This window comes from Azospirillum sp. UENF 112521 (genome assembly GCF_058780665.1).
This window is the reverse complement of record NZ_JBSNCI010000002.1, coordinates 2,732,501-2,840,398: the sequence shown is the minus strand read 5'-3', so window position 1 is coordinate 2,840,398 and position 107,898 is coordinate 2,732,501. Positions and strand designations below refer to the sequence as shown.

Genomic DNA, 107,898 nt, shown 5'->3' with positions numbered 1-107,898 from the left:
GCCAGCGGCGTTCGCCGGCGATCAGCTCATAGGAATTAGCGTCCTCGGCGTCGCGGCGGACCAGCAGCGGCTGGAGGATGCCCTTGTCGCGGATGGACTCGACGAGGCCCTGGATCGCCTCGTCGTCGAACTTCCGCCGCGGCTGGTACTTGCCGGGATGGACGAACTCGATCGGCACCTGCTTGGACTGCCGCACCTTGTCGAGCGCCGAGTAATCCTCGGTCGCTTCGCCGAACAGCGCGGACAGGCCGCGGCCCAGGCTGGCGCGGCGGGCGCCGCCTTGTTTGGTGTCGTCGATCATGCGGTCAGTCTCTTCTCACGGCGAAGCACCTCGCCCGCCAGATGGATGTAGGCCTGAGATCCGGGGCAGCGCATGTCGTAGATCAGCACCGGCTTGCCGTGGGACGGCGCCTCCGAGACCTTGACGTTGCGCGGGATCACGGTGTCGTACACCTTCTCCCCGAAGAAGCCGCGGACATCCGCCGCGACCATGTCCGACAGGTTGTTGCGCTTGTCGAACATGGTCAGCACGACGCCGTGGATGTCGAGGTTGGGGTTGAAGGCGCGCTTCACCCGCTCGATGGTGCGGACCAGATGGCTGAGACCTTCCAGCGCATAGAACTCGCACTGGAGCGGGACCATCACCGCATGCGACGCGACCAGCGCGTTCAGCGTCAGCAATCCCAGCGCCGGCGGGCAGTCGATCAGGACGTAATCGTATTCCAGCGCGCTGTTGGCGACGGCCTCGCGCAGGCGGAACTCGCGGCGCTCGGCGCCGACCAGCTCGATCTCGGCACCCGACAGATCGACCGACGAGGTGATGATCGACAGGTTAGGCACGGAGGAGGGAGTGGCGGCCTCCTCCAGCGACACGTCGTCGAACAGCACGTCGTAGATGCCGACGCGGCGGTCGGAGCGGGGGATGCCGAGACCGGTGGATGCGTTGCCCTGCGGGTCGAGGTCGATCACCAGCACCCGCTTGCCGATGACGGCGAGCGCGGTGGCGAGGTTGATCGTCGTCGTGGTCTTGCCCACGCCGCCCTTCTGGTTGGCAATCGCAACCACGCGGGCAAGGGGACGGGTGACGGCAGACATGGCAGCCTCTCGGGAGTCCGGTTGGCGGGAAGAGGGCGGGGGAACGGTGTCAGGCACGGTCTTCACGCACGCTCAAGATGGCTCACACGCAGGATGGTCCCGCTCGGATCGGTGCGGCTGTCGAATCGCTCAGGAACCAGTGTCCAATATTGCGTTGCAGCGGTCAATTCGTCGTCCAGTGCCGCGCCCTTCAGGAACAGGCACTTGCCGCGCGATCCGATGAAGGGATGGGCCCAGCCGAACAGGTCGGCCAACGGCGCCAGGGCGCGGGCGGTGACGACATCGGCCTCGATGCCGGTGACGGTTTCGATCCGCTTGGTGTGGACGGTGACCGGAGCTTCGCAGACCCGGGCGACCTCGCGCAGGAAGGCGCATTTGCGCACGTCGCTCTCGATCAGATGCACCTGCGGCACGCCGAGAATGGAGAGCACCAGACCGGGGAAGCCGGCACCGCTGCCGAGATCGACCAGCACCTGCACACCGTCCGGCAGCAAAGGGTAGAGCTGGGCGGAGTCGAGGAAATGGCGCTTCCAGGTGTCCGGCAGGGTGGAGGGGCCGACGAGATTGATCTTCGGCTGCCACTTGCGCAGCAGACCGTCATACGCGATCAGGCGGTCGAGCGTTTCACGTGAAACACCGGTGGCCTCCTGAAATGCAACCGCATCGAACCCGCTCATTCCGCGGCCACCCCGGAGGCGTCAATTTCGGACGACCCCGCATCGCGGCGCTTCACATGGCGCAGCAGGGCGACCAGAGCCGCCGGGGTCATGCCGGGAATGCGCGCGGCGGCACCCAGCGTCGCCGGACGTGACTGGCGCAGCTTCTGCCGGATTTCGGCGGACAGGCTGCCGATGCCATCGACATCGAGATCGTCGGGCAGGGCGAGGGACTCGTCCTTGCGGAAGGCGCGGATATCGGCCTCCTGCCGGCCGAGATAGCCGGCATATTTGCCGTCGATCTCCAGCTGCTCGGCGATCTCGGGCGCGATCCCGCCAAGCTCCGGCCACAGGCGGGCGAGAGTGGCGAGGTCGATGTCGGGATAGCGCAGCAGGTCGGCGGCGCTGCGGCGCACGCCATCCTGATTGACCGCGACGCCCTGGCGGGACAGCTCGACCGGCGTCGCCTGCAGCGACGCGACCAGGGCACGCCCGGCGGACAGGGCGGCGCTCTTGGCGGCAAAGACATCGCGGCGCTCGGAGCCGACGCAGCCGATGGCGACGCCCTTGGCGGTCAGACGCTGGTCGGCATTGTCGGCGCGCAGCAGCAGCCGGTATTCGGCACGCGAGGTGAACATGCGGTAGGGCTCGTTGGTGCCCCGGCCGATCAGGTCGTCGATCAGCACGCCGATATAGGCGTCGGCCCGGTCGAGCACGAAGCCGTCCGCATTGCCGCCCGCCGCCAGCGCCGCGTTGATGCCGGCCATCAGCCCCTGGGCCGCCGCTTCCTCATAGCCGGTGGTGCCGTTGATCTGTCCGGCTAGGAACAGGCGCGGCGCCCGGCGGGTCTCCAGAGTCGGCTTCAGCTCGCGCGGATCGACATAGTCGTATTCGATGGCGTAGCCGGGGCGGATCAACACCACCTTCTCCAGCCCCGGCATGCTGGCGAGGATGCCGAGCTGCACGTCGCGGGGCAGGGAGGTCGAAATGCCGTTCGGGTAGACGGTGGGATCGTCCAGCCCTTCCGGTTCGAGGAAGATCTGGTGCTTCTCCTTCTCGGCGAAGCGGACGACCTTGTCCTCGATGGAGGGGCAATAACGCGGACCGGTGCCGGTGATCTGGCCGGAATACATCGGGGCGCGGTGCAGGTTGGCGCGGATCAGCGCATGGGCCTCATGCGTCGTCCAGGTGATCGCGCAATCGATCTGCGGCGTGTCGATCCGCTCGGTCATGTAGGAGAAGGGCGGCGGCGGCATGTCGCCGGGCTGCTTCTCCAGCGCGTCCCAATCGATGGTGCGCCCGTCGAGCCGCGGCGGGGTGCCGGTCTTCAGACGGCCGAGCGGGAAGCCGAGACGGGCCAGCGTGTCGGACAGGCCGATGGACGGCGCCTCGTCGACACGGCCGGCGGGGGTGCGCTCCTCACCGATGTGGATCAGGCCGCGCAGGAAGGTGCCAGTGGTCAGCACCACGGCGCCGGCGCGGATGGACTCGCCGGCACCGGTGACGACGCCGACGATGCGCTTCTCCTCGTCGACGATCAGGTCCTCGGCGCCGCCGGCCTCGATGAACAGGTTTTCCTGCTCGGCCAGCAAAGCCTGCATCGCCTGCCGGTAAAGCTTGCGGTCGGCCTGGGCGCGCGGGCCGCGGACGGCGGGGCCCTTGCTACGGTTCAGGATGCGGAACTGGATGCCTCCGCGGTCGATGGCCTTCGCCATCACCCCGTCCAGCGCATCGATCTCCCGCACCAGATGGCCCTTGGCCAAGCCGCCGATGGCGGGATTGCAGGACATCTCGCCGATGGTTTCGACCTTGTGGGTCAGCAGGAGCGTGCGCGCACCCATGCGCGCTGCCGCCGCGGCAGCCTCACAGCCGGCGTGACCGCCGCCGACAACGATGACATCATAGCTTCGCATGTGCGGGACCATAGCGGAACGGCGGCACGGATCCAAGAGGAAGGCGGGGAGGCAGGCAGGGAGGCGGACAGGGACAAGTGCCGCAGGTCAGCCCTGTTTCACGTGAAACACGCGGCCGTTGGCCATCCTCATTTGCCGATGCAGAAGTCCCGGAAGATCACGTCCAGCAAATCCTCGACATCGACGCGCCCGGTGATGCGCCCCAGCGCCCGGCTGGCGAGACGCACATCCTCCGCCGCCAGTTCGGGCAGCGGCGCGTCCAACGCCCGCAGCAAAGACTCCCGGCACTCGGTCAGCGCGGCGCGATGACGGGCACGGGTCAGCGACGGCGCGCTGCCGATGGCAAGCCGGTCGGCGCTGAACTCCGTCAACTTCTCTTCCAACGACTTCAGCCCGGCACCGGTCTGGGCGGAGACCAGGATCGGCGACAGATCCGGGCGCAGATCGGTGACGGCAGCAAGATCCGTCTTGTTGAAGACCACCACCGTATCGCGGTCGATCAGGTCCAGCGTCGCCGGGTCGAGATCGGGCAGGGTGGCGGCATCGAACACCGCGACCTTCACGTCAGCGCGGGCGGCGCGGTCCCGGGCACGGCGGATGCCTTCCTCCTCGACCTCGTCGGCGGCGGCCTCCCGCAGCCCGGCGGTGTCGGCCAGCACGACGGGATAACCGCCGAGGTCGAGATGCACCTCGATGATGTCGCGGGTGGTGCCGGCGCGGGCGGAGACGATGGCGGCGTCCCGGCGGGCCAGCGCGTTCAGCAGGCTCGACTTGCCGGCATTGGGCGCGCCGACGATGGCGATGTGCAGCCCTTCGCGCAGACGCTCGCCACGGCCGCCGTCATCGAGATGGCTGGCGATCTCCCCGGCCAGACCGGCGATCACCGGACGGACGGCGTCGGCGACGCCGCCGGGCAGGTCGTCCTCGGCGAAGTCGATGTCGGCCTCGATGTGGGCGAGGGCACGGGTCAACCGCTCCCGCCAGCCGTCATAGAGCTTGCCGAGCGCGCCCTCCATCTGCCGCAAGGCCTGCCGGCGCTGCGCGGTGGTCTCGGCGTCGATCAGGTCGGCGACCGCCTCGGCCTCCGTCAGGTCGAGCTTGCCGTTCTCGAAGGCGCGGCGGGTGAACTCGCCGGGCTCGGCCAGCCGCAGGCCGGGCAGGGTGGCCAGCGCCTCGGTCACGCCGGTGACGACGGCGCGGCCGCCATGCAGATGCAGTTCAACCACATCCTCGCCGGTGAAGCTGGCGGGAGCGCTGAAGCGCAGGACCAGTGCGTCGTCGAGCGCATCGCCGCTCTTCGGATCGCGCAGCTTGGTCAGCACGGCGCGGCGCGGCGCGGGCAGGGAGCGGCCGGTCAGGACGGCGAGGGCGGATCCGGCCCCGGGCCCCGAAATGCGAACCACCGCCACACCGGATCGTCCGGGGGCGGTGGCGAGCGCGTAGATGGTGTCGGTGGACATCGGCGGAGGATCAGCCCTGCTGCTCGGGCCGCAGTTCGCGCTGCTCCGGCGTCAGCATCAGCCGCTCGACCCGGCGGCCTTCGACCAGATGGGTCTGGAGGATTTCGTCGACGTCACCGGTGCTGCGGTAGGTGTACCAGACGCCGTCCGGATAGATCACCAGCGTCGGTCCCAGCTCGCAGCGGTCGAGACAGCCGGCGGAATTGATCCGCACCTTGCCGTCGAAGCCGAGTTCGCGGGCGCGGGCCTTCATATAGTCGCGCAGCTTCTCCGACCCGTGGGCGGCGCAGGATCCGCGCCGGTGGCCGTCGGGCCGGCGGTTGGTGCAGCAGAAGACATGGGCTTCGAAGTAAGGCTTCTGGGACTCAATGGGACGGTCGGTCACTTTCTTCCTTCCTGGCCCAGGGCCGAGGCCATCTGGGACCAAAACATCTTCTGCATCTGCTCCATGCCCTGGATGCCGGCGGGCAGCCAGGTCTTGAGCATGGTCTCCGGGTCCATCGCCTGGAGGTTGGCACGCATCCGTTCCTGGATCTCGTGCATCATGGCATCCTGCATCGGCTTCACGTCGGGCAGGCCGAGGAAGTGCCGGGCCTCGTCCGGGGTGCAGTCGATGTCGACGGTGATTTTCATGGGGACCCCCTCCAGAGCCGGAGCCGGCACCCGTGGAGGGAGCTGTCCGGCCAATGGCCCTTGTTGATTTTGGGGTTGAGCGCCGCGGCGGCTCATGCCCCACTATACAGATAGGATGCACTGGCGCAACGCCACCCCGGCGCCACCTATTGTCCAACGACACACCAACAGATCGGACACCGCCATGCCCGCCACTCCGTTGGGCGCGAACCTGCTAGGCCGGGAGACCAGCCCCTATCTGCTGCAGCACAAGGACAACCCGGTGCACTGGATGCCCTGGGGCCCGGAGGCCTTCGCCCGTGCCAAGGCGGAGAACAAGCCGGTGCTGCTGTCGGTCGGCTATGCCGCCTGCCACTGGTGCCACGTGATGGCGCATGAAAGCTTCGAGAATCCCGAGATCGCCGGGTTGATGAACGAGCTGTTCGTCAACATCAAGGTCGACCGCGAAGAACGTCCGGACCTCGACACCATCTACCAGTCGGCCCTGGCGCTGCTGGGACAGCAGGGCGGCTGGCCGCTGACCATGTTCCTGACGCCGGATGCCGAGCCCTTCTGGGGCGGCACCTATTTCCCGCCGGCGGCACGCTATGGCCGCGCCGGCTTCCCCGACGTGCTGCACGGCATCGCCGACACCTACGCCAACGAACAGGACAAGGTCGTCAAGAATGTCGACGCGCTGAAATCGGCGCTCGCCGGCATGGGGGAGAACCGCTCGGCCGGTGCAGTCGATGCCGCGGTGCTGGACCAGGTGGCGCAACGGCTGCTGCGCGAGGTCGACCCCATCCATGGCGGCATTGGCAGCGCGCCGAAATTCCCGCAGGTGCCGCTGTTCGAGTTGCTGTGGCGGGCTTGGCAGCGGACCGGGCGCGATCCCTTCCGCGAGGCGGTGACCCACACGCTGGCCAACATGGCGCAGGGCGGCATCTACGACCATCTCGGCGGCGGCTTCGCCCGCTATTCGGTCGACGAACGCTGGCTGGTCCCGCATTTCGAGAAGATGCTCTACGACAACGCCGAGCTGCTCGACCTGATGACCCTGGTCTGGCAGGAGACGCGCGACCCGCTGCTGGAGACCCGCATCCGCGAGACGGTCGGCTGGCTGCTGCGCGAGATGATCGCCGACGGCGGCGGCTTCGCCGCGACGCTGGACGCCGACAGCGAGGGCGAGGAGGGGCTCTTCTATATCTGGCAGGAGCATGAGGTCGACCGGCTGCTCGGTCCTGTCCTCGGCGACAACGGGCTGGCGACGTTTAAACGCGTTTACGAGGTGCTGCCCCAGGGCAATTGGGAAGGCGTCACCATCCTGAACCGGCTGGGCGGCCTGACGCTCGCCGACGACGCCACCGAGGCGATGCTCGCCAAGGGCCGGGACATCCTGCTGCGGGCGCGGGCCAAGCGGGTGCGGCCGGGCTGGGACGACAAGGTGCTGGCCGACTGGAACGGCCTGATGATCGCCGCCCTGACCCATGCCGCCCTGGCGCTCGACGAGCCGGAGTGGCTGGACGCCGCCGGGCGCGCCTTCGCCTTCGTCCGTGACCGCATGGATACGGGCGGGCGGCTCTGCCACAGCTGGCGGAACGGGCAGGGCAAGCACACCGGCATGCTGGACGACTATGCCCACATGGCACGCGCCGCCCTGGCGCTGCACGAGGCGACCGGGGATCCGGCGGCGCTCGACCAGGCCAGGGTCTGGGTGGCGACGCTCGACGCCCATTTCTGGGACGGCGCCAACGGCGGCTATTTCTTCACCGCCGACGATGCCGAAGGGCTGATCGTCCGCACCAAGAGCCCGCATGACAACGCCACCCCCAGCGGCAACGGCACCATGCTGGCGGTGCTGACAACTCTGTTCCAGCGCACCGGCGAGGATGCCTACCGCGAGCGGGCGGAAGCGCTCGCCGCCGCCTTCTCCGGCGAGCTGGCGCGCAACTTCTTCCCGCTGCCGACCTTCCTGAACGCGGTGGAGCTGATGACGGCGCCGATGCAGATCGTCATCGTCGGCCCACCCAAAACTGCGGAGACCGAGGCGCTGCGGCGGACGGTGCTGGAGCGCTCGCTGCCCAACCGCATCCTGAGCGTGCTGGCACCGGGGATGGATCTGCCCGCCAACCACCCGGCGCAGGGCAAGGGAATGCGCGACGGGATGGCAACCGCCTATGTCTGCCGCGGCATGACCTGTTCGGCCCCGGTGACGGCGCCGGCGGATCTGGCCGCACTTCTGACGACGAACAGCTGACTTACCGCGGGAGGACCCCATGGCGCGCCTTTCCATCGACAGCCCGCTCGGGCCCCTGATGCTGGCCGGGGACGGATCCGCCCTGACCTCGGTCGGATGGGGCCGTTTCGACCGGGACGAGCCGGACGCCGTGCTGGTCGAGACGGCGCGCCAGCTGGAGGCCTATTTCGCTGGACGGCTCCAGCGCTTCGATCTGCCGCTGAAGCCGGCGGGCACCGCCTTCCGCCAAAGCGTTTGGGAGGCGATGCTGGCGATCCCCTATGGCGGCACCGCCACCTATGGCGGGATGGCGAGGATGCTCGGCAGCGGGCCGCGCGCGGTCGGCGGCGCCTGCGGCGCCAACCCGATCCCCATCGTCATCCCCTGCCACCGGGTGCTGGCCAGCGGCGGCGCTCCCGGCGGCTATTCCGGCCTTGGCGGGCTCGACACCAAGGCCTGGCTGCTGGCGCTGGAGCGCCGGCATGCCGGTGTCGGCCAGGGCAACGGTGCTGCGGCTGAGCAGTTCGCGCTGCTCTGAGCCACGCGGAAATCTCAACGAGCAACCAACGACCAACGACAAAGGAAACCAACCACCATGGTTCACGCGATCCGCATCCATGAGCACGGCGGGCCGGAGGTTCTGCGCTGGGACGAGATCGAGGTGGGAGAGCCCGGTCCGGGACAGGTGCGCATCCGCCAGACCGCGGTCGGGCTGAACTACATCGACACCTATCACCGCTCCGGCGCCTACAAGCTGCCGGATCTGCCGGCGGTGATCGGCATGGCGGGGACCGGCGTGGTCGAGGCGCTGGGTCCAAACGTCACCACCTTGAAGGTCGGCGACCGCGTCGGCTACGCCATGTCGATCGGCGCCTATGCCGAGAGCCGGCTGATCGCCGCCGACCGGCTGGTGCCGCTGCCGAGCTGGCTAGACGAGCAGGCGACCGCCGCCACGCTGCTGCAAGGCTTGACCGCACAGTATCTGCTGCGCAGCACCTATGCGGTCCAGCCCGGCGACACCATCCTGGTGCAGGCCGCCGCCGGCGGGGTGGGGCTGCTGCTGTGCTCCTGGGCCCGGCATCTCGGCGCCACGGTAATCGGCACCGTCGGCTCGGCGGAGAAGGCCGAGCTGGCGAAGGCCCATGGCTGCCATCACACCATCGACTACACCCGCGAGGATTTCGTCGTCCGGGTGAAGGAGCTGACGGACGGGCAGGGCGTGCCGGTCGTCTATGACGGCGTCGGCCGGACGACCTTCCTCAAGGGGCTGGATTGCTTGCGGCCACGCGGGCTGATGGTGCTGTTCGGCGCCGCATCGGGCGCGCCGGAGCCGCTGGATCTCGGGCTGCTGGCGGCGAAGGGATCACTGTATGTGACGCGGCCGACGCTGGCGACCTACACCGCCAAGCGGGAGGATCTGATGGCCTCGGCCGCCGATCTGTTCGACGCGGTGAAAAACGGTGGGGTGACCTTCACCGTCAACCAGCGCTTCGCGCTGAAGGACACCGTCGACGCCCACCGGGCGCTGGAATCGCGGGCGACCACGGGCTCGACGGTGCTGGTGCCCTAAGAGCCGGAGCCGGGGGGCGGAGACCCGGATCTGCCTCCTTACTCCACCGCCCAGAGCGGGTTCTTGATCTTCTTCAGCATCTCCGCATGGGCCGCGGTCTCTTCCTCGCTGACGGCGAAGACGCGGGCTTCGCGGAAGGGGCGGTCGATGCGGACCGGGCTGGCGACGCCGCCTTTCCCTGCCGGACCACCGGCGAAGGACAGGCCGGTCTGCCGGCCGCCCAGCAGCTCCAGATAGACCTCGGCCAGCAGCTGGGCGTCGAGCAGCGCGCCGTGCAGGGTTCGGTTGGAGTTGTCGACGCCGAAGCGCTTGCACAGCGCATCCAGGGTGGCGGGCGAGCCGGGGAACTTCTGCCGGGCCATCAGCAGCGTGTCGACGGCACGATCCTTCGGCATCACCGGATAGCCGGCGATCTTCAGCTCCCAGTTCAGGAAATGCATGTCGAAGGCGGCGTTGTGGATCACCAGCGGCGCGTCGCCGATGAACTTGACGAAGTCGGCGGCGACGTCGTTGAACAGCGGCTTGTCGGCCAGGAACTCCGTGCTCAGCCCATGGACGGCGAAGGCCTCCGGCGGCATGTCGCGCTCGGGGTTCAGATAGACGTGGAAGCGCTCGCCGGTGGCAAGGTGGTTGACCAGCTCGATGCAGCCGATCTCGACCAGCCGATGGCCTTCCTCCGGCTTGAAGCCCGTGGTTTCGGTGTCGAGAACGATTTCACGCATGATGGATTTGCCCTGGTTGATAACCGCGCGGCGGCCAATGCCTGCCCGGCCGCCGCGCCACGTCGCGCACAATGCCCTGAAGCGCCCGCCGCGTCACCAGCCGACCGGCCCCGGTCGGCACGACATAGTCCGCGCGGCGGCGCTTTTCCACATCCGGCATCTGGCGGGCGAGGATGCCGGCGAACTTCTCCGCCGTCATGCCCGGCCGGGCCAGCACGCGGGCACGCTGGACGGCGAAGGGGGCCGAAACCACGACGGTCGCATCGACCCGCCGCTCGCCCCGGGTCTCGAACAGCAGCGGGATGTCCAGCACGGCGATCCCGGCACCGCGACGGGCGGCACGGGCGAGGAAATCGCGCTGCGCCGCCTGGACCATCGGGTGCAGGATCGCTTCCAGCCGCTTCAACGCGTCCGGGTCGCGGAACACCGCGGCCCCCAGCGCCGGCCGGCTGACCGCCCCATCGATCACCACGCCGGGGAAGGCAGCCTCGATGACGGGCACCGCCCGGCCGCCGCGGCCGAGCAGCCCATGCACCACCGCGTCGGAATCGCAGACCGGGGCGCCCATCGCCTTCAGCATGCGGGCGGCGGTGCTCTTGCCCATGCCGATGGAACCGGTCAGGCCCAGCACGATCATGGCCGTCGCCTCAGCCTTCCAGGACGAAACGGGTCAGATCCGGGGTCACCTGCGGCTCGACGCCGAACCAGGCCTTGAAGCCGGGACGCGCCTGATGCAGCAGCATGCCGATGCCGCCGGCCACCCGGTTGCCGCGCGCCTTGGCTTCGGCCAGCAGCGGGGTTTCCAGCGGCACATAGACGATGTCGTTGACGACAGCCGAGACGGGCAGGGCGCGCAAGCTGAGGTCCAGCGCCGGCTGGCCGGCCATGCCCTGGGTCGTGGTGTTGACCAGCAGCGACGCACCGTCGAGCGCGGTTTCACGTGAAACCCAATCAACCACCGTCACGCCGCCATTCAGCCCAGCAGCCGCCAGATCCGCCGCCAGCTCCTCGGCGCGGGCGCGGGTGCGGTTGACCAGACGGACCTCCGGCGCACCGGCGTCGAGCAGGGCGACCACCACGGCGCGGGCGGCACCGCCGGCACCGATCACCACCGCCGGGCCCTGCTCCGCCGTCCAGTCCGGCTGTTCGGCGCGCAGATTCTCGATGAAGCCGAAGCCGTCGGTGTTGCCGCCTTCCAGCGCGCCGTCATCGGCCACCACGATGGTGTTGACGGCTCCCATCCGCCGCGCCGTCCCGTCCAGCCGGTCGACGGTGCGGAAGGCGATCTCCTTCAACGGGACGGTGACGTTGCAGCCGCGGAAGCCCAAAGCGGGCAGGGCGCGGATCGCCTGTTCGGCGCGGTCGGGCGCCACCGCCAGCGGCACATAGGCGCCGTCGATGCCATATTGCCGCAGCCAGAATCCATGCAGCCGGGGAGAGCGCGAATGGCCGATTGGCCAGCCCATCACGCCGGCGATCTTCGCCTTGCCGCTGATCGCTCCAGCATTGCTTGCAGAACCCGCCGTCATTCCCTGCCCACTCCATGCACGCGCAGAAAGCCGAGCAGCGGCAGAAGCGGCAGCCCGAGGATGGTGAAGAAATCGCCCTCGACCCGGTGGAACAGCTGCGCCCCCAGCCCTTCCAGCTGATAGGCGCCGACCGAGTGCAGCACGTCGTCGCCGACGCGATCGAGATAGTCGTCGAGGAAGGCTTCGCTGAAGTTGCGCATGGTCAGGCGGGCGCTGTCGGTCTTGTGCCACATCCGCTCGCCGTCGCGCACCACCACGGCGCAGCTGACCAGCCGATGGGTCTTGCCGCGCAGGTCGAGCAGCTGGGCGCGTGCCGCGGCGCGGTCGGCCGGCTTGTCGAACCAGCGCCCCTCGCATTCCAGCATCTGGTCGGCGCCGACCACCAGCGCGCCCGGATGGCGGCGGGCGATGCGCTGGGCCTTCAATTCGGCCAGGGCCTCGGCGACGGCGTCGGCGGGGACGCCCTCGGCCCGGCCGGCGGCCTTCACCTCGTCCTCGTCGACCAGCGGCTTGTCGAGGATGGCGGACACGCCGGCCTGTTCCAGCATCGCCGCCCGCGTGCGCGAGCCGGACGCCAGGACGAGCTTCGGAGCCGCGCTCACGTCTTCTTCCCTTCCGGGCTGAAATTGCCGCTCTGTCGGCGGGCGAGCAGCATCATGATTTCGGCCGCGGTCTCCTCGATGGAGCGGCGCGACACGTCGATCACCGGCCAGCCGCGCCGGCTGAACAGGCGGCGCGCCTCCTGCACCTCGGCACGGACCAGTTCGGGATCGGCATAGCTGGAGCCCTCGCCCTGATTCAGCAGCTTCAGCCGGTTGCGGCGAATCTGCACCAGACGGTCGGGGTCCTTGGTCAGGCCGACGATCAGCGGCCGGGTCAGCAGGTCCAGTTCCGCCGGCAGCGGGCTGCCCGGCACCAGCGGGATGTTGGCCGCCTTGATTCCGCGGTTGGCCAGATAGATGCAGGTCGGCGTCTTGGAGCTGCGCGACACGCCGATCAGCACGACGTCGGCCTCGTGCAGGTCCCAGTTCGACTGGCCGTCGTCATGGGACAGGGCGAAATCGACGGCGTCGATGCGGCTGAAATATTCGGCGTCGAGGACGTGCTGGCGGCCGGGCTGGCGTTGCGATTCAACGCCCAGGAAGGCGGCGAGCGCGTTGATCAGCGGATCGAGCACGGGGATGCAGGGCACCTGCATCTCGCGGCAGAAATCCTGGAGCCGGCGGCGCAGCGTCTCGTCGACCAGCGTGAACATCACCAGCCCGTGATTGTCCCGGATTCCCTCCAGAACGAGGTCGAGCTGGCGGTCGGTCCGCACCAGATTCCAGAAATGTTCGATCGGCCGTACGTCGTCGAACTGGATGACGCAGGCGCGCGCCACGCTGTTGATCGTCTCGCCCGTCGCATCGGATACGAGATGTAGGTGGAACTCTTTCATCCGTCCCCAACATTCTGTGGAGAATCCGGCCCAGATCTGTGGACAACCGGATTCACCGTCGTTTCGTCCCGGCTGGGGGACTCCTCCTCCCCGATACGGCCAAGCGCGGAACAACTCCGCCGACCGCTTCGGAAGCTGGGAAGATCCGGCCCCGTCCGCCCGGTTATCCACGGGACTCCCGCTCGTCCAGCTATAGCATTTCCGCCGTTTCCGGCGGTAGTGCTCCGAATCGTCCACAGATCCGCACACATGCCGGCACAAGCTCCCGGATCTGTGGACAGATTCTCCAGAATCGGGGATCACCGTTATCCACAGCCATCCACCTCATCCTCTTCCTTTCTCCCTTTAAAAAATATAGTGAAGAAGAGGGGATAAACCCGTCCCGGATTCTGGCGCGGAATCGGCGTCGGAATCGCGCGGGGCTTTTCGGATTCGCATGTCAGGGGAACGCACCGTCTTGTCCGCCACCAGCTCCGACGTCCAGAATCAGGCTTCCAAGCCTGCCCTGAAGCCGATGCTCGCCGCCCTGGCGGGAGAGGTGCGGCAGCAACCGCCCTTCTGGCTGATGCGTCAGGCCGGACGCTATCTGCCGGAGTATCGCGAACTGCGGGCCAAGGCCGGCAGCTTCCTCGACCTCTGCTACAATCCCGACTTCGCGGTCGAGGTCACCTTGCAGCCGCTCCGCCGCTACGGCATGGACGCGGCGATTCTGTTCTCCGACATCCTGGTGGTGCCGCATGCCCTGGGGCAGCCGCTGGCCTATCTGGAAGGGGAGGGGCCGAAGCTGGACCCCGTCCGCAGCGTCGAGGATTTGAAGCGCCTGTCGCGCGACCGCTTCCACGAGACGCTGGCGCCGGTCTACGAGACGGTGCGCCGGCTCTCCACCGCGATCCCCGCCGGCACGACGCTGATCGGCTTTGCGGGCGCTCCCTGGACCATCGCCTGCTACATGGTCGAAGGGGCGGGCTCCAAGGAGTATGCGCATGTCAAGCGCTGGGCCTACGGCGATCCGGTCGGCTTCGGCCAGCTGATCGACCTGATCGTCGAAGTGACCGCCGACTACCTCTGCCGCCAGATCGAGGCCGGGGCCGAGACGGTGCAGCTGTTCGACAGCTGGGCCGGCGTGCTGCCGGTGGCGGAGTTCCGCCGCTGGGTGATCGAGCCGACGCGGCGGATCGTCGCACTGGTGAAGGCGAAGCACCCGGACACGCCGGTCATCGGCTTCCCGCGCGGCGCCGGCCACGCCTATGAGGAGTATGTCGCCGGGTCCGGGGTGGACGCCGTGGGGCTCGACACCACCGTTCCGCCGGTGTGGGCCGCACAGACCCTCCAGCCGCGGCTGCCGGTGCAGGGAAACCTCGATCCGATCATGCTGGCGGCCGGCGGCAAGGCGCTGGAGACGGCGACCCACGACATCCTGGCGGCTCTGTCCGGTGGACCCTTCGTGTTCAACCTGGGCCATGGCGTCATCCAGTCGACCCCGCCGGCCCATGTGGAGGCGCTGACGCGCATCCTGCGCGACTGGCAGGGCTGAGGGCCTTTCCACCGGGCCGCGCCTCAAGGGACTGAAAAAGCGACGGCGGGGGTCTGGACAGAGCGGCGGCAACGCTCCAGTTTAGCGGGCACCATGAGCCAGCCATTCCCCCAGACCTCCGCCTCGAATAACACAGCTTCCAATGCCGGCCCCGGCGGTTCGCCGCGCCGCGTCGCCGTCGTGCTGTTCAACCTCGGCGGTCCGGACGCGCCGGAGTCGGTGCGGCCCTTCCTGTTCAACCTGTTCGCGGATCCGGCCATCATCCGGCTGCCGAACCCGTTCCGCTTCCTGATCGCCAGCCTGATCAGCGGGCGGCGGGCGAAGCCGGCGGCGGCGATCTATGCCCAGCTCGGCGGCAAGTCGCCGCTGCTGGAGAACACGGAGGCCCAGGCGGCGGCGCTGGAAGGGGTGCTGGGGGCGGATCCGGCCGTCGCTGGGGCGGAGACCAAGGTCTTCATCGCCATGCGCTACTGGCACCCGATGAGCGCCGAGACGGCTGCCAAGGTGAAGGCCTACGACCCGGATCTGGTCGTGCTGCTGCCGCTCTATCCGCAATTCTCCACCACGACGACGGCATCGAGTGCGAAAGCGTGGCATGAGGCGGCGCGCACCGTCGGGCTGACGGCTCCGACGAAGCTGCTGTGTTGCTACCCGACCCAGGCCGGCTTCATCGACGGTGCCGCGGACCTGATCCGGCCGCTCTACGAGGCCGCCAAGGCCCATGGCAAGCCGCGCGTCCTGTTCTCCGCCCACGGGCTGCCGAAGAAGGTGGTGGCTGGGGGCGACCCCTATCAGTGGCAGTGCGAGCGGACGGCCGAATCCATCGCCGCGGCGCTGGGCATCGACGATCTGGACTGGATCAACTGCTACCAGAGCCGCGTCGGCCCGATGGAGTGGATCGGCCCCAGCACCGACGCCGAGATCCGCCGCGCCGGCCAGGACGGCGTGCCGATCCTGGTGGTGCCGATGGCCTTCGTGTCGGAGCATTCCGAGACGCTGGTGGAGATCGAGGTCGAATACCGCCATCTCGCCAAGGAGGCGGGGGTGCCGCACTTCACCCGCGTGCCGACGGTCGGGGTGCACCCCGGTTTCATCGACGGGCTGGCCAAACTGGTGCGGCAGACGGTCGCGGGCAGGGCTGCGATCTGCTCGCAGAAGGGCGACCGGATCTGCCCGTCCAACTTCTCCGGCTGCCCGCAGGCGCGGCGCTGAACCGAAACGAAAAAAGGGGACACGCCCGGTGCTGTACGAATGGATCAAGGCGCTGCACGTCATCAGCATCATCGCCTGGATGGCGGGGCTGCTCTATCTGCCGCGCCTGTTCGTCTACCATTGCCAGGTGCAGGCCGGATCGGAGGCGTCGGAGACCTTCAAGGTGATGGAACGCCGCCTGCTGCGCGCCATCATGAACCCGGCGATGATCGCGGCGTACGTGTTCGGCATCGCCATGATCGTGCTGACGCCGGAATGGATGAAGCAGGGCTGGCTGCATGCCAAGCTGCTGTTCGTCCTGCTGCTGACCGCCAGCCACATGATGATGGCCCGCTGGCGCCGGGACTTCGCCGAGGACCGCAACACGCGGCCGCAGCGCTTCTTCCGCATCGCCAACGAGGTGCCGACGCTGCTGATGATCGGCATCGTCATCTTCGTCATCGTGAAGCCCTTCTGACCGGCCCCTTCCGAACCAGGGGGCAGGTGAATCGCCGGCCTTCCATCCCCCGGAAAAAGCGGAATCCGCGACCTTTGCCGGTTCCGCTTTCGTTTGACTTGCGTCCACCGATCCGATAACCATGTCAGGACCACGGGGTTTTCGCCCCGCGGCCTCCCACGCCCACATCTGCCGATCCGACGCTCTGATCTTGAGCCGGGCCTGGTGGCTGGCGAGTTGCTCCCGTGCGGCCATTTTCCGGACGCCCTGGTGCGCACCCGCCAAAGCGCCACCCGCTGCCCACCCGACGCGACCGCGTTGCGGCGTCCGCCGCCCCCAGCCGCCGTCGGCCGGACCCTCCGGCACTCCCCACCTCCAAGGCCACTCCCCCGCATGACGATTTCACAGGCAATCCGATGCATCTCCAAGAGCTGAAGTGCAAAAGCCCCGCCGAACTGCTGGCGTTCGCGGAGGAGCTGCAGATCGAGAACGCGAGCACGCTGCGCAAGCAGGACATGATGTTCGCGATCCTGAAGCAGCTGGCGGAAAACGACATTCCGATCTTCGGCGACGGCGTGTTGGAGGTGCTGCAGGACGGGTTCGGTTTCCTGCGTTCGCCAGAAGCCAATTATCTGCCGGGTCCCGACGACATTTACGTCAGCCCCAGCCAGGTGCGCCGCTTCGGCCTGCGCACCGGCGACACGGTGGAAGGGCAGATCCGCTCGCCCAAGGACGGTGAGCGCTATTTCGCCCTGCTGAAGGTCAACACCATCAATTTCGACGCGCCCGACAAGGTCCGTCACCGCATCAACTTCGACAACCTGACGCCGCTCTATCCGGAAGAACGCATCCGGATGGAGGTCGAGGATCCCACCAAGAAGAACCTCACCGGCCGCATCGTCGACCTGGTGGCGCCGCTCGGCAAGGGGCAGCGCGGGCTGATCGTGGCGCCGCCGCGCACCGGCAAGACGGTGATGCTGCAGAACATCGCCCACTCGATCGCCACCAACCACCCCGAAGCCTACCTGATCGTCCTCCTGATCGACGAGCGTCCGGAAGAGGTGACGGACATGGCCCGCTCGGTCCGCGGCGAGGTCATCAGCTCCACCTTCGACGAACCGGCGACCCGCCACGTCCAGGTCGCTGAAATGGTGATCGAGAAGGCCAAGCGGCTGGTCGAGCACAAGCGCGACGTGGTCATCCTGCTGGACAGCATCACCCGCCTGGCCCGCGCCTACAACACCGTGGTGCCGTCATCGGGCAAGGTGCTGACCGGCGGTGTCGACGCCAACGCCCTGCAGCGGCCCAAGCGCTTCTTCGGTGCCGCCCGCAACGTGGAAGAGGGCGGTTCGCTGACCATCATCGCCACCGCGCTGATCGACACCGGCAGCCGCATGGACGAGGTGATCTTCGAAGAGTTCAAGGGCACCGGCAACTCGGAAATCGTGCTGGACCGCAAGCTCTCCGACAAGCGCACCTTCCCGGCCATCGACATCTCCAAGTCGGGCACCCGCAAGGAGGAGCTGCTGGTCGACAAGGGCACCATGTCGAAGATGTGGATCCTGCGCCGCATCCTGATGCCGATGGGCGTGACCGACGCGGTGGACTTCCTGGTCGACAAGCTGAAGCACACCAAGTCGAACAACGAGTTCTTCGAAAGCATGAACCAGTAAGGTCGCGCCGGATCCGCCCTCTCCTCTGCGGAGGGGGCGGCCATCTGCCGCGGTACAGAAAAAGGGCGGGGACCTTCCGGTCACCCGCCCTTTCTCTTTCTCAACTCAACTCGGTCCCTTCGATCAATCCCTGACCGGGATCAGAAGGGCGGCTGCTGCGGCTGTTCGGCCTGCTGGGCCGACTGGCGGTGGTACAGCTCGGCGAAGTCGATCGGGTTGATCATCAGCGGCGGGAAGCCGCCTTCGCGGGTCGCGCTGGAGACGATGGCGCGGGCGAACGGGAAGATCATCCGGGCGCCTTCGATCATCAGGACCGGGCGGTGATGCTCTTCCGGCAGGCCGGGGAACTGGAACAGCGCGCCATAGGCCAGCTCGACCAGGAAGGCGACGGACTCGCCCTGGCGGGCTTCGCAGCGCAAGTTCAGCGTCAGCTCGTAAATGTCGTCGCCGACCTTCTGGCCCTGGACGTCGACGCCGATGTTGACCTGCGGCTGCGGCTGGTTCGGCAGCAGGCTCTGCGGGGCGTTGGGGTTCTCGAAGGAGAAGTCCTTCACATACTGCGCGAGGACATGCATCGGCAGCGAGGACGTCTGCTGCTGCTCGGCGCCGTTGCTCATCTGATCGGACATAACGGACTCCTAATCGCCGGCCCGCTTTCCATCCCCGATCCCGGTAGGGACGGAGGGCAGGGGTCGCAGGCCGACCCGGATGTGAGGTGACAGGGTTTGGTTCGCGACGGTTGTGCCTTCGCCCAACGGGCTGGCTATCATGGATCGGCCGTCCTGCCAACGGAAACCGCCGACGGGAAACCGGCCATTGGCCGGCGGCTCAGCGCCGCTCGTCCGGACGCTGCCTGCCCCATTGGGAATCGGTCAGCCGCGGCGCGTCGCGATCCTCACCGGTCCTGTCCTCCGGGGTAACGTCGCGGAAATCCCCATCGATGACGCCGGGCACGCCGGGAGCGGGGCGGAAGGGATCGTCACCGCGGCGCGGACCGCCGGTGCCGAATTCCGCACTGCCGAAACCCTGGTCGCCGCTGGTGGGTCCGCCGGCCGCGCCTCCGAAACCGGGACCGAAGCCCCCGGCTCCGAATCCACCCCGGCCCGTGGTGGTGAAGACCGGCATGCCGGCGCCGATCCGGCTGAACAACCAGCGGCCGATGCCGCGTCGCAGCGGCCGGATCAGCAGCAGGATGCCGAGGATGTCGGTCAGGAAGCCGGGGATGATCAGCAGGACGCCGGCCAGCACCGCGCAGAAGCCGTCGAGCACCGTGCCGATGGGTGCTTCGCCGCGCGCCGCCGCCGCCTGGGCCTTGCTCAGCGAGGCCAGCCCCTGGTGACGCACCAGCAGCACGCCCACCACCGCCGACAGGGCCAGCAGCCCGATGGTCGGCCCGGCGCCGATCCAATCGCCGACCTGGATGAATCCGACGATCTCCAGGATCGGCAGAAGAAGGATCAACAACAGGGGATTCATGGTGTCCTTGCTCTTCGGGCTCGCTGCCCCTATCTAGGTTTGGATAGGTCGACCGGTCGAAAGACTGCCGGCCTCACCCAATTGGCGGTTCAATCGGCAATTACCGGCGGGCAAGCAACACGTAATGCCGAGCGGCCGCAAGGTCCAGAGGCGGGCCGGATCCGCCGGCGATTTCGCCGCAGCCAGACGTTCACGACAAATCGTATCGGAAGGAACAGATGATGGGAGACGGGTTCGTGTTCATCGAGATCGTGATCTTCGCGATGATCGCGGCCTTCCTCGTCTATCGGCTGCGCAGCGTGCTGGGCCGCCGCACGGGGGAGGAGCGGCAGCGGTCCAACCCCTTCACCCCGGCTCCGGGGGCGGCGAAGCCCGACAACGTCGTGAACCTGCCGGAGCGCAACCGGACGCGACCGGATGTCGCACCCGGCGCCGACGTGGTGGTTTCGGACGAGCCGCTGTCGCTCGCCGCCTCCATCGACCAGATCCGGGCCGCCGATCCGAACTTCGACGAGAAGCATTTCCTGGAAGGCTCCAAGGCCGCCTTCGCCATGATCGTCGATGCCTTCGCCCGCGGCGACACCGCGACGCTGCGCCCGCTGCTGGCCGACGACGTCTATGACAGCTTCGCCCAGGTCATCCGCGACCGCCAGGCCGCCGGCGAGCAGCACGAGGCCCGCATCGAGCAGGTCCGCGAGGCCGAGGTGGTGGAGGCGAAGCTGGATGCCGGCCGCACCGCCCGCGTCACCGTGCGTCTGGTCTCCGATCAGGTGAATGTGGTGCGCGACCGCAACGGCGCCGTCATCGATGGCGATCCCAAGGCACTGGTGGAGAACACCGACGTCTGGACCTTCGCCCGCAACCTCCGCTCCCGCGATCCGAACTGGGCGCTGGTCGAGGTGCGTCCTGTCCAGTGAGGAACGACCGCCAGCAATGACGCATCGTCACCGTACCGGTTTCAGCGCCATCGCCCTCTTCGGGGCGGTGGCGTTGCTGTTTTCGGCCTGCGCGCCCAAGGAGGAGGCCAAGCCGCCGCCCGACGCCCTGACCCTGGCGCCGCTGTCCTTTGCCGATCTGGCCGGCTGGCGCGGCGACCCGGTGGCGCAGGCGGTGCCGGCGCTCGCCCGCTCCTGCGCCCGCTTCAAAAGCCTGCCGGCCGACCGGATCGTCGGGCCGAACGGGGTGGCCGGGACCATCGCCGACTGGCAGGGCCCCTGCGCCCGGCTGGCGGATCTGCCCGCGGGTGACGATGCCGCCGCCCGGACCTTCTTCGAGCAGAACTTCACCCCCTATGCCGCCGGCAACAACGGTACCCGCGAGGGCCTGTTCACCGGCTATTACGAGGCCGAGCTGGAGGGCAGCCTGCGCCCGGATCCGGCCTATCCGGTTCCGCTCTACCGCCGGCCGCCCGATCTGGTGATGGTCGATCTCGGCGACTTCTCCGACCGTTGGAAGGGCGAGCGCACCGCCGGCCGCGTGGTCGACGGCAAGCTGAAGCCTTACGAGGATCGCGCCGCCATCGTCGCCGGATCGCTGAAGGGCAAGGGGCTGGAGCTGGTGTGGGTGAAGGACCCGATCGGCGCCTTCTTCCTGCAAATCCAGGGGTCGGGCCGGATCCGGCTGGCCGACGGCAGCGAGACGCGCATCGGCTACGCCGCCCAGAACGGCCACAAATACGTCGCCATCGGCAAGGAACTGATCGACCGCGGCGCCTTGAAACGGGAGGAGGTCTCGCTCCAGACCATCCGCGCCTGGCTGCTGGCGCATCCCGACCAGGCGGCGGCGGTGATGAACGTCAACCCGTCCTACGTCTTCTTCCAGACGCTGACCGGCGACGGCCCGAACGGCGCCCAGGGCGTGGCGCTGACGCCCGGCCGCAGCCTGGCAGTCGACTCGAAGTTCATGCCCTATGGCGTTCCGGTATGGCTGGATGCCGAGGATCCGGTCGATGCCGGGCAGCGTTTGCAACGGCTGCTGGTGGCCCAGGACACCGGCGGAGCGATCCGCGGACCGGTGCGCGGCGATGTCTTCTGGGGCCATGGTGCAGACGCGGAGCACAGGGCCGGCCTGATGAAGAGCCGCGGGAGCTATGTGCTGCTGCTGCCGAAAAGCGTGAAGGTGGCGGCAGGAAGCTAGGGTCGGGCAGGGGTGATCGCCGGGCAATGTTTCACGTGAAGCAAAGGGGCGCCCGCTCGGGCGCCCCTCGCGTTTTTACAGGATGAACTTCGACAAATCCGCGTTCTTCGCCAGCCCGCCGACCCGTTCCCGCACCAGGGCGGCGTCGATGGTGACCGTCTCGCCGGCGCGGTCGCTGGCGGCGAAGCTGATCTCCTCCAGCAGCCGCTCCAGCACCGTGTGCAGGCGGCGCGCGCCGATGTTCTCCACCGAGCCGTTGATCTCCGCCGCCAGCCGGGCCAGCTCGTCGATGCTGTCGTCGGTGAAGACCAGATCGACCTCCTCCGTCTTCATCAGCGCCTTATACTGGCGGATCAGGCTGGCTTCCGGCTCGGTCAGGATGCGCTTGAAGTCGTCCTGGCTCAGCGCCTTCAGCTCGACGCGGATCGGCAGGCGGCCCTGCAGCTCCGGCAGCAGGTCCGACGGCTTGGCGACGTGGAAGGCGCCCGACGCGATGAATAGGACATGGTCGGTCTTCACCGGGCCATGTTTGGTCGACACCGTGGTGCCCTCGATCAGCGGCAGCAGGTCGCGCTGCACGCCTTCGCGGCTGACGTCGGCGCCGCGGGCGTCGGAGCGGGCGGAGATCTTGTCGATCTCGTCGAGGAAGACGATGCCGTTCTGCTCGACCGCCCGGATCGCCTCCGCCACCACCTTCTCCTGGTCCAGCAGCTTGTCCGACTCCTCGGCCATCAGCACGGTGTGGCTCTCGGCCACCGTCATGCGGCGGGTCTTGGTGCGGCCGCCCATCATCTTGCCGAACATGTCGTTCAGGTTCAGCATGCCCATCTGGGAGCCCGGCATGCCGGGGATGTCGAAGGTCGGCATGCCGGCCGGCGCCCCGGTGTCGGCGACCTGGATTTCGATCTCCTTGTCGTTCAGCGTGCCCTCGCGCAGCATCTTGCGGAACTTGGCGCGCGTCTCGGCACTGGCGTTGTCGCCGCACAGCGCGTCGAGCACCCGCTCCTCCGCCCGCAGTTCGGCCTTGGCGGCGACCTCCTTGCGCAGCCGTTCGCGGGTCAGGCCGATGGCGGCCTCGACCAGATCGCGGACGATCTGTTCCACGTCGCGGCCGACATAGCCGACCTCGGTGAACTTGGTCGCCTCGACCTTCAGGAAGGGGGCCTGGGCCAGCCGGGCGAGGCGCCGCGCGATCTCGGTCTTGCCGACGCCGGTCGGGCCGATCATCAGGATGTTCTTCGGCAACACCTCTTCCCGCAGCCCCTCGGGCAGCTGCTGCCGGCGCCAGCGGTTGCGCAGCGCGATGGCGACGGCGCGCTTGGCCTCGTTCTGGCCGACGATGTAGCGGTCGAGTTCGGAGACGATCTCGCGCGGGCTGAAGGCGGCGGTGTCGGCGGAAACGGATGCGGTCTGGCTCATGGCGATCACAGCTTTTCCAGGGTGACGTTTTCGTTGGTGTAGACGCAGATGCCGGCGGCGATCTTCATCGCCTTGCGCGCCACGGCCTCCGCATCCATCCCGTCGATGTCGACCAGCGCACGCGCCGCCGACAGGGCGTAGGACCCGCCGGAGCCGATGCCGATCAGCCCGTCCTCCGGCTCCAGCACGTCGCCGTTGCCGGTCAGCACCAGGCTGACGCTCTTGTCGGCCACCGCCATCATCGCCTCCAGGCGGCGCAGGTAACGGTCGGTGCGCCAGTCCTTGGCCATCTCGACGCAGGCGCGGGTCAGCTGGCCGGGATACTGCTCCAGCTTGCCTTCCAGCCGCTCGAACAGGGTCATCGCGTCGGCAGTGGCGCCGGCGAAGCCCGCCATCACCGTGCCGCCGGCCAGCCAGCGGACCTTGCGCGCATTGGCCTTCATCACCGTCGGGCCGACCGAGACCTGCCCGTCGCCGGCGATCACCACCTGACCGTTCTTGCGCACCGACAGGATCGTCGTGCCGTGCCACTGGATGGGATCATGAGGATTGGACGCTGGATAGGTCATGCGGGAACCACGCTGGAGAATGGGAAACGGTCCCGCCGCCCCGGATCCGGGGCGCCGTCGCAGACGCGTGGACCTTGCAAATGGACCTTGCAAGTCGTGGCGGCAGGGCATCCGGTCTATGTGGGAGGGGCGCTGTCGCCGTCAAGCATGTCGCCGTTTGGCTCATCCTCCTCCCACAGGGACTCGACCGGGCCGTTCCTGCGCGTTTTGCCCGGTTTGGCCGGAGCGGCGGACGGCATGGGGCCGGCCGGATCGGCCCCCAGCCGGTCGAGCAGCGGGCCGAGTGCCAGGAACTCGACCAGACCGGCCGGAGTGGAGATGGAACGGCCGGCGGAGGGCGCGATCCCGACCAGCGCGCCGCTGCCGTCCAGCAGCGGATCGCCCGCCTCGGTCACCGCGGTCAGCAGGGCGGCCGAGCCCAGATCCGCCTGGATCCTGGAGGCACCGAACCCATCGTCGGCCGGCAGCCCGCCGACGATGCCGGCGATCTCCCGTCCCCGTCCGCCGGGGATCGCCCGCACCGGCTCGCTGACGTGCAGGGCCGCGGTGCGGACGGGCAGGGCGGGCAGCCGGGCCGGCACCCGCACCAGGGCGAAGCCGCTGGCCGGGTCGCGCCCGACCACCCAGCCGGTCAGCTCCACCCCGCGGGCGGGCCGGACGGTGACGGTGGGGTCGGATCCGGGCAGCGGGGCCAGCAGCACCGCCTGGACCTCGCCGGCCGCATCGGTCTCGCCGATCACCAGCCCATGCGACCCGCCGACCGGCAGTCTCGCCGATGCGGGCCGGCCGGTTCCGGCCCCGGTCCGCAGCAGCAGGCGGCCCGGACGGTACGCCGCCGACCCCGCGGCCAGGGCAGGGGGTGCGGCGTCCGGCGTCAGCGGCGTGGGGCCGGATCCGGCCGGCACCGCCACGGGAAACACGGCCGGCGGAGCCGCCGATGGTGGCGGAGACTGGGACTGAGGCTGTGACCGGGGCAGGGCGCCGCCCGACAGCAGGGCGCGGAAGCCGTTGTCGGCGGCGAGCGCCTCGACCGCGGCGGCGAAGGCCTCCTCGACCAGCAGGGTGTCGCCTTGCGGCACGCCGCTCTCCTGCGCGATGGCGCCGGTGGTGACCACGCGGTGCACCATCCCGCCGCCGCGGGCGTCGTAGACCGTCCATTCCACCTTGACGCTGCCGGTGCCGGAACTGCCCTTGCTGCTGCCGGTCAGCCAGTTGGTGCGGTGGCACAATTCCAGCTGCACGTCGCGCAGGTCGCCCTGCACGGTGAAGCGGGCACGGCTGCGGTTGCCGTCGGGGTTGTCGGGACCGCCGGGCCGGCCGACCACGTCGAAGCCGGCGGCGGTCATCGCCTCGGCGAAGCGCTCGTCGAAGGTGGAGCCGCGCCGCATGTTGACGCCGCTGGTCCAATAGACGTCGTCATAGGGCGGGGCGCAGTCGATGCCCCAGACATAGCGGCCGATCTGCATCCCGCGCCGCATCGACCCGATGGTCAGCTCGCCGAAGCGGAAGGGCGCCGTGGTCCCGGCGGCCACCGGCGGCGCCGTCCGGGCGACCGGCGGGGGCGGGGAAAGGCCGGTGCAGCCGGCCGGCGGCAGGCCGAGAAGGAGGATCAGGACTGCGGCGAAAAAGCGCGGATGGTCGGTCATAAGCGGATATGCACGCAGGAAGTGTAAACAACTCTATCCTGCACACGTTCGTAGGACAATCGTCGGAATGGACAGGCCGCGCATCAATCGTGCCGGATGCTGGCGTGCAGGGATGCTTCCTGCTACAAAACCGCCATGGACCAGACCCCCATCAATGGCGGCCGCCGCGCCTCGATCGAGCGGAACACCACGGAGACCCGGATCCGGGTCGCGCTGAACCTTGACGGCACCGGCGTCTACGACGTCAAGACGGGGGTCGGCTTCCTCGACCATATGCTGGAACAGCTGTCGCGCCACAGCCTGATGGACCTGACGGTCCTGGCCGATGGCGACCTGCACATCGACTACCACCACACGACCGAGGACACCGGCATCGCCATCGGCATGGCGGTGGCGAAGGCGCTGGGCGACCGCAAGGGCATCCAGCGCTATGGCCATTCCTATGTCCCGATGGACGAGACGCTGACGCGGGTGGCGCTGGACTTCTCCAACCGGCCCTACCTGATCTGGAAGGTGAACTTCACCCGCGACAAGATCGGCGATTTCGACACCGAGCTGTTCCGCGAGTGGTTCCAGGCCTTCGCCATGGCCGCCGGCGTGACGCTGCACGTCGAGAACCTGTATGGCGAGAACAACCACCACATCGTGGAAAGCTGCTACAAGGCGCTTGCCCGCGCGCTGCGCGCCGGGGTGGAGATCGACCCGCGCAAGCGCGATGCGGTGCCCTCCACCAAGGGCACGCTCGGCGGATCGCTCTGACGGCGGGGACCACGGTCCAGTCCTCCCCCTCCGCCGTCCTATCGGAAGGTTTGTCACGTTCATGGAAACGGTCGCGCTGATCGATTACGGCTCCGGCAACCTGCGCTCCGCCGCCAAGGCGATCGAGCGCGCGGCCGGCGAAGCCGATGCGTCCTACACCGTCCTCGTCACCTCCGACGCCGATGCGGTCCGCCGGGCCGACCGGGTGGTCCTGCCCGGCGTCGGCGCCTTCGCCGACTGCAAGCGCGGCCTGTCGGAGGTGCCGGGCATGCTGGAGGCACTGGAGGAGGTGGTCCACCGCCGCGGCCGGCCCTTCCTCGGCATCTGCGTCGGCATGCAGCTGATGGCGGAGCGCGGCCGCGAATATGGCGTGACCGAGGGGCTGGGCTGGATCCCGGGCGAGGTGGTGAAGCTGGAGCCGTCCGATCCGGCCCTGAAGATTCCGCACATGGGCTGGAACGAGCTGAACATCCGCCACCCGCACCCGGTGCTGGCCGGCCTGCCGGAAGGCAGCCATGCCTATTTCGTCCATTCCTACCAGTTCAGGCTCGCCGATCCCGAGACGCTGGTCGCGTCGGCGGACTATGGCGGGCCCTTCGCCGCGGTGGTCGGGCGCGACAATCTGGTCGGCACCCAGTTCCATCCGGAAAAGAGCCAGGCGACCGGCCTGGCGCTGATCGCCAATTTCCTGCGCTGGAAGGTCTGACGAGATGGCCGAGATCGCCATCGACAAGGTCGATGCGCTGAAGACCGCCGACCTGCACGACCTCTGCGACGCCGCCGACGACGCCATCCGTGCCGGCGGCGGTTTCGGCTGGGTCGAGCCGCCGCCGCGCGACGTGATGGAACGCTATTGGAAGGGCGTTCTGGTGGTGCCGGAACGGGTGATGTTCGTCGCCCGCCTGGACGGGGTGGTGGCCGGATCCGCCCAGCTGGTCAAGCCGCCGCGCAACAACGAGGCGCAGGCCCACGCCGCCCAGCTGACCACCAGCTTCGTCGCCCCCTGGGCGCGTGGCCACGGCCTTGCCCGCCGCCTGACCGTGGCGGTGCTGGAAGAGGCGCGCGCCGTCGGCTTCAAGGTGCTGAACCTTGATGTCCGCGTGACGCAGGATGCGGCCATCGCGCTCTATGAATCGCTCGGCTTCAAGCGCTGGGGCACCCATCCCTTCTACGCGCTGGTGCAGGGAAAGCCGCTCGCCGGACATTACTACTGCAAGGATCTCGAGCCTGCGCAACAGCCGCCGGCCCCATGAGCGCCAGCCCGACACCGCCAGCCTGACACCGCCTGCCCGACAACCGCCAGCCACGCCATAGGAAGACGCCCGCGATGATCATCTACCCCGCCATCGACCTCAAGGACGGTGCCTGCGTCCGCCTGCTGCGCGGCGAGATGAGCCAGGCCACGGTCTTCAACACCGATCCCGGCGAACAGGCCCGCCTGTTCCAGAGCCAGGGCTTCCAATGGCTGCATCTGGTCGACCTCAACGGTGCCTTCGAAGGCAAGCCGGTGAACGGTGCGGCGGTCGAGAGCATCCTGAAGTCGGTCACCATCCCGGTGCAGCTCGGCGGCGGCATCCGCGACCTCAACACCATCGGCATGTGGCTGGAGAAGGGCATCAGCCGCGTCATCCTGGGCACGGTGGCGCTGCGCGATCCCGAACTGGTGAAGGCGGCCTGCCGCGAGTTCCCCGGCAGGGTCGCCGTCGGCATCGATGCGCGCGAAGGCTATGTCGCGGTGGCCGGTTGGGCCGAGACCTCCGACATCAAGGCGCTGGATCTGGCGCTGAAGTTCGAGGATTGCGGCGTCGCCGCCATCATCTACACCGACATCAACCGCGACGGCGCGATGGGCGGCGTCAACGTCGAATCCACCTCCGATCTCGCCTTCCACCTCACCACCCCGGTCATCGCGTCCGGCGGCGTTTCCTCCATCGAGGATTTGAAGGCGCTGAAGGTCGAGGAGGACACCGGGATCGAGGGCGTGATCTGCGGCCGGGCGCTGTACGATGGCCGGATCGATCCCAAGGAGGCACTGGCCCTGCTGTCCGCCCCCGCCGTCGAGGACGCCGACTGATGCTGAAGATGCGTGTCATCCCCTGCCTGGACGTCAAGGACGGCCGGGTGGTGAAGGGGGTCAATTTCGTCGATCTGGTCGATGCCGGCGATCCGGTGGAGCAGGCCCGCGTCTATGACCGCGAAGGCGCCGACGAGCTGACCTTCCTCGACATCACCGCCAGTCACGAGAACCGCGACACCATCTTCGACGTGGTGCGGCGGACGGCGGAGCAGGTCTTCATGCCGCTGACCGTCGGCGGCGGCGTGCGCACGGTTGACGACATCCGCAAGCTGCTGCTGGCCGGCGCCGACAAGGTGTCGATCAACACCGCGGCGATCCACCGGCCGGAGTTCGTGCGCGAAGGCGCCGAGAAGTTCGGCGCCCAGTGCATCGTCGTCGCCATCGACGCCAAGAAGGTCGGGCCGGCCAAATGGGAGGTCTTCACCCATGGCGGCCGCAACGCCACCGGTATCGACGCGGTGGAGTGGGCCAAGCGGATGGAATCGCTGGGGGCGGGCGAAATCCTGCTGACCTCGATGGACCGCGACGGCACCAAGAGCGGCTTCGACCTGGAACTGACGCGCACGGTGGCGGACTCGATCCGCGTCCCGGTGATCGCGTCGGGCGGCGTCGGCACGCTCGACCATCTGGTGGAGGGCATCCGCGAGGGGCACGCCACCGCGGTGCTCGCCGCTTCGATCTTCCATTTCGGCACCTACACCATCGGGCAGGCCAAGGCCGCGCTCGCCACCGCCGGCATCCCGGTGCGCCCGGCCAAGGCGCTGGAGACGACCAATGGGTGACAAGAAGGCCGCTGAGAAGGCTGCGGAAAAAGCCGGCGAGAAGTCTGCCGAGAAGGTTCAGGCCACCCCGTCGGCCACCCCGTCCGCCGAGGTGCTCGACCGCCTGTTCGTCACCGTGCAGGCCCGCAAGGGCGCGGATCCGGAAAGCTCCTACACCGCGAAGCTCTACAGCCGCGGCACCGCCAAGATCGCCCAGAAGGTGGGCGAGGAAGCGGTGGAGGCGATCCTGGAGGCGGTGCGCGGCGACAAGGCGGCGCTGGCCGCGGAATCCGCCGACCTGCTCTATCACCTGCTGGTTCTGTGGGCCGACACCGGGCTGGATCCGGTGGAGGTCTGGAGCAAGCTCGCCCAGCGCGAGGGCACCAGCGGCATCGACGAGAAGAAGTCCCGCAAGACCTGACCGGGACTCCCCAGCAAGAGGACGCATGCGATGGCCAAGAGCTATGACGCCAACAACGTGTTCGCCCGCATCCTGCGCGGCGAAATCCCGTGCAAGAAGGTGCACGAGACCGAACACGCGCTGGCATTCCACGACATCGAGCCGCAGACGCCGACCCATGTGCTGGTGATCCCGAAGGGCGCCTACACCGACATGGACGACTTCACCGCCAAGGCGTCGGAGGCGGAGATTGCCGGCCTGTTCCGCGCGGTGGGCGAGGTCGCCCGCATGGTCGGCGCCGACGGCCCCGGCTACCGCATCCTGTCCAACTGCGGCGAGGCCGCACACCAGGAAGTGCCCCACCTGCACATCCACCTGTTCGCCGGCCGCGACCTGGGCCGGATGATCGGCAAGGCCTGAGCCGCCCGGCGCCGGCGGCATCTGCCGCCGGTAGCGTCTACCGCCGCCGCATCCCCGCCCGGCGCCGTGTCCCCTTCTTCGGCGGCACGGCGTCCAGGATCGCCAGGATCGCCGCGATCCCGTCCTCGTCCAGATCGCCGATCCGTTCCGACAGAAGGTTGGCGAGTTCCGTCGCCCGCGCGCTCAGGCCGGAGGTGTCCACCGTCACCCGCGGGTGGGACAAATCCGCCAGCCGTTCCAGCTCCTCCGCCTCGTCCCAGATGATGCCGAAATAGGCGCAGATCTGCCGGACCAGCTGGGGGGAGGGCTGGCCGCGCTTGCCATGCTCCAGCGCCGACAGATAGGCGGACGAGATGGACAGGTCGGTCGCCATCTGCTTCAGCGTCACGCCCCTGGCGTCGCGCAGCGACCGGACCCGTTCGCCGAACGGGGTCATGTGGAGTCCCTGGTTTAAGTCGCTGACTGTTTGGGACCTAGTCCTTACGGTCGCGCCGCCGTTTGATCAAGACATACAGCGCGCCGTCGCCGCCATGCTTGGGCTGGGCCGGCTGGATCGCCAGCACCATCGGGCGCAGGGCCGGGTCCGCCAGCCAGCGGGGGGTCGCCTGCCGCAGCACGCCCAGGCTACCGAAGCTGCCCTTGCCGGTGATCACCAGCACGCAGCGCCGCCCCTCGTTCCAGGCGCGGTGGACGAAGCCGGCGAGCGCGTGGTGCGCCTGCGCCTGGGTCATGCCGTGCAGGTCGATGCGGCCGTCGATCTCCAGCTCGCCGCGGCGGAACCGGTCGCCGGTGCGGCGGTCGATGTTGGCGGTCGAACCGGGCGTCAGCGGCGGATGGGCCGCGTGCGACGGCCGGGCCGGGGAGGGGAATTGCCTGGCGGTCGGCGGCGGGGCGAGGCTGGTCGCCACCGGTTCCTCCACCAGTTCCGCCATGGTCGCCAGCGGTTCCGGCTCGGCCTCGACGGCGCGGCCGGGCATCGGTTCGGCGTCGCGCATGGCGATCCGCCACAGGCGCCGCTCGTCGGGCGTGGGCAGTCGTCTGCGGGTCATCGGCGCGGAACCTTCTGCGGCAAGGAAAAGGGCGGTGCCAACGGATAAAGCCCGTCGGCCCGCCCCTGTCAATGTGTGTTGCCGCGCTGCAAAGAAAAAGAGCGCGCGGGAAATGATGGCTCGGAAACGATGTGCCGGCTCAGGCCTGCGACCAGGCGGCGGCCGCCGCGATCTGCTCGTCGGTCGGACGGACGCCGGTGTAGAGCACGAACTGTTCGAGCGCCTGCAGGGCGATCACTTCCGCGCCGGTGATCACCGGCTTGCCGGCGTCCCGCGCGGCACGGATCAGCGGGGTTTCGGCCGGCATGGCGACGACATCGAACACCTGCGCCGCCGCCTCGATCAATGCCGGCTCGAAGGCCAGGGTGTCGGCCTCCGGTCCGCCGGCCATGCCGAGCGGTGTCACGTTGACCAGCAGCGACCCCTCGGCGATGCCGGTTGTGTCCGGCTGCCAGGGCAGGCTGTACTCGTCGGCCAGCCGGCGGCCGGTCGTCTCGTTGCGGGCGATCAGCGTGCCGTTGGTGAAGCCGGAATCGCGCAACGCGCACAGCACCGCGCGGGCCATGCCGCCGCTGCCGCGCAGCGCGAAGGGCAGGCCGGGCGAAACATCGTGGCGGTCCAGCAGCGTGCGCACCGCGAGATAGTCGGTGTTGTAGCCGCGCAGCCGGCTGCCGCCGTCCTCGGCGGTGTCGTTGACGATGGTGTTGACCGACTGCAAGCCCGCGGCCGACGGGTCCAGCTCGTCGAGGAAGGGGATGCAGGCTTCCTTGAAGGGCATCGACACGCCGCAGCCGCGGATGTTCAGCGCCCGGATGCCGGTGATGGCGCCCGGCAGATCGTTGGTGGTGAACGCCTTGTAGACGTAATTCAGCGAGAGGGCTTCATAGAGGTGATTGTGGAAGCGCGTGCCGATGTTGCTCGGGCGGCCCGAAAGCGAAATGCACAGGCGCGTGTCTCTGTCGATCTTGTGGGGCAACCAAGCCTCTCCTTGCCGCTTTCTGGTTGGACGTTGTCCGGCGGGTCAGCCGCCGGCCTTCAACGCGTCCAAACGTCCTTTCAACAGAGTGTATTCCGGATCGCTCGGCTTGAACTGGGCGATCAGCTTACCCCAATGGGCGGCGGCCTCGTCCTTGTGCCCCGACATCATGGCGTCGAGGCCGAGCAGCCACAGCGCATCCTTGTTGTCGGGCTCCACCTTCAGCGCCAGCCGCAGGGCGGACGTGGCTTCTTCCGGCAGCGGCTTCGGCGTCTCGTTGCGCGGCTGGCTCTGCAAGACGGCGTTGGCGTAGGCGACCTGCACGTCGGCGCGGTCCGGCGCCCGCTCGCGCGCCTTGCGGGCGGCGTCCAGCGCCTTGGCGGTGTCGCCCAGCACGCCGTAGGAGCGGGCGAGATTCAACCAGCCATCGACATCCGTTGGGTCGGCGTCCAGCCGGGCGGCGAGGGTGGCGACCATGCCGCGGATCATCTCGTCCTGGCCCGCCGCGTTGTTGCCCTGGGGGTTGGCCTGGGCCTGCGCGTTCGGGGCCGTCTGCTGTTCCTTCTGCTCCGGCGGCAGCGGCTGCGGCGTGACCTTGGCGGGGTCGAGGTTCAGCGCCACCGCCGCCTCGCGGATCTGGTCGCGCACCACCGGCACCCACGGCGCATCGGCGGGGGACTCCGCCATCAGCGCGCTCCAGCGGTCCAGCGCCCCCTGCTGGTCGCCGGCCTGGAAGCGGGCGAGGGCGGCGAAGAAGCGGGCGCGCGGGTCCTTGGGTTCCTTCGCCAGCACGGCGTCGAAGGCGGCCACCGCCTCCTCCGGCACCATGCCGTCGTTGGCCGAGACCAGCGTCTCGGCGAACAGCCCCTGCACCTCGACATCGTCCCGGTTCAGGGCGACGGCATGGCGCAGCGCGTCGGCGGCATCGCCGTTGCGGCCCATCTTGGCATAGGCCTGCCCCAGGATCAGCCAGCCCTGGATGTCGCTGGGATTCTCGGCCAGCTGGGCCTTCAGCTTGTCCATCGCCGCCAGCACGCTCTTCGGCGGGCCGCCGCGCTCCTGCTCGATGTTGCGCGAGGCCAGCGGTTGCGCCGGCAGATCCGGACGGCCGACCGATCCATAGACGGCAAGCGCGCCGACCGGCAGCACCAGCGCCAGCAGCACCGCCAGGACGCGGGCGCTGCGCGGGGTGACGGCGCCGCCGCCGGTCGCCGCGCCCGTCTCGGCGGTCGCCAGCATGCGCCGGGCGATCTCCGCCCTGGCCGCTTCCGCCTGGGCGTCGTTGATCAGGCCGCGCGCGCGGTCGCGCTCCAGCTCGTCCAGCTGGTCGCGGTAGACCTCGCGGTCGAACTCCTCGCGGCCAGGGACAAGGTCATGGCCGGATCCGGCCGTGCGCAGAAGCGGCGGCACGAGCAGCAGCAGCACGGCCGCGGTCAGGACGGCGGCGAAAATCCAGAACAGCATCAGTCGTCTTTCCGCAGCAGGGCGTCCAGCCGCCGCCGCTCATCCGCGCTCAGGGGCGCGGTGTCGGCACCGGCGGCCACGCCGCGCCGCCCGCGCAGGAACAGGAAGGTGCCGGCCGCCCCCAGCAGCAGCACGGCGAAGGGACCGATCCACAGCACCAGCGTCGTCGCCTTGAAGGGCGGCCGCAGCAGCACATAGTCGCCGTAGCGGTCGGTGACGTACTCCATCACCTTGTCGTCGCTGTCGCCGGCCTTCAGCCGGTCGCGCACCAGAACGCGCAGGTCGCGGGCCAGCGGCGCGTTGCTGTCGTCGATGGACTGGTTCTGGCAGACGAGGCAGCGCAGCTCCTGGCTGATGGTGCGGGCGCGGGTCTCCAGCGCCGGATCCGGCAGCACCTCGTCCGGCTGGACGGCCAGGGCGGGGGAAGACAGCGCGGACAGCGCCAGCAGGGCGGAGAGGAGGAAGCGTTTCATCAGCCCTGCCTCAGATGCTTGACCATCGGCAGGATCTGCTCCTCCACCACCTGCGGGGTCAGCGGGCCGACATGCTTGAAGCGGATGCGGCCCTTGCGGTCGATCAGGTAGCTCTCCGGCACGCCATAGACGCCCCAGTCGATCGACACCCGGCCGTCCTGGTCGGCGCCGATGGCGGCATAGGGGTTGCCGTTGCGCGACAGCCAGGTCAGCGCATCCTCCGGCTTGTCCTTGTAGTTGATTCCGTAGACCGTCACCCCCTGCTCGCGCGACAGGCGGGTGATGACGGGATGCTCCGCCTTGCAGGGGATGCACCAGGAGGCGAAGACGTTCACCAGCGTCACGTCGCCGGCCAGCTTGGCCGAAGACAGGCCGCTGGCGGCCGGCTGGCCCTGCACCATCTGGCCCGGAATGGCGGGCAGGTCGAAGGTCGGGGCCGGCTTGTCGATCAGGGCCGACGGGATGTCGCGCGGGTCGCGCTCGAACCCCAGGTAGAAGGCGATGCCCACCCCGATGAAGAGCAGGAAGGGCAGCAGGTACAGAAGGCGGCGCATGGTGTCTTGTGTCCTCATTCGGCCGGCAGCGGAGCCGACTTGCCACCGGTCTTTCCGGCCGTGCGGCGGCGTTCCGGCGCGCCGATGCGGAAGCGGCGGTCGGTCAGGCTGACCAGCCCGCCCAGCATCATGCCGACGCCGCCGATCCAGATCCACGGCACCAGCGGGTGGTGGTAGATGCGGACGATCCAGGCGGTGCCGTTCTGCGTCGGGTCGCCCAGCGCCACATACAGGTCGGAGAGGACCGTGGTGTGGATGGCCGATTCCGTGGTGGTCATGCGGGTGGTGCTGTAGCTGCGGCGTTCCGGCTCCAGCGTGGCGATGCGCTGGCCGTCCTTCGTCACCGTGAAGGTGCCGCGCTCCGCCTTGAAGTTCGGGCCGTCGACCAGCCCGACGCCGTCGAACTGGAACTCGTAGCCGGCGACGCTGGCCCGGTCGCCCGGTCTCATCGCCGTGATCGATTCCGTCTGCCAAGCCGAGGTTCCGGTCATGCCGAGGATCGACAGGCCGATGCTGGCATGGGCGATGGTCATGCCCCAGGCGCTGCGCGGCAGATGCACGGCGCGGTTCCAGCTGTTCTTGAACGAGGTGCGGAACAGGGCGATGCGGTCGGCGAACTCGACCAGCGAGCCGACGAAGGCCCAGGCGGCAAGCCCGATGCCGACCAGCGCCAGCAGCGGGCCGCTGCCCGCCTTGACATAGGCGGTGACGGCGACGGCGGCCACCACGGCGACGCCGGCCACCCACAGCCGGGTCAGCGCGGCTCCCAGATCCGCCCGCTTCCAGGACAGATAGGGGCCGACGACCATGGCGATCACCATCGGGATGGCGACCGGCACGAAGGTGGCGTTGAAGAAGGGGGCGCCGACCGACACCTTGCCCAGCTTCAGGATGTCGAGGAACAGCGGATAGAGCGTGCCGATGAACACCGTCGCCGTCGCGGTCGACAGCAGCAGGTTGTTCAACACCAGCGCGCCTTCGCGGCTGATCGGCGCGAACAGCCCGCCCGCCTTCAGCGTCGGCGCCCGCAGGCTGTAGAGCAGCAGCGAGCCGCCGGTGGCGATCGCCAGCAGAACCAGGATGAAGATGCCGCGCTTGGGATCGACGGCGAAGGCGTGGACCGAGGTCAGGATGCCGGAGCGCACCAGGAAGGTGCCCATCAGCGACAGCGAGAAGGTGACGATGGCCAGCAGGATGGTCCAGCTCTTCAGCGCGTCGCGCTTCTCCACCACGATTGCCGAATGCAGCAGGGCGGTGCCGGCCAGCCAGGGCATGAAGGAGGCGTTCTCGACCGGGTCCCAGTACCACCAGCCGCCCCAGCCCAGCTCGTAATAGGCCCACCAGGAGCCCATGGCGATGCCCATGGTCAGGGTCGACCAGGCCGCCAGCGTCCAGGGCCGCACCCAGCGCGCCCAGGCGGGATCGACCCGCCCCTCGATCAATGCTGCGACGGCGAAGGAGAAGGCCATCGAGAAGCCGACATATCCCGCATAGAGGAAGGGTGGGTGGAAGGCGAGGCCGGGGTCCTGCAACAGCGGGTTCAAATCGTTGCCGTCGATGGGCGCCGGAATCACGCGGATGAAGGGGTTCGACGTGATCAGGATGAACAGCAGGAAGCCGACCCCGATCAGCCCCTGGACCGCCAGCACGCGTGCCTTCAGCGTCGGCGGCAAATTGCGCCCGAACAGGGCGACGGCGGCGCCGAAGATCGTCAGCATGACGATCCACAGCATCATCGAGCCCTCGTGGTTGCCCCAGACGCCCGACACCTTGTAAAGCATCGGCTTGGCCGAGTGGCTGTTCTGCACCACGTTCAGCACGCTGAAATCGGACACCACATGCGCCCAGGTCAGCGCCGCGTAGGACAGCAGCACCAGCAGCATCTGGGCGATGGCCGCCGGCACCGCGACGTTCATCCAGGCGCCGTTGCGGGTGGCGGCGCCGACCAGCGGCGGCACCGACTGCACCAGCGCGACGAACAGCGCCAGCACCAGCGCGTAATGGCCGAGTTCGGGGATCACGGGTCCGCTACTCCTTCTTCGCGGTCTTCGTCGCGGACTCCGCCGGGTTCTTGTAGACGCCGGCCTGCTTCAGGGCCTCCGACACCTCGGGCGGCATGTAGTTCTCGTCATGCTTGGCCAGCACCTCGCGCGCGACGAAGACGCCGCCGGTCATCCGGCCCTCCGCCACCACGCCCTGGCCCTCGCGGAACAGGTCGGGCAGCTGGCCGCGATAGCGGACATCCACGGTGTGGGCGGTGTCGGTGACGCGGAAGGCGGTGGTGACGCCGTCCGGCTGCTTCTGGACGCTGCCTTCCTCGACCAGCCCGCCCAGGCGGAAATTGCGGTCGCCGACCTGCTGCGTCTGCAGCTGGCTCGGGCTGTAGAAGAAGACGATGTTGTCCTGGAAGGCGGTCAGCGCCAGGGCGGTCGCCGAACCCAGCCCGAGAAGGGCGAGGCCCAGCATATAAAGGCGGCGTTTCTTGCGGGTCATCCTTCGCTCGCTTCCGCCGGTCTTCCGGCGCTCTGATCGGCCATCTTGCGGCCGGCATTGCGGGTGCGGCGGCGGGCGGGCCGGGCGCTTTCCAGCGCCTTCAGCGTCGCCTCGGCGTTGCGCAGCCCCTTCCAGGTGGCGACCAGCAGCCCCAGCAGCACGAGGGTGGCGATGCCGTAGGCCGGCCAGACATAGGCGGCATACCCGCCCATATGGAGGAATTCGCTCATCGTCCTTACCCCCGCATCCCGTCATGGACGGTACCATCGCCAGCAACCCCGCCGGCGACTGCCAGCCGCAGCGTCTGGATCTTGCGCTGGGCGATCTCGGTGCGCACGCGCAGCAGCACCACCGACAGGAAATAGGCGGTGAAGGCGCCGGCCATCACCAGCAGCGGTGTCAGCATGCTGGGGTCGATGCTGGGACCGCCCATCCGCACGACGCTGGCCGGCTGGTGCAGCGTGTTCCACCAGTCGACCGAGAACTTGATGATCGGCACGTTGACGATGCCGACCAGCAGCAGGACGTTGCCCGCCTTCATGCCGCGCTGCGGATCGTCGAAGGCGTTCACCAGGGCCATGTAGCCGAGATAGAGGAAGAACAGGATCAGCACGCTGGTCAGCCGGGCGTCCCACACCCACCAGGTTCCCCACATCGGCGCCCCCCACAGCGACCCGGTCACCAGGCAGACGAAGGTGAAGCCGGCGCCGATGGGGGCGGCGGCCTTGGCGAACAAATCGGCCAGCGGGTGCTTCCACACCAGGCCGCAAGCCGCGGCGATGGCCATGTTGGTGTAGACGAACAGGCTCATCCAGGCGGCGGGGACATGGATGTACATGATCCGCACCGTCTCGCCCTGCTGATAGTCGGGCGGCGAGCTGAACAGGCTGAACCACAGACCGAGGATCGTCAGGATCACGGTCGCCCCGGCGCACCACGGCAACAGCAGGGCCGACAGGCGCAGGAAGCGGGCGGGGTTGGCGAAACGATGCATGGAACGATGGCCCCGGTACAGGTGACCTTGGTCAGGCTTGCGGACGATATAAGCGCATGTATGACGGACTGCGAGGGGTTTCGCCTTGATCTCGGTCAGGCCGATCCGCCATTCGTTTGTACTCTGACACCAAGGTATCAGGCGCCCCGGACCTCCGGCGGCGCCCGTATTCCCCGGTGTGGGACGCCGGAGGCGGGGCGTTTCATCCGCCGCGCCCCGGTGATTTTTTCCCGATCAGGCCGCCATCGCCTTCTGCGCCGCCACCCCCATCGCCTCCGCGATCAGGTCGAAGTCGCGCAGGCTGACCGGCAGCAGGCCGAAGCGGAAGGGATAGCCCCAGTTCCGCACCCCGGCGGTCAGCTCCAGCCGGTCCAGCAGCGGTTGGATCGGCGCCTCCTCCGCCGGCCACCAGGACACGTCGCGACGGAAGGGGATGAAGCCGCCGCCCATGTCGAAGCGGTAGGGCTCGCCCGGCAGGATGGCGCCGATGGCGGTGAAGGACTTCAGCCCGTCTGCCGCCCCGAACCGGTCGGTGGGGGAGTAGTACGCCACCCGGTCGCCCGCCCGGATCCGCCGCAGCGGGGCCGCCTTGCCGTGGCAGACCTGCATGAAGCCGCCGGCCCGTCCGCGCCGGACATGCTCGGCGCTGGCCACGGCGATCCAGGCACCGGTGTCTGTGCCGCCGCTCACGACCGCACCTGTTCGGACTGGGCTTCCTCACCCTGATTGGGCGCGAACACACGCAGGCGATGGCCGTCCGGGTCCTGTGCAACGAAGGTATGACCGAAATCCATCGCGGTCGGGGGTTGCAGGATGGTCAGGCCGCGGGCGCTCCAGTCGGCGTGCAGGTCGCGCACTACCGCCTCGTCGGCGACGGTGAAGGCGATCTCGCCGCCGCCGGGCGCGGTCGCCGCCGGCTCCACCGAGTGGCGCGACCACAGGCCCAGCATCAGCCCGTTGCCCGCCTTGAACATGGCGAAGGTGGGGGAGGCCTCCACCGGCTTGCGGCCCAGCAGGTCGGCATAGAAGGCGGCGCTGGCGGCCGGGTTGTCGACATAGAGCAGGACGAAATCGAGGGCGAGGGCGGCGGCTTTGCTGACGGTCTGGGTGGCGGGCATGGTCGGCTCCGGTCTTGAAGGATTGGGGTGGGGCGGTTCCGTTCGGCGCCCTCACCGGCAAAGCCAAGACTAGGCCGGCATGCTGACAGTTTCCGTCAGCATCCTGTCATCGTTGCGGAATGCCCTCCGCCGCCCGCCACTCCTTCAGCATCGCCTGCCGGCGGCGGGGATAGCGGGTCTCGCTGGCGGTCAGCGCCAGGATGCGGTCGGTGCGGAAATGGCGGAAGGACTGGCGCAGTTCGCACCACGCCACCATCACCCGCACCCGGTCGAAGAAGCCCAGCGCGAAGGGCCAGACGGTGCGCCGGCTCTCCGACCCGTCGCGGTCGCGATAGGCGATCTCCAGCTTGCGCTCCCCGCGGATCGCGCCGCGGATGGTCGCCAGCTCCGCATCTCCCGCCGAAACATTGTTATCGCCTCCGGCGATGGGCTCGCCCGGACCGATCAGCAGGGCCGAGCCGTCCAGCCCCTCGCGCTTGTCCGGCGGCAGCACCGCGGCGATCTTGGCGAGCGCGTTGCGCGCCGCCCCGCCCAGCCGGCTGTCGCCGCGCTCCACCACCCAGCGCGAGCCCAGCACCAGCGCCTCGACCTCCTCCTCGGTGAACATCAGCGGCGGCAGCAGGAAGCCGGCGCGCAGCAGATATCCGACCCCCGGCTCCCCCTCGATCATCGCGCCCTGCGCCTGCAGCGTGGCGATGTCGCGGTAGAGCGTGCGCAGACTGACCCCCAGTTCGCCGGCAAGCGACTTGCCGCTGACCGGCTGGCGATGCCGCCGCAGAACCTGCATCAGATCGAGGAGACGTTCGGCGCGGGACATCGGGAACTGCGGAAGAGGGAAGGGTGCCCATAATGACACCTAAAATGACAAAGAGGCGCTCCCCGATGGGAAGCGCCCCTGTTCATGGCAGGTCCCGCCGGGCGGTTGCCCGGCGTTCCCGAACCTTACCGGCGGATCACTCCGCCTTCTTGGTCAGGTCCTCGCCGGTGGCCTGGTCGACCTGCTTCATCGACAGCTTGACCTTGCCGCGGTCGTCGAAGCCGATGACCTTGACCTTAACCGAGTCACCCTGCGACACGACGTCCGACACCTTGCCGACGCGCTGCTGCGCCAGTTCGGAGATGTGGACGAGGCCGTCGCGCGAACCCAGGAAGTTCACGAAGGCGCCGAAATCGACGACCTTCACCACCTTGCCGGTGTAGACGACGTTCATCTCCGGCTCGGCGACGATGCCCTTGATCCACTCGATGGCGGCGTCCGACTTCTTCTGGTCGACGGCCGAGACCTTGACGGTGCCGTCGTCCTCGATGTCGATCTTGGCGCCGGTCTGCTCGACGATCTCGCGGATCACCTTGCCGCCGGAGCCGATCACGTCGCGGATCTTCTCCTTCGGGATGTTGATGACGGTGATGCGCGGGGCGTTCTCGTTGACGCCTTCGCGGGCGCCGGTCAGCGCCTTCGACATCTCGCCGAGGATGTGCAGGCGGCCGTCCTTGGCCTGGCCCAGCGCGATCTTCATGATCTCCTCGGTGATCGAGGTGATCTTGATGTCCATCTGCAGCGCGGTGACGCCGACCTCGGTGCCGGCGACCTTGAAGTCCATGTCGCCCAGGTGGTCTTCGTCACCCAGGATGTCCGACAGGACGGCGAAGCCGTGGTCTTCCTTGATCAGGCCCATGGCGATGCCGGCGACCGGACGGATCAGCGGCGCGCCGGCGTCCATCAGCGACAGCGAGGTGCCGCAGACGGTGGCCATCGAGGAGGAGCCGTTGGACTCCGTGACTTCCGACACGACGCGCAGCGTGTAGGGGAAGTCTTCCTTCTTCGGCAGCAGCGGGTGGATGGCGCGCCACGCCAGCTTGCCGTGGCCGATCTCGCGGCGGCCCGGGCTGCCCATGCGGCCGGCTTCACCCACCGAGTACGGGGGGAAGTTGTAGTGCAGCATGAAGTGCTCGCGGTACTCGCCCTCGAGCGCGTCGATGATCTGCTCGTCCTGGCTGGTGCCCAACGTGGTGACGACCAGCGCCTGGGTCTCGCCGCGGGTGAACAGGGCCGAGCCGTGGGCGCGCGGCAGCACGCCGACTTCCGACACGATCGGGCGCACGGTCTTGGTGTCGCGGCCGTCGATGCGGCGGCCGGTCTTGAGCACGGCGCCGCGCAGGATGTCGGCTTCCAGTTCCTTGAACTCGAACCCGATGGACTGGGCGTCGAATTCCTCGGCCAGCGTCTCGAGCGCCTTCGCCTTGGCGGCGCCGACCTTCTCGTAGCGGCTCTGCTTCACCGTCTCGGTGTAGGCGGCCTCGACGGCGGCACCGACGGTCTCGCGCAGGCGGGCCTTCAGGGCCTTGCGGTCATAGGCCGGCTCCGGCAGGTCCCACGGCTCCTTGGCGGCTTCCTCGGCCAGGTCGATGATCAGGTTGATCACCGGCTGGAAGTTGGTGTGGCCGAACATGACGGCGCCCAGCATGACCTCTTCGGTCAGCTCCTTGGCTTCCGATTCGACCATCAGCACGCCTTCGACGGTGCCGGCGACGACCAGATCCAGATCGCTGTCGCCGACCTCGTCCCGGGTCGGGTTCAGGATGTACTGGCCGTTCTTGTAGCCGACGCGGGCGGCGGCGATCGGACCCAGGAACGGGATGCCGGAGATCGTCAGCGCGGCGGACGCGCCGACCATCGCGACGATGTCCGGATCGTTCTCCAGATCGTGGCTCAGCACGGTGCAGACGACCTGGGTCTCGTTGCGGAAGCCGTCGGCGAACAGCGGACGGATCGGACGGTCGATCAGGCGGCTGACCAGCGTTTCCTTCTCGGTCGGACGGCCTTCGCGCTTGAAGAAGCCGCCGGGGATCTTGCCGGCCGCGAACGCCTTTTCCTGGTAATTGACGGTCAGCGGGAAGAAATCGACGCCCGGCTTCGGCGCCTTGGCGGCGACGGCGGTGCACAGGACGGTGGTGTCACCATAGGTGACCAGAACCGCGCCGTTGGCCTGGCGGGCGATCTTGCCCGTTTCCAGGACCAGCTTGCGGCCGCCCCACTCGATTTCCTTGCGATGAACAGTGAACATGGATTCTTTCCTTCCATCCGACACCCTGCAACGGCCGGATTGCCGCCCAAGGCCGGGGCCATCGGTCGTAGGACCCCGCGAGAAAACTGAAATGACGGTGTTCGACAACAGCACCAAACGAATCGAGATAGAAGTGGCGTGAATGCAAAAAAGGCCGGTCCCCGAATGATCGGGCCGGCCTGTCCATCACGAAACGCTCAAGATCCAGTTTCTATTGCCAATAACCAATGAGGTGTTCCGGAACGGTACAGGTGAACGAGGACTTCGATGTTCGACGCCCATATCCGACGTCCGTGGTCCCGCCGGCTTCCGGGGGAAGCCCCCGGCCGGGGTGGCCGGCCGGGGGAACCCGAACCCGTCAGCGGGACGGCGCAGCCGTTAGCGGCGCAGGCCCAGACGCTCGATCAGAGCGGCGTAGCGTGAGTGATCCTTCTTCTTCAGATAGTCGAGCAAACGGCGGCGCTGACCGACCATCACCAGCAGACCACGGCGGGAGTGGAAGTCCTTCTTGTGGCCCTTCAGGTGATCCGTCAGGTTGCTGATGCGCTCCGTCAGGATCGACACCTGGACCTCGGGCGAACCGGTGTCGTTGGTGCCGCGGGAAAATTCCTTGATCAGCTCTTGCTTGCGCTCGGGCGTAATCGACATCGGGGTCTCCTAAATCACGTGAGGTTGAGCACGCGCACCGGACGGACCTCCGCCCCCTCGACACGGGCCAACGCCACCGGCGTTCCGCCGAAAAGCGCAATGACGGTGCCATCCCCACCGTCAGCACCCTGAAGCGCCATCAGGCGTTCACGATCCTGCCGGGTGAGGAGAGCGACCGTCTGGCCGTGCCTCAGTCGGTGCGCTTCCGCTTCCGTCAGGGCCAGCGCCGGGATGTCGTCCAGCGCGGTCTCGATCGGCAACAGAAGTCGTTCGACGGCCGCACCTTGCTCCATGGCGGCCAGTTCGTCCAGGGAAATCGCGCGCTCCAGCGTGAAGGAGCCGACGCGCAGGCGGCGCAGAAGCCCGACATGGCCGACCGTGCCGAGCGCTTCCGACAGGTCGCGCGCCAGCGAGCGGACATAGGTGCCCTTGCCGCAATCGACCTCGAACACCGCATGGTCGGCGTCCGGTTCCTCGACCAGCTCGAAGCGGTCGATGCGCACGGTGCGGGCGGCCAGATCGACCGCATCGCCTTCGCGCGCGATGTCGTAGGCGCGCTCGCCGTCGATCTTGATGGCGCAGAACTGCGGCGGCACCTGCTGGATCTCGCCCAGGAAAGCGGGCAGGGCGGCGCGGATCGCCTCGGTCGCCGGACGGTGGTCCGAGCGGGCGATCACCTCGCCCTCGCGGTCGTCGGTGCTGGTGCGCTCGCCCCAGCGGATGGAGAAGCGGTAGGTCTTGGCACCGTCCATGGCGTAGGACACGGTCTTGGTCGCCTCGCCCAGCGCGATCGGCAGGATGCCGGTCGCCAGCGGGTCCAGCGTGCCGCCATGCCCGGCCTTCTCGGCGTTCAGCAGGCGGCGCACCTTCGACAGCGCCTGGGTGGAGGTCATGCCTTCCGGCTTGTCCAGCACCACCCAGCCATGGATCGGCGTGCCCTTGCGCTTACGAGCCACGACGGCCGCCCCGGCTCTCGTCCTTGTCCCCGCTCTTGTCCCCGCCCTTGTCCTCGTCGTCGAGCATGGCGCGGTCGTCGTCGAGATCGTCGTCCTCGTCCGTCTCGTCGGGGCCGAGGTCGTCGCCGTCCTCATCCCCCTCTTCGTCGCCCTCCTCGTCCCAGGAGTCGTCCTCGTCCTCGTCGTGGTCGTCGTCGCCATTGACGCGGCCCAGCGGATGGCCGCTCAGGTCGCGGGCGACCTCCGGGCTGTGCAGGATGCTGTCGATGCGGTGGGCGTAGTCGAAGGAGGTGTCGCCCTCGAAGCTCAGCGTCGGGGCGTGGCGCAGGTTGACCATGCGCGCGACCTGCCCGCGCAGGAAGGCGGCGGCCCGCTTCAGGGCGACCTGGGCCTCCTCCATCCGCTCGCCGCCCAGCGTCGCATAGAAGACGGTGGCATTGGACAGGTCGGGGCTGATCCGCACCTCGGTGACCGTGACGTTCAGCGAGGCCAGTTCCGGATCGTGGAAGTCCCCGCGGCGGAACAGGTCGGCAAGGGCGTGGCGCACCTCCTCGCCGACGCGCAGTTGCCGTTGGGACGGGGGCTTGCCGGCGATGAACGCGCCGCGCTTCTTGCTGGCCATGGTACGTGTCTTTCGTCGATGTCTGGCGCCCGCGGCGGCCTGACCGGTGTCAGGACCAGAGAACGGGCACGTCGTAAAGTCTGATGGTTCGGTCGGCGCTGACCAGAGTCAGGCCATCGGCCTGGGCCTGGGCGATCAGCATCCGGTCGAAGGGGTCGCCGTGATGCCGGGGCAGATGGTCCAGCCGGTCGATGTGACGGACGTCGATTGCATGGATCGTCAGACCGTTTTCGACCAGAAGGCGATGGAACCCGGCGGGCAAGGTCAGTTTTCCGAAGCTGGACTTGATGGTGAGTTCCCAGAGCGACGCGATGCTCGCCAGCACGGTGTTGGAACCGTCGGCGATCACGGTCCGGACGGCGGAACCGAGCTTCGGGTCATCGGTCGCCAGCCACAGCAGCACATGACTGTCGAGCAGCAGCCTCACCCCGGCATCCCTTTCCACTGATCCGGCCACTCCTCGTCCGGAGCGAGACCGTAGAAGCTCTTCAGCAGGTCGTCGGGCAGCGGAGCGTCGAAATCGTCGGCGATCCGGATTTGTCCCTTGGCGAAGCCGAACCGCACCGGCCGCTTGCCGGACGGCGTCGGCGCGGACACTCCGTCTTCCGCGAGGGGGCCTTCCGCGACGGGCACCAGCCTGACCGCAGGTTTCCCATCGCGAAGAATGACGATCTCCTCGTCATTCTCCACCCGGTCGATCAGTTCGGCCATATGCCCGTCGGCTTCGGATAGCGGAATGCGATCCATAGCGTCACCTCCAGGTGGCATCACCTCTCGTCCGAAAAACGAACCGCCCGGCCCCGTCCGGTAAAACACCGGGAGGGGCCGGGCGGACCGTCGGTCTCAAAGCTCGCGAGCGATTTCGTCGATCTCGAAGGCTTCGATCTGATCGCCGGCCTGGATGTTGTCGTAGTTCTCGAAGGCCATGCCGCACTCGTAACCCTCGCGGACGTCCTTGACCTCGTCCTTGAAGCGCTTGAGCGTCTTGAGCGTGCCTTCGTGAATGACGACGTTGTCGCGCAGCAGGCGGACGCCGGCGCCGCGCTTGACGGTGCCCTGCGTGACCATACAACCGGCGACCTTGCCGACCTTCGTGATGTTGAACACCTCGCGGATGGTCGCGTAGCCGATGAAGCGTTCCCGCAGCGTCGGAGACAACAGACCGGTCAGCGCCGCCTTCACGTCGTCGATCACGTTGTAGATGATCGAGTAGTAGCGGATTTCGACGCCGTCGCGCTTGGCGAGGTCGCGGGCCTGCGGGTTGGCGCGGACGTTGAAGCCGATGATCATCGCGTTGGACGCATTGGCCAGCGTGATGTCGGACTCGTTGATCGCACCGACCGAGTTGTGCAGGACGCGGACCTTGACCTCGGTGTTCTCGGCCGTGAGCTTCTCCAGCGAGCTGGCGATGGCTTCGATCGAGCCCTGCACGTCGCCCTTGATGACGACCGGCAGTTCCTTGGCCTCGCCGGCCTGGATGCGGCTGAACATGTCCTGCAGCGAACCGCGGGCCGAGGCCGCCACCGCCGCTTCGCGCTTCTTGCGCTGGCGGAACTCGGCGATCTCGCGGGCACGGGCCTCGGACTCGACGACGGAGAAGTCGTCGCCGGCCATCGGCGTGCCGTTCAGGCCCAGGACCTCGACGGGCACGGCCGGGGCCGCCTCGTTGACGTTCTGGCCGCGGTCGTTGATCAGGGCGCGGACGCGGCCCCACTCGGCGCCGGTGACGAACACGTCGCCGACCTTCAGCGTGCCGCGCTGGACCAGCACGGTGGCGACCGAACCGCGGCCACGCTCCAGCTTCGCCTCGATGACGACGCCTTCGGCGGCACGCTCGGGGTTGGCCCGCAGCTCCAGGATTTCGGCCTGGAGCAGGATGGCCTCTTCCAGCTTGCTCAGGTTGCGCTTGGCCTTGGCCGACACCTCGACGTCGAGCACGTCGCCGCCCATCTCCTCGACCACCAGCTCGTGCTGGAGCAGTTCCTGGCGGACGCGCTCCGGCTTGGCATCGGGCAGGTCGCACTTGTTGATGGCGACGATGATCGGAACCTTGGCCGCCTTGGCGTGGCGGATGGCCTCGATCGTCTGCGGCATGACGCCGTCGTTGGCGGCGACCACCAGCACGACCACGTCGGTGACGTTGGCGCCGCGGGCACGCATCTCAGTGAAGGCGGCGTGGCCCGGCGTGTCGATGAAGGTGATCTTCGCACCCGACTCCAGCTGCACCTGATAGGCGCCGATGTGCTGGGTGATGCCGCCGGCCTCGCCCGACACCACGTCGGTCTGGCGCAGCGCGTCGAGCAGTGAGGTCTTGCCGTGGTCGACGTGGCCCATGATGGTGACGACCGGGGGACGGGACACCAGGATGGCGCCCTCTTCCTCGGTGGCACGCAGGCCGATCTCGACGTCGGACTCCGACACGCGGCGGACGCGGTGACCGAACTCGGTGATCAGCAGCTCGGCGGTGTCGGCGTCGATGGTCTGGTTGATGGTCGCCATCACGCCCATGCGCATCAGCGCCTTGATGACGTCGGCGCCACGCTCGGCCATGCGGTTGGCCAACTCCTGGACCGTGATGACCTCCGGCAGGACGACGTCGCGGGTGACCTTGGCGGTCTCCTGGCGGCTCATCTGGCGCAGGCGTTCACGTTCGCGGGCACGGCGCACCGCGGCCAGCGACCGGGTGCGGTCGCTGCCGTCGTCGCTGAGCGCTTGCGAGACGGTCAGCTTGGTGCCCTTGCGGCGGTCGGCGCCGGCGGGAGCCTTGGCGGCCGGACGGGCCGGCGCGGCCTTGGCGGGAGCGCCGCCGCGGCCACCCTTGCGGCGGTTGTCGTCCTCTTCCTCGGCGCGGGCCGGCGGGGCGCCGACGCCCGGCAGGGTGCGGCCGGGAGCGGCGTCGGCGGCGGGACGGGCGGCGGCACCGCCGGGGCGCTGGTCGGCACCCGGGCGGGCACCGGCCGGACGCGCACCGTCGCGGGGTGCTGCACCGTCACGGCCGCCATCGCGGGCACCGTCACGGCGGGGCGCCGGTTCGGCGTCGCGGCGCTTGGCGTCCTCGGCTTCCTTGCGCTTGGCCTCTTCCTCCTTGCGGCGGCGTTCGGCCTCGGCGGCGATCTTGCGATCCTCCTCCTGAATGGCACGCATCTCGTCCAGCTCGCGCTGGCGCAGGGTGTCGGCATCCAGAATGATCGGCGGCATGTCCGGCGTGGCCGATGCCGCAGCATCGGACGCGGCGGGAGCGGCAGCCGGGGCGGCGGCTTCGGCGGTGTCGGCTGGGGCGGATGCCGCCTCTTCGGCGGCACGGGCGGCGGCTTCGGCGGCGCGGGCTTCAGCGCGGGCCGCGTCTTCCTCGGCGTCGATCCGGCGCTGTTCCTCGAACGCCGCGGCGCCACGAAGCGCACGCAGGCGGGATTCCAGCTCCTCGCGGGTCAGCTGGCGCCCGGCAGGGGCACCGCCGCCACGGGGGCGCTGGCCCTGCGCACCGCGCATGGGCAGGCCCTGGGCAGCTTGACGCGCGGCGGCGCCGCCGTCGGCAACGCCGGGCACGGCGCCCTTTTCAACATGACGCTTGCGCTTGACCTCTACGGTCACCGCTTTTGACCGGCCATGGGAGAAGCTCTGCCGGACCTGGGTCTCGACCGGCTTCTTCGACTCCAGCTTTCCTTTGCTGGCGCCGGTTAGGTGCAAGACTTTCTTCTGGTCCTGGTCGTTGCTGTCGGTCATCGGTTCCCGAATGGTCAGACGTTACATCGCAGGCCGGCCGGCCGTATTGCCGACTCCCAAGCCCTTATCAGAATCCTGGTGCGCATCCTGGTCCCCTTGGGGACCTTTCAGCCCTCTCAGGCGTGCCGCATCGCGGGCCAGCCCTGCGGCCAGCCTGCCCCGCGCCACCACGGCGTGCACCGCGTGATCGCGTCCCAGCGCCGCGGCCAAGGCCGGGGACTGGAAGAGGTCGATCACCGGCAGCGACGGCGCGAGCGCCGTCACCTTGCCGCGCTGGTCCAGCGAGCCGTCCGCGGCTTCCACCAGCAGGGCCGGCGGGGGACCCGCACGGCCGACCTGGTTGGCCCTCAACGCCTCGCGCACCTTCTCGTATCCCGCCAGGACGTGGCCGGCACGGCGGGCAAGGCCCAACGCGTGCAGACACCGACGTTCCAGCAGCCGTTCCAGCCTCTGGGCCAGATCGGGCGGTACTTTCACCGCCCGGCGGGCCGCTTTGGCGAAAACGGATTTACCCATGGCCTTCGCCAGGGCATCCCGGTCGGCCGTGACCCAAAGGCCGCGGCCGGGCAGACGTTCCTCCAGGTCCGGAACCACCTCGCCGTCGGGGCCGATCACGAAGCGGATCATGCTCTCCTTCGGCCCCACCGTGCCCGACGCGATGCAGCGGCGCAGAGGCCCCTTCTCGTCGTCGGCCGGCAGGCGGTCCGTACCGGCACCGTCGTCCTGTGCCAAATCCTGTTCCGGCACCGCATCCGCGGCGGCGGTCGGTGTCCGTTCGTCGTTCCGTTCGGTCATCCGATCGTCATCCGCTCGCGCGGTCCCGAATAATCGTTCCTCTCGGGCGCAGTTCCAACCGGCATTGCTGCCGGTCAGGCCTGCGCGCCCTGGCCATCGGCCGAGCCCCCAGCGGCGGGAGCCGCGGCGGCGTCCTCGCCCTCACCCTCGAACCAGTGGGCGCGCGCGGCCATGATGATCGCGTTCGCCTCCTCTTCCGAGGGGGCGTCCTTGGCGCCGTCCTTGCCCAGGATCTCGACCAGCTCGTCGCCGGCCAGGTCGGCCAGGTCGTCCAGCGTCTTGACGCCGTTCTCGCCCAGCTTCACCAGCTGCGTGGCGCTGAAGCCGGTCAGCTCGGCGATGATGTCCTCGACGCCCAGCTCCAGCCGGCGCTCGTTGGCCTGCTCGTCCCGGACTTCCAGGAAGGCGAGCGCGCGCTGCTTCAGCTCGTCGGCGACCGACTCGTCGAACCCTTCGATCTCGGCCAGCTCCTCGGTCTCGACATAGGCGATCTCCTCGACCGAGGTGAAGCCTTCGGCGACCAGCAGGTGGGCGATCACGTCGTCGACGTCCAGCGCCTGCATGAACAGGGCGGAGCGGTTGTGGATTTCCTCCGACCGGCGCTCCGACTCTTCCTGTTCGGTCAGGATGTCGATGTCCCAGCCGGTCAGCATCGAGGCGAGGCGCACGTTCTGGCCGCGGCGGCCGATGGCCAGCGACAGCTGGTCGTCGGGCACCACCACCTCGATGCGGTGGTTGTCGTCGTCGAGCACGACCTTGGCGACCTCGGCCGGGGCGAGCGCGTTGACGACGAAGGTCGGCGCCTCGCCGTTCCACGGGATGATGTCGATCTTCTCGCCCTGCAGCTCGCCGACGACCGCCTGGACGCGGCTGCCGCGCATGCCGACGCAGGCGCCGACCGGGTCGATGGAGCTGTCGTGGCTCAGCACCGCGATCTTGGCGCGCGAACCCGGGTCACGGGCGACCGCCTTGATCTCGATGATGCCGTCGTAGATTTCCGGCACTTCCTGGGCGAACAGCTTCGCCATGAACATGGGATGCGTGCGCGACAGGAAGATTTGCGGCCCGCGCGGTTCCTCGCGGACGTCGAAGATGTAGGCGCGCACGCGGTCGCCGTTCTTGAAATGCTCGCGTGGCAGCAGCTCGTCGCGGCGCAGGATCGCTTCGGCGCGGCCCAGGTCGACGGTGACGTTGCCGTATTCGACGCGCTTGACCAGACCGTTGACGATCTCGCCGTTGCGGTCCTTGTACTCGTTGAACTGGCGCTTGCGCTCGGCGTCGCGCACCTTCTGCACGATCACCTGCTTGGCGGTCTGGGCGGCGATGCGGCCGAAATCGATCGGCGGCAGCGGGTCGACCAGGAAATCGCCGAGCTTGGCGCCGGCCTTGCGCTTCTGGGCGTAGGGCAGGGTGACCTGCGTCGCCTCGTTCTCCACCGTCTCGACCACCTCCAGGTGGCGGGTCAGATGGATGTCGCCGGTCTTGCGGTCGATGCGGGCGCGGATGTCGTGCTCATGGCCGTACTTGGAGCGGCCGGCCTTCTGAATCGCCTGCTCCATCGCCTCCAGGACTTCGTCCCGGTCGATGTTCTTTTCGCGGGCGACCGCGTCAGCGACTTGCAGCAGTTCCATCCGTTACACTTCCTGAATCGGTCTTGTGTGGTGCCGGTCTTGCGTGATGTCCGGTCGGGTCGGCGGGGTCGGGGCGGGGGTTCTGGCGGCTATCGTCCTGTCGGACCGTGCCGTCAGTGCTCCAGGCCCTCCTGCTGCTCCTGGCTGGCACGGATCAGCTCGTCCGTCAGCACCAGCTTGGCGCGCAGGATGGTGTCGAACTCCAGCCGGGCGGGTCCCTGTTCGGTGTCGATGCACACCAGGCCGTCCTCGACGCCCTTCAGCATGCCCTTGAAACGCTTGCGGCCGTCGATGGCCATGCGGCTTTCCAGCCGGGCTTCGAAGCCGGCGAAGCGCTCGAAATCCTTGAGCCGGGTCAGAGGCCGGTCGATGCCGGGCGAGCTGACTTCCAGCGTGTAGGCCTCGCGGATCGGGTCTTCCACATCCAGCAGGGCCGAAACGGAGCGGCTGATGTCGGCGCAATCCTCGACAGTCATGGGCGCGCCGTCGGCGCGCTCCGCCATGATCTGGAGAATTGCCCGCTGGCCGCCCGAGATCTGAACGCGCACGACCTCATAGCCCATGGCTTCGACCGACGGCGTGATGATCTGTTCGATGCGACCTGTAGCGTCCATTCCACCTAACCCAAAGCCTGCGGCCGGGATCGAACCGGACGAGGTTTCCACAACAGAAGGTTCAACAAGCGCGTGTCTCCACACGCTCATAAAAAAATAAGTGGGCAAAAGCCCACCCGCAAAGCGTCTCGCCGGCCCGGTTGCCCGGGCCGCCAATCCGTATGGGTTCTCAGAGGGTGAATATAGTCATTCCGGCCGATGCCGCAAGCCTTTTCGGGATCGCCCCGTTCCTTTACAAGCGGAACTGGTGGGGGCGGCATCAGGGAAGGACCGGAATGATCCTCGAAGCGGCGATTTTAAACGTGCGTCCGGGTGAGCAGGGCGCCTTCGAACAGGCCATGGCCGAAGCCCGTCCGCTCATCGCGGCATCGGCCGGTTTCCGTGGGATGGAGGTCCGGCCCTGCCTGGAGGACGGCTGTCGTTACCTGCTGCTGGTCTGGTGGGAGCGTCTGGACGACCATACCGTGGGATTCCGTGGTTCGGACCGGTATGTCGAGTGGAAGGGACGTCTCCATCGCTTCTACGATCCGTTCCCGGTGGTGGAGCATTTCGCCGCTCCACGCATCGCCGAACCGGATCCGCTCCGGCCGGCCGCAAGCGTCTGACGCCGGCGGCTCACCCCCGCGGGCGGCGGACGAATCGCAGGAAGACCGGCTTGCGCCCGGCGGCGATGGCCTTCTCCTCATAGCGCGTCGCCGGCCAGTCGTCGGGGCGGATGCGCCAGTCGGACGGACGGCGCGCCGTCCATTCGAAATCGGGATGCTTGACCGTGTGTTCAAGCATCCAGCGCACCAGTCCCATGTCGTCGCTGGCCAGACGCAGCTCGGCGCCGTCCTTCAGCACGCGGGCCAGCCGCGGCAGGTTCTCCGGCCCGATGAAGCGGCGGTCGGCATGGCGCTTCTTCGGCCAGGGGTCGGCGAACAGCACGAAGGCGCGGCCGATGGAGGCGTCGGGCAGGGCGTCCAGCAGCGGCCGGGCGTCGTCGGGATGGATGCGCACGTTGCCGAGATCGTCGTCGTCGATCATCCCCAGGAGGCCGGCGATGCCGTTGAGGAAGGGTTCGGCGCCGACGATGCCGACGTCCGGGTTGTGCTTGGCCTGCCAGGCGAGGTGATGGCCCATGCCGAAGCCGACCTCCAGCCAGACCTCGCGCTTCGGCGTGTCGAACAGGCCGGCAGGGTCCCAAAATGCCGGCGCCTGGCCGGCGTCGGATTTCGGCCCCCCGGATTTCGGCCCCCCGGATTTCGGCACCGTGATCTGGAGCTGCGGCAGCAGGTCCTCGATCAGGCTTGTCCGGCGCTTGCGCAGGGGACGGCCCTTGCGCCGGCCGAACAGCCGGTTTCCGGTTTCGCTCTGCGGAGCGTCGTCAGTCGGTCGGTCGGTTTTGCTGTCGGTCATGGCGGCTGATGCGGTTCAAAGAGCGGTGTGGCAGGAAAAGAGCTTACAAAAAAGGGCGGCGGAGGCCGTTTCCAGCCTCCGCCGCCTTTTTCATCTCCGGTAATCCGCCGGTCGGGACGGTCAGAAGGCGCCGCGCAGGGCCTCGACCAGATCGGTCTTCTCCCACGAGAAGCCGCCGTCCACCTCGGGCTCGCGGCCGAAATGGCCGTAGGCGGCGGTGCGGGCGTAGATCGGCTTGTTCAGGCCCAGATGCGTGCGGATGCCGCGCGGGCTGAGGTCGACCAGCTGCTGGAGGATGTCGGACAGCCGGTCCTCGTCGACGTTGCCGGTGCCGTGGGTGTCGACATAGACCGACAGCGGCTTCGACACGCCGATGGCGTAGGAGACCTGGATCGTGCACTTGTCCGCCAGTTCCGCCGCGACGACGTTCTTGGCGAGGTAGCGGGCGGCGTAGGCGGCCGAGCGGTCGACCTTGGTCGGGTCCTTGCCGGAGAAGGCGCCGCCGCCGTGCGGGGCGGCACCGCCGTAGGTGTCGACGATGATCTTGCGGCCGGTCAGGCCGGCGTCACCGTCCGGGCCGCCGATGACGAAGCGGCCGGTCGGGTTGACGTACAGGTTCTTGTCGTCGCACATCCAGCCTTCCGGCAGGCAGTTGACGATGTGCGGCAGGACGATCTCGCGCACGGCGTCCTGGTCCAGCCCCTCGGCATGCTGGGTCGACAGCACGATGGCGGTGGCGCGGGTCGGGCGGCCGTCGATGTACTGCAGGGTGACCTGGCTCTTGGCGTCCGGGCCCAGCTGCGGGGCGGCACCGGAATGCCGCGCCTCGGCCAGCGACTTCAGGATGGCGTGGCTGTAGTAGATCGGCGCCGGCATCAGGGCCGGGGTCTCGCGGCAGGCATAGCCGAACATGATGCCCTGGTCGCCGGCACCCTCGTCCTTGTTGCCCGCGGCGTCGACGCCGACCGCGATGTCGGCGGACTGGGAATGGACGAAGCACTTGACGTCCATTTTCTCCCAGTGGAAGCCGTCCTGCTCGTAGCCGATGTCCTTCACCGCGGCACGGGCGGCTGCGACCAGCTGGTCGGCCTTGATGCTGTCGGGGCCGCGAACCTCGCCGGCCAGCACCACCTGGTTGGTGGTCGCCAGCGTCTCCACGGCCACGCGGGCCTGCGGGTCGTGCGAGAGGTAGAGATCGACGATGGCGTCGGAAATGCGGTCGCAGACCTTGTCGGGATGACCTTCCGACACGGACTCGCTGGTGAAGACGTAGTTCAACTTTGCCACGGGAAACCTCGGCATTCGGCGGCACGCTATTTCATGAGCCGAAACGGCAGACCGGTACAGCGGCCGCAGACACCGATCCAAATCCGGTTTTGACAAGGTTTCAGGCCGGGGTCAAGAAGCCTACCGGCGGTAAGGCCTTGGTCCTATCATCGCAGGCACCACACGAAGGGGGTGGATACGGTCGCGCCGCATCTTCCCCGTTCGGTGGGTATCTCAGGCCGCGGACAACCGGCGGGAGGCACCGCCGGGTGCTCAAGGCTGCAAAGCGCCGCCGTGAGTCACCGCCGCAAGCCCTTGCCGCAAGCCCTTGCAGCAAATCGCCGCCGCAACTTACTCCGCGGCTTCCGCCACGGCGGCGCTGGCCACGGCCTTGGTCAGCTCGAACAGGCGCTTGCGCACCGACGGATCGCTGATCTTGTAATAGGCGCGGACCAGTTCCAGCGTCTCGCGCTTGGCCATCGGATCGGGCTCGTAGGTGCTGGCCGACCGCTCTTCCGAGCCACCCGCCTCGTCGTCGTCCTCGACGCGGGCCGAGGCCGCGTCGGCCGGCATGTCGTCGAAGAAGAAGGAAACCGGCACGTCCAGCACGCGGCTGAGATCGAACAGACGCGATGCGCCGATGCGGTTGGCGCCGCGCTCGTACTTCTGCACCTGCTGGAAGGTCAGACCGATGGCCTCGCCCAACTTTTCCTGGCTCATGCCGAGAAGGGTGCGGCGGAGACGGACGCGGGATCCGACGTGGACATCGATGGGATTCGGCTTTCCGGTCTTCGGACGGCCCGCACCCGCACGGCGCCCGCGCGGCGCTCCAGTTTCAGTCTGCATCTCGTTTATCCCTGTAACGGTTGTGCAACCTAGTTACGACATATCCACGTATGCAGTCAAGCCCGCTCCGGTCATGCCGGTTACACGAATTTGTTCTGCCTGTGGCGGGCAGAATGCCCGTATTGCAGCATCAGCGGTGATATCGCGTGGTCAGGGCCGCCATGAAACAGCCCAGAAGCACTATGCCGAAAATCCAGTCTCCCATACGGGCATAGGCTGTAACGCCAGACGGAGCTTTCGGTAACGTGGTATCGATGAAGCCACGCTCACCCAGACCGAGCAATTGTCGCACACGACCGTAGGAATCCACCACCCCGGATATTCCCGTATTCGCCACCCGGACCAGCGGCAGCCCTTCCTCGACGGCCCGCACTTGGTTGATGGCGAAATGCTGGTGCGGACCGGCGGTGCGGCCGTACCAGGCGTCGTTGGTCAGGTTCAGCAGCCATTGCGGCCGGTCGGCGCTGTCGACCACCGCGCCGGGGAAGATGCTCTCGTAGCAGATCAGCGGGCTGAAGGGCGGCAGGCCCGCCACGCGGTCGCCCAGGTGCAGGGTGCGCGGGCCGGGACCGGCGGAGAACTCCGCCCCGTTGCCGGCGATGGCGCCGACCGGCAGCCATTGCCGCAGCGGCATGTATTCGCCGAAGGGGACGAGATGGAACTTGTCGTAGTCGGCGACCGCGGCACCGCTGCCGTCCACCGCCACCATGCCGTTGAAATAGCGGCGCTCGCCATCGGCATCGACCGTCGTGCGCGGGGCTCCGGTGATCAGCAGCCCGCCGGACGGCGTGACCGAGGCCAGGGCCTGCCGCACCCGCGCATCGTCCTCGATGAAGAAGGGCACGGCGGTTTCCGGCCAGATGATGACGTTGGGCGGCGGGGCGGCGGGATCGGCCGGGGCGGCGGCGGACAAGGCGAGATGGCTCTGGAAATTCTGCACCCGCTCGCCGGGCGCCCATTTCAGCCGCTGGTCGATCGCCGCCTGGACCAGCCGCAGCCGCACCCCCGGCACCGGCTCGTCGACAGCACCGGCGAGCCGCCAGGCTCCCCAGCCGCCGAGGACCGCCAGCAGCGCCAGACCGGCGGCGACGGCGGCACCGGCCCGGCCGGGCGTGGTGTCGCGGTCGGGCAGGGCGGCCGGCAGCGACGCCACCAGCACCGTCACCAGCGTCAGGCCATAGATGCCGACCAGCGAGGCGGTCTGCAGAACCGGCAGCACCCCGACCCAGCCATAGCCGATCAGGTTCCAGGGAAAGCCGGTGAAGAGATGGCCGCGCAGCCATTCCCACAGGCACCAGCAGGCGGCGAACAGCAGCGGGCGGCCGAGCCCGGCGCCGAAGCCGCGCCGGCGCAGCAGCTGGAAGGTCAGGGTGGCGCCGCCGCTGAACATCGCCAGCACGACCGGCAGCCCGACCGCCGACAGCGGCAGCGCCCACCAGAAGCGGTCGATGTCGGTGAACAGCGCGGCGCTGATCCAGTAGAGCCCCAGCAAATGATGGCCGAAGCCGAAGAACCAGCCGACGGCGAAGGCGGCCTTTTTGGTCTCCGCCCCCTCAAGCAGCCAGATCATGCCGGGGAAGGCGACCAGCACGACCGGCATCAGGTCGGCCGGCGGCAGCGCCAGCGTGGCGAACCCGCCCAGCAGCATCGCGGCGGCCAGCCGGCGCCAGCCGGTCAGCGCGGCCAGCCGCGCGGAAACGCGGCCCAGCTTGGCCGGGACGGGCAGGGTGTCGGTGGCGGTCAAGGCAAAACTCCGGCAGCGGCAGGGGGCGGCGCCACAGGCAAAGGGCGGGCGGCGCCATAGGTAATGCGGCCGTGCAGGGGTGCCAAGGTCCTTGTGGGCGGGGCTGTGTTGTGGGGGTGGGGAGACCGTCCCCACCCCGTTCCTCAGGCCGTCTCCGCCAGCTCCACGCTGTTCGCCGGGACATTGTGGACGCGCAGGCGCTTCAGGCGGCGGGAGTCCGCATCGACGATCTCGAACTCCAGGCCCGACGGATGGACCAGCCGTTCGCCCAGCCCCGGCACCCGGCCGGCGATGGAGACGACCAGACCGCCGAGCGTGTCGATGTCCTCGCGCTCCTCCTCGGTCAGCACCGGGCCGACCCGGACCTCGAAATCCTCGATGGGCAGGCGGGCGTCGGCGATCAGGCTGCCGTCGGGACGTTCGACCAGCCGCGGCGCCGCGGCCTCGTCATGCTCGTCCTCGATCTCGCCGACGATCTCCTCGACCAGATCCTCGATGGTGACGAGGCCGTCGATGCCGCCGAACTCGTCCACCACCAGCGCCATGTGCTGGCGGGTCTGGCGCATCTGCACCAGCAGGTCGAGCACATGCATGGAGGGGGCGACGATCTTCGCCTCGCGGATGATGCCGCTCAGGTCCGGCTTCTGGCGCAAGCCCTCGGCGGAGACGGCCTGTTTGGCCATCAGGGTCATCACATCCTTGATGTGGATGATGCCGACCACGTCGTCCAGCGTCTCGCGGAACACCGGCAGGCGGGAATGGCCTTCCTCGGCGACGCGCTGGACCAGTGAAGGGAAGGGCGTGTCGATGTCGACGGCGATGATGTCGGCGCGCGGCACCATGACGTCGGCGACGGTGCGGTCGCGCAGCTTCAGGATGTTGGTCAGCAGCGCCCGCTCGCCGGTGCCCAGCGAATCCTCGCCGTCCTCGCTGGCTGCATCGTCCAGGCCGGAGATCAGCTCTTCGATGGTGCCGCGCAGGGAATTGTCCTCGCGGCCGCCCCAGACGGTGCGGAGCCACCCCTTGAACAGGTGGCCCAGGGAATGGTCTTCGGCCCCGTTGTCATCACGGGGCGTGCGACTGTCGGATATATCGCTCATCGGTCCGGCGGTTGGTGGTTGGCGGCGTAAGGATCGGCGATTCCGAGCGTGGCGAGCAACCGGGTTTCCAGCGCCTCCATCTCCTCGGCCTCGTCGTCCGTCTCGTGATCATACCCCAGCAGATGCAGAACACCATGCATCACAAGGTGAGTCATGTGGTCCTGGAAGCTTTTCCGCTGTTCGGCGGCTTCGCGTGCAACCGTTTCATAGGCGAGGATGACGTCGCCCAGCATCACCGGCATGCCGTCCTGCGCGTCGGGTTCCTCCGCCTCGGTCAGGGCGAAGGACAGGACGTTGGTCGGCTTGTCCTTGCCGCGATACTCGCGGTTCAGCCGGTGGACCAGCTCGTCGTCGGCCAGCACGACCGACAGCTCGGCCGGGCCTTCCTCGTCGTCATAGGCGGCAGCGAGGGCCGCGAGGGCGGCGCGCTCCGCCAGCCACTCGGCATCCTCGGCCCAGTCGCCGGCTTCACGTGAAACAGCGATGTCGACCGCGGTGGTCATTCCGGTTCTCCAATGGTCCCAGCATCACCAACGGTCGTTTCGGGTGCGGAACCAGCCGGCGCGGTGTTGGTGCGGCGGGCCTGCTTGCGCTCCGCCTCGCGGGCATCGGCCTGGTCATAGGCGCGGATGATGCGGGCCACCATCGGGTGGCGGACGACGTCGGCGTCGGTGAAGCGGACGAAGCGCACGCCCTCCACCCCGCGCAGGATGTCGAGCGCGTCGCGCAGGCCCGACCGGGTGCCGGTCGGCAGGTCGATCTGCGAGATGTCGCCGGTGACGACCATCCGCCCGCCTTCGCCGAGACGGGTGAGGAACATCTTCATCTGCATCGGCGTGGTGTTCTGCGCCTCGTCGAGGATGACGAAGGCGTTGCCCAGCGTCCGGCCGCGCATGAAGGCCAGCGGTGCGATCTCGATCTCGCCGGACTCCAGCCGCTTCTTGACCTGTTCCGCCGGCAGCATGTCGTGCAGCGCGTCGTAGAGCGGGCGCAGGTAAGGATCGACCTTTTCCTTCAGGTCGCCGGGCAGGAAGCCCAGCCGCTCGCCGGCCTCGACCGCCGGGCGCGACAGCACGATGCGGTCGACCTGGCCGGTTGTCAGCAGGGCCACCGCCTGCGCCACCGCCAGATAGGTCTTGCCGGTGCCGGCCGGGCCGAGCCCGAAGACCAGCTCGCTCTCCGCCAGGGCCTGGAGATAGGCGGCCTGGGTCGGGGTGCGCGGGGTGATCGGGCCGCGGCGGCGGGTGCGCAGCGCGATTTCGGCGCGGGTGATGGTCGCCTGCGGGCCGGGCGCGCGCGGCTCCTCGCCGCTCGCAACACCGGCGAAACTGGCCTCGGCGGTCGCCATGCGGACGGCGCCGTCGACCTCGCCGCCGTCGATGGTCTGGCCGCGGCTCAGCCGGCCATACAGGCCGTTCAGCGCCGTCCGCGCCGTTTCGGCGGCGTCCGACGGGCCGGAGATGGTCAGGGTGTTGCCGCGCGAGATCAGCGACACGCCGAGAAGCGATTCGATGCGGGCGAGGTGGCGGTCATGCTCGCCATACAGCATCGGCAGAAGACGGTTGTCATCGAATTGAACGTCGATGCGCCGTTCGGGCAGACCGTTCAAGCGCTGGCCTCCAAGGTTACGGCAGGCTGGAAGGGAGAGGCGGTGACGTATTCACCGGTCACCACGGTGCCGGCGAGGCTGTTGGCCCGCGCCGCGTCGACCCGCACCTCGACGATGCGGCCGAGCAGCCGTGCGTCCGCCTCGGCATGGATCGACTGCATCCACGGGCTGCGGCCCAGCAGCTGGCCGTCGCGGCGGCCGACGCGGTCGAACAGGACCGGCACGCTGCGGCCGACGAAGCCATGGTTGAAGGCGATCTGCTGGGCGTCCAGCAGCTGGCGCAGCGCCTCCAGCCGTGCCTCCTTCACTGCGTCCGGCAGCTGGGCGCCCTCGACCGCGGCCGGGGTGCCGGGACGCGAGCTGTATTTGAAGGAATAGGCCTGCGCATAGCCGATCTCGGTGACCAGCTTCAGCGTCTGGGCGAAATCGGCGTCCGTCTCGCCGGGGAAGCCGACGATGAAGTCGCCGGACATCGCCAGGTCGGGCTTGGCGTCGCGCAGCCGGCCGACCAGCCGGCGGTAATCGTCGGCGCTGTGCTTGCGGTTCATCGCCGCCAGGACGCGGTCGGAGCCGGCCTGCACCGGCAGATGCAGATAGGGCATCAGCTGCGGCACCTCGGCATGGGCGCGGATCAGGTCGTCGGCCATGTCGCGCGGGTGCGAGGTGGTGTAGCGGATGCGCGCCAGCCCGTCGATCTCCGCCAGTTCGCGGATCAGCCGGCCGAGGCCCCAGGTGGCGCCGTCCGGCCCGTCGCCGTGCCAGGCGTTGACGTTCTGGCCCAGCAGGGTGATCTCGCGCGTGCCGCCGGCGACCAGCCGCTTCGCCTCGGCCAGGATCTGGCCGGCGGGGCGGGAGAACTCGGCACCGCGGGTGTAGGGCACCACGCAGAAGGTGCAGAACTTGTCGCAACCCTCCTGCACCGCCAGGAAGGCGGCGACGCCCTGGCTGCCGGCTTCCTCCGGCAGCAGGTCGAACTTGGATTCGGCCGGGAAGTCGGTGTTCAGCACGCTGCCGGCGGCGCGGCTGGCCTTCGCCACCATCTCCGGCAGGGTGTGGTAGGTCTGCGGGCCGAAGACCATGTCGACGAAGGGGGCGCGGGCGACGATCTCCTCGCCCTCGGCCTGGGCGACGCAGCCGGCGACCGCCAGGATCATCCGGCCGTCCTCGGCCTCCGCCTTGCGGTCCTTCATCTGGCGCAGCCGGCCCAGCTCGGAGAAGACCTTCTCGGCCGCCTTCTCGCGGATGTGGCAGGTGTTCAGGATCACCATGTCGGCGCCGTCCGGCTCATCGACCGGTTGGTAGCCCAGCGGTGCCAGGACGTCCACCATGCGGGCGGAGTCGTACACGTTCATCTGGCAGCCCCAGGTCTTGATGAACAGCTTCTTGGTCAACCCGCACCCTTCCGCTTGGAACAAAAACGAATAGCGCGCTCACGGTTTTGCGTGGCGCGCGGCACGCCGTCGGTCCGGCGTCGCTCCTGAAAAGATGGTATCGCGTGCGGGGCGAATCGAGTCAATCCCGCTTCGCCCCGCCCACATTTCGCAAACAGGCCCAATTCGCAAAACAAGCCGTTTCCGCGATCCGGAACCGTCACGCCGCCCCGGCCTGGAGGCCGTCGCGCCAGAACCAGTCGGTCCGGCGCACCCGGTCAGTCCAAAGTCGCTCCGCCGCCGTCCGGCTGAACAGGGCGCTGAAAGGGACGGGGGTGTCTCCCGCCGGCAGGTCGATGGAGGTCGCCAGCACCGGGCCGAGAACAGGGGTGGCGCCGATGGCGATATCCTGCGCGTCGGCCGGTTCCGGCTTGCCGATCATGCCGGCGGCGCCGGCCAGCGAGCCTTCGACCAGTTCCAGCCCCAACAGCCGGCTCATGTCGACCGGACCCGGCATCTCCATACCCAGCGTCAGGGCGCGGGAGAAACCGAACCGCTCGTAATAGGGGGCGTCGCCGACCAGGATCACCGACTTGTGGCCCAGCGCCACCGCCTTGTTCAGGCTCATCCGGATCATCTTGCTGCCCAGCCCGCTGCCCTGGAGATGGGCGGCGACGGCGATGGGGCCGAGCAGGATGGACGGGGTGGCGCCGCCGACCAGGATCGGCCAGTAGCGGATGGTGCCCACCACCACCTCGCGGCCATGCTCGTCATGCTCGATGGCGACGAGGTTCAGGGCGGGGATGGAGTCGACGCCGTCGCGCAGCCGGTAGGCGGTCTTGTTGAAGCGGTCCGGACCGAAGGAGGCGTCCAGCAGGGCTTCGATGGCGGCGGCGTGCTTCGGCTCTTCGACGGTGATGATCATCAGGTGGGGCTCCCGGCGGGAAGAAGGTCTTCTCAGAAGGCTTCTGAAGGGCGGATCGCGCCGCCGCCGGAAGGCCGGGGGTGTCAGGTCCCCGATGTGCCTTTGGCGTTCGCACGCGACCCAAGGACGGCCGCAACCGCAAAGCGCGGTGCGAGGCTCCGTCGTCGGATGCGAAGGGCGTGCGAACGAGACATGGACAAGGCTCTTCGGCCGTTGCTGGGACTTGCGCATATATCATCGTCGCCCCCCCGTCGCAAGACCGCGGAGACCCCGATGGAGTGCATAACTGTATCCATCTGGATGCGGGCCCCATACGGCCATGTCCCACGATTGTCCGGGGCGCTTCTGGACAGTGCGGAGGGGGGACCTTATTCTGTGGCCGACAGCCGCCCGGCCAGCCGGATTCCCCGGCCGCCGGCACGTTTTTCGGCCGGCGCCGTTCACTTGGCTGTCCGCCCGGATTGCCTGCCAGGATCCTCGACCATGTACACCGCCGTCACCCACGACATCCGCGTCACCGTCCAGCCCGTGTTCCTGGAGGACCAGTCGTCCCCGGCGGAGGGGCGCTTCGTCTGGGCCTATCATGTCCGCATCGAGAATGAGGGCGAGGAGACGGTGCAGCTGCGCACCCGCCACTGGCGCATCACCGACGCCATGGGCCGCGTGCAGGAGGTGCGGGGCCCCGGCGTCGTCGGCGAACAGCCGGTGCTGGAGCCGGGCGACCATTTCGAATACACCAGCGGCACGCCGCTCGGCACGCCGTCCGGCATCATGGCCGGAACCTACGGCATGGAGGGCGAGGACGGCCGCGCCTTCGACGTGACGATCCCGGCCTTCTCGCTGGACAGCCCGCACCAGCCGATGCAGCTGAACTGACCGGAAAACCCGGACCCGGAAATCCGGCTGCAGGCAAATAATACAATAGAATGTGTGTGGTTATTGGAAGAATTCAACACGCGGCTTTGACAAGCCGCATGGCTGCCCGTAGTTTGTCCACCGCTTGACGGTCATAGGCCTGACCCTATCTAGGGTCTTCCGACTGGCGTCCGGCGACAGAAACCGGGCGGAAACGGGAAGGCAGGCGCCGCCACTCCGGTCTAGATATTTCCTTTTCGTCTTGCGGGCCGTTCGGTTGATCCGCCGAGGCATCGGCTCCGTACTGACGGCAAACCCGAGTGACGCCAGACAGGATGGCCAGACAGGATGGGCGTGTTGCGCGACAGCCGTCGGCTCACGGCCGGCGGTCCATGCAAGGCGTGTTATCAGTTATGGAAAGGATGTTCCCGTGACGGCTACCAAGACCCCGCACGCCAAGCCTCCGGCGGTCGACAACGTGCTCCGCGGCCCCGGCCTGTCCCGGCCGGACGCCCTCGACCGTCCGTCCCGCGCCGAGGCGGAGGAGGCGGTGCGCACCCTGATCCGCTGGGCCGGCGACGATCCGGCGCGCGAGGGGCTGGTCGGCACGCCGGACCGCGTCGTCCGCTCCTACGAGGAATTCTTCGCCGGCTACGGCATCGACCCGGTCGAGATCCTGTCGCGCACCTTCGAGGAGACCGACGGCTACGACGAGATGGTCGTGCTGCGCGACATCCGGGTCGAGTCCTATTGCGAGCACCACATGGTGCCGATCATCGGCAAGGCCCATGTCGCCTATCTGCCGCGCCGCCGCGTCGTCGGCATCTCCAAGCTGGCGCGGCTGGTCGAGGCCTACGGCAAGCGCCTGCAAATCCAGGAGAAGATGACGGCGCAGATCGCGAACACCATCGACGAGGTCCTCCAGCCCGAGGGTGTCGCCGTGGTGGTCGAGGCGCAGCACCAGTGCATGACGACCCGCGGCATCCACAAGACCGGCGTGACCATGGTGACCAGCCGCATGCTGGGCGCCTTCCGCACCGACCCGTCGACCCGCCGCGAATTCCTGACGATGATCGGCAACCCGTCGTCGCGCGGGATGGAGTGAGGATGCTGCCCCTTCCCTCCGGGGGAGAGGGCTTTACACCCAAACCGCTGCCTGCCAAGCTCCCGCCGCTATTTCCCAGTGAGCGGTGTGGAGCATGGCGGCGAAGGTGACCCCGGCGGTCAATGCGGCGAAGGCGGCGGGCGTCGCCTTCCGGCTGATGGAATACGAGTACGACCCGTCGGCCGACGCCATCGGCCTGCACGCGGCCGAATCGCTCGGCCTCGACCCCGCCATCGTCTACAAGACCCTGATCGTCCAGCTGGAGCCCAAGGCGCTGGCCTGCGCCGTCATCCCGGTCGCGGCCAAGCTGGATTTGAAGGCCATCGCCGCTGCGGCCAAGGCGAAGAAGGCCGATCTGGCCGACCCGGCGCTGGCGGAAAAGACCACCGGCTTCCTGGTCGGCGGCATCAGCCCGCTCGGCCAGAAGAAGGCGTTGCCGACCTTCATCGACGCGAGCGCCGAGGCGCTGTCGGAAATGGTGGTGAATGGCGGCCGGCGCGGTCTGCAGATCGTGCTGGCGCCCGCCGATCTGGCGAAGGCGACGAAGGCGGCGGTCTGCGCCATCGTCGCGCACTGAACCGCGATTTTTTAAGGTGGTGGTGACCCCGGCAGGACTCGAACCTGCTGCCTCAAGTTTAGGAAACTCGCGCTCTATCCTGATGAGCTACGGGGCCACTTGCGCCGCACCTTAACGGTTTCGCCGGGAAGGGGAAAGTGGCTTTTGGTGAAAGTGCGGCGCCGCCCCCGTCAGTCCGAATAGCGCTCCTCCAGCCACGGGTCGGCGTGGTTGTTGTAGCCGCGGACCTCCCAATAGCCCTTGCGGTCGCCGGCCAGCAGCTCGATCCGCTTCACCCACTTGGCGCTCTTCCACAGATACAGCTTGGGCAGGATGATCCGCACCGGGCCGCCATGCTCGCGGCTGATCGGCTGGCCTTCCCAGTTGGTGGCGAGCAGCACGCCGTCGTCGTCGAAGTCCGACAGGGCGACGTTGGTGGTGTAGCCGTCGAAGGAATGGAAGACGACGAAGCGCGCCTCCGGCTTCGGCCGGGCCAGCTCCAGCAGGCGGCGGGCGCTGACCCCCTCCCACCGGTTGTCGTAGCGCGACCAGGTGGTGACGCAATGGATGTCGGAGACGAAGCTCTCCTGCGGCTGGGACTGGAAATCGTCCCAGCTCCAGGACAGCCGGTTCTCCACCAGCCCGTCCACCGCGAGCGACCAGTTCGCCGTCGTCACCTTCGGCGTGATGCCGAGATCCAGCACCGGCCAGTCGGTCACCAGCCGCTGGCCGGGCGGCAGCCGGTCGCGCGCCGGGTCGGCGGCATGTCCCGTCAGGGCACGGCCATCGCGCGCCCATTGCTCCTTGGTGGCGACCAGCTTGTCGCGGACGGCGCCTTCGCGCTCGACCTCCCGGCCCACCTCCTGCCCGGGCTCCGGCCGGTCGGTCCTGTCCTCTCCGCTGGGTGTGTCGTTCATCGCTCGTCCTCCGTTTCCGCCGTTTCCGGCAGGGGTCCCGCTAAAAAAAGGAACAGACAGTCGGGTTGGCAAGCGCAAGCGGGAGAACTAACTTCCCGAAGCCCGGCATAATGGAGCCCCGGCATATTGGAGCCACAGTTCCACGCCAGGGTGCCGGCCGGCTGTTTTTTGCCGCCCACCCGCATCGCCGCCCCGTCAAAGACCACCCGAGTGAATTGCCGATGATCCGGTCCGCAACGCCCGCCGCAAACCCTCTGCCAAGCGCTTGGCGTCGGCTCCTGTCCGGCGGCCTCGCCGTCCTGCTTCTCGCGGGCCTGCTCGCCGGGGCGGGGACGCCGGTGCTCGCCGCCTCGGCAGCGCCCGCCGCCGCCGTTGCGGCTCCGGCCGCCGGTGGCGCCGCTCCCGCTGCCGCCCCGGTGGTGGTGGACGAGGCGACCGTGCAGCAGCTGGAGGCGCTGGTCGGCACGCTGGAGAACCAGGATGCGCGCACCCAGCTGGTCACCCAGCTGCGCAACCTGATCACCGCCCAGCGCGGCCTTGCCCAGGCCAAGGAGGCGGAAGGCGAGTCGGCGCTGCCGCAGACCCTGGGCGCCCGCGCGCTGGCCTTCCTGGCGGCGCGGATGGACGTGGTCAGTCGCCAGCTGGTGCAGGTCGCCAACGTCTTCTCCGACCTGCCGGGGGCGCTGTCCTGGGTGCAGCGGCAGGCGCAGGACGACACCGCCCGCGACCGCTGGGTCCAGATCGCCATCCAGCTGGCGATGATCCTCGGCATCGGCGCGGTGGCTGCGCGCGGCATCGCCTGGCTGCTCAGCCGGCCGCGCCATGCCATGGCCGCCCGCCGTGTCGACTCCACCCTGCTGCGCATCCCGATGCTGCTCGGCCGGGCGGTGCTGGAGCTGGCGCCGATCCTGGGCTTCATCGTCGTCGCCTACACCATCCTGTCGGTGACCGAACCGGCGCCGCGGGTGCGGCTGGTGGCGCTGGCGGTGGTCAACGCCACCGTCATCACCCAGGCGCTGCTGATCCTGGTGCGGATGATGTTCGCGCCCGACGCGCCCAACCTGCGCATGGTCCACACCAGCGAGGCCGGGGCGAAGCGCTGCTACATCTGGTCGCGCCGGCTGATCGCCGTGGCGGTCTACGGCTATTTCCTGGCGGAGGGGGCCTATGTGCTGGGCCTGCCGCTGGGCGCCTACGGCGCGCTGCTGAAGCTGCTGGGCGTGGTGATCGCCGCCATGCTGATCGCGCTGATCCTGCAGAACCGGGTCGGCGTCGCCGACTGGATGCGCGGCAACCCGCTGTCGGGCGACGGCGACCCGCTGGCGACCGCCCGGCGCGAGGCGGAAGGGCAGGGGGCGGTGCTGCGCACCGCGCGCCGCCGCTTCGCCGAGATCTGGCACGTGCTGGCGATCCTCTATGTCGTGGTGACGCTGGGCGTCTGGGTGCTCAACGTCTATGGCGGCTTTGAATTCCTGGCCCGCGGCACCGCCGTGACCGTGGTGGCGGTGGTGGTGGCCCGGCTGCTGGTGGGCGGGCTGAACCGGACGCTGCGCCGCGGCCTGACCATGAACCGCGAGCTGGCCGGCAACCTGCCGCAGCTCCACACCCGCGCCTTCCACTATCTCCCCATCGTCCAGCGCATCGGCAAGATCATCATCTGGCTGGTGGCGCTCGGCGCCGCGCTGAACGGCTGGGGCATCGACACGCTGGGGATGGTCGAAACGAACGCCGGCCGCCGCATCGTCGGCAGCGCCATCTCCATCGGCCTGCTGCTGGCCGGCGCCATCGTCGCCTGGGAGGTGGTCAGCGCGCTGATCGAGCATTTCCTGCGCGCCACCGACCGCAACGGCACCCGCATCGAACGCAGCGCCCGCATGCGCACGCTGCTGCCGCTGCTGCGCAACGCCTTCCTGATCCTGCTGGTGACGATGGTGTCGCTGATCACCCTGTCGGAGCTGGGCGTCAACATCGCGCCGCTGCTGGCCGGTGCCGGTGTCGTCGGTCTGGCCATCGGTTTCGGATCGCAGACTCTGGTCAAGGACATCATCACCGGCCTGTTCATCCTGTTCGAGGACACGGTGTCGGTCGGCGACGCGGTGGACGTCGGCGGCGGCCATTCCGGCACGGTGGAGGCGATCTCCATCCGCTCGATCCGCCTGCGCGACGGGTCGGGCGCCGTGCATTCCGTGCCGTTCAGCGCCGTCACCACCGTGAAGAACATGAGCAAGGACTTCTCGGTCACCCTGTTCAACATCACGGTGTCCAACCGCGAGGATCCCGACCGCATCATCGCCGCGCTGAAGGAGACGGGGGCCGAGGTGCAGGCCCAGCCGCAGTTCGCCGCCGACATCCTGAACCCGCTGGAGGTGCTGGGCGTCGACAAGCTGTCCGACACCGGCATCAACATCCTGGCCCAGTTCAAGACCCGCCCGACCCGCCAGTGGGGCGTCACCCGCGAGTTCAACCGCCTGCTCAAGAAGAAGTTCGACGAGCTGGGCATCTCCATGCCGACCCAGTCGATGCAGCTGGTCGTCGGCCAGAACCCGCATGACCGCGCGCTGGCGGAAGCGCTCAGCCAGGGCTCCTGACCGCCGGGGGTATCGCCCGCCAGGGGTACTGCCCGTAAGCACAGGCTCAGACCTTACGCACAGGGAACGCCCGGCTTTGCCGGGCGTTTTCCTTATGTACGTCCTGTACGTCCGATCGGCGGGAGCCAGCCGCAACCATGCTCAGCGATGCCTTTTCCCGGTTCGCCCGCTGGATGGAGCGCCAGTCCGGCCGTCCGGCTGCCTTCGTCACCGCCTTCGCCGTCGTGCTGGTCTGGGGACTGACCGGGCCGCTGTTCCATTTTTCCGACACCTGGCAGCTGGTGATCAACACCGGCACCACCATCGTCACCTTCCTGATGGTGTTCATCATCCAGAACGCCCAGAACCGCGACACCCAGGCCATCCACCTGAAGCTGGACGAGCTGATCCGCGCCACCCACTCCGCCCGCAACGGCATGATCGATGTGGAGGAGATGCCGGAAAACGAGCTGGCGAAGGTGAAGCGCAGCTTTGAAAAGCTCGCCAGGACCGCCGAATGCCTGGACCACCGCATCGACGAAAAGGTCGAACGCGCGGTCGAACGCGAAGTGGAGCGCGAGGTCGACGAGGAGCTGGAGGAGCGCGGCCTGCCCGACCCGGCGGAGAAGCGGTGAGTGTGCCGTTTAGGCTGCCCTATCCGGCCGGCGCCGGCGGGCAGGGGGGGCGGCGCCAGGCGCGCAGCGCGTCGCCCAGCGCGCGGGCGAAGCTGGACCGCTCGTCCGGCGACAGGAAGGACCCGACCCCCACCGACTGGCCATGGGAACTCAGCGTGACCTGCCCGGCGGCGCCGTGGCGCTCATGGTCGGCCGGCTCGCTGTGGGTGATCCGCAGCCAGTAGGGATGGAAGGACCAGCGCCGCTCCGGCGCCTTCCAATGCACCCGCTGCACCGTCAGCGCGGTTTCGGTCAGACGCACCCGCTCATACTGGCGGGCGGAGCGGTAGCTGACCCGGAAGGCCAGCCACAGCGCCAGCACGTCCAGCCCGCAGAAGGGCACGACCGGCCAGGCGCCATGGGCGACGAAGATGCCGGCGACGATCAAATTCATCGCCACGACCACCGCCATCAGGATTCGGAAGCCGCTGCGGCCCAGGCTGCGGTGCGGGTGGAGGATGGCGTCGAACAGCACGCGCACCGAGCCGCTGCCGCCGCCGCTGTCCGCGGGGGAGGGACCGTCGCCGGGCTGCCGGCCACCGGGTTGCGGGCCGCTGATGTCGATTGGCATGGCGGCCATCCTACCCCAGCGCCGCCCGTCGGAAAACCGCGAGGAAATCGGGGTTATGCCGCCCTCGTCATGCTGCCCCCTTATGCTGCCTGCGACACCATCGGCACCGCGCCGCCGTTCAGCACCCAGGCCATGGCGCTGTCCATGCCGGGATAGTCTGCGGCCGGCCGGCCCTCGATCTCCCCGGCCAGGCTGCCGTCGAGGTTCAGGCCTTGGGCCAGGACGAAGATCCGCGCCTGATCGTCGATGCCGGCGACGATCATCACCTCCGCCATCACCGCGGCCCAGTCCCAGTCGGTCATCACCACGCCGCACCGCACCTGTCCGCAGCGCCGGGCCAGCTTCATCAGGGCGACGACGATCTCCGGCCGGAAGTCCTCGGCCTCGAAGCGGTCGAACTCGACAAGGCTGCTCCAGGGCGTACCGCGCGCGCCCAGGGCGGCGCAGTGCATCTCCACCTGCCGGGCGATGCTGTCGCGCTGCTCCAGCGACAGGGTGCCCTGCAACCGGACATGCAGTCCCCAATCCTTCAGTTCCACAAGATAAGACGCGGTCATTTCCAAATACCCTTATCCGATCCGAACGCCACAACCAGGATAATCCATGGTTCGTCTTCAAGCGTTCTAACGGTTCCCCCGCAGCCAGCAAATCATACGCCACCGCAAAAGCGACCGGAAAGCCGTAATCCTGCGTCCAATTCTGTTGAACTGGCGTCAATTGCTCCGATCTTTGTCGCAAATTGCGACGCAGCGCTGCAGTTTGGCCTGCGGTCTGCGCCGGAGTGTTTCGCGGCTGTCATCGTTCGCCGTCAAACGGCCACTCTCCCTGGCCCGTTCCGCCTCTGGCGCAGGCTCGGGCGTTGCGGCTATGGTGGCGGTCATGAAGCCAGCCGCCGTCCAGGAATTCTTCCGCCGCCTGTCCGCCGCCAACCCGGAACCCCGGAGCGAGCTGGACTACGTCAATCCTTACACGCTGCTGGTCGCCGTGGTGCTGTCGGCCCAGGCCACCGACGTCGGGGTGAACCGGGCGACCGGACCGCTGTTCCAAATCGTCACCACGCCGCAGCAGATGGTGGCGCTGGGCGAGGAGGGGCTGCGCCAGTACATCAAGACCATCGGCCTGTTCAACACCAAGGCCAAGAACGTCATCCGCCTGTCGGAGCTGCTGATCGAGCGCCATGGCGGCGAGGTGCCGCGCGACCGCGACGCGCTGGAACAGCTTCCCGGCGTCGGCCGCAAGACCGCCAACGTCGTGCTGAACGTCGCCTTCGGCGAGGAGACCATCGCGGTCGACACCCACATCTTCCGCGTCGGCAACCGCACCGGGCTCGCCCCCGGCAAGACGCCGGACGCGGTGGAAGCGAAGCTGCTGAAGGCGGTGCCGAAGCTCTACCGCCGCCATGCCCACCACTGGCTGATCCTGCACGGCCGCTACGTCTGCAAGGCGCGCAAGCCCGAGTGCCCGGTCTGCCCGGTCGCCGACCTCTGCGCCTTCAAGGACAAGATCATCGCCTGATTGGGGGGCCTGATCTCGCTTGGCCCAAACGCAAGACGCCCGGCATGGCGGAGAGCCAGCCGGGCGTCTTGCGGTTTCTGCCGGTCGCAGGGGCCGGTCAGACGGTCTCGGCCGCCGGGATCTGCTCGATCACGGGCTGGGCCACGGGCTGGGCCACCGGCTGGACCGCGGCGGCGGCGGGCTTGGAGCCGGTGCCGTAGATCTGGATGTCGCCGACCAGCTGGCCGCCGGCATCGACCGCCAGCTCGCCGAAGCGGATCGACCCGGTGATCTTGCCGGTGGAGCGCACGGTCAGGCGGCCGCGGACCGCGATGTCGCCTTCGAAGCGGCCGGCGATGTCGGCCTCCTCGATGTCGACCGAGCCCTTGAACAGGCCGGTCTCGGCGATCTCGACCAGCCGGCCTTCGCGCAGCTTGGCCTCGACCGTGCCTTCGACAACCAGCACGTCGCAGGAGCCGATCTCGCCGGTCAGCGAGATGTCGCGGCCGACGGTCAGGCGGCGCTGCTCGGGCATGGCCGGGGCGACGGGGGCCGGCGCGACCGGAGCCTGGGCGACGGGGGCGGCAGCCGGGTTGGCGATCGGGATCGACGGCTGGCGCGGGGCGGAGCCGGGCATGTCGACGACCCGGCGCGGCACGTCGGTCTTGAAGCCGGCACCCGGCACGGACGGCGCGGAGGGGGGCTTGGGAATGCTGTTCATGTCGGGTCCCTTCGAGGCGGAAGGCATGTCGGGATAGGCCGGGGCGGCGTGCTGCGTGCCGGCCAGGGCGTGGGCCATGCTGGGGGCGGCCGCTCCGGCCGCGACAGCGGAGGCCGGGGCATGGGCCGGGGTGTTGAGCCCCGGATTGTTGAGGGAGGCGAGCGGCGACGAGACGGCGCCGGGCTCGCCCGGGGTGTGCGGACGGACAGCCGGCTGCGGCGGGACGGGGCTGTCGGCCTTGGGAGCGGCGGGCGGTGTCTTTCGTCCGAACAGCATGAGCGGTTCCCCCAGTCTGGACATTCGGGTGGCGGGATGGCCTGGAAATCGTGTGGCCCGGTGCCGGAGGCGCCCCGCCGGGAAGGCGGTCGCCGCAATTGGTGTCCGGGCGGCCGGTTTCCGGGCAGGCGACGGTGTGCGGCCGTGCCGCCTAGCGGCGTATCACGGTCGTCCGGCCCGCCGCAAGGGGCGCCGACATGGACTGTAGGACATGAACCATGAAGGCGCTCGCCACGACGGGGACCAGCAAATTGGCGAAGGGGATTGTCGAAAGGAAGGCAATGACGACCCCGGCCAAAAAAGGTTTCAGCGGTCTGGCACGGCGCATCGCCCGGGCGGCGGCGCGGTCCATCCGCCGGTGCGCCACCATCTCGAAATACTCCCGGCCCAGCAGATAGCCGTTGATGGTGTAGAAGACGATCAGGTTCAGGCCGGGCGCGAAGATGTAGACCGGCAGCGCCAGCAGATTGACCGCCAGCACCAGCAGCAGGAAGCGCAGCGCCGTCGCCAGCTCCTCCAGCCAGCCGGCCTGGCGCGGGGCGGGCAGGCCGGGGTAGTGCCGCGCCTCGACCCGCTCCACCACCTCGTCGAGGAAGAAGCTCGACACCGTGCCGACCGTGGCCGGGAACAGCAGCCACGCCAGCACCAGCACCCCCAGCCCGCCCATGACGTCGATGGTGGCGTCGATCCAGCCATAGCCGGTCAGCGGCGTCGCCGACAGCGCCAATGAGGCGCCGGCGGCCAGCAGGGCATAGGCGAGCAGCGAGACGAACACCCCGATCCACACCACCCGGCGCACGCGCGGGTCGGACAGCTGGGCGAAGGCAAGCACGAGGGCGCGGATCATCGGCGGTCCGTAAGGCGGCGGGGAATGGCGGCGGGGCAGGGCGTCGGAGCAGGGCTTCGGAGCAGGGCCGCCGCCCGCATATCTACGGTGGCCGGCGGCCGGGTTCCAGTCCCCCCGTGCCGCCTGTGCCGCTCTCCCGTTACGGCGCGGGGCTGAACACCAGCGCGGCGTTGGTCCCGCCGAAGCCGAAGCTGTTCGACAGGACATGGCGGATGCGCCGCTCCTTCGGCCGCAGCGGCACGAGGTCGAGGTCGCAGCCCTCCGACGGCGCCTCCAGGTTCAGGGTGGGCGGGGCGACCTGGTCGCGCAGGGCCAGGATGGCGAAGATCGCCTCCACCGCGCCCGCCGCGCCCAGCAGATGGCCGGTCGCCGATTTGGTCGAGGACATCGAGAGGTTCGCCGCCGCCGGGCCGAACAGGCGCTTGACCGCCGCGATCTCCACCGGGTCGCCGGCCGGGGTGGAGGTGGCGTGGGCGTTGACGTAGTCGATGGCGTCCGGCGCCAGCCCGGCCCGCTTCAGCGCGGCGCGCATGGCGCGGAAGGCGCCGTTGCCGTCCTCCGCCGGCGAGGTGATGTGGTAGGCGTCGCCCGACAGGCCATAGCCGGTGACCTCGGCATAGATCGTCGCCCCGCGCCGCTTGGCGTGCTCCAGTTCCTCCAGCACCAGCACCCCGGCCCCTTCGCCCATGACGAAGCCGTCGCGCTCGCGGTCCCACGGGCGCGACGCGCGGGCCGGGTCGTCGTTGAAGCCGCTGGACATGGCGCGGGCGGCGCAGAAGCCGGCGATGGCGAGACGGCAGATCGTCGCCTCGCTGCCGCCGGCCAGCATGACGTCGGCATCGTCCATGGCGATCAGCCGGGCGGCGTCGCCGATGGCATGCGCCCCGGTCGCGCAGGCGGTCACCGCGGCATGGTTCGGCCCGCGGAAGCCGTAGCGGATCGAGACATGGCCCGAGGCGAGGTTGATGAGGGTCGACGGCACGAAGAAGGGCGAGATGCGGCGCGGCCCCTTCGCGTGCAGGGTCAGCGCCGCGTCGGCCAGGGCCGGCAGGCCGCCGATGCCGGAGCCGATCATCACGCCGGTGCGCTCCTGCGCCTCCGCGTCGGCCGGGCGCCAGCCGGCATCGGCCACCGCCTCCTCCGCGGCGGCCAGCGCCAGCAGGATGAAGCGGTCCATCTTGCGCTGGTCCTTGGGCGGCACCACCGCGTCGGCATCGAAGGGGGCGTCGAAGGCGGCATCCCCGCTGTCCGGCACCTGTCCGGCGATGCGGCAGGGCAGGTCGGCGACATCGATCCCGCCGGCATCGACTCCCCTTACCGCGCGGATGCCGCTGCGGCCGTCCAGCACGGCGCGCCAGCTCGCCGACACCCCGGCCCCGAGCGGCGTGACCGCGCCCAATCCGGTGACCACGACTCGTCTCATTCGGTTTCGTCCTTTGACCATGTCGTCTTTGCAGGGATCGTGAAGTCCGGGCGCAGCCGCTCCGGCCGGATCGCTTCGCCTGTCGTCCTGTCGATCAGCACCGGCTCGACCGTCCGTCCGGTGTCCCTGTCGACAATCCGGAACGCCCCGCCGGACGCCAGCCAGCGGCTGCCCCAGCCGGCCATGGCGATCAGCACCGGCAGGAAATCCCGTCCCTTGCCGGTCAGGTGATAGCCATGGCGCAGCGGGCGGTCCTGGTAGGGCCGCTTCTCCAGCAGCCCGGCCTCCACCAGAGCCTGGAGGCGGCGGGTCAGCATGTTGGTGGCAAGCCCGATGCTGCGCTGGAACTCGTCGAAGCGGGTCAGGCCGAACATCGCGTCGCGCAGGATCAGCAGCGACCACCATTCCCCGACCTCGTCGAGGCCGCGGGCGATGGGGCAGGGAACGTCGCTCAGGCGGGTGCGTCGCATGGCGGCGACTGTCGCACGGTCACTTTCATCATGCAAGCGACGGGGACGGCGGCACGGCCGCGGAGCATCGGGAGTGCCTGCCCGAGCCGCGCTTGTGATGCGGGCGGCGGCGGCTATACTCGCGCCGCAACTTCGCACCGACCGCAAGATCTCCCAGGAGAGCCCATGACCACGTCCGTCCAGGATGCCGCCTACGACGTCACCGGCATCGGCAACGCCATCGTGGACGTGATCGCCCACGCCGACGACGCCTTCCTCGCCGCCAACACCATCGAAAAGGGGGCGATGACGCTGATCGACGCCGCCCGGGCGGAGGAGCTGTATGGCCGCATGGGGCCGGGCGTCGAGGTTTCCGGCGGTTCCGCCGGCAACACCATGGCGGGCATCGCCATGCTGGGCGGGCGCGGCGCCTATATCGGCAAGGTGGCCAAGGACCAGCTGGGCGACGTGTTCCGCCACGACATCCGCGCCTCGGGCGTCGCCTTCGACAGCGCGCCGCTGCTGGGCGGGGCGCCGACCGCCCGCTGCCTGATCCTGGTCACGCCGGACGCCCAGCGCTCGATGAACACCTATCTCGGCGCCTGCGTCGAACTGGGGCCGGAGGACATCGACGAGACGCTGATCGCCGCCTCGCAGGTGACCTATCTGGAAGGCTATCTGTGGGATCCGCCCCGCGCCAAGGAAGCCTTCCGCAAGGCGGCGGAGATCGCGCACGCCGCCGGCCGCAAGGTGTCGCTGTCGCTGTCCGACAGCTTCTGCGTCCACCGCCACCATGCCGAGTTCGTCGATCTGGTGGAACGCCATGTCGACATCCTGTTCGCCAACGAGCATGAGATCGGCGCCCTCTACGGCACCGACAGCTTCGAGGACGCGCTGGCGGCGGTGAAGCGGCTGGGCAAGACGGCGGCGCTGACCCGCAGCGAGAAGGGCGCCGTCATCGTCTCGGCCGGCGAGGTGGTCGAGGTGGCGGCCGAGCCGGTGGAGCGGGTGGTCGACACCACCGGGGCCGGCGACCTCTATGCCGCCGGCTTCCTGTTCGGCCACACCCGCGGCCTGTCCCCGGCGGTCTGCGGCCGTCTGGGCGCCGTCGCCGCGGCGGAGATCATCGGCCATGTCGGCGCCCGGCCGGAGGTGAACCTGCGCGAACTGGTCGCCGCCAAGGGCATCCTCTGACCTGCGATTTGCCTGTCAGATCGCGACAACGTTGCCGGCCGCACTGCATTTTGCAACTGCGGCCGGTTCTCATTCCGGTCCGGTTTTCGTCAGTTCAGCCGGCTCAGTTCAATTGGTCGTCCACCACCGGCCGCTCCGGCACGGTGACCCGGGCGCACAGCAGCGCCAGCGCCGTTCCGCTGTCGGGGGCGGCCACCGCCCAGCGCTCCGGCCGGTCGGGCCGCGGGACGGTCAGCAGCCACAGCCGGTCCTTCTCGCCGAAACGCTCGGTCATCAGCGTGTATTCCCGCGGACCCTGGCGGCGCAAATCGTTCAACTGGCTCTGCAAGTCCGCCGCCTGGGCGTTGCGCACGGCGATCGCGTCCTCCAGCTGGCGCAGTTCGGTTTCCTGCCGGCGCAGGTCGCGCCGCAGGGAGTCGGTGGTGTGGGCCAGCTCCGTCCGTCCATGATGCAGCTGCGACCGGCGGCGCTGCACCGACGCAATCCGGTAGCCGATCCGCAGGATCGACACGGTGCCCCAGCTGAGGCAGGCCATCATGATGACCATTTCCAGCACCAGCAGCAGCGGCGTCTGCATGCTCCTCCTCCTCCGCTCCCGTCGGCACGCTCCTTGCTGCATGCCCGGCTGCCTGGACGTCAGCAACCGGCGTGCCAGGGCAGGCGCCGGCGGCGATGCCGCTTTAAGGGGCGGGGTTTGAAGGGGCGGGGGTGGCGATGGATGTGGTGCGGACGATCCTCGACTCGGCGGTGCCGCTGGTGGCGGCGCTCGCCATGCTGTGCCATCTGTGCTGGGTCGGCATCCGGCGCAGCTGGGAACGGGTGGCCGGGCTCGACCGGCTGCGCCAGTCGGTGCGGCCGCTGAAGGAGCGCGAGCGCGCCGAGACGGAGGCGCTGGCCGACATGGCCTACCGGCTGGAGGAGGCGAGGGGGCGTCTGACCGCCGCCGAACTGCGGGTCAGCCATCTCCAGCGCCAGATCGACACACTGGACAAGGAACCGCCGGTCTTCCTGCACGTCCTCGGCACCCCCGGCGGCAACCGGCGCAGCTTCAAGGCGGAGGCGCAGTTCGACACCGTCGTCGCCGCCGCCGCCCGCGCTGCCGGCAAGCCGGTGAACCCGGCCTGGCGCTACGGCAACCGGGTCGTGGTGCATGCGCTGGACATGTCGTCCGCCCGGCGCGAGGCGGAGCATATCTTCCCGCAGAAGGGCGGCTATCAGGTCTTCTTCCACGCGGCGGTGCCCTGACCCCCCGTCCGGTTTCCGGTTTTTGCAAAAGCCCACCGAATAAAGAAATAATTCCTATACTCTCTCCGCACTGCCCCCTCATTCGCGGAGCCACGCCATGCCCCTCGACAGCCGTACCCTCGCAAACGACCGTTTTCCGGTGTGGGCGGAAGAGCCGCCGGTGCCGTCGGACGGTTCGCTGGTCCCCGGTTCGCAGTTCCATGAGGAGCAATGGATCATGGCCGCCGGCATGCTGGCCCGCGGCAGCAGCTTCCTCTATGTCGCCCGCGCCATGGGATGCAGCCGGACGACCCTCTGGCGGGCCTATTACGGCTCCAAGGATTTCCGTCACAGGGTGTGGTGGGAGCGGCAGGCGCTGAGACGCGAGGCCGACCTCCGCCTGTCCTCGCTGCGCAGTCTGGTCGTCGAGCAGATCGAACGGCTGGTCTCCTCCGGCGATCCGTCGACGGTGCGCTGGCTGGCCGACCGGCTCGGCATCCTCGACGGGCTGGCCGACCAGCCGGCGCAACGGCCGGCGCATCAGCCGCAAAAATCTCAGCCGTCGGAAGACCCGTCTGCCGAGCCTGCGGCCGACCCCTTCGCCGGGATCGTCCCCGACCTCGACGACGACAGCATCCCCGGCGCCTTCCGCGAACGCACCCCGCCCGATCCGCGCGCCGTCGCCGCCATCCTCGCCCGCCCGGAAGCGCCGGGGCCGAAGGGCGTCTATCCCTACACCCTCAACCCCGACGATCCCTACCCCACCCTCGGCTCGGCGCTGGAACGCCGCGGCAAGGCCGCCTTCGACCGTCTGTGAGGCGGACAGGATGGAACATCGGCCGGAAACCGTTCCACGCCGTTCCACCCCTCCCGCCGGCCCCGTCACCGGAAGCGATCCCCCCGAAAGGGCGGCGCTGCGGTCTTCCGCCACGGCACCGGCTCGGGTAAGCTGCCGATCCCGCCGCCCATCCTGACAGATTGCTCCTCCATGCAAGTCTACCTGCCGATTGCCGAGATGTCGGTCAACGCGCTGCTGGTGCTCGGCATGGGCTGGCTGGTCGGCTTCCTGTCGGGAATGTTCGGCGTCGGCGGCGGCTTCCTGATGACGCCGCTGCTGATCTTCATCGGCGTTCCCCCGGCAATCGCCGTCGGCACCCAGGCCAACCAGCTGGTCGCCGCCAGCGTGTCGGGCGTGCTCGCCCACTGGCGGCGCGGCAATGTCGACGTGAAGCTGGGCGTGGTGATGCTGGGCGGCGGCGTGGTCGGCACCGCGGTGGGGGTGTGGATCTTCGGCATCCTCCAGCGGCTGGGCCAGATCGACATCGCCATCACCCTGTCCTACGTCTTCTTCCTCGGCACCATCGGCGGCATGATGCTGGTGGAAAGCAGCCGCGCCATCCTGCGCCGCCGGGCACCGACGGCCAAGCGCGGCAAGCTGCACCGCCACATCTGGCTGCACGGCCTGCCCTTCAAGATGCGCTTCCAGCGCTCCAAGCTCTACATCTCCGCCCTGCTGCCGGCGGGGATCGGGGCGGTCGGCGGCATGCTGGTGGCGATCATGGGCATCGGCGGCGGCTTCCTGCTGGTGCCGGCGATGATCTATCTGCTGAACATGCCGGCCGGCCTGGTCGCCGGCACCTCGCTGTTCCAGATCATCTTCACCACCGCGGCGGCCACCCTGCTCCAGGCCGCCACCAACCAGACGGTGGACGCCATGCTGGCGCTCCTGCTGCTGATCGGCGGCGTGATCGGCGCGCAGTTCGGCACCCGGGCCGGCACCCGGCTGCGCGGCGAGACCGCCCGGATGGCGCTGTCGATGATCGTGGTGGCGGTGGCGCTGAAGCTGGCCTGGGACCTGTTCTCCCGTCCCGACGACCTCTACACCCTGACCATGGGGCTGCGCTGATGGCGGGGCTGCGTATCCTTACCAAGCGCCGTCTGGTCCAGGCCGCCGCGGCGCTGGCCGGGCTGCTGCTGGGCGGCACGGTGGCGGCGACGGTGTGGGCGCAGCAGCTGGTCGCCGACCTGTCGAGCCATCTGATCGCCATCACCACCGGCTTCACCGGCACGGAGGTCGTGCTGTTCGGCACCACCGACGGGGCGGGCGACGTCGCCATCGTCGTCACCGGCCCGCGCTCCCCCGCCACCGTCCGCCGCAAGCAGCGGGTGGCCGGCATGTGGATGAACACCGACAGCCTGCGCTTCGACCAGGTGCCCAGCTTCTACACGGTGGCGGTCAGCCGGCCGCTCGACCAGCTGGTCGGCCGCCCGGCGCTGGAGCGCCACCAGCTTGGCCTGCCGCAGCTGCAACTGCCGGCGGAATCCACCCTGCCGCCGGAGGAGCTTGCCGCCTACCGCAGCGCGCTGATCCGCAACAAGCAGCGCCAGGGGCTCTACGCCATCTCCATGGGGCAGGTCGCCTTCCTGGGCGAGCGGCTGTTCCGCACCAACATCTATTTCCCGGCCAATGTCCCGACCGGGCTGTACAATGTCGAAGCCCTGCTGATACGCGACGGCGAGGTGGTCAGCGCCCAGACCACGCCGCTGGTGGTGTCCAAGATCGGGTTCAGCGCCGAAGTGTCGGACTTCGCGCGCAACCGCCCGGTCGTCTACGGGGTGGCCGCCGTCCTCGGCGCCATCGCGGCCGGCTGGGCGGCCGGCGCCGCATTCCGCCGGGTCTAAGCCGAGAGGGTTGACAGAGATGACCGACACGACGCAGTCCGCCACGCCGGAACAGCAGCCCCCCAAGCCGGTGCGCATCTTCCTGGTGGTGGTCGACGACAGCCCGGAGCTGAAGGTGGCGCTCCGCTATGCCTGCCTGCGCGCCCGCAAGTCGGGCGGCAAGGTGGCGCTGCTGACCGTGCTGGAAAAGGGCGAGATGCAGCACTGGCTGGCGGTGGAGAACCTGATCCGCGAGGAACAGCGCGCCGAGGCGGAGCAGATGCTCCAGAAGCTGGCGCGCGAGGTCAACCAGCTGACCGGCACCCTGCCGGCGCTCTATGTCCGCGAAGGCAACCGCACCGAGGAGGTGCTGGCCCTGATCGGCGAGGAGCCGAGCATCTCCATCCTGGTGTTGGCCGCCGGCACCGACCCGGAGGGGCCCGGCCCGCTGATCTCCTACTACACCGGCCGCGGGCTGGGGCGGCTGCACATCCCGCTGACCATCGTCCCCGGCGGTCTCAGCAACGAGGAGCTGGACGCGATCACGTAAAGCGGGGGCAAGGCAGGTAAGGATGGCGACGCAGGTAAGGATAGGTGCGGCGGGAACGGTCCGCGCATGCCGGATGCCGAATACCCACACAACCGGGGTCCTTGATCCGCCCGGCGTTTCGGCCCAGATTTCCCCCAATCGTACCGCGTCCCGATCCCGGGCGCGCCGGCGGTTCCATTCCGCCGCCGATGGAGGACCAGACCATGTTCATTCAGACCGAGCAGACGCCCAACCCGGCGACTCTCAAGTTCCTGCCGGGGCGTGACGTGCTCGGACGCGGCACCGCCGACTTCACCGGCCGCGAGGATGCCGCCCGGTCGCCGCTCGCCCAGCGCCTGTTCGAGATCGAGGGCGTCGTCGGCGTCTTCCTGGGTGCCGACTTCATCACCATCACCAAGACCGACGCCCGCGACTGGTTCCTGCTGAAGCCGTCGATCCTCGGCGTGATCATGGAGCATTTCACCGCCGACCGCCCGGTCCTGCTGGAGGACGGCGGCGACGGCCATGCCGCGGCGGCGAATGCCGACGACGAGGAGATCGTCGAGCAGATCAAGGAGCTGCTGGACACCCGCGTCCGCCCGTCGGTCGCCCAGGACGGCGGCGACATCACCTTCCAGGGTTTCGAGCGCGGCGTCGTCTATCTGGCGATGAAGGGGGCCTGTTCCGGCTGCCCCAGCTCCACCGCCACGCTGAAGCACGGCATCGAGAACATGCTGCGCCACTACATCCCCGAAGTGGTCGAAGTCCGCGCGGTCCAGTAAGGATTTGGTCATGCCGGTCCGCCCTTGAAGCGGCGGGCCGGCATTCCCATGCTGGCTGCATGATCATCTCCGCCAGCTACAAGACCGACATTCCCGCCTTCTACGGGCGCTGGTTCCTGAACCGCCTCGACGCCGGTTACTGCCGGATGGTCAACCCCTATGGCGGCCAGACCTACCGCATCGACCTCACCCGTCCGGCGGTCGACGGCTTCATCTTCTGGACCAAGAATCTGGGACCGTTCCTGCCGGCACTCGACAGCGTGGCGGAGCGGGGCTTTCCCTTCGTCGTGCAGTACAGCGTCACCGGCCTGCCGACCGTGCTGGAGCGCTCGGTCCCCGCCTGGGAGACCGCGGTCGGCCATATGCTGCGGGTGCGCGAACGCTGGGGCCCGCGCGCCGCGGTCTGGCGCTACGACCCCATCGCCCTGACCGAGGCCACGCCGCCCGCTTGGCACCGCGAGACCTTCGCCGCCATCGCCCGCTCGCTGCGCGGGGTGACCGACGAGGTGGTGGCCTCCTTCCTCCAGCCCTATCGCAAGACCGCCCGCAACCTCGCCGCCGCCGGCATCGGCTGGCGCGATCCGGAGGCGGAGGAGAAGCGCGCGCTGCTGGCGGACCTGGCCGGGATCGCGGCGGGGGAGGGGATGGCGCTGACGCTCTGCACCCAGCCGGACCTGGACGGCACGCCCGGCACGGCGCCGGCCCGCTGCGTCGATGGGCTGCGGCTGTCCGATGTCGCGGGCCATGCGATCGCCGCGCGGGAGAAGGGCAACCGGCCCGGCTGCCTGTGCGCCGAAAGCCGCGACATCGGCGACTATGACAGCTGCCCGCACGGCTGCGTCTACTGCTATGCCGTCGCCGACCGCGGCAAGGCCCAACAGCGCTTCGCCGCGCATGATCCTGACGGGGAGTTCCTGATTGCCCGTTGACGGGGAAGACCGGTCCTTACGGACAGACCTTCCGCACCGTCTCCACCAGCTTTTCCGGGTTGAAGGGCTTCACCAGCCAGCCGGTGGCGCCGGCTTCGCGGCCGGCGGACTTCTTGGCCGGATCGGCCTCTGTGGTCAGCAGCAGGACCGGGGTGGCGCGGTTGAGTGCCGAGCCGCGGATGGCGCGGGTCAGCGCCAGCCCGTCCAGGCCCGGCATGTTCAAATCGGTGATGATGCAGTCGAACTTGCGCTGGTTGACCAGGGCAAGGCCGGCAGTGCCGTCCGACGCCTCCGCCACCTCATAGCCGGCGCCTTTCAGCGTGAACCCGACCATGTCGCGGATGGTCTTGGAATCGTCGACGGTCAGGACGCTCTTGGGCATGGAACGCGGCTCCGGTTGCTCGGCCGAAAGGAATAAGGGAAAGGCCTAGGCAATTTCCCGCCGACCGTCAACCGCTGGCGTACCCTATTCCGCACGGCACGAAGCCCCCGGCCCGTCGGCGGAGCCGCTGAACCGGGGGCTTTGCAGAGGTTGTACGGTTACGCCTTCGTATCGACGTGCTGGCCGCCGGCGTCACCGCCCTTGGCGACACCGACCATCGCCTCGCGCAGCAGGCGGCCGTGGATGGTGTAGCCGGGCTGCAGGACCTGCACGACGGTGCCGGCCGTCTTGCCGGTGTTCTCGATCTCGAACATCACCTGATGGAAGTTCGGGTCGAACGGCTCGCCGGCCGGGTCCAGCTTCTTGATGCCGGCGCGGTCGAAGGCGGCGAACAGTTGGCGCTCGGTCGCCTCGACGCCGACGGCGAGGCCCTTCAGCACATCGTCCTGCTCGCGGCCCTCGGCCGGCACGGCGTCGAGCGCGCGGCGCAAATTGTCGGCGACCGACACCAGCTCCTTGGCGAAGCTCGACACGGCGAACTTGCTGGCGTCCTCACGGTCGCGCTGGGCACGGCGACGGGTGTTCTCCGTCTCCGCCATGGCGCGCAGAAGCTGGTCCTTCAGGCTGGCGACCTCGGCCTCCAGCTTGGCGACGCGGTCCTCAGGCGAACCGGTGTCCGTCTGGTTGGCGGTGGTGTCGGCGGTGGCCTCGGTCGGCTCCACCGTGGCGTCGGCGGGCTTGTTCTGCTCTTCGCTCATGGTCTTCTCAATTCTTGCTTCGTCAAAAGGCGGAGTTGGTGAGGGCGGTGCTCAGCCGATCAGCCGGCTGACCACCTTGGCGGTGTAATCGACCAGCGGAATGATGCGGGCGTAATTGATGCGGGTCGGGCCGATGACGCCGATGGCGCCGATCACCTGTTCCCGGCTGTTCTGGAAGGGGGAGATGATCATCGTACAGCCGGAGTGGCTGAACAGGACGTTCTCCGACCCGATGAAGATCTGCACGCCGTCGCCGCGACCGGTGGCGTCCAGCATGCGCAGCATCGTCTCCTTGGTCTCCAGCGCCTCGAACAGGCCGCGCACGCGCTCCAGATCCGACAGCGCGGTGACGTCCTCCAGCAGGCGGGACTGGCCGCGGACGATCAGCTGGCCGGCGTTCGACCCGCCGCTGCCGGCCCAGGTGGCCAGACCGGCGGCGACCACCTTGCGCGACAGCTCGTCCAACTGCGTCTTCTGCTGCTCGATCTCCTGCAGGACCTCCTGCCGGGCCTCGTCCAGCGTGCGGCCGGCGAGCTTGGCGCTGAGGAAGTTCGACACCGTCTGCAGGGTGGAGGTCGGCACCCCCATCGGAACCTCGATCACCCGGTTCTCGACCAGCCCATCCTCGTTTACCAGGACGACGAGGGCGCGGCCGGGGCCGAGCGACACGAACTCGATGTGCTTCAGCGGGCGGTCGGTCTTGGGCGCCACCACCAAGCCTGCGCAGTGCGACAGGCCGGACAGCATGGTCGACGCCTCACCCAGCACGTCGGCGAAGGCGCGGCCGGAGGCGGAGCATTTCGCTTCGATCGAGGCGCGCTCGTCCTCGGTCAGCGATCCGATCTCCAGCAGGCCGTCGACGAACATGCGCAGGCCGGCATCGGTCGGGATGCGGCCGGCGGAGGTGTGCGGTGCGTAGAGCAGCCCCTGCTCCTCCAGGTCGGCCATCACGTTGCGGATGGTCGCGGGCGACAAGGCCATGCCAAGCCGCCTGGAGATCGTGCGCGAGCCGACCGGCTCGCCCGACGCCACATAGGCGTCGACGATCAGCCGGAAAATCTCGCGCGATCGCTGGTTCAGCTCGTTGATCATGGACTGGGGCGGTCGTGCTCTGTTCGGGCCGGTCGGTTGCGGAACGCGGGTTCCGTCAACCGGTCCGAATTTAGGCAGGTCCGACCGCCGAATCAACGTGCGGGGCGAAGATGCCCCACCGGCATCCCCCCACTGGGACCTGAGCGGCGTGCAGGAGAGTGACCGCCCTTACTGCTCCGCCAGGAAGGCGCGGTACTGGGTGGCGATGGCGCCGACTGCCGCTTCGTACAGGCGCTGGCCATGTTCGGGACGGGCGAGGCCGGGGGCGGAGCCGATGCGGCCGTCGGGATAGCGGCGGCGGAAGTCGCGGGCATCGTGGAAGCCGCCGGCCGGCGCCTGTTCCGGCTCCATCGCCGCGGTCTTGATCGAGTCGGGATAGGCGTACTGGGTCAGCGACACCTCGCTGGGGGTGGCGTGCGAGCCCTCCTTGCCCTGGTACAGCTCGCGCGACAGGCGGCCGACCTCGCCATTCTCCCACCAGTTCACCAGGGTGCAGCGCAGGTCCGGCGCGTCGCGGCCGCGCAGCGCCCGGTTCTCCGCATAGATCTCGTAGAAGGCGGCGCGCAGCGTGGCGATGTTGCCGCCATGGCCGTTGACGAAGAAGAAGCGCTCGAACCCGTGTTCGGCCAGCGAGCCGACATAGTCGCGCAGCAGCGCGATCAGGGTGGACGGCTTCAGCGTCATCGAGCCGGGGAATTCCATGTGGTGGACGGCCATGCCGACCGGGATGGTCGGGCCGACCAGCGCGCCGGTGGCGTCGCCGACGCCCTTCGCGACGACCTCGGCACAGATGGCGTCGGTGCCGACCAGCCCGTTCGGCCCATGCTGCTCGGTCGAGCCGATCGGCATGATGATGCCCTTGGAGGTCTTCAGATAGGTCTCGACCTCGGCCCAGGTGCTCAGGTGAAGCTGCACGGTGGCTGATCCTTTTCGACGATGCGTGCCGGCAATGCAGCCGGACATGTGTTTGCCCTCATGTTAGGCGGCCGGAGGGCCGGGACAACCGCTCCCTGCGCCGGGCGGATATGATGGGGCCGGTGGCGAGGTGATTTTCATCCCGCGCTGGCGCATAGCTGGTGGGAAGACTACAATCGCGTGCAACATGCCCTGTCGGGCGTCTGTTTCGGGGTGCGGTGGTGGTTGCGCGCGTCAACACGGTGGCGTTCCAGGGCATCGAGGTTCTGGGGATCGACGTCCAGGTCCAGATGTCCGGCGGAATCGTCGCCTTCACCGTCGTCGGACTTCCCGACAAGGCGGTGGGCGAAAGCCGGGAGCGGGTGCGCGCCGCGCTGCACGCTCTGGGACTGGCGCTGCCGGCCAAGCGCATCACCGTCAACCTCGCCCCCGCCGACGTGCTGAAAGAAGGAAGCCATTTCGACCTCCCCATCGCGCTCGGCCTGCTGACGGTGATGGGGGTGCTGCCGGATGCGGAGATCGCCCGTTATGTGGCGCTGGGCGAGCTGGCGCTGGACGGCGCCCTGACCCCGGTGGCGGGTGTGCTGCCGGCCGCCATCGACGCGCTGGCCAACGAGCGCGGCCTGATCTGCCCGGCGGCTTGCGGCGGCGAGGCGGCCTGGGCCGGTCCCGACCTCGACGTGCTGGCGCCGGCCAACCTGCTGGCGCTGATCAACCATTTCAAGGGCACCCAGGTGCTGACCCCGCCCAAGCCGCGGATGCAGGAGCAGGACGCACCGCCGCCCGACCTGCGCGACGTGAAGGGCAACGAAACGGCCAAGCGTGCGCTGGAGGTCGCCGCCGCCGGCTCGCACAACCTGCTGATGATCGGCCCGCCCGGTTCCGGCAAATCGATGCTGGCCGCCCGGCTGCCCGGCCTGCTGCCACCGCTCGACCCGGCGGAGGCGCTGGAGGTGTCGATGATCCACAGCGTCGGCGGTCTGCTGGAGGACGGTCGTCTGCTGCGCCAGCGCCCCTATCGCGCGCCGCACCAGTCGGCCAGCCTGCCGGCGCTGGTCGGTGGCGGCACGCGGGCGAAGCCGGGCGAGATCTCCCTGGCGCACCAGGGCGTTCTGTTCCTCGACGAATTGCCCGAGTTCCCCCGCGCGCTGCTGGAGGCGTTGCGTCAACCGCTGGAGACCGGCAAGGCGGTGGTCAGCCGCGCCAACCACCATGTGACCTACCCGGCGCGCGTCCAACTGGTGGCGGCGATGAACCCCTGCCGCTGCGGCCATCTCGACGACGCCTCGCTCGCCTGCGCCCGCGCGCCGAAATGTGCCGCCGACTATCAGTCGAAGATCAGCGGCCCGCTGTTCGACCGCATAGACCTGCACATCGATGTCCCGGCGGTCAGCCCCGCCGACCTCAGCCTGCCGCCCCCGGCGGAGGGCAGCGCCGCCATCGCTGCCCGTGTCGCCGTCGCCCGCGCCATCCAGGCGGAGCGCTACGGCGGTTTCGGTCCTTACCCGGCCGGCCGGGCGGTGCGGACCAACGCCGAGGCCGACGGCGAACTGCTGGAAAAGGTGGCCTCCCCCGACGCCCCCGGCCGCGCCCTGCTGACCGAGGCGGCGGAGCGGCTGAAGCTGTCAGCCCGCGGCTATCATCGGGTGATGCGGGTCGGGCGGACGCTGGCCGATCTGGACGGGGCCGAGGGGGTCAGGCGCCGCCACATCGCGGAGGCGCTGAGCTACCGGCGGATCGCGCCGGGGCGGTGAACGAGACGGTGAACAGGGCGCGCAGGACGACCACCGGCATCAGTCTGCGGCGGTCGCCGCCCCATGCTGTTGCGCGGCACGGATCGCTGCCGCGATGGCGCCGCGTGCCTGCGGGCTGTTCTTCCAGCAGCTCGCGCCCAGTTCTCCGGCGATTGCCGTGCACAGGGCCGCGGCGTCCGCACCGGCCAGCGCCGCCAGATCATGGATGCCGACCTGTTCGAGCCTGCCGATCACAGTCGGCCCGACGCCTTTGACCGCCAGCAGCACGGCGCGTTCATGGGGTGGAAAGGGCATCGGGGAGTTGTTCTCCTGCGGTTCATGGTCCTTCGAACACCGGCGGCTTGGCCGCGCCCGGACAGACGGTTGCCGGAACCGACTCCTGCTCGACGAAGGTCACGGCGGAGGCCATGGCGCAGTCCTCGCCGGAGGTCACGATGTGGCTGGCGGCGCGGAAGACCAGATGGCGGCTCTTCGGCAGGGTGGCGGCGGCGCGGTCGCCCCAGTCCGGCGGGGTGACGGGATCGTAGGCCCCCGACAGCAGCAGCACCGGCACCGGGCTGGCGACCGGCAGGCGCTCGGTCAACTCCTGATGGCCGGCTGGCCACAGGCGGCAAACGCGCTGGCCGGGGTCGTCGGCGGCGACCAGCCCGTAGGGGGCATAACGGCGGGCGTTGTCGGCGCGCTTCAACGGATCGGCGGTGGTCACCGACTCACGGCATTCGACCGAGAAGGCCAGCCCGTCGGCGACCTCCGGGTCGCCCAGCCAGTTGGTCGGCGCCCATTCGGCCAGCGTGGCGTATTGGCCGCGGATGGCGCGGTCGAGCATGATCGGCAGAGCCGGCACGGCCTCGCTGACCGCCATCGCCTCCAGCCCGGCGGCAATGGCCGCCCCGCCGGTCAGCCGCAGGATGCGGCGCGTCTCATGATCGCCGACGACGATCTCGACCGGGTTGCGGTCGAGCCGGTCGATCAGGCCGAGGAAGCGCTTTTCCAGATCGGGAAAGGCGGAGCGGCAGGCCCGGTTGGCGGCGCAGTCGTCGAACAGCCGGCGATAGGAGCGTTGCGCCAGCCAAGCCATCTCCTCCTGCGCGTTGACGTCGGGCGGATAAACGCTGTCGAAGACGGCGGTGCGGACACGGACGCCCTGCCGCCGCAGGATCTCCAGCCCGACCCGCGTGCCGTAGGACACCGCGAACAGGTTGACGCGCTGGGCGCCCAGCGCGGTGACGATGTCCAGCGCATCCTCCGCCGCGACGGGGGTGGAGAATTGGGTGGCATCCAGCCCGGCCGCCTGCAGCCGAGCGGAACAGGCGCTGACCGCGGAGCGTTCCGCCGCCGCGCGCTGCTCGCGCGTCAGCGGCCGGGTGCCGCGGCTGGTGCCGACGGCGTCCAGCTCCGGGCAATCGGTGTCGGGTTCCGCCCGGCCAACGCCGCGCGGATCGAACAGGATCAGGTTGCGGGTGCGGCGGAACGGGGCCGACAGTTCCCACCACACCTCCATCCGCTCCTCCGTCGCCTCGCCGCTGCCGAAGGGGGAGGCGCCGGGGCCACCCTCCAGGAACAGCACGGGATCGGGGGCCGGCTGGCGGGCGGTGCTGAGCAGGACGGCGACCGGCAGGCGCAGGCTGCGGCTGTTGGGACGGTCCCGCCGCTCCGGCACCGCGACCGTTCCGCACAGGGCCGCTTCGCCGTCCGGCACGGTGAACCAGCAGGGGCCGGGGGTGAAACGCGCCTCCGCCGCCGCAGGCAGGCTCCACAGCACGCCCGCCGCCACGGCTGCAACCGCCAGCAGCTTACGGGCGGAACGCACCGCTGTCGGCCATGCGGAAGAGGGGAGGATGGACACGGACGGGCGACCCGGAACTGATGGATAGGAGACCGGTGAGAGGAGTACCGCAGACGGCTTTTGCCGCCGGCTTTGTGTTTGACCGACCGACCTCCGCTTGTCCAGAGATGCCCGGCCTCATCCTGGCGGATGGCGAAACGGCGGAAAAGCGGTGCCGATTTGCAACAGACGTGCGGTGAAGGTCACGCCATTTGCAAACGAACGGTCATCTCAAGAGGAACCGGTTGACGGAATACATCCGCTCACGGAATTATTTCGTCACAGAGTCCCGACTGTCGGTGTCTCTCGATTACAGGAGCAGATCATGCCGACCTTGTGGACGGCGTTGCGGAGCCGTTGGCTCGATTCCGGGCTATCCTCGGGACCGGGCCGATTGTGCGACCATTTGCGGCGCGACATCGGATTGACGGACGGCGACGTCGGAGACGGCGAAGAGCCTCCACTCGCCTGCCGTCTTCCGCCTTTTCACATCCGCGATCGGAACCTATCGGACGCGCGGACATTTTTGACCTTGCAACCGTATCGCTGACCGGCGATACCGGATCCGCCGGTCTCTCACGCCGGCATCACTCAACCCCTGGAGAGTTTCGATGAAAGCCATCGTAGCCACTGCCTGGACTCGCCGATCGGGCGACCCGGCCATCATCGCCGCCAATTGGGCCGCCCATATGGCCGCCACTCAAGCCCAGCCGGCCCGCCTTCTTCCCGCAGCCTTCGAACGTGAATTCCGGATATCGAGAGGATCCCATGTGTGTCTTTCTGGGTTTTTGCGGTCACCGTCTCTTCGTTGAACACGCCCGCTGGGCATCGCCGGCCGGGTCCTTCGACCTGAGGCGTGAAAACGGGGAAGTCATCCTATGGCTTGGACGCCTGAACATCATCTACACACCGGCCCGTTGGGGACCACCCTCCCGCGCTGCATAGCGCGCGGCGTCGCGGAGACCTGCTGAATGCCGGCCCGCGTTCGTCATGACGAGGTCCTTACCGTCGTCCAGGTGCTTGAGGCGTTCCGCAAGCTCGACCCCGACCTGCCCATCCAGTATGCGCTGAGTTTCATGACCATCGCGCAGAGCGAAGGCATCTCAATCGGCGAACTGGCGGAACGCCTGGGCATCGCCCAATCCTCCGCGTCGCGCAACGTCGCGGCGCTCAGCCGCTGGCACAGCTTCGGCAAGGCCGGCCTCGATCTGGTGCAGGCGCAGGAAGATCCGCGCGAACGCCGCCGCAAGATCGTCACCCTGACCGACAAGGGCCGTGAGTTCCTGGACGCGCTGCGCGCCATCGTGAACCCGCCCGAGCAGCGCCGTCCCGCCAGGACGGCCTGATCCTTACCTACGCGATCCCGTCCAGCGCCCGGCGCAGCATGCCGACCAATGTGCGGGCCGCCAGTTCCTGCCGATCCAGGCTCAGACCGCCGAAACGGCGCAGCACCGCCGCGCGCTCCGGCAGCGGTGGCATGTGGAAGAAGCCGTAGGGCACGTCCAGGCCGGCGCTCTCGATGATATGGCGCGCCCGGTAGAACAGATGGTTGCCGAGGAAGCCGCCGGAGAAATCGCCGAAGGTCACCGGCAGGCCGGCCATCGACAATTCCCGCATCACCCGCGGCACCGGCAGGGTGCTGCCATAGGCGGTCGGCCCGTCGGGCACGATGTCGGCATGGTCCCGCACCGTGCCGGCTGCGTCCGGCAGCTGGCTTTCGTCGCGGTTCCAGGCCAGCCGTTCCAGCCGGATGTAATCGCTGGAGTCCAGATAGGCGAAGCCGAGCGCAGCCAGTGGCCGGTGTTCCGCCAGCAGCGCGGCGAAGGCCTCGCCGCAGGTGTCATACAGGGGGGGCAGGGTGGCGGTGACGACCCCCGGTTCTCCCGCCAGCCGCTCCATCAGCAGGGCGGTCGGATCGGCCGTCCAGGGATGGTCGGTGGGGGGATGGTCGGCGGCTGAAGGATCCGCTTCGCCGTCCGGGATCGTCCCGAACGGTGCGAAGCCGGTGATCAGGATGGGGGCCGTCACGGGCAGGCTATCCTTACGGCCGCAGCAGGCCGATGATGTCCTTCACGTCGTTCAGGTTCTTTTCCGCAATCGCGGCGGCGCGCTCGCCGCCCTTCTTCAGCAGCCGGTCGATCTCAGCCTTGTCGGCCAGCAGCTCCTTCATGCGGGTGGTGATCGGCGCCAGCTTGTCCACCGACAGGTCGACCAGCGACTTCTTGAAGTCGGAGAACTGGGACCCGGCGAACTGGGCCAGAACCTGCTCGCGTGACTGGCCGGCCAGCGCACCATAGATGGTGACGAGGTTGTCGGCCTCCGGACGGGCCTCCAGCTCGGTCACGGTTTCCGGCAGCGGTTCCGGATCGGTCTTCGCCTTGCGGATCTTCTGCGCGATGGTGTCGGCATCGTCGGTCATGTTGATGCGCGAATATTCGGACTCGTCCGACTTCGACATCTTCTTCTTGCCGTCGCGCAGGCTCATCACCCGCGTCGCCTCGCCCAGGATCTGTGGCTCGGGCAGCGGGAAGTATTCGGTCTCATAGCGGCGGTTGAAGGCGCCGGCGATGTCGCGCGCCAGTTCCAGATGCTGCTTCTGGTCCTCGCCCACCGGCACATGGGTGGCCTTGTACAGCAGGATGTCGGCGGCCATCAGCGTCGGGTAGGCATAGAGGCCGAGGTTGGCCATGTCCTTCTGCTTGCCGGCCTTTTCCTTGAACTGCGTCATGCGGTTCAGCCAGCCCAGCGGCGTGTGGCAGGACAGGATCCAGCCCAGCTCGGCATGGCCGGACACCACCGACTGGTTGAACAGGATGTTCTTGTCCGGGTCGATGCCGGCGGCGATGTAGGCCGCGGCGACCTCGCGGATGTTGTTGCGCAGAACCTCCGGGTCCTGGTCGATGGTCAGCGCGTGCAGGTCGACGACGCAGAAGATGCACTCGTAGCTGTTCTGCAGATCCACCCAGTTGCGCAGCGCCCCCAGATAGTTGCCGAGGTGAAGCTGCCGGGTCGGCTGCATGCCGGAGAAAATGCGGTTCACGGGTGGTCTCGCTCGAAAACTCTGGGAGGCGGCAGTTATCGCCCCCCGAAGTCCGCCGGTCAAGGCACGGCGCGCCGCAGCCAAGCACGCCGTCGGGCCCGCTTTCAGGCCAGCTGTTGGGCGATGGTGCGGGTCATCGGCGTCTCGACATCGCCGGTGTGCTTCGTCGTCACCGTTTCGATCAGCAGAATACAGCATTCCTCGTCGGCGACCGGATTGTGCATCACTCCACGTGGGATCACGCACAGTTCGCCCGGTGACAGCAGCGTCTCGTTGCCATCCTCGAACTGGATGCGCAGCCGGCCGCGGATGACTTGGAAGAGTTCATCCTCATCATCGTGGCGGTGCCAGACGAACTCGCCCTTCAACTTGGCAACCTTCACATACTGGTCGTTCACCCGCGCGATCACTTTGGGCGACCAGTGATCGGTCAGGGCGTCGAGTGCGGCGTCGATGTTGAGGGCAGGGATCATCGGAACGTCATCTCCGGTCGTGGTGCGGATGAACCGGAATAGCGTTCAACCGATCTCTTTGGTAACTAATAGTGGAGATGGAGATCATTATTGTTCATAATGCCGTCATGCCCAGGAATCTCGACACGACCCTGCTGCGCAGCTTTGCCGTGGTCGCAGACCACGCCAGCATGACGGCGGCAGCCCAGAACCTGAACCTGACGCAGGGGGCGGTCAGCCAGCAGATTGCCCGGCTTGAAGCGCTGGCCGGCGGCCCCCTGTTCATCCGTGACCGCGGCGGATTGCGCCCGACCGCATTGGGGGAGCGTTTGCTGGGGAAATCCCGGCGGTTGCTGGCGCTGAACGACGAGATTTGGGCAGACATCACCGGCGGCGCCATCGACGGGCCGGTGCGGATCGGTGTTCCCTACGACCTTGTCGCTCCCTGCATCGCCCCAATGCTGCGGAGTTTCACCGCTGCCTTTCCGAAGGTCGAGCTGACGCTGATCTGCGGATCGTCCCCCGAACTGGCGGGCCGCATCGGCGATGGCGATCTCGACCTTGCGCTGGTCGAGGAGCCGGTGGAGGCGGCGCAGGGCGAGCATCTGCTGATCGACCGTCTGGTCTGGGTCGGTGCGCGCGGCGGCAATGCTTATGCCGCGACCCCGCTGCCATTGTCGCTGGTGGTGGAAACCTGCGTCTTCCGGCCGGCGGTGATGGCGGCGCTGCGCCGACAGGGGCGGGATTGGCGCAGCATGTTCGAGAATGGCGGGCTGGACGCCACCTTCGCCACCGTGCGGATGGATCTCGCGGTCTCGGCCTGGCTGGCCTTCACCGTGCCGCCCGACTTGGAAATCCTGCCGGCGGACAGCGGTCTTCCCGACCTGCCGTCCTTCGCCGTCACGCTGCATCGGCCGGTCCGCACGCCCTCGCTGGCGGCGGCGGAACTGGCCCGGCAAATCCGCGACGCCTTCGCCCGGTTCAAGCGGACGGGCTGACCGGTCCCACGGCCCAGCCCGCCCGTTCGACCCGGTGGCGCCCTATCCTTACTTCCCCGCGCGCCGCAGTCCTTATTTTGCCGCGCGGCGGCGCTCGATGGCATCCCACAGCAGGGCTTCCAACTGCACGCCGTTCAGGCGGTTGATCTCCTGGATGCCGGTGGGGGAGGTGACGTTGATCTCGGTCATGTAGTCGCCGATCACATCGATGCCGACGAAGACCAGACCCTTCTCGCGCAGCACCGGGCCGATGGCGTCGCACATCTCGCGCTCGCGCGCGGTCAGCTCGGTCTTTTTGGCGCTGCCGCCGGCATGGAAATTGGCGCGGGCCTCGCCCTCCAGCGGCATGCGGCTGACAGCACCAGCCGGCTCGCCGTCGACCAGGATGATGCGCTTGTCGCCCTGGCGGATTTCCGGAAGGTAGCGCTGGACAATCACCGGCTCGCGGTAGAGCTGGGTGAACATCTCCAGCAGGGAGCCGAGATTCTCGTCGTCCGGCTTCAGGTGGAAGACGCCGGCGCCGCCGTTGCCGAACAGCGGCTTGACGATGATGTCCTTGTGCTCGGCCCGGAAGTCCAGGATGGCCTGCTTGTCGCTGGTGATCAGCGTCGGCGGCATCAGGTCGGGGAATTTGGTGATGAACAGCTTTTCCGGCGCATTGCGGACCTCGGCCGGGTCGTTGACGACCAGAACCTTGGGCTGCACATGCTCCAGCAGGTGGGTGGAGGTGATGTAGGCCATGTCGAAGGGCGGGTCCTGCCGCAGCAGGATGACGTCCATCGTCGACAGGTCGGTCATAACCGGCTCGCCCAGCGTGTAGTGGGCGCCGCGCTGGCGCACCACCGTCATTTCGCGCACGCGGGCGGTCAGGCGGTTGCCGGTCAGGATCAGGTCGCGCGGGTGGTAGTGGTACAGGCGATGGCCACGCTTCTGCGCCTCCAGCGCCATCATGAAGCTGGAGTCGGTGTCGATGTTGATCGACTCGATGGGGTCCATCTGGAAGGCGACGGCGAGGCTCATGACGGGTCCCTCTGGAACGGGGTCAGTTCAGGCGGTTCTTCAGTTGCTGGATCAGCGAGGCGGTCTGGTGCCGGTGATGGTCGTCACCGGTCAGGGCCATGAAGGTTTCCAACGCGGTGATGGCGTCCTTCAGATTGCCGGCATGGGCTTCCAGAAGGCCGGTCTCGCGCCACAGCGCCGGCTCGTGCGGGGCGAACAGGCGCATCGCCTCCAGCACCTCCAGCGCCTTCGGCACATCGTGCGCCGACAGGTGGCGCAGCTTGATGTTGTTTTGCAGGCGCAGCAGCACGTCGCGGTTCGACACCGGCTGGTAATGGCCGGGTTCCAGCTCGGCGGCGCTGCCGGCGGTGGCCTTCAGCAGGTCGCGCAGGTCGACGACGCTGCGGGTCTGCCCCTCGTTGAAGGGATCAAGGATGGCGCGGGCGCCGTCCTTCTCGATGCGGACCAGGAAATGGCCGGGGAAATTCAGCCCGACCATCGGCCAGCCCTGCGAGCGGGCGGCATGCATGTAGAGGATGCCGAGCGCCACCGGCAGGCCGCGCCGGCGGTCGACCACCCGCAGCAGGTTGGCGTTCTGCAGGTCGTCGTAGGTGTCGTGGTCGCCGGAATAGCCGTGGCGTTCGCCGATCACGGCGTGCAGATGGGCGATGCGCGCTTCCAGGCTATCGCCCGCGGCCTTGTCCTCTGCCGCGACGCGGGCGGCCAGATCCTCGACGATGGCGCGGATATGGGCGCGGTAGGGGGCGAGGTCGGCGCTCGGCAACTCCAGCGCGCCCAGAGCCAGGGCGGCTTCGGCCAGATCGATCTCGTCGTCCGGCTGGTCGCCGATGCGGCGCAGGATTTCGCGGGCTTCCGCGCTGTTGCTCAAGACTGTCGCCCCTTCAAATTCATCCCCTCACAGTCTCCAGGCATCGACCAGATGACGGGGCCAGGCCCAAGGGGTAACCAGCATCACGTCGAAGCGCAAGACATAGCCGGCATAGCGTGGGTTGGCGCCGAGGAAGGCATGGGCGGCGCGGGCGAGCCGGCCGCGCTGGCGGGCATTCAACGCTTCGTTGGCGGTGTCCCAGTCGCCGCGTGCCTTCACCTCGACGATGGCGATGGTGCGGCCGCGTCTGGCGACGATGTCGATTTCGCCCATCGGCGTGCGCAGGCGGCTTGCCAGGATGCGGTAGCCGCGCAGCCGCAGCGACAGGCGGCACAGCGCCTCCGCCCGGCGGCCCAGGCTTTCGGCACGCAGGCGCCGCGCATCCAAGTCGGTCATTTCGTCCTTTCCTCCCGCTGCAGTTCCAGCGCGCGGGCATAGACGGTGCGCTTGTGCTGGCCGGTGCGGGCGGCGACATCGGCGGCGGCATCGCGCACCGACAGGCGGGTCAGCGCCTCGCGCAGCAGGGCGTCGACATCGGCTTCGCCCGGCGTCGCCTCCTCTCCCGGCGGGCCGATCACCAGCACGACCTCACCGCGCGGCGGGCCGGCCTCGGCATAATGGGCGGCCAGCTCTGGCAGGGTGCCGCGCCGCACCTCCTCGTACAGCTTGGTCAGTTCGCGGGCGACGGCGGCCTCGCGCGGGCCCAGGATGTCGGCGAGGTCGGCCAGCGACTCCGGCAGGCGCTGCGGCGATTCGAAGAAGACCAGCGTGGCGGGCACGCCTTTCAGCTCACCGGCGGTGGCGCGCCGCGCGCTGCTCTTGTTCGGCAGGAAGCCGGCGAACAGGAAGCGGTCGGTCGGCAGGCCGGACAGCACCAGGGCCACCAGCGGGGCCGATGCGCCGGGCAGGGTGGTCACCGCCACCCCCTCCGCCACGCACTCCCGCACCAGCTTGTAGCCGGGGTCGGAGACCAGCGGGGTGCCGGCGTCGGTGACCAGCGCGATGGCCTCGCCCTTTTTCATGCGGCCGATCAGGATCGGACGCATCTTTGCAGCGTTGTGCTCGTGGTAGGAGACGAAGGGGGTGTGGATGCCGTGGATGCCCATCAGCTTGGCGGTAACGCGCGTGTCCTCGCAGGCGATGGCGTCGGCCCGCTTCAGCGTGTCGAGCGCGCGCAGCGTGATGTCGGCGGCGTTTCCGATGGGGGTAGCGACGACATACAGCCCGCCCGCGAGTTTACTTGGCGCGGCGAGGGGGCTACCTTGAACGCCACTTTCGGCCGGCTCGGTGGGGACCATGCCTTGGGTCTCGCCTTCGGTATCGGCGGCCGTTTCAGCAGATGTGGAGACGATTGGTGGCACGCTTGGCAACAGCTTTCTCACAGGGTCTGAAACGTCACGGCGTGGCAGCCTTGCTGGTCGCCGGCCTGTTGTCGGCCTGTTCGACTGTAAGCGCGCCGCCGCGGGTGGCACAAGCGCCGCAACCGGTCCCGGCTCCGGTGGCTCCCCTGCCGGAAGCGCAGGGCCCGATCAAGGTGGCCGTCCTGGTGCCGCTCAGCGGGCAGAGCGCCGCCATCGGCCAGGCCATGCTGGACTCCGCCCAGATGGCGCTGTTCGACATGGCCGGCGATCAGTTGCAGCTTCTGCCGCGCGACACCAAGGGCACGCCGAACGGCGCGGCCGACGCCGCGCGCCAGGCGCTGGCCGAGGGCGCCCGCCTGATCATCGGCCCGCTGTTCGCCGCCGACGTCGCCGCGGTGCGGCCGATTGCCCAGAATGCCGGCGTCGACGTTCTGGCTTTCACCAACGACGCCACCCAGGCCGGCAACGGCACCTATGTGCTTGGCTTCGTCCCGGCCGATCAGGTCAACCGCGTTGCCGGCTATGCCCGCTCGCGCGGGGTGACGCGCTTCACCGTGCTGGCGCCGCGCTCGCCCTATGGCGACGCGGTGGTGAACGCCATGCAGCAGATCGCACCGAAGCTCGGCACCATGACCACGCAGGTCGAACGCTACGATCCGGCGGTCACCGACCTGTCGGTCCCGGCCAAGCAGGTGGCCCAGGAAACCCCGCAGCCGCAGGCGGTGATGCTGGCCGAAGGCGGGCAGCGCGCCCAGGGCATTGCCCAGGCGCTGGCCGCCAACGGCGTGCAGCCGCAGCAGGTCAAGCTGCTGGGCACTGGCCTGTGGGACGACACCTCGCAAGGGGCGCTCGGGCAGGAGCCGGCGCTGGTCGGCGCGCTCTATGCCGCACCGGCGCCGCAGACCCGCGCCCGCTTCGAGTCGCAGTTCGAGCAGGTCTATGGCCGCAAGCCGCCGCGCATCGCCACGCTGGCCTATGACGCCACCTCCATCGCCGCGGTGCTGACCCGCACCGGCGGTCCGGTGCCCTTCGACCGCATGGCGATGACCAACCCGAACGGCTTCGAGGGGCTGGACGGCCTGTTCCGCCTGCGCGCCGACGGCTTGGTCGAACGCGGACTGGCGGTGATGGAGATCACGCCGACCGGATCGCGCGTGATCGATCCGGCCCCGCCGTCCTTCGAGATACTCGGGCAATAAGGAGACACGCTCTCTCCTCCGGGAAGAGAGGCTGGAAATGAAAACGCCGCGGCCGTCATCGGGACGGACCGCGGCGTTTTCGTTTCCCAGGTAAGGATACACGGGGATCGTCGCCGTGTGTCCCTTTAACCCCGGCCTTACTCTCCAAGGGAGAGTGGGGAAAACCTCCGGCTGGGAGACGATGTGTGCGACGCTATCCTTACTTATGCCCGTGCCCGCAGGTAGGGGGTCAGGCGCCATTCGGCGAACTTGATCAGGCGGGTGGCGATGAAGTTCAGCACCAGATAGATCACGCCGGCGACGATGAACAGCTCGAAGACCGCGAAGGTCTGGGCGATCATCCGGCGAGCGATGCCGGTGACCTCCATCAGCGTGATGGTGCTGGCGAGCGAGGTCGCCTTCACCATCAGGATCACCTCGTTGCCGTAGGCCGGCAGCATCTGGCGGATCGCCACCGGCAGCACGATGCGGCGGAAGGCGAGCGCCCGCGACATGCCGCAGGCCCGTGCCGCTTCCACCTGTCCCTGCGGCACCGACAGGATGGCGCCGCGCAGCACCTCGCTGGTGTAGGCGCCGGTGTTCAGCGTCAGCGCCAGGATGGCGCACCAGTAGGGCTCGCGCAGGAAGGGCCAGAGGAAGCTGTCGCGGATGAACTCGAACTGGCCGAGCCCGTAATAGACCAGGAAGATCTGCACCAGCAGCGGGGTGCCGCGGAAGATGAAGACATAGGCCGCCGCCAGCGTCTCCACCACGCGGTTGCCCGACAGACGCAGCAACGCCACGCCGAAGGCGACCAGCGCGCCCAGCGCCAGCGATCCGACGATCAGCTGCAGCGTCAGCGACAACCCGCCGAGCATGCGGGGCAGGCTGTCCCACATCAGTTGCCAGTTCATGGCCTCAGGCCCTCCGGACGCCGCGATTGGCGGAGATTTCGGCGCGGTTGAACAGCGCCGTCGAAATGGTGGTCAGCATCAGGTACAGCACGGCGGCGGTACTGTAGAACAGGAAGGGCTGGCGCGTGGCGCCCGCCGCCAGATGGGTGATGCGCATCAGCTCGGCCAGTGCCGTCACCGACACCAGCGCCGTGTCCTTCAGCGTCAGCTGCCAGACATTGCCGAGGCCGGGCAGGGCGAAGCGCAGCGTCTGCGGCACCAGAACCCGGCGCAGGATCAGCCAGCGGCTCATGCCGCAGGCGCGCGCCGCCTCGATCTGGCCGAAGGGGACCGACTGCACCGCACCGCGGATCACCTCAGTCGAGTAGGCGCCGGAGATCAGCCCGACCGCCAGCACGCCGATGGTGAAGGCATTCAGGTCGACCCGCCCGTCATAGCCGAAGGCGGCGGCGATGGAGGTGGCGACGCCGCTGCCGCCGAAGAACAGCAGATAGATGACCAGCAGTTCGGGGATGCCGCGCACTATGGTGGTGTAGACATCGGCCACGACGTTCAGCGCCAGGGAGTGGCTGAGCTTGGCCGAGGCGCCGAGCGACCCGACGAGGATACCGAAGGCGAAGGCCGACACGGCGACCGCGACCGTCATCGCGGTGCCCATCAGCAATTGTCCGCCCCAGCCGTTGGGACCGAAGGAAAGGAGTTCCAGCATTGGCACGCCCGGTAAGGCCCGCCGGGCGCGGCGCGGAGCGCCGGCCGGACGGGGGTCAGCGAACGGAGGTTACTGAACGACTGGCGCCCGGTCGCCGTGAAGGTCGCCGGGCGCCGTACCGGTCAGACAGGCGGACCTGTGGTCCGCCTTGCTTCGCCCCCTTACTTGGTGGGCGAGATGTCGTAGCCGAAATGCTGGGTGCTCAGCTTCTTGACGGTGCCGTCCTTCAGCGCCTCGCCGATGGCCTTGTCGAACATCGCCTTCAGGTCGGCGGTGTCCTTGCGCAGGCCCACGCCCATGCCTTCGCCAATCACGCCGCCGATGAAGTTCGGGCCGACGATGACCATCTTGTCCGGCGTGGCCTTCACCACCGCCTCGACGACCGAGCGGTCGCCCAGCATGGCGTCGACGCGGCCGGAGCCCAGGTCGATGCCGGCATTGTCGATCTTGTCGTAGGTGCGCATGGTCACCTTCGGCAGATGCTTGTCCATGAAGTCGGCCTGGATGGTCGACACCTGGACACCGACCGACTTGCCCTTCAGCGCTTCGGCCAGCTTGTCCAGGACCGGCTTCGCCTTGCCCTGGTCGTTCAGGTCGACGCGGTCGGCGCCGAGGTTCAGCGCCTTGGCCAGCGGCGAGCCGGTCACCACGGCGAAGACCGACGGCTCGGTGCCATAGGGGACCGAGAAGTCGATGACCTTCTTCCGCTCGTCGGTGATGGTCATCGCCGACATGATGGCATCGTACTTGCCCTGCTGCAGGGCCGGAATGATGCCGTCCCAATCCTGGGCGACGAACTCGCAGGTGACCTTCATGCGCTTGCACAGGTCGTTGCCGAGGTCGACCTCGAAGCCGGTCAGCTTGCCCGAGGTGTCGGTGGCGTTCCACGGAGGATAGGCGCCCTCGCTGGCGATGCGGACCGTCTTCCATTCCTTCGCACCGGCGGCGCCGGCAGCGGCGACGGCCATCATGGCGCCGAGCGCCAGGGCCGAAACGATCTTCTTCAAGGAACACACTCCTCTGTTCGGTTCGCCCGTTCTTTGGCTCCTGTTGGGAGCCGGGCTGTTTCTGACGGTCCGGTCCTGCCCTCTGCCTCGTCCCCTCACGCCGCGCCGGACAGATGGCGCGAGAGGAACTGCCGCACCCGGTCCGAGTCGGGGTTGGTCAGCACCTTGTCGGGTGACCCCTCCTCCTCGATCCGCCCCTGGTGCAGGAAAACCACCTTGGACGCCACTTCGCGGGCGAAGCCCATCTCATGCGTCACCAGGATCATCGTGTTGCCTTCGTCCGCCAGCTGGCGGATGACGCGCAGAACCTCGCCGACCAGTTCGGGGTCGAGCGCCGAAGTCGGCTCGTCGAACAGCATCACCTTCGGCTGCATGGCGAGTGCGCGCGCGATGGCCGCGCGCTGCTGCTGCCCGCCGGAGAGCTGGACCGGATAGCTGTCGGCCTTCGCCAGGATGCCGACCTTGTCCAGCAGCATGCGGGCGCGGTCGATGGCCTCGGCCTTCGGCACGCCCAACACATGGACCGGTGCCTCGATCACGTTCTGCAAGATGGTCATATGGGTCCAGAGATTGAAACTCTGGAACACCATGCCGAGCCGGGTGCGGATGCGTTCCACCTGCCGCGAGTCGGCGGGGATGCTGGCGCCGCCGCGCGTCTTCTTCAGCGCGATGGCCTCGCCGCCGATCACCACGCGGCCGTCGTCCGGGATCTCCAGCATGTTGATGCAGCGTAGCAGCGTGCTCTTGCCCGAGCCGGACGAGCCGATCAACGTGATCACGTCGCCCTCGCGGGCGGTCAGCGACACGCCCTTCAGCACCTCCAGCTCGCCGAACCGCTTGTGCAAATCCTCCACGGCGACGGCGGCGGGTGCGGAATCGCTGACGGGCGGATGGCGATGCATGCGGGAGAACCGGCTGGGTTGTGGAGGCTGGCTATGGTCTGACCATTACGGCACAGGCTAGACCGGGGCGCAGGGGTTCCGCAACGCGGATTTCACACGCCGCGCGCGTTGTGCCGCTTGTGTCGGAAAATGGTGCGTCACCACAACAATAGTACCAGAATTTGCGGTCCCAGGATACGCAGACACATCGCCAGCGGGTAGACGGTGGCGTAGGCCAGCGCCGGAGCCTCCGACGCGACCAGCGCGTTGGCATAGGCCAGCCCCGGCGGGTTGGTCTGGGCGCCGGCCAGGACGCCGCAGATGGTCAGGAAGTTCAGCTTCATGACACCGCGCGCGACCAGCCCGGTCAGCAGCAGCGGCACCAGCGTTACCAGCACGCCCCACATCATCCAGGGCCAGCCGGCGCCGCTGGCCAGCGTGGCGACGAAGCGGTCGCCGGACGCGATGCCCAGCACGGCCAGGAACAGGATGATGCCGATCTCGCGCAGCGCCAGGTTGGCGGCAGGCGGCATGAACCAGACCAGCGGCCCGACATGGCCGATGCGGCCCAGGATCAGGGCGACGATCAGCGGGCCGCCGGCAAGGCCGAGGCGCAGCGGTGCCGGCATCCCCGGCAGGAAGATCGGGATGGCGCCCAGAGCCGCACCCAGCGCGATGCCCAGGAACATCGGGATCATCTCCACCTGCTGCAGCTTGCGGGTGGAGTTGCCGAAGATCTGCCCGACGGCGGCGAGGCTGTCCGGTCGGCCGATCACCGTCAGGATGTCGCCGAACTGAAGCTTCAGCGCCGGGGTCGGCACGAGCTCCACGCCCGACCGGTTGACCCGGCTGACAACCACGTCATGGGCGTCCTGGAGGTTCAGCGTGGCGATCGACTTGCCCAGAACCGCGTTGTTGGTGACGACGATGCGCTCCCACTTCAGGTCGGTGCCCTTGGTGGTCAGCGGCCGGTCGAACTCCTGTCCCAGCAGGGCGCGCACCTGCTCCAGTTTCGGCCGTGGCCCGACCACATGCAGCACGTCGCCCAGCTTCAGGCAGGTCCCGTCATGCGGGACGCAGAGCTTGCCGTCGCACAGCAGGCGCGACGCGACCACCCCCTGGCCGCACAGCAGGTCGATGGAGCCCAGCGGCCGGCCGGCAAGCTCCGGATTGCGGACGGCCAGATCCATGGTCTCCAGCGTCGACACCTCGGCCCGGCGGCAGTCCTCGAAGCGGGTGGCCTCCGCCTCCGGGTCGATGCGGAACAGGATGCGGACGGCGGCCATCGACAGCAGGTTGCCGGCGATGCCGAACGGGTAGGTGACGGCGAAGGCGAGGCCGGGCAGGGCCATCACCCCGGCCCCGGCCCCGACTTCAGTCAGCACCTGCTGGGTGGCGGCGAGCGCCGGGGCGTTGGTCACGGCACCGGCGAACACGCCCAGCGAGGAGCCCAGCGATAGCGCGCCCGACGACACCAGCACCGCGGTCAGCAGGATGCTCGATCCCACCATCAGCAGGGCCAGCCCGTTCAGGGCCAGCCCGGTCCGCCGGAGTGCGGCGAAGAAGCCGGGACCGACCTGGATGCCGATGGTGTAGACGAACAGGATCAGCCCGAAGTCGCGGATGAAGTCCATCATCTCCGGATTGAAGGCGATGCCCGCCTCCTTGGCGATGTGGCCGCCGGCGATGCCGGAGAACAGCACGCCGCCGATGCCGAGCCCGACACCGCGGATCTTGATATGGCCGAGCGCCACGCCCGCCGCCGAGACGAGACCGAGCATGAACACCACCCGCGCGATCGGCGGCATGGCCTGGAGGATGTCTGCGAAGGCCGACATGGGACAACTCGCTTCCTGAACACATTTGGGCAGACACCGCCGCAATCACGAGGAAACCCGGAGGGTGGCGGCGGTCCCCGTTCGAGCGGGGGCATGACAGCGCCACGATGCGGCAGGACAGCGACCAAGGCGTTGATTCAGAACAAGCGTCCGGCCTTTAGCCGTGACAATCCCGGCACCCGGCGCTGCGGTGCACGCATGGGAGCGCAGCGCTGCGGAGGCCGCGTCGCGTCATCGGGTAGCATCCGTTTCCTCGAACTCCATCCAAATTTTGCCACTTTCTTCCCGTACACGATAACCCAAGCAACCGGCCCCAGAGGTCGCGCGCATCGGCGTTCCCCCTAGCGCCATCGCTGCGACGAACGAAGCCGTTCCACAAGGTATCGACCGGCCGGACCCGGCCGGACGCAAGGCCATCGCGAGAACCCCCTCGCGGTGGCCTTTTCTTTTGTCCCGCCTCCATTGACCCGCTGTGCCCATTGAACCGATGCGTCGGTTGACCGCTGGGGCGACCGCATTCTCGCTCCGGCTTTCCCGCTGCCCTGTGCTATAGCAGCGCCTCCCTCAACCGGAAGCGCGACCCGTCCCCATGCCCGTCTTTGCCGGATCAGAGCTGACCTGTCTGCGTGGCGACCGGCTGGTCTTCACCGGGCTGGAGTTCCGCATCGCTCCCGGCGGCGCGTTGGTTCTGCTCGGTCCCAACGGCAGCGGCAAGTCCAGCCTGCTGCGGGTGATGGCCGGGCTGCTGAAGCCGCTGCGCGGCACGCTGGGCTGGGACGGGGTGTCGGTTGCCGACGACCCGGATGCCCACCGGGCGAAGGTGCAGTATGTCGGCCATCTCGACGCGGTGAAGCCGGTGCTGACTGCGGCGGAGAACCTTGCCTTCTGGGCGGCGCTGGCCGGGGCCGCCGATCCCGCCGCCAACGCGCGGGCCGCACTCGACCGGCTTGGGGTGCCGCACATCGCCGGGGTGCCGGGCCGCTACCTGTCGGCCGGTCAGAAGCGCCGGCTGAACTTGGCGCGGCTTCTGGCCGCACCGGCGACCCTGTGGCTGCTGGATGAACCGACCGTGGCGCTCGACCGCGCCGCCATCGCCCTGTTCGAAGGGTTGATCGCCGAACATCGGGCGCAGGGCGGCATGGTGGTGCTGTCCACTCACACCGACATCGCCACCCCCGGCGGCGAGGAACTGCATCTGGACGAGTTCACCCCTTACGCCGACGAAGAGGCCGGCGATGAGGATGTGGGCGACGAGCATGAGGAAGAAGGGGCTGGGCCATGAGCCGTTTCCTGCGTCTTGTCGCGCGTGACCTGCGGCTGGCGTTGCGCCAGGGATCGGACGCCACCATCGCCGTCATGTTCTTCGTGCTCTGTGTCGTGCTGTTCCCCTTCGGCGTCGGTCCGGAGCCGAACATCCTGGCCCGCATCGCCGCCGGCGTGATCTGGGTGGCGGCGCTGCTCGCCTCGCTGCTGTCGCTGGAGCGTCTCTTCCAGACCGATTACGAGGACGGCTCTCTGGAGCTGCTGTCACTGTCCTCCCTACCGCTGGAGGCCGCGGTGCTGGCGAAGACGCTGGCCCATTGGCTGGTCACCGGTGTGCCGCTGATCGTCGCCGCCCCGCTGTTGGCCGTCCTGCTGAACATGGACGCGCAGGGGTTCGGCGTGCTGGTGCTGACCCTGACGCTGGGTACGCCGATCCTCAGCCTGATCGGCGCCATCGGCGCCGCGCTGACATTGGGGGCGCGGCGTGGCGGCGTTCTGCTGTCGCTGCTGATCCTGCCGCTCTACATCCCCGTGCTGATCTTCGGCGCGGGCGCCATCGACGCGGCGATCAACGGGCTGACCCCGCGCCCGCACCTGCTGCTGCTTGCTGGCATCCTCGCCGCCGCCCTGCCGCTCGCCCCCTGGGCGGGGGCTGCGGCGCTGCGGCAGGCGGTGGAGTAGGGCGGGAGCGGCGGCGGCGCTTAAGACTTCGGCGCCTTTTCCGGCAGCAGCGTCTCGATTGCCTCGCGCACCCTGTCCAACTCGGGGTCGGTCATGGTGGAAAACCAGGACACCAGCTTGCCGTCCGGCCCCACCAAATATTTGTGGAAATTCCAGCGCGGCTTGGCGAGGAAGCCAAGCTCGTCCGCCGCCCAGCGGTAGAAGGGGTGGGCGCTGTCGCCCGATACCACCGTCTTGTCCGCCATCGGGAAGTCGATGCTGTAATTGACCTCGCAGAAATCCTTGATCTGGTTGGCGCTCCCCGGCTCCTGGCCGCCGAAGTCATCGGAGGGCACGCCGACCACCACCAGACCGCGATCGCGGTAGCGCTGCCACAGCGCCTCCAGCCCTTTGTATTGCGGGGTGAAGCCGCATTGCGAAGCGGTGTTGACCACCAGGATCGCTTTGCCCTTGAACTGCGACAGCGGCAGCGGCTTGCCGTCGATGCTCTGGAAGGTGAAATCGTAAGCGTTGCTTGCGGCCATGGCGCCGGCGCCTCCCATCATGGAAAGGACTGCCGCCATGGCGACGGTGCGAAGTCTGGCTCGGACGGTCATCGGCGCGGCTCGGTGGGTGGGGTGGCGGTTGGGATGAGGTCATCCTTGCCCATACGATGCCTGATACGCGGCCAAGTGCCCATCGGATCATGACGGCACCACCCGACTGCGCGCTTCATCCGGTCTAGCCCCTTCGGACGGGTAGCGGTGGCCGCCGTCGATCAACAGCTTCATGAGTAAGGACGCACGGCACCCTCCCGCCGCCGTCCGTTCAGCCAACCCCCTCCACCGCACAGCGCCCAAAAATGTCCCACCCGGTCGAACCTCAGCCTGAGCATAAGCGTTTATCCCATCGAATTGGGTATGTGGCCGTCCGCCCGGCGTCCGCGCTTCCCGTTGCCGATGCAAACCCATTCCAGGAGAACAGGTCGATGAACGCCGGAGCCGCCATGCAGGATCTCCAGATGCCGCGGACGGCGATACGCCGGGCTGTCCGTGCCGCCGCAAAGGCCGCCGGTGTTGCCGGAACGATGTTGATGCTCGGTGCCGCGCTGTCTGCGCCGTCGCTTGCCGACCCCGGCGAGCATGGCCGTGGCCATGGCTGGGGCCATCACAAGAAGCATCACCATGATGATCGTCCGGTCGTCATCTATGGCGCGCCGCCGCCGGTGGTCGTCGTGCCGGCCCCGCAGCCTCCGCCGCGCGTCATTTATGCGCCGTCCTATGCACCGCCCCCGGTCATCTATGCCCCGCCGCCGCCGCCGGGCGTCAGCGTCCAGATGAACATTCCGCTTCGATAACATTCTTTGCTTTTCGAGCACCCCGGCTGGCCGGTCTACCCGGTCGCTGGGGCGTTGCGCTGTCGGACCGCCCCGCTTGGGCTGTGACCATCCTGTGCTTTTCCGTCGCGCTCGGGCTGTGCATTTGTCCTCCTGTGCACGGAGCCCAGCGACACCTTCACCGCCCCTCCTCCCTGCACCCGTTGAAAACCCTTACTCCTCAGTCCTTTCGTGACAGGGCACTCCTGCATCGGTAGGATCGCGCGGCCTGTCGCGAAGGCGGTAGGCCGTTCGGGTGATTCACGGAAACTCAACCGATGTCCGGCCATCTGTCAGCCGGCAGCATCTTGCGGCCCGTGGTCGGTATGGGGAGGGGAGAGACCGAATGTTCGTGATGATCGGCTTCGGCATCGTGATCTTCAGTGTGTTCGGTGGCTACATCCTCGGCGGTGGCCACATGGGCGTGCTGTGGATGCCGTTCGAGTTCATGATCATCCTGGGTTCCGGTGCCGGCGCCTTCTTCATCGCCAATCCGAAATCGGTGGTCACCCACACCGGCAAGGAGCTGGGCCACCTGTTCAAAGGCCCGAAATACAAGAAAGAGGACTTCCTGGAGGTCCTCACCATGATGTACCAGGTCTTCAAGATCGCGAAGACCAAGGGCCTGCTGGCGCTTGAACAGCACATCGAAAAGCCGGAGGACTCGCCGCTTTTCCAGCAGTTTCCGAAATTCTACGGCGACCATCACGCCATCGCCTTCCTCTGTACCTATCTCCGTCTGATGTCGCTGGGTGCGGACAACCCGCATGAGCTGGTCGACCTGATGGACGAGGACATCGAGACGATGCACCACGAACACCAGCGCATCGCCGATGCCATTCAGGCGGTGGCCGACGCCGTGCCGGCGCTTGGCATCGTGGCGGCGGTGCTGGGCGTGATCCACACCATGGGCTCGATCACCGAGCCGCCGGAAGTTCTGGGCAAGCTGATCGGCGGCGCGCTGGTCGGCACCTTCACCGGCATTCTGGTCGCCTACGGCTTCCTCGCGCCCATCGCCAGCGGCCTCAAGAACGTCTATCACGCCGAGGGCAAGTATTATCAGGCGATGAAGACCGGCCTGATCGCCCATTTGTCCGGCTACGCGCCCGCCATTTCGGTTGAATACGCCCGCAACGTGCTGGAACCGGAATACCGTCCGACCTTCGCCCAGGTGGAAGAGGCGACCTCCGCCCTGCCGCCCGCCTGATCCGGCCACCTGAACTTTCGGAAGACGCCGATGCCGGACATCGACATCGCCTGGAACGAGGGCACCGTCGGCGATTGGGATGCGCTGTTCGCCCGCGTTCCCCGCTCCACCCTGCTGCAGAGCTTCGCCTATGGCCGTGCCATGGGCCGCACCTATGGCCATGTCCCTCGCCTGGGCGTGATCAACCGTGATGGCGAGCCGATCGGCCTCGTCCAGACACTCGACCGCCGCATGCTGAAGCTGTTCCACGACCGGCAATGCTACCGCGGACCGCTGTGGCTGGACGGTACAATCCCCGATGCCAATACGCTGGAGGCGGTGTTCCGCCTGTTGCGCCGCGCCTGTCCAGGCAATCCGCTCAGCCGCGCCAACCTGCTGCCTGAACTCCCGGCCGGACTGGAGAACGAGGCGCTGCTCGCCCGCTGCGGCTTTCGCAAAGTCGGCCCCGGCTATCGGACCGTCTGGCTGGATCTGACGCGGAGCGAGGAGGCGATGCATGCCGGCCTTGCCCGCGATTGGCGCAAGCGTCTGCGCGGGGCCGAAAAGGCCGGCCTCGTCCTCGACGTCGACTGGAAGGCCGACAACCTGCCTTGGCTGATGAAGCGGGAGCATGACCAGGCGCGCGAGAAGGGGTTCCGCGCCATGACCGGGCCGCTGGCGGTCCGTCTGCGCAACGCCATGGTCAAAGGCGGCGGCCGCAACAACGGGGCGTTGATGATCACGGCGCTGGACGGCAGCGCGCCGGCCGCCTGCTGGCTGTTCTTCCGTCATGGCGTCTGTGCCACCAGTCAGATCAGTTGGGCCAGCGAGGCGGGGCGCAAGAACGGCGCCACACGGCTGGTGCTGTGGAAGGCGATGCAGGAATTGAAGCAGCGCGGCGTCCGAGCCCTCGACCTCGGCGGCATCAACCCTGATACGGCTCCCGGCGTCACCGAGTTCAAGCTCGGCACCGGCGGCGAGGCGGTGGAGACCGTCGGCCAGTATCGTTGATAGCCGGTGTCACTGATGTGCTTTGCCTGATGATGGCCGCAGCGGTTCCGGCTATCCTTACCTGCGCGCCGACACGTCAACGCTTTCGCACGGGATATCCGCCATGTCAGACCTTGAACCCCTGAAGCCCGGCGAAGCCGACGTCGCCATCGAACGCGCCATGCAGCAGCGGCCGAAGGCGATGATCATCCGCGACAGGTTGCAGAAGATGGTGGAGAACGAGGACACCGCCCGCCAGTTCGTCGGCGCCATTCGCAACATGATGAACAAGGAATAGGCGCACCGGCGGTCCTCTCCACCGGTGCGCGGTTCATCGGCAGGTCAGCAGCTGCTGGCCTTGTTGCAGCCCTTCTCCTCGGTCGACGCCGGAGCCGGTGTCCGGGCAAGCTGCATGCCGCTGCGGCTGTCCTCGAACATTTTCTCGATCGACCGCCGGGCCTGCTGGAAGGCCTGAA

General features: G+C 68.6%; 117 protein-coding genes, 1 tRNA gene and 1 pseudogene (2 of these 119 only partly in view). 41 read left to right on the top strand and 78 right to left on the bottom strand.

All coding sequences use genetic code 11. The annotated features are described in order from the left end of the window. From ACWPN8_RS15920 to ACWPN8_RS15890, 7 genes are all read right to left on the bottom strand, one after another. On the bottom strand, positions 1-301 hold the beginning of the coding sequence (locus tag ACWPN8_RS15920; protein ID WP_098740884.1) for a ParB/RepB/Spo0J family partition protein. It extends 611 nt beyond the left edge of the window; only the first 301 of its 912 coding nucleotides appear in the window; it begins with the start codon at positions 299-301; its stop codon lies beyond the left edge, outside the window. After that, positions 298-1,095, bottom strand: coding sequence for a ParA family protein (locus ACWPN8_RS15915; RefSeq protein WP_063635622.1), 798 nt, complete (start codon positions 1,093-1,095; stop codon positions 298-300). Before ACWPN8_RS15915 ends, ACWPN8_RS15920 begins: the two co-directional genes overlap by 4 nt. A 62-nt stretch (positions 1,096-1,157) precedes the next feature. Then, positions 1,158-1,772: a 16S rRNA (guanine(527)-N(7))-methyltransferase RsmG gene (rsmG, locus tag ACWPN8_RS15910; RefSeq protein WP_492241361.1), complete on the bottom strand. Its 615-nt coding sequence runs from the start codon at positions 1,770-1,772 to the stop codon at positions 1,158-1,160. Then, a complete protein-coding gene (gene mnmG, locus ACWPN8_RS15905) occupies positions 1,769-3,664 on the bottom strand; it encodes a tRNA uridine-5-carboxymethylaminomethyl(34) synthesis enzyme MnmG (protein WP_492241360.1) in 1,896 nt (631 codons plus the stop codon). Before mnmG ends, rsmG begins: the two co-directional genes overlap by 4 nt. 128 nt (positions 3,665-3,792) lie before the next feature. Continuing rightward, positions 3,793-5,124, bottom strand: a complete 1,332-nt coding sequence (gene mnmE / locus ACWPN8_RS15900) for a tRNA uridine-5-carboxymethylaminomethyl(34) synthesis GTPase MnmE (RefSeq protein ID WP_109096027.1) — start codon at positions 5,122-5,124, stop codon at positions 3,793-3,795. Positions 5,125-5,134: 10 nt separating this feature from the next. Further along, positions 5,135-5,509 carry a (2Fe-2S) ferredoxin domain-containing protein gene (locus ACWPN8_RS15895; protein WP_247872788.1) on the bottom strand — a complete coding sequence of 125 codons (375 nt, stop codon included), beginning with the start codon at positions 5,507-5,509 and terminating at the stop codon, positions 5,135-5,137. Beyond that, the gene (locus tag ACWPN8_RS15890) at positions 5,506-5,757 is read right to left on the bottom strand and encodes a DUF6489 family protein (protein ID WP_014249167.1); all 252 of its coding nucleotides are present in this window, start codon (positions 5,755-5,757) and stop codon (positions 5,506-5,508) included. The genes ACWPN8_RS15895 and ACWPN8_RS15890 overlap by 4 nt, the downstream gene beginning before the upstream one ends. A 184-nt stretch (positions 5,758-5,941) precedes the next feature. Between ACWPN8_RS15890 and ACWPN8_RS15885 the strand changes: the two genes are divergently transcribed. Genes ACWPN8_RS15885 through ACWPN8_RS15875 form a run of 3 tightly spaced genes read left to right on the top strand, consistent with a single transcriptional unit; the run spans position 5,942 to position 9,542 of the window. Beyond that, positions 5,942-7,993 (top strand): thioredoxin domain-containing protein, encoded by a 2,052-nt coding sequence (locus tag ACWPN8_RS15885; RefSeq protein ID WP_492241359.1) that lies wholly within the window; start codon positions 5,942-5,944, stop codon positions 7,991-7,993. Positions 7,994-8,012: 19 nt separating this feature from the next. Beyond that, positions 8,013-8,510: a methylated-DNA--[protein]-cysteine S-methyltransferase gene (locus ACWPN8_RS15880; RefSeq protein WP_109096029.1), complete on the top strand. Its 498-nt coding sequence runs from the start codon at positions 8,013-8,015 to the stop codon at positions 8,508-8,510. A gap of 57 nt (positions 8,511-8,567) precedes the next feature. After that, positions 8,568-9,542, top strand: coding sequence for a quinone oxidoreductase family protein (locus ACWPN8_RS15875; RefSeq protein WP_492241358.1), 975 nt, complete (start codon positions 8,568-8,570; stop codon positions 9,540-9,542). Between the two features lie 38 nt (positions 9,543-9,580). On the opposite strand, the gene dnaQ is transcribed toward ACWPN8_RS15875, so the two are convergent. From dnaQ to ACWPN8_RS15850, 5 genes are read right to left on the bottom strand one after another with little or no spacing between them, the layout of a single operon-like run. Beyond that, positions 9,581-10,264, bottom strand: coding sequence for a DNA polymerase III subunit epsilon (gene dnaQ / locus ACWPN8_RS15870; RefSeq protein ID WP_492241357.1), 684 nt, complete (start codon positions 10,262-10,264; stop codon positions 9,581-9,583). Beyond that, the gene (gene coaE / locus ACWPN8_RS15865; protein WP_492241356.1) at positions 10,257-10,901 is read right to left on the bottom strand and encodes a dephospho-CoA kinase; all 645 of its coding nucleotides are present in this window, start codon (positions 10,899-10,901) and stop codon (positions 10,257-10,259) included. The genes dnaQ and coaE overlap by 8 nt, the downstream gene beginning before the upstream one ends. Before the next feature lie 10 nt (positions 10,902-10,911). Continuing rightward, complete coding sequence (locus ACWPN8_RS15860; protein ID WP_492241355.1) at positions 10,912-11,793, bottom strand: shikimate dehydrogenase; 882 nt, start codon at positions 11,791-11,793, stop codon at positions 10,912-10,914. Beyond that, on the bottom strand, positions 11,790-12,395 hold the full coding sequence (locus ACWPN8_RS15855) for a Maf family protein (RefSeq protein WP_492241354.1): 606 nt from the start codon (positions 12,393-12,395) through the stop codon (positions 11,790-11,792). The genes ACWPN8_RS15860 and ACWPN8_RS15855 overlap by 4 nt, the downstream gene beginning before the upstream one ends. Then, the gene (locus ACWPN8_RS15850) at positions 12,392-13,231 is read right to left on the bottom strand and encodes a pyruvate, water dikinase regulatory protein (protein ID WP_109052255.1); all 840 of its coding nucleotides are present in this window, start codon (positions 13,229-13,231) and stop codon (positions 12,392-12,394) included. Before ACWPN8_RS15850 ends, ACWPN8_RS15855 begins: the two co-directional genes overlap by 4 nt. 514 nt (positions 13,232-13,745) lie before the next feature. On the opposite strand from ACWPN8_RS15850, the gene hemE reads away from it, so the two are divergent. The 4 genes from hemE to rho all read left to right on the top strand — a co-directional run bounded on the left by hemE (position 13,746) and on the right by rho (position 18,086). Beyond that, positions 13,746-14,765 carry a uroporphyrinogen decarboxylase gene (gene hemE, locus ACWPN8_RS15845; protein WP_492241395.1) on the top strand — a complete coding sequence of 340 codons (1,020 nt, stop codon included), beginning with the start codon at positions 13,746-13,748 and terminating at the stop codon, positions 14,763-14,765. A gap of 93 nt (positions 14,766-14,858) precedes the next feature. Continuing rightward, positions 14,859-15,977: a ferrochelatase gene (gene hemH / locus ACWPN8_RS15840; RefSeq protein ID WP_109096036.1), complete on the top strand. Its 1,119-nt coding sequence runs from the start codon at positions 14,859-14,861 to the stop codon at positions 15,975-15,977. Positions 15,978-16,005: 28 nt separating this feature from the next. Then, on the top strand, positions 16,006-16,434 hold the full coding sequence (gene hemJ / locus ACWPN8_RS15835; RefSeq protein WP_098740896.1) for a protoporphyrinogen oxidase HemJ: 429 nt from the start codon (positions 16,006-16,008) through the stop codon (positions 16,432-16,434). 395 nt (positions 16,435-16,829) lie between these two features. After that, on the top strand, positions 16,830-18,086 hold the full coding sequence (rho, locus tag ACWPN8_RS15830; protein ID WP_109052252.1) for a transcription termination factor Rho: 1,257 nt from the start codon (positions 16,830-16,832) through the stop codon (positions 18,084-18,086). Positions 18,087-18,226: 140 nt separating this feature from the next. On the opposite strand, the gene secB is transcribed toward rho, so the two are convergent. Both secB and ACWPN8_RS15820 read right to left on the bottom strand, forming a co-directional pair. Beyond that, entirely contained in the window at positions 18,227-18,715 is a 489-nt protein-coding gene (gene secB, locus ACWPN8_RS15825) for a protein-export chaperone SecB (RefSeq protein ID WP_085086914.1), read from the bottom strand. Between the two features lie 199 nt (positions 18,716-18,914). Further along, positions 18,915-19,562, bottom strand: coding sequence for an FxsA family protein (locus tag ACWPN8_RS15820; RefSeq protein ID WP_492241353.1), 648 nt, complete (start codon positions 19,560-19,562; stop codon positions 18,915-18,917). Between the two features lie 221 nt (positions 19,563-19,783). Between ACWPN8_RS15820 and ACWPN8_RS15815 the strand changes: the two genes are divergently transcribed. Together ACWPN8_RS15815 and mltA are read left to right on the top strand one after the other, a co-directional pair. Beyond that, entirely contained in the window at positions 19,784-20,479 is a 696-nt protein-coding gene (locus tag ACWPN8_RS15815) for a Tim44/TimA family putative adaptor protein (protein ID WP_492241394.1), read from the top strand. Between the two features lie 16 nt (positions 20,480-20,495). Continuing rightward, positions 20,496-21,698, top strand: coding sequence for a murein transglycosylase A (gene mltA, locus ACWPN8_RS15810; RefSeq protein ID WP_492241352.1), 1,203 nt, complete (start codon positions 20,496-20,498; stop codon positions 21,696-21,698). Between the two features lie 75 nt (positions 21,699-21,773). Here mltA and hslU read toward each other — a convergent pair whose 3' ends face one another. The 3 genes from hslU to ACWPN8_RS15795 all read right to left on the bottom strand — a co-directional run bounded on the left by hslU (position 21,774) and on the right by ACWPN8_RS15795 (position 25,332). Next, entirely contained in the window at positions 21,774-23,117 is a 1,344-nt protein-coding gene (hslU, locus tag ACWPN8_RS15805) for an ATP-dependent protease ATPase subunit HslU (RefSeq protein ID WP_492241351.1), read from the bottom strand. A gap of 5 nt (positions 23,118-23,122) precedes the next feature. Beyond that, positions 23,123-23,686: an ATP-dependent protease subunit HslV gene (gene hslV, locus ACWPN8_RS15800; protein ID WP_492241350.1), complete on the bottom strand. Its 564-nt coding sequence runs from the start codon at positions 23,684-23,686 to the stop codon at positions 23,123-23,125. Positions 23,687-23,802: 116 nt separating this feature from the next. Continuing rightward, positions 23,803-25,332, bottom strand: coding sequence for a serine protease (locus tag ACWPN8_RS15795; protein WP_492241349.1), 1,530 nt, complete (start codon positions 25,330-25,332; stop codon positions 23,803-23,805). 135 nt (positions 25,333-25,467) lie between these two features. Here ACWPN8_RS15795 and hisB point away from each other — a divergent pair, with 135 nt between their 5' ends. The 7 genes from hisB to ACWPN8_RS15760 all read left to right on the top strand — a co-directional run bounded on the left by hisB (position 25,468) and on the right by ACWPN8_RS15760 (position 29,749). Next, positions 25,468-26,091: an imidazoleglycerol-phosphate dehydratase HisB gene (gene hisB, locus ACWPN8_RS15790; RefSeq protein ID WP_044550958.1), complete on the top strand. Its 624-nt coding sequence runs from the start codon at positions 25,468-25,470 to the stop codon at positions 26,089-26,091. A 61-nt stretch (positions 26,092-26,152) separates the two neighbouring features. Continuing rightward, positions 26,153-26,797, top strand: coding sequence for an imidazole glycerol phosphate synthase subunit HisH (gene hisH / locus ACWPN8_RS15785; RefSeq protein ID WP_492241348.1), 645 nt, complete (start codon positions 26,153-26,155; stop codon positions 26,795-26,797). Between the two features lie 4 nt (positions 26,798-26,801). Then, on the top strand, positions 26,802-27,344 hold the full coding sequence (locus ACWPN8_RS15780; RefSeq protein WP_109096041.1) for a GNAT family N-acetyltransferase: 543 nt from the start codon (positions 26,802-26,804) through the stop codon (positions 27,342-27,344). 74 nt (positions 27,345-27,418) lie between these two features. Further along, positions 27,419-28,165 (top strand): 1-(5-phosphoribosyl)-5-[(5-phosphoribosylamino)methylideneamino]imidazole-4-carboxamide isomerase, encoded by a 747-nt coding sequence (gene hisA / locus ACWPN8_RS15775; protein WP_492241347.1) that lies wholly within the window; start codon positions 27,419-27,421, stop codon positions 28,163-28,165. After that, the gene (gene hisF, locus ACWPN8_RS15770) at positions 28,165-28,950 is read left to right on the top strand and encodes an imidazole glycerol phosphate synthase subunit HisF (RefSeq protein WP_109096043.1); all 786 of its coding nucleotides are present in this window, start codon (positions 28,165-28,167) and stop codon (positions 28,948-28,950) included. The genes hisA and hisF overlap by 1 nt, the downstream gene beginning before the upstream one ends. Beyond that, entirely contained in the window at positions 28,943-29,350 is a 408-nt protein-coding gene (locus ACWPN8_RS15765) for a phosphoribosyl-ATP diphosphatase (protein WP_492241346.1), read from the top strand. The genes hisF and ACWPN8_RS15765 overlap by 8 nt, the downstream gene beginning before the upstream one ends. 30 nt (positions 29,351-29,380) lie before the next feature. Then, positions 29,381-29,749, top strand: a complete 369-nt coding sequence (locus ACWPN8_RS15760) for a histidine triad nucleotide-binding protein (protein WP_109096044.1) — start codon at positions 29,381-29,383, stop codon at positions 29,747-29,749. A 37-nt stretch (positions 29,750-29,786) separates the two neighbouring features. Here ACWPN8_RS15760 and ACWPN8_RS15755 read toward each other — a convergent pair whose 3' ends face one another. The 23 genes and pseudogenes from ACWPN8_RS15755 to rimP form a co-directional block, all read right to left on the bottom strand. Then, positions 29,787-30,185: a helix-turn-helix domain-containing protein gene (locus tag ACWPN8_RS15755; protein ID WP_109096045.1), complete on the bottom strand. Its 399-nt coding sequence runs from the start codon at positions 30,183-30,185 to the stop codon at positions 29,787-29,789. Between the two features lie 37 nt (positions 30,186-30,222). Further along, positions 30,223-30,798 (bottom strand): Smr/MutS family protein, encoded by a 576-nt coding sequence (locus tag ACWPN8_RS15750; protein ID WP_109096046.1) that lies wholly within the window; start codon positions 30,796-30,798, stop codon positions 30,223-30,225. Between the two features lie 139 nt (positions 30,799-30,937). Then, entirely contained in the window at positions 30,938-31,774 is an 837-nt protein-coding gene (locus ACWPN8_RS15745; protein ID WP_492241345.1) for a shikimate 5-dehydrogenase, read from the bottom strand. Between the two features lie 45 nt (positions 31,775-31,819). Further along, positions 31,820-33,238, bottom strand: coding sequence for a c-type cytochrome biogenesis protein CcmI (gene ccmI / locus ACWPN8_RS15740; protein WP_492241344.1), 1,419 nt, complete (start codon positions 33,236-33,238; stop codon positions 31,820-31,822). Further along, positions 33,238-33,711: a cytochrome c-type biogenesis protein gene (locus tag ACWPN8_RS15735; protein ID WP_492241343.1), complete on the bottom strand. Its 474-nt coding sequence runs from the start codon at positions 33,709-33,711 to the stop codon at positions 33,238-33,240. The genes ccmI and ACWPN8_RS15735 overlap by 1 nt, the downstream gene beginning before the upstream one ends. Continuing rightward, the gene (locus ACWPN8_RS15730) at positions 33,711-34,265 is read right to left on the bottom strand and encodes a DsbE family thiol:disulfide interchange protein (protein ID WP_109096050.1); all 555 of its coding nucleotides are present in this window, start codon (positions 34,263-34,265) and stop codon (positions 33,711-33,713) included. Before ACWPN8_RS15730 ends, ACWPN8_RS15735 begins: the two co-directional genes overlap by 1 nt. Positions 34,266-34,279: 14 nt before the next feature. Beyond that, entirely contained in the window at positions 34,280-36,286 is a 2,007-nt protein-coding gene (locus ACWPN8_RS15725) for a heme lyase CcmF/NrfE family subunit (RefSeq protein ID WP_492241342.1), read from the bottom strand. Positions 36,287-36,293: 7 nt separating this feature from the next. Then, positions 36,294-36,758 (bottom strand): cytochrome c maturation protein CcmE, encoded by a 465-nt coding sequence (gene ccmE / locus ACWPN8_RS15720; RefSeq protein WP_098740916.1) that lies wholly within the window; start codon positions 36,756-36,758, stop codon positions 36,294-36,296. Then, entirely contained in the window at positions 36,755-36,988 is a 234-nt protein-coding gene (gene ccmD, locus ACWPN8_RS15715; protein WP_492241341.1) for a heme exporter protein CcmD, read from the bottom strand. Before ccmD ends, ccmE begins: the two co-directional genes overlap by 4 nt. Before the next feature lie 5 nt (positions 36,989-36,993). Further along, entirely contained in the window at positions 36,994-37,752 is a 759-nt protein-coding gene (locus tag ACWPN8_RS15710) for a heme ABC transporter permease (RefSeq protein WP_109096053.1), read from the bottom strand. 234 nt (positions 37,753-37,986) lie between these two features. Then, on the bottom strand, positions 37,987-38,442 hold the full coding sequence (locus tag ACWPN8_RS15705) for an EVE domain-containing protein (RefSeq protein WP_492241340.1): 456 nt from the start codon (positions 38,440-38,442) through the stop codon (positions 37,987-37,989). Continuing rightward, complete coding sequence (locus ACWPN8_RS15700; RefSeq protein WP_492241339.1) at positions 38,439-38,870, bottom strand: VOC family protein; 432 nt, start codon at positions 38,868-38,870, stop codon at positions 38,439-38,441. The genes ACWPN8_RS15705 and ACWPN8_RS15700 overlap by 4 nt, the downstream gene beginning before the upstream one ends. Before the next feature lie 106 nt (positions 38,871-38,976). Next, positions 38,977-39,687 carry a helix-turn-helix transcriptional regulator gene (locus tag ACWPN8_RS15695; protein ID WP_492241338.1) on the bottom strand — a complete coding sequence of 237 codons (711 nt, stop codon included), beginning with the start codon at positions 39,685-39,687 and terminating at the stop codon, positions 38,977-38,979. 136 nt (positions 39,688-39,823) lie between these two features. After that, positions 39,824-41,935, bottom strand: a complete 2,112-nt coding sequence (gene pnp / locus ACWPN8_RS15690; RefSeq protein WP_109096057.1) for a polyribonucleotide nucleotidyltransferase — start codon at positions 41,933-41,935, stop codon at positions 39,824-39,826. Positions 41,936-42,313: 378 nt separating this feature from the next. After that, positions 42,314-42,583: a 30S ribosomal protein S15 gene (gene rpsO, locus ACWPN8_RS15685; RefSeq protein ID WP_109096058.1), complete on the bottom strand. Its 270-nt coding sequence runs from the start codon at positions 42,581-42,583 to the stop codon at positions 42,314-42,316. A 14-nt stretch (positions 42,584-42,597) separates the two neighbouring features. Further along, positions 42,598-43,539, bottom strand: a complete 942-nt coding sequence (truB, locus tag ACWPN8_RS15680; protein ID WP_109096059.1) for a tRNA pseudouridine(55) synthase TruB — start codon at positions 43,537-43,539, stop codon at positions 42,598-42,600. A 95-nt stretch (positions 43,540-43,634) separates the two neighbouring features. Continuing rightward, positions 43,635-44,161: pseudogene (rbfA, locus tag ACWPN8_RS15675) on the bottom strand (30S ribosome-binding factor RbfA); the annotation flags it as partial. Positions 44,162-44,210: 49 nt separating this feature from the next. Next, positions 44,211-44,606 carry a type II toxin-antitoxin system VapC family toxin gene (locus tag ACWPN8_RS15670; protein WP_492241337.1) on the bottom strand — a complete coding sequence of 132 codons (396 nt, stop codon included), beginning with the start codon at positions 44,604-44,606 and terminating at the stop codon, positions 44,211-44,213. Further along, a complete protein-coding gene (locus ACWPN8_RS15665; protein ID WP_492241336.1) occupies positions 44,585-44,908 on the bottom strand; it encodes a type II toxin-antitoxin system Phd/YefM family antitoxin in 324 nt (107 codons plus the stop codon). The genes ACWPN8_RS15670 and ACWPN8_RS15665 overlap by 22 nt, the downstream gene beginning before the upstream one ends. 96 nt (positions 44,909-45,004) lie before the next feature. Further along, a complete protein-coding gene (infB, locus tag ACWPN8_RS15660; protein WP_492241335.1) occupies positions 45,005-47,884 on the bottom strand; it encodes a translation initiation factor IF-2 in 2,880 nt (959 codons plus the stop codon). A 21-nt stretch (positions 47,885-47,905) separates the two neighbouring features. Beyond that, positions 47,906-48,679, bottom strand: a complete 774-nt coding sequence (locus ACWPN8_RS15655; RefSeq protein ID WP_492241334.1) for an RNA-binding protein — start codon at positions 48,677-48,679, stop codon at positions 47,906-47,908. Between the two features lie 74 nt (positions 48,680-48,753). Beyond that, positions 48,754-50,310: a transcription termination factor NusA gene (gene nusA / locus ACWPN8_RS15650; protein ID WP_109096065.1), complete on the bottom strand. Its 1,557-nt coding sequence runs from the start codon at positions 50,308-50,310 to the stop codon at positions 48,754-48,756. 113 nt (positions 50,311-50,423) lie between these two features. Beyond that, the gene (gene rimP / locus ACWPN8_RS15645) at positions 50,424-50,924 is read right to left on the bottom strand and encodes a ribosome maturation factor RimP (RefSeq protein WP_109096066.1); all 501 of its coding nucleotides are present in this window, start codon (positions 50,922-50,924) and stop codon (positions 50,424-50,426) included. 275 nt (positions 50,925-51,199) lie between these two features. Here rimP and ACWPN8_RS15640 point away from each other — a divergent pair, with 275 nt between their 5' ends. Continuing rightward, entirely contained in the window at positions 51,200-51,529 is a 330-nt protein-coding gene (locus ACWPN8_RS15640; protein ID WP_492241333.1) for an antibiotic biosynthesis monooxygenase family protein, read from the top strand. Positions 51,530-51,539: 10 nt separating this feature from the next. Here the strand turns inward: ACWPN8_RS15640 and trmB are convergent, their stop codons facing one another. From trmB to ACWPN8_RS15595, 9 genes are all read right to left on the bottom strand, one after another. Beyond that, entirely contained in the window at positions 51,540-52,322 is a 783-nt protein-coding gene (trmB, locus tag ACWPN8_RS15635; RefSeq protein ID WP_492241332.1) for a tRNA (guanine(46)-N(7))-methyltransferase TrmB, read from the bottom strand. A gap of 120 nt (positions 52,323-52,442) precedes the next feature. After that, positions 52,443-53,624, bottom strand: a complete 1,182-nt coding sequence (gene metK / locus ACWPN8_RS15630) for a methionine adenosyltransferase (RefSeq protein ID WP_492241331.1) — start codon at positions 53,622-53,624, stop codon at positions 52,443-52,445. 315 nt (positions 53,625-53,939) lie between these two features. Further along, on the bottom strand, positions 53,940-54,434 hold the full coding sequence (locus ACWPN8_RS15625) for a helix-turn-helix domain-containing protein (RefSeq protein ID WP_109096070.1): 495 nt from the start codon (positions 54,432-54,434) through the stop codon (positions 53,940-53,942). 130 nt (positions 54,435-54,564) lie between these two features. Continuing rightward, a complete protein-coding gene (gene lnt / locus ACWPN8_RS15620; protein ID WP_109096071.1) occupies positions 54,565-56,178 on the bottom strand; it encodes an apolipoprotein N-acyltransferase in 1,614 nt (537 codons plus the stop codon). Positions 56,179-56,321: 143 nt separating this feature from the next. Then, a complete protein-coding gene (locus ACWPN8_RS15615) occupies positions 56,322-57,278 on the bottom strand; it encodes a hemolysin family protein (protein ID WP_492241330.1) in 957 nt (318 codons plus the stop codon). After that, positions 57,275-57,781, bottom strand: coding sequence for an rRNA maturation RNase YbeY (gene ybeY, locus ACWPN8_RS15610; RefSeq protein WP_492241329.1), 507 nt, complete (start codon positions 57,779-57,781; stop codon positions 57,275-57,277). The genes ACWPN8_RS15615 and ybeY overlap by 4 nt, the downstream gene beginning before the upstream one ends. Then, complete coding sequence (locus ACWPN8_RS15605) at positions 57,778-58,887, bottom strand: PhoH family protein (RefSeq protein WP_492241328.1); 1,110 nt, start codon at positions 58,885-58,887, stop codon at positions 57,778-57,780. Before ACWPN8_RS15605 ends, ybeY begins: the two co-directional genes overlap by 4 nt. Then, complete coding sequence (miaB, locus tag ACWPN8_RS15600) at positions 58,884-60,278, bottom strand: tRNA (N6-isopentenyl adenosine(37)-C2)-methylthiotransferase MiaB (RefSeq protein WP_492241327.1); 1,395 nt, start codon at positions 60,276-60,278, stop codon at positions 58,884-58,886. Before miaB ends, ACWPN8_RS15605 begins: the two co-directional genes overlap by 4 nt. Positions 60,279-60,477: 199 nt before the next feature. Next, on the bottom strand, positions 60,478-61,182 hold the full coding sequence (locus tag ACWPN8_RS15595) for a GNAT family N-acetyltransferase (protein ID WP_492241326.1): 705 nt from the start codon (positions 61,180-61,182) through the stop codon (positions 60,478-60,480). Between the two features lie 483 nt (positions 61,183-61,665). Between ACWPN8_RS15595 and apaG the strand changes: the two genes are divergently transcribed. From apaG to ybaK, 3 genes are all read left to right on the top strand, one after another. Continuing rightward, the gene (gene apaG / locus ACWPN8_RS15590) at positions 61,666-62,058 is read left to right on the top strand and encodes a Co2+/Mg2+ efflux protein ApaG (RefSeq protein WP_098740939.1); all 393 of its coding nucleotides are present in this window, start codon (positions 61,666-61,668) and stop codon (positions 62,056-62,058) included. A 457-nt stretch (positions 62,059-62,515) separates the two neighbouring features. Continuing rightward, the gene (folE, locus tag ACWPN8_RS15585) at positions 62,516-63,142 is read left to right on the top strand and encodes a GTP cyclohydrolase I FolE (RefSeq protein WP_174471515.1); all 627 of its coding nucleotides are present in this window, start codon (positions 62,516-62,518) and stop codon (positions 63,140-63,142) included. Between the two features lie 94 nt (positions 63,143-63,236). Next, the gene (gene ybaK / locus ACWPN8_RS15580) at positions 63,237-63,719 is read left to right on the top strand and encodes a Cys-tRNA(Pro) deacylase (RefSeq protein ID WP_199237490.1); all 483 of its coding nucleotides are present in this window, start codon (positions 63,237-63,239) and stop codon (positions 63,717-63,719) included. Positions 63,720-63,739: 20 nt separating this feature from the next. Here ybaK and ACWPN8_RS15575 read toward each other — a convergent pair. Continuing rightward, a tRNA-Arg gene (locus ACWPN8_RS15575) sits at positions 63,740-63,816 on the bottom strand. Positions 63,817-63,889: 73 nt separating this feature from the next. Further along, positions 63,890-64,615, bottom strand: a complete 726-nt coding sequence (locus tag ACWPN8_RS15570) for a sulfite oxidase-like oxidoreductase (protein WP_492241325.1) — start codon at positions 64,613-64,615, stop codon at positions 63,890-63,892. Positions 64,616-64,836: 221 nt separating this feature from the next. Between ACWPN8_RS15570 and ACWPN8_RS15565 the strand changes: the two genes are divergently transcribed. Together ACWPN8_RS15565 and ACWPN8_RS15560 are read left to right on the top strand one after the other, a co-directional pair. Continuing rightward, positions 64,837-67,203 (top strand): mechanosensitive ion channel domain-containing protein, encoded by a 2,367-nt coding sequence (locus tag ACWPN8_RS15565; protein ID WP_109096077.1) that lies wholly within the window; start codon positions 64,837-64,839, stop codon positions 67,201-67,203. 137 nt (positions 67,204-67,340) lie between these two features. Then, on the top strand, positions 67,341-67,817 hold the full coding sequence (locus tag ACWPN8_RS15560; protein ID WP_109096078.1) for a low affinity iron permease family protein: 477 nt from the start codon (positions 67,341-67,343) through the stop codon (positions 67,815-67,817). 19 nt (positions 67,818-67,836) lie between these two features. Here the strand turns inward: ACWPN8_RS15560 and ACWPN8_RS15555 are convergent, their stop codons facing one another. Together ACWPN8_RS15555 and ACWPN8_RS15550 are read right to left on the bottom strand one after the other, a co-directional pair. Then, positions 67,837-68,427 carry a DUF2244 domain-containing protein gene (locus tag ACWPN8_RS15555; RefSeq protein WP_492241324.1) on the bottom strand — a complete coding sequence of 197 codons (591 nt, stop codon included), beginning with the start codon at positions 68,425-68,427 and terminating at the stop codon, positions 67,837-67,839. 80 nt (positions 68,428-68,507) lie between these two features. Further along, positions 68,508-68,984 carry a hypothetical protein gene (locus ACWPN8_RS15550; protein ID WP_109096080.1) on the bottom strand — a complete coding sequence of 159 codons (477 nt, stop codon included), beginning with the start codon at positions 68,982-68,984 and terminating at the stop codon, positions 68,508-68,510. A 322-nt stretch (positions 68,985-69,306) separates the two neighbouring features. Here ACWPN8_RS15550 and nth point away from each other — a divergent pair, with 322 nt between their 5' ends. Continuing rightward, positions 69,307-69,942, top strand: coding sequence for an endonuclease III (gene nth / locus ACWPN8_RS15545; protein WP_492241323.1), 636 nt, complete (start codon positions 69,307-69,309; stop codon positions 69,940-69,942). Between the two features lie 97 nt (positions 69,943-70,039). On the opposite strand, the gene ACWPN8_RS15540 is transcribed toward nth, so the two are convergent. From ACWPN8_RS15540 to ACWPN8_RS15525, 4 genes are all read right to left on the bottom strand, one after another. Continuing rightward, the gene (locus ACWPN8_RS15540) at positions 70,040-70,918 is read right to left on the bottom strand and encodes a bactofilin family protein (RefSeq protein ID WP_492241322.1); all 879 of its coding nucleotides are present in this window, start codon (positions 70,916-70,918) and stop codon (positions 70,040-70,042) included. Positions 70,919-71,069: 151 nt separating this feature from the next. Next, a complete protein-coding gene (locus ACWPN8_RS15535) occupies positions 71,070-71,765 on the bottom strand; it encodes an EI24 domain-containing protein (RefSeq protein WP_109096082.1) in 696 nt (231 codons plus the stop codon). 139 nt (positions 71,766-71,904) lie between these two features. Beyond that, positions 71,905-73,188 (bottom strand): beta-ketoacyl-ACP synthase II, encoded by a 1,284-nt coding sequence (gene fabF / locus ACWPN8_RS15530; RefSeq protein WP_492241321.1) that lies wholly within the window; start codon positions 73,186-73,188, stop codon positions 71,905-71,907. Beyond that, positions 73,185-73,658 (bottom strand): winged helix-turn-helix transcriptional regulator, encoded by a 474-nt coding sequence (locus ACWPN8_RS15525; RefSeq protein ID WP_109096084.1) that lies wholly within the window; start codon positions 73,656-73,658, stop codon positions 73,185-73,187. The genes fabF and ACWPN8_RS15525 overlap by 4 nt, the downstream gene beginning before the upstream one ends. 165 nt (positions 73,659-73,823) lie before the next feature. Here ACWPN8_RS15525 and ACWPN8_RS15520 point away from each other — a divergent pair, with 165 nt between their 5' ends. Next, entirely contained in the window at positions 73,824-74,831 is a 1,008-nt protein-coding gene (locus ACWPN8_RS15520) for an adenosine kinase (RefSeq protein WP_109096085.1), read from the top strand. Positions 74,832-74,934: 103 nt separating this feature from the next. Here ACWPN8_RS15520 and ACWPN8_RS15515 read toward each other — a convergent pair whose 3' ends face one another. Then, the gene (locus tag ACWPN8_RS15515; RefSeq protein WP_109096086.1) at positions 74,935-75,408 is read right to left on the bottom strand and encodes a hypothetical protein; all 474 of its coding nucleotides are present in this window, start codon (positions 75,406-75,408) and stop codon (positions 74,935-74,937) included. Between the two features lie 137 nt (positions 75,409-75,545). Here ACWPN8_RS15515 and ACWPN8_RS15510 point away from each other — a divergent pair, with 137 nt between their 5' ends. From ACWPN8_RS15510 to ACWPN8_RS15480, 7 genes are all read left to right on the top strand, one after another. Further along, positions 75,546-76,076 (top strand): hypothetical protein, encoded by a 531-nt coding sequence (locus ACWPN8_RS15510; RefSeq protein ID WP_109096087.1) that lies wholly within the window; start codon positions 75,546-75,548, stop codon positions 76,074-76,076. Between the two features lie 97 nt (positions 76,077-76,173). After that, positions 76,174-76,872, top strand: coding sequence for a hypothetical protein (locus ACWPN8_RS15505; protein ID WP_492241319.1), 699 nt, complete (start codon positions 76,174-76,176; stop codon positions 76,870-76,872). Positions 76,873-77,043: 171 nt separating this feature from the next. Further along, positions 77,044-77,961, top strand: coding sequence for a sulfite exporter TauE/SafE family protein (locus ACWPN8_RS15500; RefSeq protein ID WP_109096887.1), 918 nt, complete (start codon positions 77,044-77,046; stop codon positions 77,959-77,961). After that, positions 77,961-78,737, top strand: a complete 777-nt coding sequence (locus ACWPN8_RS15495; protein ID WP_492241318.1) for a TIGR02186 family protein — start codon at positions 77,961-77,963, stop codon at positions 78,735-78,737. Before ACWPN8_RS15500 ends, ACWPN8_RS15495 begins: the two co-directional genes overlap by 1 nt. Before the next feature lie 19 nt (positions 78,738-78,756). Then, positions 78,757-79,266 (top strand): universal stress protein, encoded by a 510-nt coding sequence (locus ACWPN8_RS15490; protein ID WP_109096889.1) that lies wholly within the window; start codon positions 78,757-78,759, stop codon positions 79,264-79,266. A gap of 203 nt (positions 79,267-79,469) precedes the next feature. Continuing rightward, on the top strand, positions 79,470-80,027 hold the full coding sequence (locus tag ACWPN8_RS15485; RefSeq protein WP_098740951.1) for a NifU family protein: 558 nt from the start codon (positions 79,470-79,472) through the stop codon (positions 80,025-80,027). 59 nt (positions 80,028-80,086) lie between these two features. Further along, complete coding sequence (locus tag ACWPN8_RS15480) at positions 80,087-80,956, top strand: DUF1848 domain-containing protein (RefSeq protein WP_492241317.1); 870 nt, start codon at positions 80,087-80,089, stop codon at positions 80,954-80,956. A gap of 16 nt (positions 80,957-80,972) precedes the next feature. Here the strand turns inward: ACWPN8_RS15480 and ACWPN8_RS15475 are convergent, their stop codons facing one another. The 4 genes from ACWPN8_RS15475 to ACWPN8_RS15460 form a co-directional block, all read right to left on the bottom strand. Continuing rightward, the gene (locus ACWPN8_RS15475; protein WP_109096891.1) at positions 80,973-81,338 is read right to left on the bottom strand and encodes a response regulator; all 366 of its coding nucleotides are present in this window, start codon (positions 81,336-81,338) and stop codon (positions 80,973-80,975) included. A 158-nt stretch (positions 81,339-81,496) separates the two neighbouring features. Beyond that, positions 81,497-82,096 carry a nucleotide exchange factor GrpE gene (gene grpE / locus ACWPN8_RS15470; RefSeq protein WP_492241316.1) on the bottom strand — a complete coding sequence of 200 codons (600 nt, stop codon included), beginning with the start codon at positions 82,094-82,096 and terminating at the stop codon, positions 81,497-81,499. A gap of 51 nt (positions 82,097-82,147) precedes the next feature. Continuing rightward, positions 82,148-83,188 carry a heat-inducible transcriptional repressor HrcA gene (gene hrcA, locus ACWPN8_RS15465; protein WP_492241315.1) on the bottom strand — a complete coding sequence of 347 codons (1,041 nt, stop codon included), beginning with the start codon at positions 83,186-83,188 and terminating at the stop codon, positions 82,148-82,150. Positions 83,189-83,356: 168 nt separating this feature from the next. Beyond that, positions 83,357-84,103, bottom strand: coding sequence for a creatininase family protein (locus ACWPN8_RS15460; RefSeq protein WP_109096893.1), 747 nt, complete (start codon positions 84,101-84,103; stop codon positions 83,357-83,359). Between the two features lie 221 nt (positions 84,104-84,324). Between ACWPN8_RS15460 and ACWPN8_RS15455 the strand changes: the two genes are divergently transcribed. After that, positions 84,325-85,857 carry a YifB family Mg chelatase-like AAA ATPase gene (locus ACWPN8_RS15455; protein WP_492241314.1) on the top strand — a complete coding sequence of 511 codons (1,533 nt, stop codon included), beginning with the start codon at positions 84,325-84,327 and terminating at the stop codon, positions 85,855-85,857. Between the two features lie 39 nt (positions 85,858-85,896). Here ACWPN8_RS15455 and ACWPN8_RS15450 read toward each other — a convergent pair whose 3' ends face one another. After that, entirely contained in the window at positions 85,897-86,151 is a 255-nt protein-coding gene (locus ACWPN8_RS15450; protein ID WP_492241313.1) for a hypothetical protein, read from the bottom strand. A gap of 22 nt (positions 86,152-86,173) precedes the next feature. After that, positions 86,174-87,667, bottom strand: a complete 1,494-nt coding sequence (locus tag ACWPN8_RS15445; RefSeq protein WP_492241312.1) for an alpha/beta fold hydrolase — start codon at positions 87,665-87,667, stop codon at positions 86,174-86,176. Positions 87,668-88,653: 986 nt separating this feature from the next. Here ACWPN8_RS15445 and ACWPN8_RS15440 point away from each other — a divergent pair. Further along, positions 88,654-89,028: a MarR family winged helix-turn-helix transcriptional regulator gene (locus ACWPN8_RS15440; protein ID WP_085090502.1), complete on the top strand. Its 375-nt coding sequence runs from the start codon at positions 88,654-88,656 to the stop codon at positions 89,026-89,028. A 7-nt stretch (positions 89,029-89,035) separates the two neighbouring features. Here ACWPN8_RS15440 and ACWPN8_RS15435 read toward each other — a convergent pair whose 3' ends face one another. From ACWPN8_RS15435 to ACWPN8_RS15425, 3 genes are all read right to left on the bottom strand, one after another. Beyond that, positions 89,036-89,710 (bottom strand): pyroglutamyl-peptidase I, encoded by a 675-nt coding sequence (locus ACWPN8_RS15435; protein ID WP_492241311.1) that lies wholly within the window; start codon positions 89,708-89,710, stop codon positions 89,036-89,038. Between the two features lie 13 nt (positions 89,711-89,723). Next, a complete protein-coding gene (trpS, locus tag ACWPN8_RS15430) occupies positions 89,724-90,722 on the bottom strand; it encodes a tryptophan--tRNA ligase (RefSeq protein WP_109096897.1) in 999 nt (332 codons plus the stop codon). Positions 90,723-90,826: 104 nt separating this feature from the next. After that, positions 90,827-91,195 (bottom strand): cupin domain-containing protein, encoded by a 369-nt coding sequence (locus tag ACWPN8_RS15425; protein ID WP_492241310.1) that lies wholly within the window; start codon positions 91,193-91,195, stop codon positions 90,827-90,829. Between the two features lie 107 nt (positions 91,196-91,302). Between ACWPN8_RS15425 and ACWPN8_RS15420 the strand changes: the two genes are divergently transcribed. After that, positions 91,303-92,172, top strand: a complete 870-nt coding sequence (locus ACWPN8_RS15420) for a LysR family transcriptional regulator (protein WP_109096899.1) — start codon at positions 91,303-91,305, stop codon at positions 92,170-92,172. 72 nt (positions 92,173-92,244) lie between these two features. Here the strand turns inward: ACWPN8_RS15420 and gshB are convergent, their stop codons facing one another. The 4 genes from gshB to rsmI are packed head-to-tail and all read right to left on the bottom strand — an operon-like array spanning position 92,245 to position 95,358. Next, a complete protein-coding gene (gshB, locus tag ACWPN8_RS15415; protein ID WP_109096900.1) occupies positions 92,245-93,192 on the bottom strand; it encodes a glutathione synthase in 948 nt (315 codons plus the stop codon). A gap of 22 nt (positions 93,193-93,214) precedes the next feature. Next, the gene (locus ACWPN8_RS15410) at positions 93,215-94,060 is read right to left on the bottom strand and encodes a SirB1 family protein (RefSeq protein WP_109096901.1); all 846 of its coding nucleotides are present in this window, start codon (positions 94,058-94,060) and stop codon (positions 93,215-93,217) included. A 27-nt stretch (positions 94,061-94,087) separates the two neighbouring features. Further along, entirely contained in the window at positions 94,088-94,456 is a 369-nt protein-coding gene (locus tag ACWPN8_RS15405) for a YraN family protein (RefSeq protein WP_109096902.1), read from the bottom strand. Continuing rightward, positions 94,453-95,358 (bottom strand): 16S rRNA (cytidine(1402)-2'-O)-methyltransferase, encoded by a 906-nt coding sequence (gene rsmI, locus ACWPN8_RS15400; protein WP_492241309.1) that lies wholly within the window; start codon positions 95,356-95,358, stop codon positions 94,453-94,455. The genes ACWPN8_RS15405 and rsmI overlap by 4 nt, the downstream gene beginning before the upstream one ends. Before the next feature lie 104 nt (positions 95,359-95,462). On the opposite strand from rsmI, the gene ACWPN8_RS15395 reads away from it, so the two are divergent. Beyond that, complete coding sequence (locus tag ACWPN8_RS15395) at positions 95,463-96,620, top strand: penicillin-binding protein activator (RefSeq protein ID WP_492241308.1); 1,158 nt, start codon at positions 95,463-95,465, stop codon at positions 96,618-96,620. Positions 96,621-96,823: 203 nt separating this feature from the next. Here the strand turns inward: ACWPN8_RS15395 and ACWPN8_RS15390 are convergent, their stop codons facing one another. The 5 genes from ACWPN8_RS15390 to ACWPN8_RS15370 form a co-directional block, all read right to left on the bottom strand. Further along, positions 96,824-97,513, bottom strand: coding sequence for an ABC transporter permease (locus ACWPN8_RS15390; RefSeq protein ID WP_492241307.1), 690 nt, complete (start codon positions 97,511-97,513; stop codon positions 96,824-96,826). 4 nt (positions 97,514-97,517) lie between these two features. Then, positions 97,518-98,222 (bottom strand): ABC transporter permease, encoded by a 705-nt coding sequence (locus ACWPN8_RS15385; protein ID WP_098740968.1) that lies wholly within the window; start codon positions 98,220-98,222, stop codon positions 97,518-97,520. 161 nt (positions 98,223-98,383) lie between these two features. Continuing rightward, a complete protein-coding gene (locus ACWPN8_RS15380) occupies positions 98,384-99,238 on the bottom strand; it encodes a lysine/arginine/ornithine ABC transporter substrate-binding protein (RefSeq protein WP_255636334.1) in 855 nt (284 codons plus the stop codon). An 86-nt stretch (positions 99,239-99,324) separates the two neighbouring features. After that, the gene (locus ACWPN8_RS15375) at positions 99,325-100,131 is read right to left on the bottom strand and encodes an ABC transporter ATP-binding protein (protein ID WP_109096908.1); all 807 of its coding nucleotides are present in this window, start codon (positions 100,129-100,131) and stop codon (positions 99,325-99,327) included. Positions 100,132-100,268: 137 nt separating this feature from the next. Further along, entirely contained in the window at positions 100,269-101,948 is a 1,680-nt protein-coding gene (locus tag ACWPN8_RS15370) for a putative transporter (protein ID WP_492241306.1), read from the bottom strand. Between the two features lie 589 nt (positions 101,949-102,537). Between ACWPN8_RS15370 and ccmA the strand changes: the two genes are divergently transcribed. Together ccmA and ccmB are read left to right on the top strand one after the other, a co-directional pair. Beyond that, positions 102,538-103,230 (top strand): heme ABC exporter ATP-binding protein CcmA, encoded by a 693-nt coding sequence (ccmA, locus tag ACWPN8_RS15365; protein ID WP_492241305.1) that lies wholly within the window; start codon positions 102,538-102,540, stop codon positions 103,228-103,230. Beyond that, positions 103,227-103,892 carry a heme exporter protein CcmB gene (gene ccmB, locus ACWPN8_RS15360; protein ID WP_395458927.1) on the top strand — a complete coding sequence of 222 codons (666 nt, stop codon included), beginning with the start codon at positions 103,227-103,229 and terminating at the stop codon, positions 103,890-103,892. The genes ccmA and ccmB overlap by 4 nt, the downstream gene beginning before the upstream one ends. Positions 103,893-103,912: 20 nt before the next feature. Here ccmB and ACWPN8_RS15355 read toward each other — a convergent pair whose 3' ends face one another. Beyond that, positions 103,913-104,488, bottom strand: coding sequence for a glutathione peroxidase (locus tag ACWPN8_RS15355; RefSeq protein ID WP_492241304.1), 576 nt, complete (start codon positions 104,486-104,488; stop codon positions 103,913-103,915). A gap of 371 nt (positions 104,489-104,859) precedes the next feature. Here ACWPN8_RS15355 and ACWPN8_RS15350 point away from each other — a divergent pair, with 371 nt between their 5' ends. The 4 genes from ACWPN8_RS15350 to ACWPN8_RS15335 all read left to right on the top strand — a co-directional run bounded on the left by ACWPN8_RS15350 (position 104,860) and on the right by ACWPN8_RS15335 (position 107,720). After that, on the top strand, positions 104,860-105,228 hold the full coding sequence (locus tag ACWPN8_RS15350; RefSeq protein WP_492241303.1) for a hypothetical protein: 369 nt from the start codon (positions 104,860-104,862) through the stop codon (positions 105,226-105,228). 364 nt (positions 105,229-105,592) lie between these two features. After that, positions 105,593-106,453: a flagellar motor stator protein MotA gene (gene motA / locus ACWPN8_RS15345; protein WP_098740974.1), complete on the top strand. Its 861-nt coding sequence runs from the start codon at positions 105,593-105,595 to the stop codon at positions 106,451-106,453. Between the two features lie 30 nt (positions 106,454-106,483). Then, positions 106,484-107,443: a lipid II:glycine glycyltransferase FemX gene (locus ACWPN8_RS15340; protein WP_109096911.1), complete on the top strand. Its 960-nt coding sequence runs from the start codon at positions 106,484-106,486 to the stop codon at positions 107,441-107,443. Positions 107,444-107,546: 103 nt separating this feature from the next. Further along, positions 107,547-107,720, top strand: a complete 174-nt coding sequence (locus tag ACWPN8_RS15335) for a hypothetical protein (protein WP_158285370.1) — start codon at positions 107,547-107,549, stop codon at positions 107,718-107,720. Positions 107,721-107,764: 44 nt separating this feature from the next. On the opposite strand, the gene ACWPN8_RS15330 is transcribed toward ACWPN8_RS15335, so the two are convergent. Further along, on the bottom strand, positions 107,765-107,898 hold the 3' portion of the coding sequence (locus ACWPN8_RS15330; protein ID WP_492241302.1) for a M23 family metallopeptidase. It continues 1,249 nt past the right edge of the window; 134 of the gene's 1,383 nt are visible here — the last part of the coding sequence; its start codon lies beyond the right edge, outside the window — the gene reads right to left on this strand; it ends in the stop codon at positions 107,765-107,767.

Excerpts from the sequence above, each read along its gene's own strand:
- ACWPN8_RS15915 (WP_063635622.1), bottom strand. The coding sequence starts at position 1,095 with ATGTCTGCCGTCACCCGTCCCCTTGCCCGCGTGGTTGCGATTGCCAAC.
- rsmG (WP_492241361.1), bottom strand. The coding sequence starts at position 1,772 with ATGAGCGGGTTCGATGCGGTTGCATTTCAGGAGGCCACCGGTGTTTCA.
- mnmG (WP_492241360.1), bottom strand. The coding sequence starts at position 3,664 with ATGCGAAGCTATGATGTCATCGTTGTCGGCGGCGGTCACGCCGGCTGT.
- mnmE (WP_109096027.1), bottom strand. The coding sequence starts at position 5,124 with ATGTCCACCGACACCATCTACGCGCTCGCCACCGCCCCCGGACGATCC.
- ACWPN8_RS15890 (WP_014249167.1), bottom strand. The coding sequence starts at position 5,757 with ATGAAAATCACCGTCGACATCGACTGCACCCCGGACGAGGCCCGGCAC.
- ACWPN8_RS15885 (WP_492241359.1), top strand. The coding sequence starts at position 5,942 with ATGCCCGCCACTCCGTTGGGCGCGAACCTGCTAGGCCGGGAGACCAGC.
- ACWPN8_RS15880 (WP_109096029.1), top strand. The coding sequence starts at position 8,013 with ATGGCGCGCCTTTCCATCGACAGCCCGCTCGGGCCCCTGATGCTGGCC.
- ACWPN8_RS15875 (WP_492241358.1), top strand. The coding sequence starts at position 8,568 with ATGGTTCACGCGATCCGCATCCATGAGCACGGCGGGCCGGAGGTTCTG.
- dnaQ (WP_492241357.1), bottom strand. The coding sequence starts at position 10,264 with ATGCGTGAAATCGTTCTCGACACCGAAACCACGGGCTTCAAGCCGGAG.
- coaE (WP_492241356.1), bottom strand. The coding sequence starts at position 10,901 with ATGATCGTGCTGGGCCTGACCGGTTCCATCGGCATGGGCAAGAGCACC.
- ACWPN8_RS15860 (WP_492241355.1), bottom strand. The coding sequence starts at position 11,793 with ATGACGGCGGGTTCTGCAAGCAATGCTGGAGCGATCAGCGGCAAGGCG.
- ACWPN8_RS15850 (WP_109052255.1), bottom strand. The coding sequence starts at position 13,231 with ATGAAAGAGTTCCACCTACATCTCGTATCCGATGCGACGGGCGAGACG.
- hemE (WP_492241395.1), top strand. The coding sequence starts at position 13,746 with ATGCTCGCCGCCCTGGCGGGAGAGGTGCGGCAGCAACCGCCCTTCTGG.
- hemH (WP_109096036.1), top strand. The coding sequence starts at position 14,859 with ATGAGCCAGCCATTCCCCCAGACCTCCGCCTCGAATAACACAGCTTCC.
- rho (WP_109052252.1), top strand. The coding sequence starts at position 16,830 with ATGCATCTCCAAGAGCTGAAGTGCAAAAGCCCCGCCGAACTGCTGGCG.
- secB (WP_085086914.1), bottom strand. The coding sequence starts at position 18,715 with ATGTCCGATCAGATGAGCAACGGCGCCGAGCAGCAGCAGACGTCCTCG.
- ACWPN8_RS15820 (WP_492241353.1), bottom strand. The coding sequence starts at position 19,562 with ATGAATCCCCTGTTGTTGATCCTTCTTCTGCCGATCCTGGAGATCGTC.
- ACWPN8_RS15815 (WP_492241394.1), top strand. The coding sequence starts at position 19,784 with ATGGGAGACGGGTTCGTGTTCATCGAGATCGTGATCTTCGCGATGATC.
- mltA (WP_492241352.1), top strand. The coding sequence starts at position 20,496 with ATGACGCATCGTCACCGTACCGGTTTCAGCGCCATCGCCCTCTTCGGG.
- hslU (WP_492241351.1), bottom strand. The coding sequence starts at position 23,117 with ATGAGCCAGACCGCATCCGTTTCCGCCGACACCGCCGCCTTCAGCCCG.
- hslV (WP_492241350.1), bottom strand. The coding sequence starts at position 23,686 with ATGACCTATCCAGCGTCCAATCCTCATGATCCCATCCAGTGGCACGGC.
- ACWPN8_RS15795 (WP_492241349.1), bottom strand. The coding sequence starts at position 25,332 with ATGACCGACCATCCGCGCTTTTTCGCCGCAGTCCTGATCCTCCTTCTC.
- hisB (WP_044550958.1), top strand. The coding sequence starts at position 25,468 with ATGGACCAGACCCCCATCAATGGCGGCCGCCGCGCCTCGATCGAGCGG.
- hisH (WP_492241348.1), top strand. The coding sequence starts at position 26,153 with ATGGAAACGGTCGCGCTGATCGATTACGGCTCCGGCAACCTGCGCTCC.
- ACWPN8_RS15780 (WP_109096041.1), top strand. The coding sequence starts at position 26,802 with ATGGCCGAGATCGCCATCGACAAGGTCGATGCGCTGAAGACCGCCGAC.
- hisA (WP_492241347.1), top strand. The coding sequence starts at position 27,419 with ATGATCATCTACCCCGCCATCGACCTCAAGGACGGTGCCTGCGTCCGC.
- hisF (WP_109096043.1), top strand. The coding sequence starts at position 28,165 with ATGCTGAAGATGCGTGTCATCCCCTGCCTGGACGTCAAGGACGGCCGG.
- ACWPN8_RS15765 (WP_492241346.1), top strand. The coding sequence starts at position 28,943 with ATGGGTGACAAGAAGGCCGCTGAGAAGGCTGCGGAAAAAGCCGGCGAG.
- ACWPN8_RS15760 (WP_109096044.1), top strand. The coding sequence starts at position 29,381 with ATGGCCAAGAGCTATGACGCCAACAACGTGTTCGCCCGCATCCTGCGC.
- ACWPN8_RS15755 (WP_109096045.1), bottom strand. The coding sequence starts at position 30,185 with ATGACCCCGTTCGGCGAACGGGTCCGGTCGCTGCGCGACGCCAGGGGC.
- ACWPN8_RS15750 (WP_109096046.1), bottom strand. The coding sequence starts at position 30,798 with ATGACCCGCAGACGACTGCCCACGCCCGACGAGCGGCGCCTGTGGCGG.
- ccmI (WP_492241344.1), bottom strand. The coding sequence starts at position 33,238 with ATGCTGTTCTGGATTTTCGCCGCCGTCCTGACCGCGGCCGTGCTGCTG.
- ACWPN8_RS15735 (WP_492241343.1), bottom strand. The coding sequence starts at position 33,711 with ATGAAACGCTTCCTCCTCTCCGCCCTGCTGGCGCTGTCCGCGCTGTCT.
- ACWPN8_RS15730 (WP_109096050.1), bottom strand. The coding sequence starts at position 34,265 with ATGCGCCGCCTTCTGTACCTGCTGCCCTTCCTGCTCTTCATCGGGGTG.
- ccmE (WP_098740916.1), bottom strand. The coding sequence starts at position 36,758 with ATGACCCGCAAGAAACGCCGCCTTTATATGCTGGGCCTCGCCCTTCTC.
- ccmD (WP_492241341.1), bottom strand. The coding sequence starts at position 36,988 with ATGAGCGAATTCCTCCATATGGGCGGGTATGCCGCCTATGTCTGGCCG.
- ACWPN8_RS15710 (WP_109096053.1), bottom strand. The coding sequence starts at position 37,752 with ATGCATCGTTTCGCCAACCCCGCCCGCTTCCTGCGCCTGTCGGCCCTG.
- ACWPN8_RS15700 (WP_492241339.1), bottom strand. The coding sequence starts at position 38,870 with ATGCCCGCCACCCAGACCGTCAGCAAAGCCGCCGCCCTCGCCCTCGAT.
- ACWPN8_RS15695 (WP_492241338.1), bottom strand. The coding sequence starts at position 39,687 with ATGTCCCGCGCCGAACGTCTCCTCGATCTGATGCAGGTTCTGCGGCGG.
- pnp (WP_109096057.1), bottom strand. The coding sequence starts at position 41,935 with ATGTTCACTGTTCATCGCAAGGAAATCGAGTGGGGCGGCCGCAAGCTG.
- rpsO (WP_109096058.1), bottom strand. The coding sequence starts at position 42,583 with ATGTCGATTACGCCCGAGCGCAAGCAAGAGCTGATCAAGGAATTTTCC.
- ACWPN8_RS15665 (WP_492241336.1), bottom strand. The coding sequence starts at position 44,908 with ATGGATCGCATTCCGCTATCCGAAGCCGACGGGCATATGGCCGAACTG.
- infB (WP_492241335.1), bottom strand. The coding sequence starts at position 47,884 with ATGACCGACAGCAACGACCAGGACCAGAAGAAAGTCTTGCACCTAACC.
- ACWPN8_RS15655 (WP_492241334.1), bottom strand. The coding sequence starts at position 48,679 with ATGACCGAACGGAACGACGAACGGACACCGACCGCCGCCGCGGATGCG.
- nusA (WP_109096065.1), bottom strand. The coding sequence starts at position 50,310 with ATGGAACTGCTGCAAGTCGCTGACGCGGTCGCCCGCGAAAAGAACATC.
- rimP (WP_109096066.1), bottom strand. The coding sequence starts at position 50,924 with ATGGACGCTACAGGTCGCATCGAACAGATCATCACGCCGTCGGTCGAA.
- ACWPN8_RS15640 (WP_492241333.1), top strand. The coding sequence starts at position 51,200 with ATGATCCTCGAAGCGGCGATTTTAAACGTGCGTCCGGGTGAGCAGGGC.
- trmB (WP_492241332.1), bottom strand. The coding sequence starts at position 52,322 with ATGACCGACAGCAAAACCGACCGACCGACTGACGACGCTCCGCAGAGC.
- metK (WP_492241331.1), bottom strand. The coding sequence starts at position 53,624 with ATGCCGAGGTTTCCCGTGGCAAAGTTGAACTACGTCTTCACCAGCGAG.
- ACWPN8_RS15625 (WP_109096070.1), bottom strand. The coding sequence starts at position 54,434 with ATGCAGACTGAAACTGGAGCGCCGCGCGGGCGCCGTGCGGGTGCGGGC.
- ACWPN8_RS15615 (WP_492241330.1), bottom strand. The coding sequence starts at position 57,278 with ATGAGCGATATATCCGACAGTCGCACGCCCCGTGATGACAACGGGGCC.
- ybeY (WP_492241329.1), bottom strand. The coding sequence starts at position 57,781 with ATGACCACCGCGGTCGACATCGCTGTTTCACGTGAAGCCGGCGACTGG.
- ACWPN8_RS15595 (WP_492241326.1), bottom strand. The coding sequence starts at position 61,182 with ATGATCATCACCGTCGAAGAGCCGAAGCACGCCGCCGCCATCGAAGCC.
- apaG (WP_098740939.1), top strand. The coding sequence starts at position 61,666 with ATGTACACCGCCGTCACCCACGACATCCGCGTCACCGTCCAGCCCGTG.
- ybaK (WP_199237490.1), top strand. The coding sequence starts at position 63,237 with ATGGCGGCGAAGGTGACCCCGGCGGTCAATGCGGCGAAGGCGGCGGGC.
- ACWPN8_RS15570 (WP_492241325.1), bottom strand. The coding sequence starts at position 64,615 with ATGAACGACACACCCAGCGGAGAGGACAGGACCGACCGGCCGGAGCCC.
- ACWPN8_RS15565 (WP_109096077.1), top strand. The coding sequence starts at position 64,837 with ATGATCCGGTCCGCAACGCCCGCCGCAAACCCTCTGCCAAGCGCTTGG.
- ACWPN8_RS15560 (WP_109096078.1), top strand. The coding sequence starts at position 67,341 with ATGCTCAGCGATGCCTTTTCCCGGTTCGCCCGCTGGATGGAGCGCCAG.
- ACWPN8_RS15555 (WP_492241324.1), bottom strand. The coding sequence starts at position 68,427 with ATGCCAATCGACATCAGCGGCCCGCAACCCGGTGGCCGGCAGCCCGGC.
- ACWPN8_RS15550 (WP_109096080.1), bottom strand. The coding sequence starts at position 68,984 with ATGACCGCGTCTTATCTTGTGGAACTGAAGGATTGGGGACTGCATGTC.
- nth (WP_492241323.1), top strand. The coding sequence starts at position 69,307 with ATGAAGCCAGCCGCCGTCCAGGAATTCTTCCGCCGCCTGTCCGCCGCC.
- ACWPN8_RS15540 (WP_492241322.1), bottom strand. The coding sequence starts at position 70,918 with ATGCTGTTCGGACGAAAGACACCGCCCGCCGCTCCCAAGGCCGACAGC.
- ACWPN8_RS15535 (WP_109096082.1), bottom strand. The coding sequence starts at position 71,765 with ATGATCCGCGCCCTCGTGCTTGCCTTCGCCCAGCTGTCCGACCCGCGC.
- fabF (WP_492241321.1), bottom strand. The coding sequence starts at position 73,188 with ATGAGACGAGTCGTGGTCACCGGATTGGGCGCGGTCACGCCGCTCGGG.
- ACWPN8_RS15525 (WP_109096084.1), bottom strand. The coding sequence starts at position 73,658 with ATGCGACGCACCCGCCTGAGCGACGTTCCCTGCCCCATCGCCCGCGGC.
- ACWPN8_RS15520 (WP_109096085.1), top strand. The coding sequence starts at position 73,824 with ATGACCACGTCCGTCCAGGATGCCGCCTACGACGTCACCGGCATCGGC.
- ACWPN8_RS15515 (WP_109096086.1), bottom strand. The coding sequence starts at position 75,408 with ATGCAGACGCCGCTGCTGCTGGTGCTGGAAATGGTCATCATGATGGCC.
- ACWPN8_RS15510 (WP_109096087.1), top strand. The coding sequence starts at position 75,546 with ATGGATGTGGTGCGGACGATCCTCGACTCGGCGGTGCCGCTGGTGGCG.
- ACWPN8_RS15505 (WP_492241319.1), top strand. The coding sequence starts at position 76,174 with ATGCCCCTCGACAGCCGTACCCTCGCAAACGACCGTTTTCCGGTGTGG.
- ACWPN8_RS15500 (WP_109096887.1), top strand. The coding sequence starts at position 77,044 with ATGCAAGTCTACCTGCCGATTGCCGAGATGTCGGTCAACGCGCTGCTG.
- ACWPN8_RS15495 (WP_492241318.1), top strand. The coding sequence starts at position 77,961 with ATGGCGGGGCTGCGTATCCTTACCAAGCGCCGTCTGGTCCAGGCCGCC.
- ACWPN8_RS15490 (WP_109096889.1), top strand. The coding sequence starts at position 78,757 with ATGACCGACACGACGCAGTCCGCCACGCCGGAACAGCAGCCCCCCAAG.
- ACWPN8_RS15485 (WP_098740951.1), top strand. The coding sequence starts at position 79,470 with ATGTTCATTCAGACCGAGCAGACGCCCAACCCGGCGACTCTCAAGTTC.
- ACWPN8_RS15480 (WP_492241317.1), top strand. The coding sequence starts at position 80,087 with ATGATCATCTCCGCCAGCTACAAGACCGACATTCCCGCCTTCTACGGG.
- ACWPN8_RS15475 (WP_109096891.1), bottom strand. The coding sequence starts at position 81,338 with ATGCCCAAGAGCGTCCTGACCGTCGACGATTCCAAGACCATCCGCGAC.
- grpE (WP_492241316.1), bottom strand. The coding sequence starts at position 82,096 with ATGAGCGAAGAGCAGAACAAGCCCGCCGACGCCACGGTGGAGCCGACC.
- hrcA (WP_492241315.1), bottom strand. The coding sequence starts at position 83,188 with ATGATCAACGAGCTGAACCAGCGATCGCGCGAGATTTTCCGGCTGATC.
- ACWPN8_RS15450 (WP_492241313.1), bottom strand. The coding sequence starts at position 86,151 with ATGCCCTTTCCACCCCATGAACGCGCCGTGCTGCTGGCGGTCAAAGGC.
- ACWPN8_RS15440 (WP_085090502.1), top strand. The coding sequence starts at position 88,654 with ATGCCGGCCCGCGTTCGTCATGACGAGGTCCTTACCGTCGTCCAGGTG.
- ACWPN8_RS15425 (WP_492241310.1), bottom strand. The coding sequence starts at position 91,195 with ATGATCCCTGCCCTCAACATCGACGCCGCACTCGACGCCCTGACCGAT.
- ACWPN8_RS15420 (WP_109096899.1), top strand. The coding sequence starts at position 91,303 with ATGCCCAGGAATCTCGACACGACCCTGCTGCGCAGCTTTGCCGTGGTC.
- gshB (WP_109096900.1), bottom strand. The coding sequence starts at position 93,192 with ATGAGCCTCGCCGTCGCCTTCCAGATGGACCCCATCGAGTCGATCAAC.
- ACWPN8_RS15405 (WP_109096902.1), bottom strand. The coding sequence starts at position 94,456 with ATGACCGACTTGGATGCGCGGCGCCTGCGTGCCGAAAGCCTGGGCCGC.
- rsmI (WP_492241309.1), bottom strand. The coding sequence starts at position 95,358 with ATGGTCCCCACCGAGCCGGCCGAAAGTGGCGTTCAAGGTAGCCCCCTC.
- ACWPN8_RS15390 (WP_492241307.1), bottom strand. The coding sequence starts at position 97,513 with ATGAACTGGCAACTGATGTGGGACAGCCTGCCCCGCATGCTCGGCGGG.
- ACWPN8_RS15385 (WP_098740968.1), bottom strand. The coding sequence starts at position 98,222 with ATGCTGGAACTCCTTTCCTTCGGTCCCAACGGCTGGGGCGGACAATTG.
- ACWPN8_RS15375 (WP_109096908.1), bottom strand. The coding sequence starts at position 100,131 with ATGCATCGCCATCCGCCCGTCAGCGATTCCGCACCCGCCGCCGTCGCC.
- ACWPN8_RS15370 (WP_492241306.1), bottom strand. The coding sequence starts at position 101,948 with ATGTCGGCCTTCGCAGACATCCTCCAGGCCATGCCGCCGATCGCGCGG.
- ccmA (WP_492241305.1), top strand. The coding sequence starts at position 102,538 with ATGCCCGTCTTTGCCGGATCAGAGCTGACCTGTCTGCGTGGCGACCGG.
- ccmB (WP_395458927.1), top strand. The coding sequence starts at position 103,227 with ATGAGCCGTTTCCTGCGTCTTGTCGCGCGTGACCTGCGGCTGGCGTTG.
- ACWPN8_RS15355 (WP_492241304.1), bottom strand. The coding sequence starts at position 104,488 with ATGACCGTCCGAGCCAGACTTCGCACCGTCGCCATGGCGGCAGTCCTT.
- ACWPN8_RS15350 (WP_492241303.1), top strand. The coding sequence starts at position 104,860 with ATGAACGCCGGAGCCGCCATGCAGGATCTCCAGATGCCGCGGACGGCG.
- motA (WP_098740974.1), top strand. The coding sequence starts at position 105,593 with ATGTTCGTGATGATCGGCTTCGGCATCGTGATCTTCAGTGTGTTCGGT.
- ACWPN8_RS15340 (WP_109096911.1), top strand. The coding sequence starts at position 106,484 with ATGCCGGACATCGACATCGCCTGGAACGAGGGCACCGTCGGCGATTGG.
- ACWPN8_RS15335 (WP_158285370.1), top strand. The coding sequence starts at position 107,547 with ATGTCAGACCTTGAACCCCTGAAGCCCGGCGAAGCCGACGTCGCCATC.